The organism is Paraflavitalea pollutisoli (genome assembly GCF_029360705.1).
GTDB lineage: Bacteria > Bacteroidota > Bacteroidia > Chitinophagales > Chitinophagaceae > Paraflavitalea > Paraflavitalea pollutisoli.
The window spans coordinates 115,344-230,686 of sequence record NZ_JARKMX010000008.1 but is presented as its reverse complement, the minus strand read 5'-3'; the positions used below and the strand labels follow the sequence as shown (position 1 = coordinate 230,686).

Below are 115,343 nucleotides of genomic sequence, written 5' to 3'. Positions count from 1 at the left end.
TTTTGCAGCCCCAGTACTATAATTGAGTTCGTCCGAAAATTGTGACCGATTACGCCCTTTGGCGACCCAAAGGCTCCTAAACTATTCAGTATGAAAAAGATATTCTCTTCTCTTCTTTTCGTAGTAGTTCTCACAACCAGCTATGGCCAGGTACAGCCAGACACCTCTGCGCATCTTACATTCAAAGGCATCCCCATTGACGGCACCCTTAATGAGTTTGTTTTAAAAATGAAAAAAAGTGGCTTTACCTACCAGGGAACAAAAAACGGTATTGCCACTTTTTACGGAGATTTCGCCTCCTACACCAATTGTATGATAGGCACTTCAACGCCTATCTCAAAAGACCTGGTTAGTAAAGTAGTAGTGCTTTTCCCCGACTGCGATACATGGTCTTTGCTTTCAGGCAATTATTATTATCTGAAGGACATGTTAACTTCCAAATATGGTAAGCCATGGGATTGCGTTGAGAAGTTTGACAGAGAACCCAGAGATGATAAAGACAGGATGTATGAAGTAAAACTTGACAGATGTAAATACCTGACATCCTACGAAACAGGAAAAGGCACCATTCAATTAACAATCGCGCACAACGATGTAAATAGTTGTTTTGTTACGTTAGCCTATTTTGACAAAATCAATGGAGAAATCGTTAAGCAACAAGCGCAAGACGAATTATAAGGATATAGAACGCACTCATTTACAATAAATCGGGCAATTCCCTCTCAATACAAAGTAAATCGCGTTAAGGTAATCTTTTGGGTGCTTCTGTAAAAAAAACAACCCCGCCCTTTGAAAAAGGCGGGGTTTCCCATTCAGATAAGTGTTTCAATATCCAATACAACCTAGTACAAAAAACCAACTACAAGAGCTTGCGCCCTTTTCATTGTATCCTTTACTATATAACAACAAAACTGTGTGGCGGTACTAAGCCAAAGACAACTTTTTATTGATATTAAACAAACGATACCTGAATCAGGGCACCGAATAGACCGGTTACAGACAGTTTCATCATTTGATGGCTATTAGTCTGTGAGCCCTCGCAATCGCATAAGCCGCCGTAGTAAGGTCCGTCAGGTTTTCAAATTGGGTGGTCAACTTCCGGCGCTCCCGTTTTGATAACCCAGACCACTCCGCACCGAAAGTTCCTTCAAACAGCATCCACAGGTTATTGCGGGCTTCGTGTGGCTCATTGCAATCACAGAAATAGTTCACGACCAGCATTGGCTTCACCTTTTCGTGTATCCACTCCTGGCGGAATCCCGCTTCCGGCGGAGGGACGTTGACATCGATGCCTTTATCCCTCGCCATAAAGTACAGCGCTTCGATCGTAAGCAGCAGCCGTTCGAAAGTGCCGGTGAGGTCCTCAATAGTGTCTTCGCGCGTATAGGCTTTCAGCGTATCGGTACCTGTGTAGTAAATACGGAACAAGAAAGTCGCCAGCTGGTCAACATCGTACCGGCTGAAGGCCTGGCCGATGGCCTGCCATGGTTCGTAGGCCTCTACTACCCGGCAAAGGTAGACGCAACCGGTTGTACACTTGATTTCATGGGTAGGCATGGTATCGGATTTTTAGTTAAGAAATTGGGTTCTGGGTACTAGTGCCCCAAAGCACTGCATATTTGGAGGGTACTGACTCCCGCTCGATCTCCAGCTTCGTTTTCTTTCGTTTCCGCCAGATACTCGGATGTCCCTCCCACGACTGCCTGGCTTCGGGGCAGGGTGGTGGCCCTTGCGGTACCAGGATGATCATACCACCATAGGCGTATAGGAAAAAACGATCCATTTGGGTAAAGCCCGCATCGTGCAACCATTTGCCGGAAAGGCGTATATCCGGCACTTCCGTTCTTTTAAGACCTTGCGGGTTCAGTGTCTTACCGTACAGTTTCAGGTTACGTGCACGGAGCACAGGGGCCTGTAATAACTGCAATTGCTGAAACACCGCATCCCGAACCGGATGCGGGAGGGGGTGGGGCAATTGTGCAGCGGTTGGCTGCACCATGGGCCCATCGGTAGGTGGCGTATACATGCTCATGGGGATCTCGAAGCCCTTTTGCTGCTTGACAGACTTGGTGGTTTGTCGTTTCATACTGTGGCGGATTATTTTTTATGAAGTTGATGGATAGCTTGCAGGGTGTACCATACCTGTTCGCAAAACAGGATGGCGTTGCCGCGTTCCTGCGGCGTATGGAATAGGGTGTTGCTTTCTGTGAGGGCGCACAGCAATAGCCTGTTGAGGTAGTGCTGTACGTCTTGCGGGTGAAAATCCCGGAAGAAGGCTTTGATCATCTTCTTTGGGTCATCCGCATAGCTTTCCTCCTGGCTGATGTACAGCCGTTCAAATGTCTTGGGCATTTGTCAATAGTTTAAAAGATGAAGAATGCGGGCGGGGAGGCCCGGAAATACCGATATGCGTAAAGAAAGAAGCAGATGGCGGGATAGCCGGCTTTGCGGGCGCCTTCAGCAAAAACGACAGTGCGGGCCTCTGCATATTCGGAAGTGAGGCCCTAGGAGTGCCTTTGCCACGAATAAGAGAGAACCCGCACTGTTTATGGAGCAGTATTCTTCACTTATCATCTCGTGGCTGAAATTTCCTAGGTTTCACTTGCCGAGAATCAAAGCGAATGCCTTCAACATTTAATGAAGTAGTTCGCAGTATGTTAGTACTGCATCGGGCGCTTGCCCGAATGCGTGAAGATATACGATTTCCAGCTTGGGTCTGGATTTAAAATATACGAATTTATTTTGGACCGAAAATCGGTCAGGAATAATGGGTTATGCGAGGTTTTGCGTCGCTGGAGGAGTCGCTAACTGAAAACGCAGTTTGCTAAAAAATATGACTACCCGCTGTCATGACAAAAAACGATACCGTTCGAATGTTGCCTGGAATGCGAATATGGGAATTTATATTTTCTGTAAAGGCTCAAATCCTTCAAAATTCCCCTTCTTCTACTGTTCTTGAATAAAAAACTAAATTCACTTAAATTTGATAGTAGTCGAAAATCTACAAATTTAGGGCATGAATTTGACATTAGATGATTTTAGAAAGGGGCAGCATCTTTATCGTGGAACGATCAAAGATAGCTTTCAATTAGATGGCAATACAATTTTCAAATTAAGTTCTGGAGAATTTTTCATTCGATTAGATAGCCACATTTTACCGCTAGTTGGGTTCTTTCCAGAAATCGAAGTGTATAAAATAAATGGTAAACTGGTTTTGATTTACCTTATAAATCGTAATTACACATATATAGAGCCCATAAAAGTTCTAGAAACTAAGACAATTGAGCCATTTGATGGCTTTTATCCTGGAAAAATATTTAACCTCGCAAATGGACAAGGATGGCGTCAAATAGACGGCCCTAATTCACCTTGCTTTTCCACGGGTTACGTCAGAATCATCAACGATCGAAGAATAATTGTTGACAATTGGGCTTTTTATCCAAAGGTGGAATTAATCAATTATAAACGCTTTTAGGACAAACAAAGGTATAGTTAATGTTACGTAACCTTAGACTATAAAAATCACATTTATGACCTACACGAATAACATTTCAACCACTTCATGAGCGCTAGAAACAGGCCTAGTATCCGTAACAAAAGTGCAACTAAGGTTCGTTTTATAGGAGTATAGAGCGCGAATAACAAAACACATCGGGTAGACTTATAGACACTATCATGGTTAACGTAAGATTCAAACCGCATCCATTCTTTATTGAACGTGCTAAAGCATCCCAGGAACGATATGATCTAATTGATGCAGTCTTCGACGGAGATGGTCGATATGCAATGAAGAAACTAAAGAAGAAGGAGAACAGAGTTTGTCTGTTCTGCGGCAAAAGTAAACCTGAAGTCAATTTTAAGTCTGATGCCCACCTGGTCTCCAATCATATTGGTAACACTTCCCTGTTTTCAGATTTTGAATGCCATACCTGCAATTTGAAATTCGGGAAATTGGAAGATGATCTTGCCAAATTTTTAGGTATATCCAAAGCCCTTGCTAAACTATATCAAAACAAGCCGGAAGGCTATAAAGGAAGGCACTTGTCGGCGCATGCTAGATCCTATTTGGGAAACAGCCTTCTTATCTTAGCCCCCAAAGATATTAAGCAGGAAGAAAATAAACTTGTCATTCGATATACAAAAAACCCTTACAAACCAATAAGTGTATATAAATCGCTTTTAAAGTTTTCCCTTTCTATTCTACCGAGAGAAGAAGTCAAACAAAATCTCCCAAGAGCATTGGATTTCTTAGCAGACAAGCTAAATGCGACTAGAGGGGCTTACTTGTCTCGGTATTTGTTACCATTTGACCGGATGTCTCCTTTATGTATAATGGTTTTCAAGAAAAAGAAAGGCAATGACCTTCTACCCACATACATAATTAGCTTTTACCTCGGCAACAACATTATTAATCTGCCTCTATTGTTGCATGAAAAAGATGCATTTAGAAACGAGGAAGTTGAAATAATTCTACCCCCTCCTTACTTTTTCGACGAACGATATTTACAAGAGCCTGTTGTTGATTATGGATTAAGAGATTTTTGTTCACCCCAAAAGGTCAACGATGAGGTAGAAGAACTATTACTCACCTTATCGGAAGATTTCCAGCATCAATTAACGACTTACGACCCGGTGACAAATACTACTGCACTGAGATCACTCGATGGAACTCCAATCCACCATCTAACGATTATGAAGGAAGGTGTAAATATTGACCCGAAAATATTGGCATCTTTTACCAAAGATTAATTGAAGCGAAGAACAGAATGATCTGACTATTTGCAGATTCTAAATTACCTTCTAATTTAGTAATTCCTGTATAAAAGGCAATAGTCATAACCCCAAAAACACAACAATGCAGTCGGTGACTACTAAGATATTTGTCCCTTTGATGAAAACCGAATTTGAAGATCACTTCTCTAATTTTGAGAAAGTAATAGATGAACTCTGTGCTCTGTCCGATCAGAAAATTGTACATTTTATTGATCGAATTACAATGCCACTAAAAATTGAACGGGCATCAAAAGAAGAAGTAAAAAGACTTTTTTCAAGAAGAACCGAAAAGAGATATGCGAAGTATTTTTTGAAGTTTTCAACTCATTTTACCCTAAATAATGAAGATGCGGAACAAATGCCTGTCTTTTTAGCCGCTCATATAACCCAGGCTACGGTAACGCATCTACTAATTTACCTTAATCTAGCAAAACCGGGTGCTTTTGATAGTCGTCAAGGAATAGTAATAAAAGACTTCAGGTTTGATACAGAAGAAAAAACAGAGAAGGACTCGTTCCCTCCGCTTGTAAATTCTATCCACCTATCTTTCGATTTGATGAAACAATATAAATGGCCTCAATTGGTAGAATTAAAAATCGAAGACACTTTAAAGTGGCTGGACAAACACTGGGAAGCATTTAATGCAGCCCCTACTAATCGAATCGAGAGAGCATTAAATGCCTTTTCATATCTGTTTCACGAAACGCTCGCAGATAATTCTCCATCTGATTTATTTTTTTCGCTTGTCGGGATAGAAGCAATGTTTGTAGAGGGAAATGAGAGTGTTCAAAAACAAGTTAATATAAAGACTCAATTGCTATTAGGAAAAAGGACTGAGTTCAAGAAGAAATTTGGAGATCTTTATGAGTTCCGATCTAGGTACGTACATGGTCAATTAAATTTCATAAACAAATATTATGTGAGAGACGCTGACGATAAAGTACAAAGCCATATGTTTGAAACCCATGACAATTCCTATTTTGCTATACTGATTTTGATAGCATCGATTCAAAAACACATATTACTGGACAAGGATAGCTTAGAGTTCGAGTTTGTATTGAAAAAATAAATAGCAAAGTCAATACATGTGAATTTTTTCCTTTAAACCATTGCAAATTGACAATGAGGCACAATTTGCACCTTCCAGATCAATTGTTTATTATCTCATTCTATACGACATCTCTCGTTAAAGCATTTTACTAATGTGCAATGGAAATCAAAATCTAAAAAGGCATTGAACTTTCACACTATAAAAACATAGACATTCTGCTTCAAAACTCCGACTTTCTAACCTTCAATTAGTGACTACCAAGTAACAGCATGTGATAAAAAGACCTTCTATCTGACTTTTCCCAAAACACTCCATAAACGCCAAAAAGGAGATGTCCCATCCAGCCTGGCAAGTTTAGTTTTGTCCCGGAACCGGCTTGTAGCGTAATAATGCGTCTTGAACAGGAACTGGCAGGCTTTGACGCCTAAACATTGTGCCAGATAGCTTTTGCCCGATCCGGCAGGTCCAGTAATAATAATATTCTCCACCTTATCCAGGAACTGCAGGGATAGCAAGCGGTCAACCACATTTTTGTCGAGGTTCCGGGAGGCCTGGTAGTCGATGTTCTGTGGTGATGCGCTTTGCTTAAAGGCACCCAACTTGATCAAGCTGTTAATGCGTGTTTTCTGCCGGTGTTCCCATTCTGCATCCACCAACAGAGCCAGGAGTTCGTCTGTGGTGCAATGGCTGTAATGTTGATACGTAAGGCTCTGGTGATATAGGCCTGCCATGGTCTTCAGATGCAATCTGCGCATCTTTTCTACTGTACTGTTCTCGTTCATGCTAATTGATTGTTGATTGATGACCTGTTATTGATAATATCCGGCTCCGCGGATATTGTTGTGTAGAGTAATAAGCCGCTGTTCCATGGCATCATCTTCTGATCGGTCCAGGCCTGCCTTTAAAATCCGGTCAATAGTGTGGTAGCCCGACCTGTGGTGGTCGAACGCGCGCCGGCAGGCTTGCTCCAGCCTTTGGGGTGTATATGTACCTGCGAGCGATAAAATGCCCTGGCACTGCTTATAGGCGATCTCCGGATAGGTGTATTGGGTGAACAATCTTTGTATATAGGCCAGTTTATGAGCTCCTACCTGCTGAGCTTCGCCTGAACTTCTTGATGTTATTCACGGCAAGTAGACTCAACACCTCCCTAATCTCCATAGTAGATTTATTTAAACTCCCTTTCGGTCTTCCATTAGGATTTCTTGATTGCCCTTTTTTAAATTTCATTCTGTTGTTAAACTGTAGTAAACAGGTCTTTCTATATATAATCGCTTACAGGAAACCCAAAAGCTGCCTGTTACTGTTACAAAACCTAAACTCCACAGTTTATCAACATAGACCGGCCAATTTTCCATTTCAGGTATGAAATTGCTAAATTTGGCAAACCTCATAAACCATGGCCAAAAAGGAAACTAAATGGTATTGGATAGCTTTGGGCACAGTAACGTTAAGTGTAGTTTCGGATAATATTTCTGAATACACAAAGAATATACCTGTAGTCAAACAGATTGTCGATTTATTCAAATGGCTTTACACCATTTCGGAGCGATTTCTAACAATGCAATTTCCTTTGTGGTCATACCTGCTTTTCTCAATCTGCGTGTGGGGCATCTTCAGATTACTTAAATCGATGTTCAAGGACACCAATCAACATCCCTCATTTTACACCTACAATAAAGACAAATTTAGATTTTGGATATGGAGATGGGAGTGGGTATGGAGTGAAAGGTATAATTCATGGGTTATAACAAACCTTCTTTCATTTTGCCCAGTATGCGATGTAGGACTACTGCATGTCGGTAGTCACAAGCAAGTACGCTGCCCAAAATGCCAGACACGATGGCCAGACGATGGAGCTTTTTATGCAGAACATGAGTATGAAGATAAAGATGATATAGAACAGCTTATACTGGCAAATGTAAGAAGCATGGAATCTAAACAAAACAACGGCTAAGATGTACATACAAGGCAAATACGCATCAGAAGTTACTTCTCAAGACATTCTTGACTTGATAAAAAACAAAGTTCGAGAGAGTAAATCTTTGGACTACAAAAGAGAATTAAACCTTGGTACGGATAAAGATGACAAAAAGGGGAAATTTCTACATGACGTACTAGCAATGTACAACACAGAAGGTGGATGTATTATATACGGAATTGAAGAAGAGAAAGTCAAGGGTAAGAACACATCCTATCCCAAGGAGGTTTATGGCCTAAAAATTGAAAACTTCGACAAACTTTCTCAACAAATCAATTCACTTATTCGAGATTACACAGACCCAGTTTTAAGCGTCATAGAATTTATCAATTTGAAAGTTGAGGATAAAGACGTGATAATCCTCGGCATTCCCAAGACGCAAAGCATCCCATCAATGAATACCTATGGAGGAGTAAATAACTTTCCGCGTCGAAACTCATCAGGAAACCATGTTTCAACCACATTTGAATTAACACAAATGTTTCAACAAAGCCTTTTATTCAAAGAAAAGTCAGAACAGTTTAGACAGCAAAGAATAAAAGACATCAGGGATACTAAGATTATTCCCCATGTCCTAGTCAATGGCTCAACGTTTCTACATTTAATACCCTATAATTTTCAAAATGAATTATTGCTTAACCTGAAATCACTTCAAGCACTGGAATTAGAGAAAATAAAATTTCCATTTCTCTCTGCAGATTATTATGAAAAAAGAGGATTGTCCTACAATTTAGAAGGCCTTCTTGCTTACAAATCTCACTCGAAACAAGGGTATACAAATTACCATCAATACTTCAGAAATGGAGCAATCGAGATTTATACTTCAAACTGTCTTTCAACTAATGAACACCCTGATACAAAGAACTTTCACTCTGCAACTCTAATCAGATTTGTGGTTATTTCAATATATCGTTGCCAAGCCATTTTTAAACACTTTAAAATTGAACCACCGTACATTGCATATCTTAGTTTGTGTGACCTAAACGGACTTACGTTAATTGGACCAAACTCAACGTGTCCAGGTAAATTCTCACGCAATGAAATAAATCTCCCCAACATAGTCTTTAATTCGTTAGACCTAGAAGTTAAAGACATTTTTGAAATCCTTCATCCATACTTTGAAATAATCTGGCAGGCGGCAGACGGAGAAGAGTTCCCTTCATTTGAAGAATGCAAAAATCACTTTAAAATAATCAATTAATGAATTTGTCAAAAAATAAAGACAATGTATCTACAGGGAAAGTATATTAAGGATATTACAAAAGAAGATATCCAGCTTCTAATATCTAATGAAATACGTGAGAATAAAACCCTTGACTATAAAAGAGAGCTTGATTTAAGTGATGATAAAAGCGACAAAAAGCAGAACTTTATTATCGACGTGACAGCCATGTACAACACTGATGGAGGCTGTATTATCTATGGCATTGAAGAAACAAAAGACGACAAAGGGAAGAATACTGGATATCCCGGAAAAATACATAATCAAACAATCGATAACCAGGATGCTTTTGAAAGGAAAATATATGCAACTATAAAATCAAACTCAGACCCGCAAATTACCAATATCACTGTCCAGTTCATTCTCATTGACGATTCTTTAATTTTCATTATCGGTGTAGCTAAGAATTTGGGGCTTCCTGTAATGATTACATACAGAGACCTTAACAGGTTCCACAAAAGAAATAACCATAGCAATTACGCGGTTAATACTTCCGAGCTAAATCAATTGTTCATGCAAAACCAATCCACCAAACAGAGAGCAAGTGAATTTAGACAACTCAGAATTAAAGGTATAAATGAGAATACTTTCCATTGGAATAATATCGTAAGAGGTGACTTGTTCTTTCACCTTATCCCTTATAGCTTCACAGAGGATAATATTTATAACTTAAGCGTCCTGCTGGAATCCGACACTAACCAGAAGATATATCCAATTACTAAGGAAGATTACAATTATAGTGATGAATATGAGTACGATTTCGACGGCCTATTAACTTTCATCACGAATTCCAGCAGAGAGTTAGTTAACTCTTATATTCAATATTTTCGTAACGGCATAATTGAGGTTTTCACTTCTAAATGTCATTTTCAAGATAGATATTCACATGATACAGAATTCTTAGATGGCGAGAAGATTGTGAAAACAATTCTTTACACAGTGGTAAATATGATAGATGTATATAAAAAGCTGGAAATTGAACCCCCGTTCATAATTTACATAAACCTACTGAATGTTAAGGGCATGGAATTGACTTCGCCACCTACTCAAATAATAGAGGGAAAATTTCTTGTTGAAGACATGCTCCTTCCACCAGTCATAATCAACAACTACAACCTTGGCTACAAAGACCTTTATACTTTACTTAAACCTGTTTTAGACATAATATGGCAGGCTGCGAATAGGGCTGGCTGTCCAGCTTATGAAAAGTTTATTATGAATCCCAATTAAACAAAATCCCCACTTTAAAAACAGCGGGGCTTCCATTCACATGCGTTAACCATTAAACTGGGCCCTGAAAAAGAAGGGCTACAACGTGGTGGTAGCTCAGCATCCGCTCAACGCTTTTGATAACGACGTCGCAGCCTTGAAACGCGTGCTCGACCAGCAAACCGGCCCCTGTATTCTCGTGGCACACAGCTACGGCGGATCGATCATTGCCGATCTCGGCAACGATCCCAAAGTATCCGGCCTCATGTACATCGCCGCCCAGGCCATGGATGTGGGTGAAACACAGGCCGGGAACGGCAAACGCTATCCACCAGCCTACAAATCGCTGCTACATACTCCCGACGGATATGATTACATCGAGCCCGAGCGTTTTGCCGCAGACTTTGCCGGTGATCCGGATGCAGATCGGGCAAACTTTATGGCCAACGCCCAGGTACCCACTGCCAACGCCGTTTTTCATATCTCCATTGCCCGCCCAGCCTGGAAAACCAAACCCAGTTGGTATATGGTGGACCAATCCGACAGGATCATCAATCCCGACCTCGAACGCCTGTATGCCAAGCGTTCCAAGAGCAAAACGGTGAAGCCCCCCGCGCCAGCCACTCAGTGTACGTAACGCACCCCGTAGCAGTAGCCAAACTCATTGAAGAAGCGGCTATGCATACCCAGCAATAAATAGCACCGGGCATTGGGTAAAGCACCGGTGCATGAAGCAGGTATCTCAGAAGGTAGGCCGTGCTTTTGTATGAAGAGAGCGTGACTCATTCCCGTCACGCTCCAGGTAATTTTATCCGGTCACTTTCAAGTACTGAATTTCTCCATCGATGATATCGAAGTGAAATTGCAGTACCGCCGGGCTCCCCGGAAATGTTCCGGACACTTCTGCAGATAGAATGCTTGCTGTTCCGTTTTCGGTGTAGTCGAGCGGCTTCATCTGCGACCGGTATTTCTCATTTGTTTCAGCGATCAGGTGCTCGATCGCTACCCGCCCTTTGTAGAGCTTACCCTCATCCAACATTTCGCCCGTCTCTGCAAAACAAGCTGCGAACGCTACGTTGTCGAAATCATTTTGTGCCTGCACCAGGTCTTCTACTACTTTTGGCAATTTCATGTCTGTATATTTTTAATGGGTGATCAGATGGTGGGTACCGTGCCACCGTCGATGACGAAATTGGTTCCTGTCAGGTAGCTGGCCCGCGGTGATACCAAAAAGCCCACCAATTCAGCTACTTCTTCCGGCTCTGCGGGCCTGCCATAAGGTATACCCCCCAAGGCATCCATCACACCTTGCTGCGCTTCTTCTACCGTACTATTGGCATTTCTGGCAATCTCGCCCAACCAGGCTTTCGAGGCGCCTGTATTGATCCATCCCGGCGACACCGTCAGCACACGGACTCCTTTGGGCGTAACTTCATTGGACAAGCTTTTACTGTAGTTGATCAATCCTGCTTTGGAGGCTGCGTAGGGCAGGGTAGAGTCGTACAGCGGCAATTTGCCCTGGATAGAAGCGATGTGTATAATGACACCGGCTTTCCGTTCAATCATCTGCGGTAAAAATCCCCGGTCGAGCCGCACAGGCGCCAGTAAATTAGCTTGCAGGGTGGATAGCCAATCTTCCTCACTCAATGCCGCAAAACCTCCGGCGGGTGTTGTGGATGAACCCAGGTTGTTGACCAGGATATCCAGCCTGCCATAGGTGGTCAACACTTCGCTGATCAGTTTTTGCGCATCTGCTGCCTTGCTCAGGTCGGCAGGAATAAAATGCAGGCCTTCTGCTGCCTGTTCGGGTTGGCTCCGCGCGGTAATGATGACTGTGGCACCAGCAGCTTGTAAGCGTGCTGCGATGGCCCTTCCTGCACCCTTGGTGCCACCCGTTACCAAAGCTATCTTTCCGGATAATTCGTTGTTGTAGTTGAATGGCTGATCCATATATTTTTGTTTGTAGTGCAAATCTCGACCGTACGCGGATAGCAAACAATAACGGACTTACGAATCAGATACGGACAAATTTATCCCTATCGACCACTAATCGGGGGTGGCGTATATTTGTAGTTATGTACGTAAAGAAGACTACGCCGACACTCAATTGCGGACTTGACCTGGTTGGTGAAGTATTGTACGGAAAGTGGAAGATCCGTATTCTTTGGTTCATCCATACTGGCAACTTACGGCCAAGCGAACTGCAGCGGAAAATCCCGGATGTAACCAGACGCGTATTGAATGTTCAACTGAAGGAACTGGAGGATCATGAACTGGTGACTAAAACCATCTTTCCGGTGTTGCCGCCCAAGGTGGAATACCGTCTTACCGACTTCGGCAAATCGCTCATTCCCATCATCCAATCCATCGGTCTTTGGGGCGACGAACATGAGGAGCGGCTACGCAGGGTGATTCAACGACACACAGTTCGTTAAGCTGTTTATCAAAACCGAGCACCTAAGCAATAAAGGTTTCATGCACTGCAGATGAGTAAGAACTTGGGACTTGGGTAGACATAGCCATAGTTTGTAATATCGCCCATGGCCTTCCTACTAATTTGCGTTCGGCGGTGATCTTGCTGGATGGTCTCCGTCAGGGGGCTGCCAACAAGCCGGCCGACCAGGGGATGGCGTAGGCTGCCTTGCGGTACTTTACCTGCAGCTCTACCAACTTCTGCTGCGTTTCCAGGATCTTGTTTTCCCGCGCGTTGATCAGGAACAGGGAGCTTTCCCCCTGCGAAAACTTCAATTCTTCATTGCGCAACAGGAAGCTGTACGTCCGCACCATTTCGCGGGCGGAGCGCAGTTGCTGTTGTAATTGCACCGTTTCGGTATAATACTTTCTTATTTTGTTCTGCAGGTCCCACTGTTTCTGTTGCAGAGCCAGTGTATTGTCACGTATCTTGATCAGTACATTCCGGTATTCCCCTCTTTCCTGGCGCCATAGCAGGGGCAACCTGACCTCGAACCCGATCTTGTAATTGTTCTCCAGGTAGGGCCACGAGAAGTTTTTGTACTGGTAATAGTCTTTGCTGAGCAGGTTGGCCTGGAGGTTGACGACGGGCAAAAAGTTTTGCCATTTTAGCCGGCGTTCCGCTTCGAGTATGTCGAGCTTATACCGGCCGGCCTGCAGGGCAGGGTGCTGCTGTTCAATTTGAGCCAGCAGTACATTGGTATCGGGCAAGGCCTGCAAGGCGGCCAGGGCCATTGTGTCTGGTACATACTGGTCTGGTAAAAGATACGGCGCTTCATCAGCCGTCCACAGGTAGCCCGACAGTTCCAGGCGTCGTTTATTCAGGGTAGCGAGCGCATCGGCCTGCATCAGTTGTACGTTTTGCAATTGCGCCCAGGCTTCCATGGTATCCGCCATGGCACGGTCGCCGTTCCGAAAGGAAAGGGCGATGAGGCGGGTTCTCTTGGCTGCTACGTCGATGTATTGCGTATACAGCTGATAGAGGTACCACGAGCCTGCCCACTCCCAATAAGCAGTGCGCGCCTCGAACAGGAGGTCGTTGATCATGATCCGCCGTTCCTGGGCGTTCTGTTGCCGGTAGATATTGGCCTGCCGCAGCGCCGTTCTTTTTTTATCGGTCAGTAAGCCATTCAGCAACGACAATTCCAGCCCCAGGTAGCTGGCCACCCCTTTGGTGCGTTCGGGATTGATGTATACGCCATCCGTTTTTTCGTATCCTGCTTTTAAATTCACGGCTGTGCCCGTAGGTATTTTGATGCCGGGATTGGTGTACTGGTAGTAGTTGACGCCATCCAGCGTTTTAGCGCTCGTTCCGGCTTCGATGACCGGATCGAAGGCACCCCGGGCCGTGAGCAGATCGGCCGCTGCCTTTTGCGTGAGCAGGTCGGCCTGTTTCACCACCGGATGAAATTGCTGTACCTGCTGCACCAGCTCCGCTTCCGTGAGCACCTGCCGGTCTTGTGCGGCAACAGCACCCAGGCTGCCGGGTACCAGCAAGTACAATAGGGTCACTGCTTTTGTCATGGCCTTTATCATATGCAACCTATAGCTATTTAGTCAACGGTTTTTCTTTGCCGGCGGTGGCTCCTGGCTGGTAGTATTCCGGCGGAAATCCATTGATGTTTCTCCATAACTCGTAATACACCGGCACGTCTTTCAGCAACATGATGCCTTCGGCGCCACCTCCCACCCGCAATAGGGCAGGCCACTGGCGGTCGGTACTGTCTTCCACCACCAGCACCCGGAAATTGCCGTTGGCGCTGACGGAATTCTCCACCGCGATCACCTTACCGCCAAAAGTGCCATAGCTGCCACCGGGCCATCCACTGAATACGATCGCCGGGAAACCGTCGAACACAAACCTTACTTTTTGGCCTTTGTTGACCAGGGGCAGGTCCATCGGTTTCACAAACAGTTCTATCGCATATTGTATCTGATCAGGTACGATCTCCACGATCATGTCGCCTTCTTTCAGGAACTCGCCAATCCCGGCTTTCCTGGCCTTGGTGATCTGTCCGCTCTGGGGCGCCAGGATGAAGTACAGTTTACTGCGGGCATCGTAATTGGCCAGTTGGTTCTGCAACTTCAGCAGTTCCGCTTCGGTAGTCGCCGCATCCGACAACGAGGAGAACCGGTCGCCACTCACTTTGGCGATCTTATCGGCATACTCCTGCAAGGTGGCTCGCTGCTCGATGTGCAGGTTGGTCAACTCCTGCCGGCTCTGTTCCAACTTGTTGCCGGCGCTGTTCCATTTGGCCAGTCCGTTCTGGTAATTGATCTTTCTTTTTTCGAATTCGGTCAGCGAAATAGCGCCGCTATCGAGCATGATGCGGGCCGCCTCGATCTGTCGCTTGTAAGCCTCCAATTCGTTGGCGGCTGCGGCCAGGTCGGCTTCTTCGGTTTTGATCTTTAATGCCTGCTGGGCGATCTTGTTCCCGAGCGACTGCAGTTTGAGTTCCCGGCCCTGTTGCAGCGCCTGCGATTGCACCGTGGTGGTGGCCGCTTTGCTGCGGTAGCTTTCCATGGTTTGTTGTTTGGCGGCGATCTGCTCCTGTGTTCTTTTCAGCAATTGCGGATCGAAATATTCCACCTTCACTTCTCCCAACTGCAGGAGGGTATCACCGGCCTTTACCATATCGCCTTCTTTAACATGCCATTTCACGATGCTGCCGGAGATGAGGGTGTTCACCTGCTGCGGGCGTTGCTCCTGGCGCAGGGTGGTAACGGTGCCCCGGGCGCGGATGTTTTGCGTCCACGGCAGAAATACGATGGCCAGCAGCAGTAGGAGCAGGCCCCAAAGCCATTTTCGGGTCCGGTTCTTCCGGTAAAACAGGTAGATGTTCGAGAACGAACGGAGCTGGCTATCTGCCGCGATGGTATTGATGTCGGACTGTAGATACCTGTTCATGTTAGGATTTGCTTTTTATGGTCAGTATTTCCCCCTCCGGGCTCAGTTCAATGACCTGATCGCAGTACGGCGACACGGAGTCGTCGTGCGAGGCGATCAATATAGTCGAAGCTGTATTTTGGCGGATGTATTCGATCATCCTGGATTTATTCTCCGGCGGCAGGTGAGCAAACGGATCTTCCAGCAACATCAACCGGTGCTCGGCCAGTACGGCGCGGATGAGCAGGATATTCTTGCGGACATTGTCGGCGAGTTTATTGCCTACCGGTAATAGCTGGGTATCGTAGCCGAGCGGTAAGGTTTTAATAAAACGGGTAAGGCCGGTAATATCGCAGAGTTCGGTTACCTGCTGCAGATCGATCTTGTCGTTGCCCATGGTCAGGTTCTGCAGCAGGGTGCCCTGAAAGATATCCTGGCTGCCCAGCAATATGCCGGTGTTTTTGCGCAGGTTGGCTATCCGGTAGTTGCCCACGGGCGCCTGGTCCAGCAGCACATTACCGGTGTAGTTCCGGAAGGCGCCCGTGAGCAGCCGCAGTACGGTCGATTTGCCCGACCCGGATACCCCCTTGATCTGCACCATTTTTCCCGCCTCGATGAAAAAGCTGATGTTCTTCAATACGGGCTTGTTGTTGCCATACGCAAAAGTCACGTTATCGAATTCGATGGATAGCCCTTCGTTTTTGGCGGGTAATTCCAACTGGCCGCTTTGCTCCGTCTCTGCTTCGGTGATCTCGCTGAGTTTTTCTACGGAGATAATGGAATCATACACCGTATCGAGGTTGATGATGAGTTTTTCAATGGAAGCGATGATGGCCAGGATGACGATGTCGGCAGCGATGAACTGACCCACATTGATCTGCTGATCAACGAGCAGGTAGGCGCCAATGATGAGCATGGCGGCCGTGATGAGGATCTTGAAACTGATCAGGCTCCAGAACTGCGTCAGCAGGATACCGAAATAGCTGGTGCGGGAGCTGAGGTAATCGCCGACGAGGTGGTCTGTTTTGTTCATGTGCAGCGAAGTGCCTTTCGTATACTTGAAAGATTTGATCGAGCGGGCGATCTCCTGCAGCCAGGCTGCCACGGCGTACTTGTAATTGCTGGCCCGGTAAGCCGTTTGCAGGCCCTGCGTGGAGGTGAAACGGATGATGGTGAATACGATGGTGATGAGGATCAATCCGAAGGCGATGAAAACCGGATGGTAGAAAGACAGCAGCAGCAAGCCCAGTACCACCTGTATCACCGCTGCGGGCAATTCGATCATCAGTTTGTCGATGCCTTTCTGGAGCGAAACGCTATCGAAATAGCGGTTCACCATTTCGGGGAGATAGGCGTGGTCGAGTTTTTCGATATTCAGGTTAGGCAGGCGGTCGCTGTATTCCAGGGAATACCGTACAAACAATTTCTGCTTTACTTTCTCGATGATCTGCAACTGCCTTACCTGCAGCAAACCGTTGAGAAAGACACCGAATACGACCAGGCCGATCAATACGATGATGGAGGTGGAAATGCTGCCCGCCAGCACAAAGCTGATGATCGATTGAATGCCCAGGGGAAGCGACAGCTGCACCAGGCCGGCCAGCAGGGCGAAGACGCAGGCCGCCGCGAAGTCTTTCCGTTCGAGCATCAGGATCCTGTTGAGTTTCAACACGGATTGTACCAGGGAAACCGATTTTTCTGCCATTTGCTGTTGATTGACCTTCTTGATTGTTGCCGCAAATATAAATACATCACTTATTATAATGATAGTATTACTATCATAAAAGATTGTAAAAAAATCCCGCCTGCGGGCTTTACTTCGGCGGGATTGCCGACTTTTGCTGTATGGAGTTTCAGTTGCAGATAAAAATGAATCCCAAGCTGTACCTGCGCGACCCGGAGCAATCTCCGCTCGGCCGCAACATCATTCAGCACAGTATCGGCATGATCCACCAGATCGGGTTCGAAGATTTCACGTTCAGGAAGCTGGCGGCAGAGATTGGCACTACAGAGGCCAGCATCTACCGTTATTTCGAGAATAAACACAAGCTGCTTACCTATCTCATCTCCTGGTTGTGGACCTGGATGGAATACCAGTTGGTATACCATACCAACAATGTACGGTCGCCAAAGGAGAAGATACTGGTGGTGATCAGGCTCCTTTCCTTTCAACTCGCGGACCAATTTACCTTCAGCCACATCGACCGGAATCAATTGTACCAGGTGGCCATTACCGAGAGCAGTAAGTCGTACCTCACCCGGCATGTGATGCAGGACAACAAAGACCAGTTCTTCAAACCCTATAAAGACCTGTGCGCACGCATCGCCGCCATCTTCCACGAATACAATGCCGCCTATAAATACCCCCGTTCTTTGTCGAGCACCTTGCTCGAGATGGCGCACTACCAGTTCTTCTTCAAAAAGAACCTGCCATCGCTGACCGATTTTGCCAAGGATAAGGATGATGCAGGCGTGGTACAGTTTCTGCAAAACCTGGTGTTCAGCTCGCTGAAAAAAGAGTAGGGGTCGCTCTACTGCCGGGTCCGCGCAGGCACCTAGTTCAGGTACCATACACCGGCGTTCAGCGCCGTTGCAAAGCTCACCCAGGCAAGGTACGGCCATTGCAGGTTGGCTGCCAGCCGGGATACTTTATAAAATCGCGCAATCATCCACACGATACCCATCCATAACAATACAATGTCGATCAGCGCCCACCCCACCTGGTGAAACTGAAAGAAGAGTATGCTCCACCAAAAATTAAAGAACAATTGTACCGCAAAAGCGGTGAGGGCCTTTTTCCGTGCCGTGGAAGGAGGTTGCTGCCATACCAGGTACAGGGAGATGCCCATCGTTAAATACAGGAGGGTCCACACCGGAGCAAACAGGGCATTGGGTGGCGTAAACCAGGGCTTATTGAGTTGCGGATACCAGGTGCGTACGTTTTGGGCGGTAACCGCCCCCGCCACGCCCCCAATGGTGAGCGGCAGGGCCAGGCTAACGAGTATCTTCGACCATTTTTTCATACCGGTATATTTCGTTTGATAACAAGTTTCTGATGGCTGAGTTGGCCGGCTTTCCTGGTGTGCAGGATTGGCCAATCATCTGTTTAGCCAGGGTTTTACAATTGCTCTACCTGCTCCAGGTAGATGGCTGCCTGCTGCAACAAGGCAGCTTTGGCTGTCGGCTGCATCTTGTCCCAGGTTTTGTATACCATGCCGATGCGCGGATTGTTCTCCAGCAAAGGCCGGTGCCGATCGAAGAAATCCCAGTAGAGGCTATTGAAGGGACAGGCCTGTTTACCTGTTTTCACGTTGTGTTTGTAATAGCAATCCTGGCAATAATTGCTCATACGGTGTATATAGGCGGCCGATGACACATAGGGTTTGGTACCGGTAATACCACCATCGGCAAACTGGCTCATGCCGCGGGTATTGGTGATCTCTACCCATTCGATGGCGTCGATGTAGATGCCGAGGTACCACGCATCTACGGCAGCGGGATCGGTACCGGCCAGCAAGGCAAAATTGCCGGTGATCATGAGGCGCTGGATGTGATGGGCATAGGCATCGTCGAGGCTTTGCGTGATGCAATAGCGCAGGCAGTTCATGCGGGTTTTTCCGGTCCAGTACCAACGGGGCAGCGGACGGCTATGTTGAAAGAAATTCAGCTGGCTGAAGCCGGGCATGTGCGCCCAGTAGAGACCACGCATGTATTCGCGCCAGCCGAGTATTTGCCGGATAAATCCTTCCACAGCTGCTGTCGGCACATGACCTTTGCGGTAAGCCTGCTCCGCCTTTTCTATTACTTCCAGGGGCGACAACATTTTGGTGTTGAGCGCAAAGGAAAGCCGGCTGTGAAACAAATTGCGTTGCCGCGTGTGCATGGCGTCCTGGTATTGACCAAAGGCGGGCAACAGGTATTGAATAAAATATTCCAGCGCGGCCAGCGATTGACGCCTGCTGGTGGGCCAGGGAAAATTACCGGCTTGGGGATCACCGATATGTTCAATACCGGCGCGTTCAATTTCCTGCCAGATGCTGCTATAGTCGTGGTGCTGCAGCAGGGCTGGCGGTACGGGTGCCTGTTCCTTCCAGGCGCTGCGGTTGTCGGCATCAAAATTCCAGCGGCCTGCTTCCGGCTGATCGCCCGCCATGAGTATGCCATGCCGGCGACGCATATCCCGGTAGAAGCTTTCCATCAGGGGGGTGCGTTTCCCGAAGAAGTTGGCGAGCTGGTCGCGGGTGGTCAGGAAGTGTTCGGTGTCGTATACCTGGTGGTCAATGCCCTCCGCGCTGCACCATTGCTGCAGTTGCTGATCGAGCCTGTATTCATCGGGTAGTTGGTATTCGAACCGGGAAGCCTGGCATAGGTGCATGGCCTGGGCTATGTTTTGCGTGAGGTGTTGCGTGTTGCGGGGATCGTTGATCGTCCAATGCATGACGTGGTGACCTTTCCGTTGCAGCCAGGCGGCGAAGTTGTACATAGCTGCAAAAAAGCCGATGAGTTTCTGCGCGTGGTGCCACACGTACCCGGTTTCCTGTTTCATTTCCATGATCAGGTACGTGGTATGAGGGTCCACTGCGTTGTACCAACTGTGCCGGTAATTGAGTTGGTCACCGAGTATGAGCCGCACCTTTCTCATGCCCGTGTAGTGGGGGTGAACAGGTTGTCGAGTTGCTGGTACCGGTGATCAAAGATCTGTTTCAGTTGCCTGGCCACAAAGAAACTATTGGCCAATCGGCCCAGGGGGCCAAGCGGTAATTTGTAATGCACGGTATCAGTCATCAGCACACCCTCAGTGGTGGGTTGCAGCAAATGCTTGTGGTGCCAGAAGGCGTACGGGCCAAAGCGCTGTTCATCGACAAAGAACTGTTTGTCCTGTACGTGGGTGATCTCGGTTACCCAATGCCACCGGATACCGAGTACGGGTCGTACATAATATTCGATGATCTGTCCGGCAAACATGGGTGTTCCGGCATCGGCGCTTAAAATATGAAAACCCAGCGACGATGGCGTGATCCGGGCGAGGTTGCGGGGATCGCTCATGAATGTCCAGACCGTATCGAGGTCGCTATGGATCAATTGACGTGTTTGCAGAGTATGCAGCAAGGTGGAATGATTTTGTTCAACAAATTTACGTAAAAGTTGAACAGAAAAAGGCTACCTTTATCTCCTTATTTAAAATATAGGGGCATGGTAAACGGGAAAACAGTGAACGGTATTTGTGTACGGAACGGCTATCGGGTGGAGGACCTGGTGACGGAAATGGGTGACGAACATATCGCAGGCGGCATCGATACGCCTTTGCGGCCGGATGCTTTTACTATGAGCAATGCGGAGAAGACGCAGAAAATAGCGGGCTTGTTTCAGCAGATCATGGAAACGCTGGGGCTGGACCTCACGGATGACAGCTTGCGGGGAACGCCGCAACGGGTAGCAAAGATGTATGTGGAGGAGATCTTCCGGGGGCTCAATCCGCAGCAGGAGCCGGCCATGACCTTGTTTGACAACAAATACCGGTATGACCAGCTGCTGGTGGAGAAAGATATTACGGTATATAGTCATTGTGAGCACCATTTTGTGCCGATCTATGGCAAGGCACATGTTGGTTATATCTCGTCGGGCAAAGTGGTCGGTTTGTCGAAGCTCAACCGGCTGGTGGATTATTATGCGCGACGCCCGCAGGTGCAGGAGCGGCTGACCATGCAGATTGGCAAGGCCTTGCAACTGGCGCTCGACACGGAAAATGTAGCGGTAGTGATCGACGCCAAACATTTGTGTGTGGCCTCGCGCGGCATCCGTGATACCCACTCGGCTACGGTTACTTCTTTTTATGGCGGGAAATTTGGCAACCCGGCAGTAAAAGAAGAATTTCTGCGTTATGTGGGTATGGAGACGGCGTATTGAGCAGCCATTCCGAAACCGCCGCTTTATCGACTCCCACGGAATATTTCTACCTGAGCCGCATTTGTATAAACGCAAAGAGGGCACCCCAAATAAATTTGAGGCACCCTCATACTTAAAATTAACGCCACTAGAAAGCGGCAGGTGCAATTGACCCTAACGAAAGCTTGTATAGCAATGAGTCAATGTTGCCTGTTACTAAAACGTATATTCGAAACAAAACAACTACTTGACAACACTATAAAATCTGCTTTGCTTTTACTAAAAACAACTCACCCTGACACTACCCGTTAGCACCCTAAAACGACACAAAGCAATTGACCGAACTTTTAAAACAAACAAGGGAAGGCGGCCCGCAGGCCACCTCCCTATAAGACTCTGTACCGTTTAGCAACGATCTTATCGCTTACCCGATCGGCCGGCGCTCTTTCGCCACCATTTCACATGCCTTTCAATCGATAGCAGCTTGACGGGCAGGTATACATTCATGCGCCCCTTTTGTGTAACGGCATAGGCATCGATCGAAACCGGCCGATCGAACCCATCCAGGGCAGTGGCAGCATCCATATCGAGCTTAACCCATTGCACCGTTACCCGCGTTACCCAGGCACGCCGCTTATGCTTACCAAACCGAGGCGCTTTGGTGCCCAAAATGAAAGACTTAATCGTGATCATCTTGGGCCGCCAGGCCATTGTTGCTGAATCGGCGCCTTCAAAGGGCAGAAACGTCTCATCAGGCGGCTGGGAGAGAAATTTCTCTTTGTCCAGCCCCCAGTCATAGACTGTATCCATGTATTCATCCAAGCTTCGTCCGGCCAGTGTGCTATCGGAAACGAAGAAATCATCCCCTGCCATTGGCCCTGTCCAATTCTTCACCCGGTAGGGTTCTACCCAGGCAAACATGTAATAATAGCCGGATATGGTTACCGTATCGACAAACCGGATACCCTTTTGCGCCATGAGATGGAACGGCAGCAGACAGAGGATAAAGATGATGCAGCGCATAGTTAGTTGTTTTTGGAATCGATGTATTCTTTGTATTCCGCTGCTGTCACGGTTTGAACATGACCGGTTCGCGTATCTTCAGCTAGTTTCTTACGTTCCCTGGCCGAAATATACCGCGATTCAATACTCCTGCGAGGCGTATGTATCCTGCCCGCAATGGCACGAACGCCGCCAACATCTACCGCGGAGCCATGCGCCTTGAAAGTTTTCTCAAGGTTCACCCCCGTACTGCCATCTGGAATCGAATTGATAGCCGCATTGTCCATGATACTGCCAGGATCACCATGCACCCCACCCAGGTTATGCCCAATTTCATGGATCGCCGTGCCCGTTCGCAAATCATCCATCGTAACACCCTTGTACTGATTCACGGCCGCCTGCATCTTATTTTCATCCAGCTTGATATCTCTGTTATCGGATGAGCCATAGGCATCTTCGCCCGGCTTCGCAGGAACATCACCCACCGTGACGGTATTACCGAAGGTGTGTTGTTTAGTACCTTGTTTGATGACATCATTCCCCTGGGCCTCCTTCGCCTCGGCCTGGGTTTCAAAGCGACCATAGCCGAGGTCAAACTTTACGAATACGGTTTGTCCGTCTACCTCCAGCTTCATCACACCCGCATTGTTGTAAGCCTCTATCCCTTTTACGAAGGCAGCGGCCTGCTCGTCCGTCATCCCATACATGTAATAGTTGGCATGGATCACATACGGATCTTTATCGCTGGTACCAGAGCCGGTCACCACGCCGTCCCGGCCCGTGGGGTCGCTCACCTGTAGCGGGTTGTTGAAGCCAAAGGAATAAGGAGAGATCCAATCGTACCGCTCTGCATGGGGATCGGGGCTCAGCCATCGGCCCGTCTGGTGGTCATATAGGCGGGTGCCGAAGTCGTGCCAATGCAGCCCCGTGCCAGCACCAAACTCCTCCGATTGGAGTTCTTTACCGTTAAACGCATATTTATTGGGAAGCTTGCCGACTGATCGTGAACTGAGCGGGGCGATCGGCAAACCGAAAGGATAATAGTGGGTTTCTTCCAGCAACGGAGAATGTTCGTGCGACAAGGTGAAGTTATCGAAGAAAACGACCTCATTCGACTCGTTGGAAAAATAAACATATACCCAACCGTTTTGCCGCGCCTGTATAGCATTGGCCAACCGCTTATCGATGACCGATTTCGCATTGGGGCTATACGGTATCGGAAACACCCGGCTGGCCGCCACATCGACCTTCATTTGACGGTCGAAGAAGATGACGTTCAGGTACGCTTTGGGCGCCACATTGCCGCCACTGCTCGTTGCCGCCGTATTGAGCAGGCCGGCCAGCGCCGTATTGCCCGTTAAATTCGATGCGAGGTCGGCTGCTGCCGGCTTCAGGAAATCCGCAAAATGGCTACTGCCAGCCAGTGCAGCCCCCAGGTTGGTGAGCAAGGTAGATAGCCCATTGGCCGAGCTATTGTTGGCATTGATCGCCGTATAGTAAGCCTCCACTTTTACATGCACAAAATCTTTACTCTGCACCTGCAGCAGTTTGGCCGCTCCCACCGCTCCGGCTGCCCTGGTAATGGACATCACCTGGTGACCGTTGGCACTGGTATCTCCGAAGTTACCCGGCCTGGCAGTCCTCACCGCAATAACGTTGATGGAGGCACCGGTTTTATTCTCCCAATAATTATTCTGATCGGTTACCTGCGCACTGCCAGCCGCGCCTTCAAAACTCAAGACGGGATAATTGTCTACCCCCAGCTCATCAGAAAGCACCATACGCACATTGCCCAGGTGATCCTTGATCATATAATCATCTTTAAAGATGCCTGCACCTATATACCGCGTACGCCCTTCGGTGCTCAGGAAATATTGCAGCTTGTCTACATAGTCTTGCGGCTGCGCGGCGCTATGTTGCGAAGTATGGTATACAAAGTTGTCGATGTATTTAGTGGTGGTGGTAAGCACCGGACTCTGCGTGGAGTCGACAACGATCTTTTCCAAACGCGCACCGCCTGCCCCATAGTTGAAATACACTATGCCTTTACCGCGTACCTTGACCTGGGTGGGCAGGTTGAGGTGGTTATACAATATGGTATCGATGTCCTTGTTGCGATCCTTGGTCACATTGCCATTGGGATCGTAGGTATAATCGATATAATTGCCCCATTTCACGCCGCTGACGAGGGAAGACGAATAGTGAAAATCGCCCAATAGGGTAGTGGTGTCATTGTAGCCGTCTGCGACTGATAGCAGTTTATCGCCCAGGTCATACTGGTAGTTGAGTCCGTCGACGACCTTAATACCTCCGCCTGCCCAGCCAATATGCGTGAGCATCGTTAAATTCCCATTGGCGTTGTAGTCGGCTCCCATCGAGAAATTGATCTCGTCCGGCACAAATTGCGCCCCCCGAAACTGGGTAAACACAGCAGCCGTGAGCTGGTTGAAGGGATCATAGGCCAGGTCATACTTCCTGATCTTTTGATCGCCGGTTGTTTTCCACAACACCCGGCCGATGCCGCCGTCGTAACGTTTTTGCGTCATTGCATTGGCATCGCCGTGCACGGCACCACCATCCTTGTCATAGGCGAGTTGCTCTCCAAACCAGCGGCTGGCATCGGTACTATCCCGGGCAAAGGGTTCGTTGATTCCCAATAGCCACCCGCGCACGTTGTAGGTGAAATCCTGCGATTCCATCGGCAGCCCCGAAACCGGATGCGTACCCACCGTTTTGGTTGTCAGTTTCCCGAGGTGGTCATAGGCAAACGTGGCCTGCGTTTTATACGGGTCGGCAGGGTTGGTCTTTTGTCCGTAGTAGGTTTCGCGCCCCAGGTCGTCGTAGGTTGTTTTGGTGCAGACCCTAACACTCGCCGGGTTCGTGCCGCCTTTTTGGTGTATCCGCACCGTACGGATCACCTGACCGGCAAAGTTATACTGGGTCGTCAGCGTAGAGATGGCACCAGAAGCATTGAGGGCACGCTGCTGTATCGCCCGTCCTTTTTCATCATAATAGTAAATGCTATACAACCATTGCGAGGTACCCAGTATCTTTTCACCTTCCCAGGCTAGCCGCCCGTCTACTGTCACCGCCTGCTGGATCGGCTCGGCATACTCGGGACCTGTGCCATAACTGGTAACGATGGTGGAAGCATTCAGCGAAGTAGCGTCCAGCTGCGCCGTGAACCCTGCAGGCAGGTTCTCGTACCGGTCATAGCGTTTAACTGTATATTCCTCATAGCTGCCCGGCGAAAGCGTGGGGTAGTTGTTGCTGGATGCTGCATCGGTAAGCATCGTGGCCCAGGCAGTGGCACTGGTGAATGCCCCGGTAGCCGTTACGCGGTTCAACGAATCATAGGTGGTGTACAGCCATTTGTTGACCGACTGTTTTCTGCAGTTGCCATCCTGCATCAGCACCAGCCGACCACGTTGATCATATACATAACGCACTTCTTCCATGCCCGGCCTTTTGGACCGGATCAGCTGCTTGCGCCCGTTATACTCGTACCGGAAACACAGGTTGTAGATGAAATTACTGTCTGGCTGCCAATGGGGGCGTAGGTATTCGCAGGCCTTCGGCTGGATAATCAACCGCAGGTTGCCGATATCATCATATACATAGTAGGTACTTAACCAGGATTGGGCAGCCACGATAGAATCGGCACCGCTGCCGTCATCGGCAGGCGCCGTACCCTGCCTTTTTACCAGGACAACACGCCCTGCTTTATCCGTGAACGTTACCTCCTGTCTACCTTCTTCATCGGTATCCACATTTTTATACAAGCTGCCGACAGGATAAATGCCCGGTGACGCATACATTCCCCAGTCTCCGGGCACATCCGTGACGGTCCATCGCCTTACCCGGTCGTTGGCCGTATTGACCCAGTAGTAGGTGCTCACGCCCCGCTGGCTACCGACCCAGGAGGCGCCGGCTGGCAATACCGTTGTTTTCCTGTCCAGCGGACTGCCATCGAAAACCGTTTGGTTATAGGCCCATGTCAGGGAAGAAGAACCTACATTCGTTTCACCGGCCTGACCAGCCAGTCTGCCATTGTAATAGGTGGTTTGCTGGGCAAACGGATTGCGTTTGAACCCACCATCACTGACAGAGGTGTTTGATCCGGTAGGGTTAGCCGAAAAGGGCAAATAGTCCACGGAAAGCCTTCCTTCGGGATCGTATACTTTGGTGGCCACCAGGTCGCGCGCGGTATCACCGGTGGGCAGAGAGCCTTTTTTAGTAACAGTTTGGATATCGCGGCCCAGTCCATCATAATAGACGGTGGTCATTTTTACTTCCCGCAATCCTGCAGCATTGACCAGCGCAGGATTGGTGATGGGCGCCTTCACCTGCCAGGTCCTGATGGAGTTGACCTGACTGCCCGATGCGTAGGGTGTGGGCAATGCCTGCTGGGCTACTCCCTCCACGGTGCCCACAAGTAGCGTCCATGATATAATAAAGCGATGTTGTCGCATGGTGGATTGTTTTATTGATTAGAATACCGGGGTTCGAAACTTGTACTCTTTTTGCTCGGTGATATTGCCTTTGTCGTCGCGGATGCGGATCACCCGGCCGGTCGCATCGTATTCATACCGCACCCGGTTGTAGAAGCGATCCATCACTTCCGTCTGCCTGCCGTTTACATAAGTAATCGTATTGAAGCGCAGGTTGGGGGACACGGAAGTGATCCGCACATCGTCGATAAGGTTGCCATTACTGTTGATGCACAACTGTATGCTGCCATTGCCCATCGAATAGCGCAGCACCGTCCAGTCGCTTGTTTTCTTGATGGTATCGGGCGTAGCATGGGAGATGGGTGTGAAGACACCGGTTGTCCAGTCGTACCGTTCAAAGAAGGGCATATTGCCACCGTTTTTGATGGCGATGTAGATATGGGCTGCCAGGAAAGGACGTTCCCGCATAAGGAGTCTGCCGGAAAAAGAGGACTTGCCGGTATACGCAACTGTCGTATCACGGGTACCCAGGTACATAAAGTCGGCACCATCCGGAACCGTTTGCACCGTAGCGTAATCAAACGGGGTGCGGAAGGTCATCGTCTCAAAGCTGGTGACCGAAGCATGCCAGTAATCAAGGGCACCGGTGGTACTAACGCCTAGCGGCAACAGACCGCGGTAGCCCATGAAGGTGCGGGTACGTTGTCCGTCGGCTGATCGCTCCTCCAGCTTATTATAGACAGAATCCCAACGGCTATTGAACCTGACCAGCTTGTAACGAGGGTCCTTGGTCCAGGCAGTTTTCCAGGTAGTACCGGTATAGTCATAGGTCACCGGCACCGTGGTGGTCATGGACGATAATAAGATAGGAGAGGCCAGCTGCAGCTGCCAAACGTTCATGGGCACTGCCGGACCAGCCGTGAAGTGTGGGAAGAGCGCCATTTCATTCAGCTCAGCGCTGGTCACCCTGGCGGGGGCCGTAGCGGAGTCTTTGAGGAGGTTGATCTTTTCGACCGGCACATTGAGCCAATAGGTGTTGGTAAAGCGGTCGGTGACAAACGTGGCCGGATAGTCCAGCGGATATTTGGTGACCTGTTCCGCGATCTTACCGTTGCTGTGGTACTGCCGAACCAGTGTGGGTTGCCAGTGCGCCGGGTTACCGTATTCGGTTTCCTGCACCGACGTCAGGTAAGTATTCGCATTGTCCTGGTACTGGTAAGTGGTGGTTTTGATCGGCAGGTAGGCATAGGTATAGGTTTTAAAGCGGTCGCTGAATACATAGGTTCCCGGTCTGCCGACCCAGGCAGTCACCTGGCCATTCCCGTTGGATATATCGAAGATATTGGCCGACCAGTTATCCATATAGGTTTTCAGCCCAGCTCCAGCTTGGGCGGGTACGATGGCGTATTCCGTCTCGGTGCTTTTGACCAGCTTACCGGTTTTCGTATAGAGCCCTTCAAAATACTCCTTGCCCCTTTCCAGGGCGCGGGAGGAGAATTGACGATAGGGGGAGGGAAACGCATTGATGCTTTGCACCAGGCTGTCATCGGGGTGACCGTTATCATGGTTGGTATACCGGCGAACGGTATAGGCAGAGTCCTGCCGCACCTCCACGACCGTGCTGTAGCCAATATGGTAGGCATCGAGGGTGGTATAGAGCGGCTGCTGGCTGCTGATGGAGAACTCCAGGTCGCGCAGACAGGTAGGGTACAGCGCCTCATAAAAATTACCGATCACACCGCTCCAGTGGTAAATATAATCGTACACGTTTCTGACCCCGCTCGACGGCAGGGCCGCATTTTGTGCCGGCGACAGCGAGGGATCGTAGCTATTGACATAATAATACTTCATCGTGTTGGAGACACCCGTAACGGTGTCTACCGTTTGAATGGCGGCGATGCGCAGGCCGCCGGTGAGGACGTTGGCCGGCAACGAATCCACGCCCAGCATGCGCTCTGCTTTTACGACCTTCCTGCAAGTGTTCAGCTCGTAGGTAAAACGCCTTTTAGTACCTGTAGGATAAGTAATGGCGTTCAACATGCCGGCGGCGGTATGGGGCAGCGAGGGCGCGCGTAACGTGCCCAGCTGTGCATTGGTGAGGCCAACGATAGAACCCGATGCCACATTGTTCCAATAGCCCCAGTGATCATTTTTGCCTTCGTTGTAATTGGGCAAGGCGAGGCTGTTATTATACTGCAGCCCGTATCGCTCCCCAGTGGTAACGCCGACCGGATCGAATTTCTCTACCCGGCCCAAGAATAACCGCTGCGACCAGCTGGACAGCGGATCATAGGTCAGCACCCATTTGAACGTGTTGCCATGGTAATCTTTGATAGAGACGGTGTCCAGTTTCTTCCATTGGAAGTTTTGGACGGCGTTTTGGGTGAGCACGTTCGACTCATTGGTGTTGGAATAAGAGAAGTCGGCCTCGATCATATCGCCATAGATATGCTTCAGGTATACGGGACTGATGATCTTGGCATTGGTGAGCTGACCGGCAGCGCCCGGAATACTGGTGGCATTACCGCAGGTAGGGGAAGAGCTGTGCTGAACAACCGTAATGACTTGTTCACTATGATACATCACCCGGTTGTATTCGCCACGCTCGTAGTCGTAGGAGAGCACCCTGCCATCCCGAAAGCGAACAGCCGTCAGGTGCCATCCATTGGCAATCCAGTGTTCCGCATAGTTTTGCAAGCCATGGCCCGACTGGCCGGGCCGGTAGTTCTCACCGATCGAATACTCTATAGCATCCTGTCCCGGTTGGTGATTGCCAAAGTAGAATTTGGTGCCATCTTCCGCTTCGATCGTAAAGCCGGCGATCGTATTGGGATAAGTGTTCAGCGCATCATAGGGGCTCATGCCCAGCATCCATTGGGGACAGGTGGCGCCTGCATTGGGATCGCTGTTGGGTTGCAGAAGACCAGCTGGAAGCGGTATTTCACCGGGGATACGCGTGACTTTAAATTTCTTATCAGCAACGACCACCACATCGGAAGAGTCGTTGAAGTAGAACTTGCCACTGTACCCAAACATGCTGAAGGAGAATTCATCCCGTTCTACGTCGAGGGTACCCTGATAGCGCGTATCGTATCCAAAGCTGACCAGTTGAAAGCGAAACCACCTCGAAGTATTGACACAACTCGCCCCCAGAAAATCGCCCCGATAGGGAAGGGGCCAGGGATATTTGGCGAATTGAGGGGCGTTGGAATTAAAGGCCACATCGACCCAGTGATAAGCACCCTGCGTCAAAAAATCGAGGTTGTAGGAAAAAGGTGTAGCGGTGGATCGCTTGAGCCAGCCGAGGTCATACATCACCGGAGTGGTGTTGGCAGGATGGGCGACGTCTCTATAGGCCAGGGAATATTCATCTACCAACTTGTTGACTTTCCGGGTGACCATACCGCCTGCGTGCAGGCTCCAGTTGGTACCCACCGTAGAAGCGTGTTGTTCGGGCATAAAGCCCGAGGCGCTATAGGTGAGCGATAGATTGATCGCCTGTCCGCCATAGCTGACCTGGTGCAAGGGTACCTCGATATTGGGCAGCCCGGTGTGATAGGACACAGGTATTTTCTTTACCTGCATAAAGGCAAATGCATTGGGCGACGGTAGCGCCTGCGGAGACTCCGGGACCTGGGCATAGCCTGCCAGGGCCGCCACCGTTAAGAGGGGCAACAAGGTGCGTCGCATGGTTTCTATATGGTTTATTTAGTGAATTGGTAGCCTACTCTCACCAGAATCGGCGGATAAGCGGTATTGAATGATAGAAGATCGAGTAATAGTTGTACCTGTGTCTTTTTAAGCAGCTTGCTTTTCAGATCGACGGTTTTGGTAATGCCCACGAGACCACTTTTCCGCCAAGTACGCATATCCGGGATCGCTTGCAGCCCCGCGAATGGTTCCTGGTAGTTGAGTTCATAGCCACCGGTGGCAGCGAAAGACCCTTTTATTTTGGCGTTGATGAACGTGCGTAGACCGACGCCCTGATGCGATAGTTGAAGGTGACGGAAGTCTTTGCCCCAGCCAAGGCGATAGGCGCCGCCGATGCCTACGCTACTCTTGTCATTGATGCGAAACCCGATGGAAAGGCCGAGGTCGGAGGTGACTGGAAAGTAAGTACTCGACCTGGTCGTTTGCACATTCGAACCAATTTCAATTCGTTGCCAAAGCGACTTGGTCCGTTGTTGATTGGGCACCTGCACATCGGCAGGATCGTCCAGGTGGCGGTCTTTCTGTAGCGCCTTCACTTTATCCTTGATTGCCAGCCAGGGATTGGGTGTTCTGCCCACTTCCTGCTGCAGCGTTTGTAGGAGATTGGTGTTATTGCCGGCCTGGCTGATACCAGTCATTACCGCATTGCGTACCTGCAGGCCGCCGGTCTGGAGTGGATCGACGAGATTGGCTGGCGTTGGCGGCAGCAGCGAAGTCAACATCGAATAGCGCTCGAACAGGCGTTTGAAAACCGCTGTTTCCGAAAGCAGCCTGAGCATTTTAGATAGCATCCGGTCAGGGTCGTTTACCAGCAGCCGGTATTCGGCAATCGTGGCTTTATAATAAGACACGGTTTGGGAGATCTTGCCCAGCTCTTTCAAACCGGGAAACTCCGCTAGCTGTGCGCGTAGCTCCCGTACGCGCTCACTGAGGGCCTGCTGCAGCAAATTGGAGCGGGTGATACCCTCCTGCAGCCCGCCAAAGTTAGACTGAAATTGAGCGGCTAAATGCTGCTGCGAAGGGGACAAACCTACCACCTGCAGCAGTCGAAGGGCTACCGCTACAGAATCCAGTACGGGGAGGTAATACCGCCTGAGGGGATCGGTGGCGCTGGAGTCTGACAGCAGGCGGCGGTACTGTTGGTAGCGTTGCTCGATTTGGCGGGCCAGGGCCTTACCGGCGACGGAATCCTTTTTCAGGAGTTTTTTAGCGATGCGCTTTTCGGTGTCGTACATTTTGGCCAACGCTTGCTGGCTTTTATGCCGCAGTTTGCCCGCTATCTTTTCGGCGTGATGCGCATAATCCTTCAAAAAAGACATAGGCCGGATGGAGGCCGACAACGGCGGCATTTGCCGGGCATGGGCAAGCGATAGCCCGATGCCCTGCAGGAGCAGGCACCAAATGAGCAATCTCATAAGCAATAGGTATGTTAGATGAAGCCCTTTGACATGACTACATGAGGATCTCGCTGCGGGCGGCAGCTGTGCGGTGGTTGGGACTGAAAGAAACAGGTCATTTATGACCTACTCAAAAGTCGATAAGTTTTACAGAACCACCAAGTTTTTGCACTAACTTTTTTCTGTTTGCGAAGAGCAGCTATTAAAAAGGGATACTGATTGGGGGTGACTTTATTTTCATCCACCAAGGAACCATGCAGATATGTTACAATCTTACTGTGGGGATAATTAGAAGAGGGGACTGGGGCTGAATTATAGTAAACATCCTACCAGACCATATGGCAATGATTGTTGAAGCAAATGATCACGCACCTTGTTCACCTGAGGCCAGCTACTGTCATCAATTCTTTTTATTTGTTTCTGGTGATAGGCTGAAATGTGTGTTTCATCGTAATCCCGGAAGGCATAACTAAACTTCCAGAATTGGGCTATCAGTTCCTGCAATTCAATAAATCTTGCAAAGCCGATGTGTTGACGAGGCTGGTCAGTTACTACTTGTTGACACCTATATGTCTGGGTCACTCTTTTCAACGTAACAATCTTGCTATTCCAGAACACTGTAAAACGGGGACATTGAAACCAGTCGTTGAAGTACATCAGGTAACATTGATGCATCTTGATTTTAAGCAAATAGATTAGAGACAATAGACACCCGTTGCTAAGCTCATGGATAGATACCTGCGGTTGTAGGAAATATTGCACCCAGTAAAGCATTTGTATAAAGCTTTGTTGTTCTATAGTAGCTGCCACTGATGCATTTCCGCCAATGAACTGTGTCGGAGCCAGGAAACGGGTAATAAAATACAGTCCATTCTGCCTTTGATTTTCCCGGTTGTTAATATTCTTACTGCCAAAGAAATTCAATGAAACTGGAGTATTACCAAGAGTCAGGCTTTCTTTAAAGGGTTTTTCAATACCTGCCCGGTAAAACAATATATCGATGTCGCTTTCCTTAGTTTGGATACCCAAAGCATAGCTACCGTATACCCAGGCGGCATCAAACTGTCCGGCATATTTTGCGATGATGTGTTGGATGGCTGGTTGCCCCGAAAGCATTTTTTCAGGGATAGATACTTCGAGTGTCTTGTCCATTGATCATGTTTTTGAAGTGATCCTGTAGCATCTCCCCGAACCGGGAATTAATATGGAATTTCAGATAAGGTCCTCCATAATTTCCTTGTTTTCGTTGAGCGTCAGTATGTATTGGGAATGATACATATATCGTATCGTCTACCCGCAACAAAGGAACAATGGGAGAATAAGCGGAGAGATAAAGTTGGTGTATACTTTTGTCTCCATACTTTTTCAAGGATCCATTTTCTTCGTTCAATAAACTATTGATGGTATTAGAAATATCCTGCTTTTTGGCCGTGCGTGAAAAAGTCGACAAATAGTCATTGTGTGCCAGTACAGAACCAGTGTCGAGCAAAACCAGTTTGAACTGTTTCTTTTTCGCGAGAAATGTTTCCAGATTGGCTTTATTCCCTACTTGTAGATTCCGGAAACTTACGTTGGAAGCCCAGAATATAGAATCAGTATTTTGCAGCGCTGAGGCTATGAATTGTTCTGTCAGAAAGGCGGTATCTGCAAATGGAGGGGCACTGCCATCCTGAAGCAGGAATGAGATGTTTTTCTTCGCATGTTGGATCGGACTCTTCTGCCAGTCGAACAAAAACAAGCTCAGCAGCATTGCCAGCAACAGCACTACAATGGAGCGAATAACCATTGGGGCTACTTTACCGCGCGCATGCACCCACCTGAATAGCGAAAACACGACATCTTTCCATCCGATCTGTTCGTTTCTTATCAGGAATAGTGTTTGAATGTCGGCTTTCAGGTGATTGATCGCAGCTTCTTCGGAAGGCCCGTGCGCCATATAGTGCCGGGTTTGGGAGTTTTTGCCAGAATTGCGCTGAATGTAGGTGATCTCAGCCTTCCATTCATGCTCGCCTAACTTTTCAGTTTCACACAAAAATATGGTTTGATCAATGGTGAAGTTAGCCATCAGTGTTTCTTTACAATGATTTGCATATATGGGATAGTAAGCGATTCATGTTCATCCTGGTAATGCAACACCTCAAACTGCTTCAATAGCTCCATGACTTCCCCTTTCTCATAAAAAGCGTAAAACCGCGCGCCGCCTTGTGGATAGGAGGGTGGATGTGGGTCCAGCAGTTCGCCAGCACCCGTTTTAAGATTGAGGTAAAAGAGTCCACCCGGCTGTAGGGCTCCCTGAATCCGGTTAATCACGGAAGGCAGGTGTTTCTTTTGCAGGTGATAGAGACAGGTACTCGCCCAAACGCCGTCAATGCTATTGGCAGGAAACTGTAAATCGCGAAGATCATTGACTATATAGCGCGCTCCTGGCAGCCTTACCCGGGCAATATCCATCATGGCAGTTGAATAATCATATAAAATAATATCGCGGAATGCGTCCTTGAACAGCCAGCCATCTCTTCCATCTCCAGATCCAACTATTAAAAGATTATTCCGGTTATGGTTGGGTAGCAGTTCCAGGAAAAGCGCAGCAGATTTTTCGATCATTGACCTGAATACGGGAAATATGGTATCGGTTGCATAGCTGGCTGCAATGGTGTTGTAGGTAGCTAATGTGATCTCTTCGTACATAAGGAGGGTTGGAACACTAATGTGAGAAAATACCAGATTGCATACAAGCGTGCTTTCACCCGCCGTTTACCCGTTAAAACACCTATTTTACTTTCATTAACTTTTAGTAATCTACTTTACGGCAATGTCCCCCGGAGACAAAAGCAGCTGGAAGTGGCAATGCTGGTCCTACTCGAACAATATGGGCTAATATTTACCGTTATTGGAATATCTTTGCGGGCTTATAGCTGGCTGCACAGTTGCCGCTTTTGAAAAAGACGACAGCAGAAAACGGGGAAAAGCTCCCGCAGCCAGGTGTAATAATTCACACACCATAAAATTAAATTGTATGTCGAAAAAGACAGCTGAGCCCAGGAAGAATAAGCCTACTAAAAAGAAAAGTTCCGCACAAAAGAAGGCAGCGAAGAAAAAAGGACGCTAAAATTAAAACATGGAGAGCCCGGTTAACAGCCGGGTTTCTTATTGACGTTACCCCCGGCCAAACTCCAAATGCCGCCACAAGCCCCTTCCCAGGGCCCTGTTTACCCCTCTTCAGCTTTTTTTTGCGCTCCGAGGTGATCTTCCTACCTTTTTAGACACTTATTATAAAAGGCACCTGAAATGAGCATTCCATCAGAAGATCCCATCATACAACTGTACCGGGACAGTTTCCCGGACGTCGCTCGGATGATCCGCCGGAAAGGCGGGACATTGGAAGAAGCGAAAGACGCCTTTCATGACGCGCTGCTGATCTACCTGGAAAAGGAGAAAGCAGGGCGGCTGCAGCTGCATGGCTCGCCGAAGGCTTACCTCGTGGGCACGGCCAGGATATGCTGGCTGCGTGCACGGGGGGCAACGGTGTCGTTGCCGGATGCGTTTGATGCTGCGGAGCCGGCCGAGGGGGGCGTGGAGGAAAGGGAGCAAAGCGTGCGGGCATCCTTGGTGAGAAGCGGGAAGAAATGCCTGGAGTTGTTGAAGGCATTCTATTATGACCATTGCTCGATGCAGGACATTGCAGGGCGGTTTGGCTTCAATGGCACGCGGTCGGCCACGGTACAGAAGTACAAATGCCTGGAGAAAGTGCGGAAGGAAATAAAATCAAACAACGAGTATGCGTCCTGAACTGAACGAGATCAGTCTGATCGACCTGTGGCTGCTGCGGCAGTTGCCGGAAGCCGAAGCACAGGCCGTTGAGGCCAGGATACTGGTGGACGAGGCCTTCGCCGAAAAGGTGGAGGCGCAGCGTGTCTGTCACCGGTTGATACACCAATATGGCCGGCGGCAGGAGCGCTTCCGGCTGGAAACGATCTACCGGCAACTCCTACAGGAAGCCGGATTTGCCCAACAATTGAACACCATCTTTACCTGATATGATTATCCCAACAGTTATTGACAGCACGACCAGGGGCGCGTACGACATTTATAGCCTGCTGCTGAAGGAGCGCATCGTGTATTTAGGATCGGCCATTGACGAAAATGTCGCCAACCTGGTGGTGGCGCAGCTGCTGTACCTGGATAGCGAGAATCACAGTCCGATCATGCTGTACCTCAACAGCCCCGGCGGCATTGTGTATGGCGGCTTTGCCATCTATGATACCATGCGGAAACTGAAGTCCCCCGTATCCACCGTGGCGATGGGTTTCTGCGGCAGCATGAGTACTTTTCTGCTGACGGCGGGCGGCAAAGGACAACGTTATGCCTTGCCCCATGCCACGATCCATATGCACCCCACCGGCGGCGGCGCTAAAGGTTATACAGAAGATGTGCGTATCGCCTACAAAGAGCAGGAGCGGTTGCAAAACCAGATTTTCCACCTGATGGGAAAATTCTCCGGCCACAGCCGTGAGGAGATTGAAATGCTATTTCTCAGGGACCGGTACATGAATAGCCTGGAGGCCTTGCAGTATGGCTTTATCGACGAGGTGCTGGGCGATACCGATGACCTCATCGCGATCGATGAAGTGCAACAGCCGAAAATCCTTTTTCAGGCACCCGCGAAAAACAGGGAAAGTATTGGGTTTAAGCAGCAGCCGGTGGGGGAGGGGTAATAGGATCCATAACAGTGCCTTGCACCCTGTTTTTTTTGACTTTTGCATCAGCAAATGCCTTATATTAGTCCCTATAATTCCACCTATGATAAAAGCCTGGTTCTTGCTCGTCACACTACTGCTTTTTACTACAAACGATATTTTAGCCCAATCACACGTTACTACGACAGGATCCTTTTGCCGATATGCCAAAAACAGTCTGAGGAATAAAAATGTATATGCAGAGGGGCATACGCAGTGTCCTGCCTGTGATGCAGAGGATGCAAAAGAAGCTGTTGCCAGGAAAGCAGAGGACAAACGCCGGGCTGACGCAAAAGCGGCGGAACGCGCGGCAGCTGCCCTGGAGAAGAAAAGGGCGGAGGATGCCTTACTGAAAAAGAAATGGGAAGAGGCTAATAAAGGAAGCACTGAACTCGCCGTCACGATGCCTGCTAATAAAACTACGGCGAATGTTCCTTCAGCTGTAACGCCCGCTGTAATAAACGGAATGGCTGCCGGCTATTTGTATGATGAAGGAGAAACGGATAACCAATCGGTTGGTAAGATGTCCTTTAGTATCAACCAGGGCGAGCGAAACAACCAGATCTATAAATTATACAGCGACATTAACTATTTTGTGCTTAACAATAAAAGGATCCTGGACAACGATGAATTTAAAGTCTGTATCGGCGTTAGGAGAATACCAGGAGGACCCCAGAATAATCCCACTAAATTTCCACCAGGCGTTGGGATTGTTATATTAAACGAAACAGCCGGTAAACATGTAATTGCTGATCTTATAGATGCTAAGGGCGAGAGGTTGCTGAAGGACAACAATATATCTACGATCGTTCACTTTTTTGGCGACTATTTTATACTGCTGGAAGGGGAAGTTTTCTCCCACGGAGGTGGTACTTCATACGGTTTTTCCGATGGTGTAATATATAACTACAAAACAAAACAGCGGTACCCATTGGCCAAATACGGGAGTAAGAGGAACCGGGTCAATGTGGCCTGGCAGGTGAATGCCACCTACCTCTCAAAAGATAAACTACGGGAAAAATCTACCTATAGTGCTTTTGTAGAAGTAATAACAGACTGGCAAAAATCTATGTTCTACTACATTACCCATGACGGCAAGGTAGAATCCGATGATATTAATTGGTGATCTAAAAAACACAGCATTGAAACGTCTTCTTTTTCTCTCTATACTGTTAGCCAATATTTTTTCTGCACAGGCGCAAAAGTTAGACTACGAAACCCTGGATGGCAGTTCAAAAACCATTACCATATACCAGCGCGACGTTGATGGACTTTCCTGCATTATTAGCGGTAAAAAATGCGAAATCAGCTTTCCTGAAACCATTTTCAAGATCGCTTTTTATAACCAGCTTGCCACCGATGCTTTTTACGTAAAAACAGGGGGCAGGGAGATACTTTATTTGACAGATAGTATCAACCTCGCTAAAGTAAAAGGGATTACGCGGCACGAACTGAGCGACTCGATTGCATTTGTGACGCTGCACCTGAAACCGCGTGATTCGGCCGTTACCCGATTGATTGAACACGGGAAAGTAATATCAACGGTCAAAAGGGCGAGCATCGATCTTTATTGCAGGAACAACCAGGATATAGGCGGCCTGGTTAGCAGCCTTTATCGGATATGCTTTAAAATGCAAATCGCGCACGGGTTGATTACCAAAGAAGAAGCCGCCGCTCAAAACCACGACTGGGGCACCGGGCCGGAATCTTTCATCAAAAAATACCCTAATTCTATTTACAACATGGAGGCGGAGCAGATTATTGAAAGAAGGGCGAAGCAGAAGGCAAACGCACGGTAGGATACCGACCGCCTGCTCATTCATTCCCGGTAAATTCCTTCAATAAGTAATTCCGACCACTCGCCCGTTTATTACTGGCGCCGGCTCAATGCTACGTTACCGGCTTTGGCGGGACATTATTTTCGCTGCCAGTAAATACCTTTATATGAAAAGATGGAATGTTCGTTCGCTGATCGCTGCCACAGCGCTTGCGATGCTTGTAGGGAGCACGGGGTGTAGTAAGAAAGATAAGGATGATCCTAACAATGGAGGTGGGAAATACCCCTTCTACAACACTGAATATACCGGTACCGCCAAGGTGGGCAATCACTATTTCCCGCGGCCGCTCTCGCTCCGGTTTGGGGATGACAACTCGGTGTCTGCCTTTTCGCACCTGATCCTCAGTAAATACCATCGCGAGTTTACGGGGAAAATAACGAATGTAGAAAAGAATGGCCAGGGGCAGTACATGGTGACCATCCTGTTCGACTTGCCCGGTGAAGAACAATTCAATAAGGCGCAGGTGTACACCTTCACGTCGGATCTGTTATCGCTAACCGGCGGTTCCAACCCGATCGTCGAGATCCCCAACGGCACGATGAAACTTTTTCCCAAGACCTCTCCCAGCATGGTAGGCACCTGGGCGCAGCCGACCCAACCCGGTTGGTACCCGGATGTAAACGCCACGGTATTCTTCACGCAAGGCACTACCAATTATTTTCAAGGCGGTAAACCTGTCTATTTTTCGTACGATGACGGCGTGTTTTTTACAGAGCGTTACAAGCAGGATGGCTCAAGGATTACTTTTGCCGGTGTTAACACAACGACTGAACCACCAAAAATATGGATCATTCCCTATTACGGGGTGCTGACAGCGGATGGAAAGACCCTGTACGTCGATTCCTACGAATCGATCGCACGACTGCCCAGTTCCTTCAGTACTTTCGATTGGAACGGACCTAAAGGAGTGACGCCTTCGTTGCTGCGCCAGTAAGCGCATCCGGCTCCTTACGCAGACAGATGAACCGCTGCGACCTTGTCGGTAGGGCTGCTCAGGAAATATCCGCCCACTTTAGCTGCTTCAACCACCCATTTGACCCGAGCAAAGTAGTTAGCTGGTCTTTCCCCTGCAGATTATCCAGCAGGTCTAACACTCTATCCCTTTCTTTATACCTTGGAAAACAATAGAAGTTGGACTTACAAGCTCTTCCTCATCACCGTTGCACTTACAGGACAAACATATGCAAACTCCGATGATCGGGTAATCGGTTCAGGTACCGAATTACGGTCCACTATCACAAAGCCTTTTTTTTGGAAGTAACCCGATGCAGTTTCAGTAAGCAAAAATAGCTCAGTGATGCCCAACTCATGGGCTTTCATTTCCAGCCGGCCAACCAAAATCGCAGCTATATGCTTGTTTCTATAGTCTGGATGAACAACCATTGATCTCAATAGTCCATATTGACCATATGTTTCCATACCAATAAAACCGACCGGCACCTCCTCATCCATAGCCACGAAAAAGTTATCTAATAGTACGGGTAAGTCATCAACCGGTAGGTTTTCTCCCAGCAAAAGGGAGACGATCCATGGCCTTATTTCCTGGCTTGCATTTGCTATTCGCATAGTTTGTTTACTTACTTCTAATATAGCAAAAAACACCGGTAGTTAGCCGGTGCTTCATGGCTATACTGTAATTCCTTTAACCGGCTTTTTTACAGCAGGTTGATTTGTCGCAACATTGTTCTTGTTTTGCCGCCTGTTTCTTGACATTCTTCTTTTTAACACCTCCAGCAAATGCCGTCGTTAAGGCCAGGACAGAAAGTCCGGCTAAAGCTAACTTTTTCATCGTTTTCTGTTTTTTGTGTAGAATATGTTTTCAGTTATACGACGCAGAAAACACAAAAAGGACGCAGATTTTTGGAATAATTCAGGATAAATCATTTGAACAACAGGAGACGGCATTGCCGTACCCGTCAAACTGGTAATTGCAACATTGCAAAATAGCATCTTTCAGCTTCTGCCTCGCCCGTTGTACCCTTGTTTTGGCGTTTGTCAGCGTTATGCCCACCATTTGGGCGTAGTCCTTGAGCTTCATCCCCTGAAGTTCCACCTGAACAATTATATCCTGGTATTTTGTTGGCAAAGAATCAATAAACGGACGTAAGCAACAATCGGCCAAATGAAAAAGCCCGTTTTCTTCCGCGCTATGCGTAATACCAATTTCAAGCGCGTCTGTAAACTCACCAATTAAGGGGATCCTTGCTTGCTTCCGATAGTAGTCAGCAATCACGTTAGTGGTCATTCTGACTACGTAGGCACTTAAATTATCGGCCTTTCCTATGCGATCAATATTGGTCCAAATTTTAAGATAGACCTCTTGCATAATATCATTACAGAAATCCTGATGATTCACTTTCCGGCAAATAAGAGCATAGATCTCGGCTTCAAAAGCCTTTCTCACCTGCATCAAGGTTATCGCTGAATGGCTCATAAAATGTAATTAATATCCTTTTCTAAGCACAACGGCAAATTCTGGTGAAAAAGGACTGTCAAGAATGACGATTGCAGCATTTGCTATTCCTGGCTTATACTCCTTTTCTCAAACTTTCGGCATACGCATTGGGCAACGGACTTTGCTCAACAGCCCTTGCGGCCTTCTCAACGTCGTAAGCGAATCTCACAAATTCTACTTTAATGGAGGTTTTGTCCAGCATTGAGCTATTTTCATCGATCTGTAACAAAACATACCCTCCGCGTTGATCGCCGTCCTTCGGCTTTCCTACAGAACCAATATTGATGGCGTGCCGGTAACGCTGGTGGTTGGATTCCTCAATTTCCAATACCCAGTGGTAAGGTTTATGGGTATGACCGAAACACATGATATCTGCATCCGCATCCTGCATAATACGCAACAGGCTTTTTTCGTCTCGGTCCTCAAACAGGTATTCATTGATTTTTCGGGGGCTTCCATGTACCAGCAGTAAATTGAACTTGTCGTTGTTGAGCTGGAACGCTACATTGATATGGGCGGGAAGGCTGCGCAGGTACTTCCGTTCATCGTCTTTTACAAGCTGATTGGTAAAAGATATCGAGACGGCACCGTTGGCTTTTTCGTCGTCGGTTTTGTATGCGCAACCGCAATCATCACTGGCCCTTCCAATACCAAAGTCATAGTTACCTGCAATAGTAGGAATACCTCGTTGCCTGATGGCGTTTATTACCTCATTGGGCCAGATATTGTATCCTACCAGGTCACCGAGGCAATAAACGGCATCTGGCTTTTTATCTGCTAAGTCTGCAAAAAAGGCTTCGAGGGCGGGCAAATTGGCATGAACGTCTGAAAACAAGGCGATTTTCATGTTGAATAATTAAGCTATTTGTGTAGTGGAATAGTATTTCTTGCGCAACCAGAAGGCAACGTTCACCAAGGCTATAAGGGCAGGGACTTCCACCAAGGGGCCGATGACCCCGGCAAATGCCTGACCACTATTGATGCCAAACACGCCTATGGCAACTGCTATGGCTAGCTCAAAATTGTTGCCCGCTGCTGTAAAAGCGATAGAGGCGTTTTTAGCGTAATCTGCTCCCAGGGCTTTGCCGAGGAAAAAGCTGATCAGGAACATGATGGCGAAATAAACCGCAAGGGGGATGGCTATCCTTACCACATCCAATGGGATCTGCACGATCAACTTGCCTTTCAGGCTAAACATGACAACAATGGTAAAAAGCAGGGCAATAAGGGTAATTGGTGAAATAAAAGGTATAAACTTGGTTTGATACCATTGATCTCCCTTGATTTTTCTTAATACAACCCTGGAAAGAACACCTGCCACGAAAGGAATACCGAGGTATATGGCCACACTTTCAGCAATCTGCGGCATGGTAATATTTACTTCAAGCCCACGAAGACCGAATAATGGAGGTAGAACAGTAATGAAGACATAGGCATAAACACTGAAGAATATCACCTGAAAGATACTATTAAGAGCGACAAGGCCGGCGGCATACTCCCTGTTCCCCCCGGCCAACTCATTCCACACGATAACCATAGCTATACACCTCGCAAGCCCGATTAGTATAAGTCCGACCATGTATTCAGGATAACCTTTCAAGAACAAAATTGCCAGTAGGAACATAAGGATGGGGCCGATTACCCAGTTCAACAGGAGAGAAGTGCCGAGGATTTTTGTATTCTTGAACACTTCCCCCAGTTGTTCATATCTTACTTTAGCCAGGGGAGGGTACATCATCAGGATCAGGCCGATTGCCAACGGAATGTTTGTCGTCCCCCTCGAAAAAGCGTTGATCAGGTTGGGTACCGATGGAACGAAGTAGCCAAGGCCGACACCTATTGCCATGGCCATAAAGATCCATAAGGTCAGGTACCGGTCAAGGAAGCTCAACTTCTTTCTTGCAGTTGCCGGATTGCAATTGTTTGCGCTCATTGTAATCGTTATTTTTTTTGTCGCGTAGTATGATTTATTTATTGCAATATTACGATAGAGGTAGTCAAAAAAAAGGATCAGCAGCAGCCATCCTTATTTACATAGGAAACAAAAAAAGCATCAATGGCTACCTTGTACTCGTTCCATACTTTTGGATCAATGCAGTAACAAACACTGGTGCCGTCTATTGTGCCTTGAATCAAACCGGCATTCTTGAGTTCTTTCAGATGTTGACTAATGGTTGCCTGAGCAAGTCCCAATTCCTCCACAAGATCACCACATATACAAACTTGAGCTTTCACCAAATGTTGAAGGATAGCAATACGCGCTGGGTGGGCCAAAGCTTTCATCATCTGTGCCAGCTTATTCTGCCGCTCTGTAAATATTGCTGTTTTTGTAAGCCCCATACTATATCGCAATATTACGATAATAGAAACCTGCCTCCAAATTTATTTACTACACAGAAAAAGTTGATCTTATTGCATACATGGAACCGGTGATTTATCAGTTGCTCTTCAGACCCGGGAAGTAAACTGGGCTTTAACTTATTGCGGGAGGAACAATGCCTCCCGGATCAGTATATAGATCCCCATGATCAGTACAAACCAGCCAAAGGCTTTTTTCAATTTACCGGGAGCTATCCGGCGGTTCAGGTAGCTACCCAATAAGATGCCCGCGATGGCCAGGGCAGTGACGGTGAGCAGCAGTGACCAGTCCATGTTCTTGTCGTGCAGGTTGCCCGTAAAGCCTATCAGCGAGTTCAGGGCGATCACCAATAACGATGTGCCTACTGCTTCTTTCATGGGCAGGTGTAACAACAACACCAGGGCAGGGATCAGGAGAAAACCGCCCCCGGCCCCCAGTAAGCCGGTAACCAGGCCGATGCCCGCTCCATAAACGATCAAATTTACCAGGCTGATCTTTTTATCAATTGTAGTGCCGGCAACAGGCGCTGTCTTGTTGCGCATCATAAAGATCGAGGATACCAGCATCAATACAGCAAACAGCACCATGGTGAGCCAGCTTTCTGTGATGGGAAAACCATGTACGGTCGCCAGCTGTTCCGGGATAGCCGGCAGCAACCACCAGCGGGTAACAAAAACAATGATCACGGATGTGGCAGCAAACAATACCGCCATCCTGATGTTGACCGTCCCCTGCCTATACTGTTTCGCTGCGCCAACCAGACTGGTAGACCCTACCACAAACAAAGAATAAGTGGTGGCCGTGAGGGGAGACACGCCAAACAGGTACACCATGACCGGCATCGTGAGCACCGAGCCGCCCCCGCCGATCAATCCCAGTGATATGCCGATCAATAACGACGCTATATATCCCAACAAATGCATGGTATTCATGACAGACAAAGTTGCGGCAGCGCCAGCACGCTATCGGTGATATTTGTCACCTGGCCAACTGCCCTGTATCGCTTACATTTGGCCGAATCCCTACCTTTATACCATGCAAACATCCTATCCACTCCGGCAGCTATTTCCCGGACTTGAAGAAGCCCTTTATGAAGAAATGGAACAACAGGGAGAGATCCGGCAAATACCGGCCGGAACGGCCATGTTGCGCAAAGGGCAAACGATCCGGTCTACCATGCTGATCCTCGAAGGGGTGGTGAAGCTGTACCAGGAAGATGAAGACGGCCATGAATTCTTTATGTACGATATCGAGCCCGGAGAAGCCTGTGCCGTCTCGATGGTGTGCACCTACCAGCAGGAAAACAGCCAGGTCATGGCCAGGGCGCTCACGGATGTTACCGTGCTCACCATTCCCATTCCTTATATGGACGAATGGCTGGGTAAATACAAAAGCTGGCATTATTTCGTGATCCGCACCTGGCGCGCCCGCTATGAAGAACTGCTGCGAACGATCAACGACATTGCATTCCGGAACATGGATGAGCGCTTGCTGCTGTACATCGAAGGACAGGTGAAAACCATGGGGCGGCACCTCAAACTAACTCACCAGGAAATGGCCACCGACCTGAACTCTTCGCGCGAAGTGATCAGTCGGCTTATGAAGAAAATGGAAAAGAATGGCTGGGTCATCCTCCACCGTAACTCCTTTGAATGGGTGAAGGCCTGAGCGTATCCTATATGTGACCAGGATCACCGATAGTCTGCCCAACTGTTATCACCTTTGAGCAAACAGTAAAAACAAATTCTATGTACTTTCAGCACATTTATGATAAGAGCCTGGCCCAGGGCAGCTATTTCATCGGTTGTCAAAAAGCCGGTATTGCCGCCGTGATCGACCCTAAAAGAGATGTGGATACGTACCTGCAGATCGCCCGGGAGCAAAATATGACCATCACGCATATTCTGGAAACACATATTCATGCCGATTTTCTGTCGGGCTCACGTGAACTGGCCTTGCTGACAGGTGCTAACATGTACCTTTCTGATGAAGGAGGGCCGGACTGGCAATATGAATTCAAGCACATCGGATTGAAAGATGGCGACTCCATCCAGCTGGGCAACCTGGTATTTACCGTGCTGCACACGCCCGGCCATACCCCCGAGAGCATCAGCTTCCTGCTCACCGACAAGCCGGCCAGCGACGAACCGGTCATGCTGTTTACCGGTGACTTTGTGTTTGTGGGAGATATCGGAAGGCCCGACCTGCTCGAAAAAGCGGCCGGCTTGAAAGGCACCCAGGAAATCGGAGCCCATCAAATGTTCCTGTCGCTGAAAAAGTTCAGTGCCCTGCCTCCCTATGTACAAGTGTGGCCTGCCCATGGGGCTGGTTCCGCCTGCGGCAAAGCCCTGGGCGCAGTACCTTCCACCACCACCGGTTATGAAATGGTGAGGAACTGGGCTTTTCGCTTTCAGGAAGATGAAGCCGGCTTCATACAATACCTGCTGGCAGACCAACCCGAACCACCGGCGTATTTTGCCATGATGAAGAAGCTGAATAAAACAAGCAGACCGCTGCTCACCGAGGTGCCTGCCCTGAATGCACTCAGCATCGACGAGGTGAATGCGGCACGGAAGAAAGGATACCCACTCATCGATACCCGGCCTAAAGCCAGTTTTGCCAAAGGATATATTCCCGGCAGTATCAACATTCAACACAACAACCTGTTCAATACCTGGGCCGGCTGGTTGCTCGACTACAATACACCGTTCATGCTGGTGGCCGAACCAGATCAACTGGATGATCTTACACGCCAGTTGATGCGCATCGGACTGGATCATATATATGGTTACCTGCCTGATGTGGCGGACTGGGAAAAAGCCGGAGGACAACTGGAGCAGGAACCGGTGATCTCACTGGAGGAATTCAAAGACCTGCACCAGCACAACGGGATCCAGGTGGTGGACCTGCGGGGTGCCACCGAATACCAGGCAGGCCATATACAAGGCGCCGATCACGTTTTCGTGGGCCACTTACTACGCAACCTGGACAAGATCAACAGAGACAAGCCAGTAGTGATCCATTGCCAGGGCGGCGACCGGGCCGCCATCGGCTACTCCTTGCTGGCACAACAAGGATTCAGGAATGTATTGAATTTTTCGGCCGGCATGAACCAATGGATAAAGGATCAAAATGAAGTCGTACAGTAGCTGATCACTGCAGCATAAGTTTATAAGGCTCTCCCAACGGAGAGCTTTTTTTTATGGCTGGATGTCAACATGGTCTTGTGCGACTTTTATTTTGCACCGGCTGCGTGACTATAGTCACCGAGAGGATATCGCTGTATGATTAGTTTTGTCCACTAACTTTTTTTACATGCTAAAGGTATTACAACAACCCTGGCCCTGGTATGTGGCTGGAGTATTGATCGGACTGATCGTGCCTGCTTTATTGTTGCTGGGCAACAAGCATTTTGGCATCTCTGCCAACCTGCGTCACGCCTGTGCCGCCTGCTTTCCGGCGGGCATCCGCTTTTTCCGGTACGACTGGAAAAAAGAGACCTGGAATTTCTTTTTTGTCGGCGGTATACTATTAGGCGCTTTACTCACCAATCTTTGGATCCCGAACACCGATCCGGTACAGATTCACCCGGCGCTGGCCAACGAGCTGGCAGGTTATGGGATCACCGACCACAGCAGTCTGGTGCCGCAGGAATTGTTTTCCTGGCATAGCTTGTTTACCCTGCGCGGCTTCATCATGCTGATAGGCGGAGGCTTCCTGGTGGGTTTTGGTACCCGTTATGCCGGCGGCTGCACATCGGGCCATTCTATCATGGGGCTCAGCGACCTGCAATGGCCTTCGCTGGTGGCGACGGTAATGTTCATGGTGGGAGGGTTTATCATGGCCAACCTCATCCTTCCTGTTATTCTTCATTTATAAATGCAAACATTCAACACCCGTTACTGATGGAAACAACAACGCAACAATCAACAACGCAAACCGTGAACACTGATTTTGAAGTGCGTTCGCTGGATACTATCTGCATCAACGAATCGCAACGGCAACACCCCTGGTGGTATAATTTCAAATACCTGGCAGTGGGCCTGCTTTTCGGGATCGTATTCGTCAAGGCGGAGATCATCAGTTGGTTTCGCATCCAGGAAATGTTCCGGCTGCAAAGCTTTCACATGTATGGCGTGATCGGCACTGCGGTGGTCGTAGGCATGATCTCGGTATGGCTGATCAAAAAGTTCAACATCAAAACCATTCATGGCGAACCCATTGTATTTCACCCCAAGCAATTCAACAAAGGACAGATCTATGGCGGCCTGCTGTTCGGGTTGGGTTGGGCATTGACAGGGGCCTGCCCTGGTCCGCTGTTTGCTCAGATCGGTACAGGTGCAGGCGTCGTGCTGGTGGTGTTGCTAAGTGCCATTGCCGGCACCTGGACCTATGGCTATTTCCGGGAGCGGTTGCCACATTAATGAGCCCACGGCTAAAGCCTGCTGGCGGAAACCTCCCCCAACAAAAAAAGGCCGGTGCCCAACTGACACCGGCCACACTAAACCTTACACGTGCGCCTTTCCTGACCTATCGTTGATGCGGAGAAGCCTGGGGCATCTTCCGCGAGCTATTCACTTCCCAACTTCGTCTTATTGCATAGTTACAACCTCTCCCGGGGCTGCTCGGTGACTTTGGTCACCTAAGTGCACTTTGTACAAATATTTTTTCCACCAGGAAGCAATTGTCTGTAAATCATGGTTGGCGGTGACGCCCGTCATTTTCCTGCCGCCGGCAGGTAATTAGCTTTATTGGAAATTGGTGTTATGAAAAAGAACATGGGCGCGCTGGACCGGATCATCCGTTTGCTGGTAGCAGCGGTGATCGTGTATTTTTACTACAATCAACTGATTTCGGGATTCGTCGGCATCCTGTTACTGATCATTAGTATTGTTTTTGTATTGACCAGCCTGGTCGGTATGTGTCCGCTGTATATCCTGCTGGGAATACAGACCTGCAGGATGAAAAAACAGCATCCTTAACTGCCCGGTATGTTTGCCAGGGAATCCACCACCCGGTTGCTCAGCGAAACGGGTGGCCTGTCGGCCTTTACCGGTCGTTTCTTTCGCAACCTGTTCAAACCGCGGTTCGAAGCAGCAGAGTTTGTTCGTCAGTGCCTGCTCATTGGCTACAAGTCACTTCCGCTGATCGGGTTGACCGCCTTTATTATGGGCCTGGTGCTCACCATGCAGCTACGGCCTTCGATGATCGAGTACGGGGTTGCCTCGCAACTACCGGCGATGGTAGGGATTGCCATTATCCGCGAGATCGGTCCCGTGATTACGGCCCTGATCTTTGCCGGCAAGATCGGCAGCAGCATTGGCGCCGAGCTAGGTTCCATGAAGGTAACCGAACAGATCGATGCCATGGAAGTATCGGGTACCAATCCTTTCAAATACCTGGTGGTGACGCGGGTACTGGCTTGCCTGTTCATGCTTCCGGTACTTGTACTGCTGGGTGATGCGATCTCCTTGTATGGCTCCTATATCGGCGTCAATATCAAAGGGGCTACCAGCTTTTCATTGTTCTTTACGCAGGTATTCGACAACCTGGCTTTTTCGGACGTGCTGCCTGCCTTCATCAAGTCTTTCTTCTTTGGATGGGCTGTTGGTTTAATAGGCTGTTACAAAGGATATTTTTCAAGTAAGGGTACCGAGGGTGTTGGGCGTTCGGCCAACTCGGCGGTGGTGGTGGCCTCCATCGTCATCTTTCTCCTGGACCTGTTGGCCGTACAGGTGACCGATGCCCTGGGAATAAACTGATCGTCATGATAATTCTTCAACCCAACAAGAAGCCGGCACCCGCAGCCGTACAACCGGCGGTCATCACGGTATCGGATCTCTTCCGCTCCTTTGGCAGCAATCATGTGCTGAATGGGTTTGATCTTACCCTGCATCGTGGAGAGATCGTGGTGGTATTGGGCAGGTCGGGTTCGGGCAAATCGGTACTCATCAAATGTATCATCGGCTTGATAGCACCGGATGCCGGCCGCATCGAAGTGCTGGGAGCCGATATCTCATCACTAAGCCAGGATGCCCTGGACCAGGTACGCGCGAAGATCGGGTTCCTTTTTCAAAGCAATGCGTTGTACGACTCGATGACCGTACGCGAGAACCTGGAATTTCCTTTGCGACGGCATTGGATCCAGGTACATCAAGCTGAACTGGATGGGCTGGTGCGGGCCGTATTGCAGGATGTAGGTCTGGAACATACCATTGATATGATGCCCGCTTCGCTGTCGGGCGGCATGCAAAAACGGATTGCCCTGGCGCGCACCCTGATGCTGAAACCGGAGATCATTTTATATGATGAGCCAACGGCCGGGCTTGATCCCATCACCGGCCGGGAGATCATCGACCTGATCTTGCAGGTGCGCAACAAATACGGTTCATCAGCATTGATCATTTCGCACGATATGCGCTGCGTAAGACTGACAGCCGACCGGATCGTGTTGTTACTGGATGGGGTGGCCTACGCCACCGGTTCGTACCAGGAGTTGTCGGCTTCGAACGATAGTCAGATTCAACAATTTTTCAACTCATAGCGATGGCCGCCAAATCAACCGATCATATCAAACTGGGCCTGTTTGTCATGGCTGGATTGGCATTTCTGATCGTTACGCTTTACCTGATCGGAAAGGATCAGGACCTGTTTGGCAACAACTTTGAACTGCGGACGCGGTATGCCAATGTGCAGGGACTGGTGGTCGGCAACAATGTACGCTACGCCGGGATAGAAGTGGGAACGGTACGGAAGATCGAGATCATCAGCGACCGGGAGATCGAGGTGTGCCTGGTCATCCACAACAAGATGAAACCTTTCATCAAAAAAACGGCTACCACGTCGATCGGATCGGATGGACTGATGGGCAATAAGGTGATCAATATCGAGCCGGGCATTGACGGGCTGGCTGTTGCAGAAAATGATATACTACCCAGTAGGGGTGCTGTGAACACAGATGACATGTTGCGCCTGCTCGATCATACCAACCAGGATATTGCTGCAATCGCCAGTTCCCTGAAATCGACCGTTAGCCGGATCAATAACAGCCAGGGCTTGTGGCGCTTGCTGGAAGATTCAACTATTCCCATGCACATCAGCGGGTCCGCTACTCAATTGCAGCAGGCTATTTTACGGGTGTCTTCCATGGCAGCAGACCTGCAACTGATCGTTGCCGATGTTAAAGCCGGAAAGGGTTCGCTGGGTAAGCTGCTGCGCGATACGGCGATGGCTGGCGCATGGCAACATACGATTGACCAGCTGGAACAGGCAGGTGCCGTGGCCGGACAGCTGGCCGCCCGCCTGGATACTACGGCCCAATCGCTACAGGTGGATATCACCAACGGTAAAGGGCCTGTGCATGTATTGCTGAAAGATTCGCTGACAGCGATACACCTGAGCAACAGCCTGCGCAACATTGATTTAGGCACGGCTGCCTTCCAGCAAAACATGGAAGCACTTAAACATCATTTCCTGTTGCGCGGCTATTTCCGCCGCCAGGAAAGGTTGCAGCAAAAGGCAGCCAAATCTGAGCACGGTGGAGCCGCTATGCGGACCGGGCCATAAACGGCAGCGCAGGATAATGCAGGCTGACACACTAGTTGAAGCAACAGATCGACGGCTAAACGCCAGGGCATCGGCTGATGGCGGTCATTACCGTGTGCTGACCATCATCATTGAAAAGCCCCATGGTCAATAGTAGCTTTGTTTATCGTTACCAAAAAAATAAGCTATGACACACTTTATGCGTAGAGGCAACCTGGTGCTTATCGGATTGTTCTTACTGTTCACTGCGCCCGGCTGCCGGGATAACAAGAAAGCCAGCGAAGGAAAAATGACCGATACCACACATGTTGCTGCCACCCAGCCTGCATCGTCCATTGTTACTACTCCTTACAACATGCTGGTGATGGTTCATAAAACAGGCGGTTATCAAAAATTCAAAGCCGCCTACCTCGCGGGGGATTCTCTACGGTTATCGTATGGATTGCACAACTATATTGTTGGACGTACGCTGGCCGATACGAACGCGGTGGTGGTGGCTATGAAAGCGGAAGATATGGGTAAAGCCAAATCATATACAGGCAGTACCGATCTTAAGAAATATTTGAACGCGGCAGGTGTTATTGGACATCCCGAAGCCTATCCCATATTGGTGGTGTGGCAGGATACAGCGTTGATCGTCCCGATGCCGCGATCGATGACGTTGCTCACGGTGAAAGATTGGGCCACCTGGTGGAAGGTTTTCCAGGAAGGTGAACAGGAAAGAAAGGAGCATGGGGTAGTGGCCCGACTGGTAGGTCACGACCCGGATGACCCTACCAAGGTGAGTGTTGTTACGGCATTGACAGATACGGCCATTGCTTTCGCTTATTTCCGCTCGGACCTTTTAAAAAAGCGCATGGAGGCATCCGGCGTCGTTGGTACTCCACAACGCCGCATATTTGAGATCGTGCAGCGCAATTAAGTTCGACGAAGTTGCTGTCAGGAAAATCAGTACTGGTTGTGCGGATAAAGTATTGGGCCCGGCCGCTATTCCCACAGCGATCCGCGAATATGAAGATCAATTAAAACGTTCAGGTAACGGAGGGAGGTAATGGTGCGACCACAGCCTGATAGATTGTGACCAGTCGCATGATTGGCGGTTGAATTAAATGGGGCAACCATTGACCTGACGGAAATTTTGATCGAGTTATCTACCTGGGCAGATTTTGGGAACGCTAGGCGCTGTACCCGCCATCAATGGGAATGGCTGCTCCGGTGATGAAGGAGGCTGCGTCGGAGCAGAGCCAGATCACTGCTTTCGCCACTTCAACTGGCTGCCCCATGCGGCCCATGGGTTCCATGGCCACAAACTGTTTTTCTACAGCTTTGTCCAGATGGGTTATACGGTCTATCATAGCGGTATGAATAACCCCTGGACACACCGCGTTGATGCGGATGCCCTGATCTGCGTATTCCAAGGCAGCCGACCGTGTGAGCCCAACGATGCCATGTTTAGTGGCGGTATAGGCGGACAGGCCGGCAAAGCCGCTGAGGCCAGCGACGGAGGCACAGTTCACGATCACTCCCTTGTGTTGCCTGATCATCTGGTCTATTTCGAGGCGCATACAGTGCCAAACACCAGTGAGGTTAATGTTAAGGGTCTTATGCCAATTTTCCGGTGTACACTCATGGGTTTTGGCACTGATCCCTTCTATGCCTGCTTCTTCCCGCCAATCGGCAATGACCACTTTGGCTCCTTCTTTGGCGAAGGCGATCGCCGTTGCCTGCCCGATACCATAACTTCCGCCAGTTACCAAAGCCACTTTCCCTTCGAATATTCTTGCCATACTTGATGATTTGTCGTTAAATGTACAGGACATAGAAGGGAGAGACAATGATTGCGGTCAGCAAAAACGCTAATCATCCACCAACGGCTCCTTGTGTATCGATCATGTGTGCGTGCGTAGCCGCATGCAATGGGTATCAGTATGCTTGATGATCCTTGTCATCGATTGCTAGCGATGGAACAACGAGCTTTAGCTATATGATGATAAGTATGGCTTCCTGTCGCAACGCATTTATTTTTCTTCTTCTCTACCTGTCGTGCCATTTTGTTGCTTGCGAAGGTCGCGCCGGCCGGTTAGGCGTGGTATCGCTTGTTTCGCCTGTCGATGCCACAATAGCGATGCCGCAGGCTGCGGTCACCGACAGCCAACTGTACCGGCAGCGCTGGTTACAGTTGGTACATGGCAAGCCATCCTCCCGTTGGCCTGCCGATACCACCTATCCTTTATACGGTGCGGTACTGCCTTATCGCAGAGTCATTGCCTTTTATGGCAATTACTACGCCCCCGCAATGGGTATACTGGGTCAACTGCCCCTGACGGATTTACAGAGAAAAATGAACTCCGTGGTGAAGGACTGGGAACTAGCCGATCCAACGATACCCGTACAACCGGCTTTGCACTACGTCGCAGTGACTGCCCAGCGTACGCCGGGACAGGGCGGCAAATACCGGTTACGCATGCCTGCCAGCCAACTCGATCGCCTGTTGCGCATGGCTGATTCGATGAACGCGCTGGTATATCTGGATGTTCAGGTTGGTCTTAGCACTTACCAGGAAGAGTTGCCTGCACTCGCACCCTATCTTCGCTTGCCGCAGGTACACCTGGGTATCGATCCGGAGTATTCCATGAAAAGTGGCCGTGTGCCCTGCAGCGAAATCGGCGCAGTCGATGCATCGGATATCAATTTCTGTTCGCAATTCCTGGCAGACCTGGTGCGGAAGGAACATTTACCCCCGAAAATGCTGGTAGTACACCGCTTTACGAATGCAATGGTGTCCAATTATAAAAAGATTCGCACCTGCCCCGAAGTACAAATCGTTATGAACATGGATGGGTTTGGATTTCCGCAGAAGAAGATCGATTCTTACACGGATTGGATTGCCGGACAGCCGGTGCAGTTTACAGGATTCAAGTTGTTTTTCAAACAAGACGTAACGCAGCGTTGGCCCTCCATCATGTCGCCGCAACAGGTACTTCAATTGTATCCGCAGCCGATCTATATTCAATATCAATAGCTATAAAAAAATAAACCATGAAGCAAATTGTATGGCGCCTGCTGTTTGTCCCTGCCTTATTGCTGGTGGCTGTGAGCTGTCAGCGTAGTATCCGGGCCGGACTTGGCCTCGATGCGCTTTTCGGCGTTCAAGATACGACGCGTCACCCGTCTGTAAAACTGGACACCCTGGTTGCTGCCCCCTTTAAAGTGTTATCTGTACAATTCGAGGTGTATACTGATCGGGAGATCGGTCAGCGTCTCAATGCGGGTTATGTGCTTCTCTGCAATTACATCAACGACCGTCGCCTGGTTACCAAACGGGTGATGGCATTTTATTATACCTACGATGAGCCGTACCTCGTGGAGGCAGCTATTGAAGTGGATAGCCTACCGGTAGTACTGGATAGCATCATTACTGCCCGTACCATCCGTGGTGGCAAACTTTTAATAGCACACTACAAAGGACCGTATGAACAAATGGTAATGGCGTACCGGGCTATTGACCGATGGCTAGCGGATCATCATAAGGTGGCAAGTGAACTGCCGTTTGAAGTATATCTGAATGATCTGATGACGGTGAAGAGTAGATTTGACCTGTTGACAGATGTGTACCAGTTTTACCAGTAACCAATTTAGCTGAAGATGCTTGCCTGCTTATCCGGCGATAGCGGCGGTGGTACTATTGCTTTCGTAGCGCCCTGTTTTGCTGGTGAGGTGCAACCGGAATACGATGCCTTTGATGTCATTGAGGTTGTCGTTGGGAAAGGGCCATTGTGGATACAGATGCGTCGTCTCGCTGCTATTTAAGGGTAAGATCCTGTTGACCAAAACGGTGAGCGCGGCTTCCCGTTCTGCAGTGTCTGTCAGTTCTTCAAATGTACCCCAGGTAATCACACTGCGCCAGTTGGCCATATCATGCAGGATGTCCACTTCAAAGCATACCCTTGGATTTTTTCGCATCATGCCAACCTTGAGGCCTTCCCTGGTATGGCCATAAATATAGGTACCATCGTAAGCATAGCTGATAGGCACCACCAGGGTGAGGTCATCGGCATGACAGCCGAGATGTCCTACCTGCTGTTCCAGAAGCACCGCTTCAATTTCGTTTCCTGTCAGATTGCCGATCATAGTCAAGAAGCTTTAGATTGTTCTGTATGTTTTTACTAAAGGATCAGGCTTCATACGAAGGCCATCTCTTCCGGTTGTACATGCACCGCTGCAACATTCGTTGCAGCGCCGGCTGAAGTATGCAACTGCCTGATATAATCTGACGGACTGGATCCGGTAAATTTTTGGAATACCGTCGTCAGGGTATTGCGGTTGCCGAAGCCACAAATATTGGCCAGGCCACGCATATTGTAAGGGGTGCCTCCTTCCCGGGCGAGCAGTTGCCGGCAATGGTCGATCCGGCATTTGTTGATAAAATCACCATAGGACATACCATGGATCTTATTGAAATACGCCGATAGCTGGTACGAAGGAATACCTAGCTCGTCAGACAGCCGGCGCAGCGTATAGTGATGCCGGAGGTAGGCTCGTTCCTGTGTCAGCTTTTCCGATAAACGATGTGCGATCAACGCGATGCGTTTGGAGGTTAGGAAGGATGGCCAGGCTGTGCTGTTGGCAAGCGTGGAGGTGATGGCAGGTGCCTGCAGTACTTGTTTCATGGTATTGTCGTTAGCGGTTAGGTAAAATCACTCATAGTCTTGTTTTCAAATGTACCATTGCCCCAACATCAACACAATGACCGCGGTCAGTGGCTAAGGTGACCCAATCACCTCCGCGAGCGGAGATTCCGCTGCCCACAAAGCTGTTCCACAATCTGTTGCGGCAGGTGGTGTGACATATCGAGGGTAAACGGCAAATAATGAGGTCGTGACCGGGATACCGTTACCGGCTCCAGTTGTTCCAGATCAACCAGCATGATTTCCCAATAGGCTGTTCCCGCGTTCTCCCCCGCAGCGCGGAGCAAAGGATAACTAACCATCCTTTGATAGAAATACGATACCGGGTAATTGTTGGTTGCAACTGTGCTACGCAGATCCGCTTTGTATTTGTCGAGACATGTAATAACGATCACTCTGTCAATGCCTTTTGCGCGTAACGACAACAGCGACTGTTCGTTTGGCGACAGGCTAGCTGCCTGTACTCCCCATAGTTCCCAGGCCGTTACCGATGATATGCCCGATGCTGCCAGTTGTTTGACCGTCATCGACTCCACTGACAGGCGGGTAAAGGTATCTGCATCATCCAGTAAACACAATACCAATACGGTTTTGTCTTTGTCGCAAACAGCCGTGGACGAAGATGTGGTCCATATGGTATGCAACCGGTAAGGGCTGCAGTTGGCCAGGGTGACACTGGCGACCCCTATCATCAGTGACTGCCGGAGAAGATGGATAAGCGTGTATGCGGTTGTATGCATGGCAGATAGAAGGGCCCTGAGGGCGTATTTATGTGCAAAGATGGGGCATGCCTGAAAAGCAGGCGCTGCCGGCGGTTAGGTTGTCAAATGTTTGTTGTCAAGAGTGGATCAGTCGTGTTTGCATAATAGGTGATGATCCCCATCAGGCGGCAGGCTGCCGGTAGTCATTGGGTTGGTATTGGCTAGGTGTTAGCTTTATGGTAAAATTGGAATATGAAAACCATCATCGTAGCCACCGATTTTTCGCCTGCTGCTGCCCATGCAGCTTCTTATGCGGCTTCCCTGGCGTTGTCATTACATGGAGAGTTGTATTTGCTGCATGCTTATGAACCGCCGCCGAGTTATGGCGAGATCAACCTGCCCGTGGATCTTGGCCGCTGGCAGGAAGATGCGGAGGTAGCCTTGAAGCAGTTGCAACGGCAACTGGAGGAGGAAACAAGCGGCAAACTGATTATCCGCGGCCAGGTACATATGGGCGGTTATTTCAGTACACTGCAAACCCTGTGTGACGAGCAAAAGCCCTATGCCGTAGTGATCGGCTGTACTGGCAAGACTGCTGCGGAGCGTATCCTGTTTGGCAGCAATGCCGTGTATACACTCAAACACCTGGATTGGCCTGTCATCGCGGTACCGAAAGAAATACGGTTTGGTGGCATACAAAAGATAGGGCTGGCCTGCGACCTGGAACTGGTGACCGAGACGGTTCCTTTTCCGGAAATTGCCGTGTTGTTGAAGGATTTTCAGGCAACCCTTCATATTCTCAATATCGGTAGCAAGACCACCTACGACCCGGATGTAAAAACGGCCGCTCAGATCATGGACGCCAAACTGCAACCTGCCCAGGTGCATTTTCATTTCCTGAGCCATGACGATGTCGATACGGGAATATTGGATTTTTCGGAAAGGCTGCACATTGACCTGCTGATCGTATTGCCCAAGCGGAAAAGTTTTATCAACGCCTTGTTGCATAAAAGCCACACCCGGCAGTTCGTATTGCATAGTCATGTGCCCGTAATGGCTTTGCATGTTCACCACTGAATTACGAGCTGTTTGTTCACACAAACATGATCATCATGACAACGATCAACATCTACCGGGATACCACCATTCGGCATATACAGGCACAACTTGCCAGCCGCTATCCTTACCTGAAGCTGGTATTTTTTTATCCTGGAGAGGAGGGTAGGCCCTGAGTGCTGGTACCTGTTGATATTCCGGCGCTTCCCTCGCCGACCACACCATTCATCCCGATTATGATAGCCATATCGAAAAAAAGGATCTTTAAATACCCGCTGTTCCTGGGTGATGGTTAACTTTCTGCAGAACGTTCGTTTTCTTTCTTCACCTCATTTTCCATCTCTCTTTTCAGCTTGTTGTACTCTTCCACTTCAGACAGCAACCGGGAAGTCCGGTATTCAAAAATGTAATGAAACAGAATACCGATGCCCCATCCCGCCATGGGCCACACGGGCCAGGGGTATCCCTGGCCGGTAAGATACCAGATTAGCCACAGCATGGCATTGACGATGCAATAAGCGATAAGATGCGACCTGAATTCAACCCTTTTGTGAGCGCGTTCGCGCAGTTCCTGATCGGTTTGCATGGTAAATGTTTTAACGATGAATGGTATGTGGTGGATTGTCTGGCGGTAATACCAACAGTGGTACCGTGCTGACTGCAGCCAGTCGTTTGCTCTCGCTGTGTTTGAAAATTTTATACAAAAAATGGTGATGGTGTGGCATAACCGCCAGCAGACTCACCTGGTTGCGCTCGATGTATCGTGAAAGCGCCGCCGCGACGTCTGTACCTGTTATACAGGCATACCTGGGAGATAGCGCCCGCGTATACGACATGAGCTGTTCCGGCAACTCGCTCAGTGAGCTATGCAGGTCCCCACTATCGTCCAATACCCGCACGAGGTCCAATTGTGCATGAAACCGTTCGCCCAGTTCGCGCAATAGCCGGACGGAATCGCCGGCATCGCCATTGGATAGATCCACTTCCGTGGCAAGTGTGATTTTTGTAATGTAGGAAAAAGAACAGTTTTCGGGAACTACGATCATGGGTACCGAAATCTTTCCTATCCAGCTGGTAACGGTACTTCCCCACCAGCGGCGATTGTTGGCGGCGCCTCCATGGATGCCCGCTATCACCATGTCTGCTTGCTGCTCCTGGATGGCTTGTAACAATGCCTGCAAGGACGTTCCTGAATAGCAACAGGTTGAAACGGGTGTTTGATGAATGGCTGTCAGCACCCTGGCATCTTCCTCCAATTGGTCTTGCGTATATTTATTAAGCACTTCAGGCTCTATATCAACCGGAAGTTCAGAAATAGGCATAGGCAGGTGCTCGCAGGCGCTAAATAAAATCACCCTGGCATTCATTGCCCTCGCCAATTGTACGCCGTAGGCGGCTGCATTACTCGCGGTAACCGAAAAGTCTGTTGCAATAAGTAAATTGTTCATAACTGGCAGGTTGCAGTTGACACATAAATGTATTAACCAACCAATACATCAAACAATGATACTCATCAGTGACGACTATGAACGCTGTCAAGCTCTTTACCTGCTAAAGAGAAAAGAACGGTTTGTGTCTGCAAAACGCTTAATGAGCTCATGGTAAAGTTGAGGAGTGAAGCCGGTGTATGGAAAATAAAAGACTGACGACGGTCATTTTTTATGCTATGGTAACAGGCAGGTTGATGGAAATCACCTGTATTGATGAGCGGTATCAGCGAAACCCGCTGGCCGTACCTGTAGATTTGATGACTGTCCAAATGGACGGTAACAGGTGTATGAAAACGATCATTGCAGCCACTGATTTGTCAGCTACTGCCACCAATGCGGCGTTGTACGCAGCCGAGATGGCAGCAGCCATCGATGCGGAGTTATTCCTGCTGCATGTGTACGTGCCGCCGGTTGGTGTAGGTGATATCATAGTGCCACTTGTGTACGACACCTGGCGGAAAGAAGCCGAGATCCAGATGGTAGCCCTTAAACGAAAGATATTACTGCACCTGATACGGCCGCTTCATGTACGCTGGGAAGTACGGGCGGGCATCTATCTAACCGAGCTAAAGGGTGCCTGTGCCCGCCTGGACCCTTACACGGTGGTGATCGGGGCAAACGGGACGAGTACGCTCGACCGGTTACTGTTTGGCAGTCATGCCATAACGACCATGAAGCAATTGCCCTGGCCGGTCATCTGCGTGCCCCCGGACGCCTATTTCAGTGCCATTCATAAGGTGGCCCTTGCCTGTGATTTCGAACATGTACCCGGCATCGTACCATTTCCTGAAATAGTACAGTTGATCAGGGATTTTAAAGCTGAACTTCATGTACTGCATATCGGCCCACGGGCTCCGATCACACCTGTTACCCTGTCTGGCGCCGAATTCCTGATGGATCACCTGGATGTTTGCCATCCGCAGTTTCACTTCCTGCAACAGGAGGATGTGGATGAGGGCATTCTCGACTTTGTGCAATACCACGGTGTGGACCTGCTTATTGTGTTGCCCAGGCGGCACCGTTTCCTGGATGCATTGGTACATCGTAGTCATACGCGATGGTTCGTGTTGCACAACCTGGTGCCGTTGATGTCCTTGCATGGACCTAAAAAACGTGACGGATGGTAGATACCTGCCCAATGACACCGGCACCCATCGACCCTTTGTTCAATGAGCATGATCAGCCGGGCTATTGATGCGTGTCATTGCGATTGGCTGGCAGCCATTGTACTTTAGCGTTCACAAACAATTTCATACCATGAATAAGTTATCCAAGATGTTGCTGGCCTTTGCCGCTGGCGCCGCGGCAGGTGTTGCGGCAGGCATACTGTTCGCGCCGGATAAGGGCAGTGAAACCCGCCGCAAGATGCGGGAAAGTGGTGAAGACCTTGCCAGCGACCTGAAACAACGGTACGAGGCCGCGAAAAAAAGGTTTGAATGTCTTAAAAAGGAAATGGATACCGCCGACGGGCAACAGGCCTCCTCTTAACCAACCGACATGGCAGCTATGGAAACAACTATCCGGGAACTGGTGTCGACAGCCAGGGAATATGTAGAAGTCAGCGTGGAATCAGCTAAACTCACCGCTGCTGAAAAGATCTCCCTGCTGGTGTCGAACCTGGTAGCCGGCGCCCTGGTGGCGCTGGTCTTTTTCTTCTTCCTGCTTTTTGTAAGCGTCGCCGGGGCGCTGGCCATTTCAAACTGGCTGCAATTACCCTGGGCGGGCTGGCTGGCCATGGGCGGGGTGTACCTCCTGGCCGGTATCGTGGTTTGGATGATCAAAGAGCAATGGATTCGGATACCGGTGATGAACAATATTATACAACAACTTTTCAAAAACGACGCAGGCCATGAAACCGATCAGGAACATTGATCAGTTGCGGGCCGAGCAACTGAAGCGTTCGCTGAAGCGCGCACGACTCGGAGCGGACCTGCACCATCAATGGCAGCAGGTACAACACCAGCCACCAAACTTACTAAGCCTGTTGGGCTGGACAATGCACTTGCTTACCCGCTTACTACGCAAGCGGGAGCGTCACTGGACCGACTTCTTTAAATGGTAGTGGATTTGTTACCGGTTTTTGCGCAATGCGGTGCACACAATAGCGTATTCGAGGATCAATTCTAAAGACATTCTGAAGCGAATGTAAACCGGTTGTTAATGGATCCTGTGTATATACCAGCCAGTAGCCCATTTCGTTATTTTTACCAATACCAACCATTGGTTCCTTGCCATAGAACCATAACCCATCCCTGATTTCATTGACAACACCATGCTGTTCAACTGCATCGGCCATGGTTTTTGATTGATCACCAAAAAGACATTGCATGAAGTGGATCTTACTTTTGATGCTGGCCTTGCCAGCCCATTCTTTTATTCAATGGCATACCGACCTCGAAACGGCCAAAAAAGAAGCTATAGCTGGTAACCGGCTCATTCTACTCAATTTTTCAGGCTCCGATTGGTGTGGCCCGTGTATGCGGCTGAAAGAAGAGGTGTTTAACAGTGACTCATTCGGGGCCATTGCCGATAGCAGCCTCGTGTTGTGCAATGCCGATTTCCCGCGCAGCAAAAAGAACCAGCTACCGAAAATGCAGCAGCAACGCAATGAGTCGATGGCCGATGCCTACAATCCACAGGGTAAGTTTCCCTTTACCGTACTGCTGGATACCGCCGGCAAGGTGTTGCGGAGCTGGGATGGTTATCCGCAAGCCAACCGGCAATTGTTTATCGATCAACTCAAAGCTGCCTGCCATGCCTATACTCGTTGAACCCACGGTACAGGAATATAAACAATCGGCCCGGTTGATGGGCAATCATTTCGAGATCACCATTGTAGGGGTGGACGCATCATGGGCTGCCGAAAAGATCACCCTGGCGATTGCAGAGATCCGGCGCATCGAGCTATTGCTGACGACTTTCCGCGACAACAGTGTGACGAACCAAATCAATGCGCAGGCCGGCATCGGGCCGGTGGTCGTTGAGCAGGAAGTGTTTGAGCTGATACATCGGTCGCTGCGCATATCGGCACTCACCGATGGTGCTTTCGATATCACCTATGGCTCTATCGACAAGCGGTTGTGGAATTTCGATCAGCAGTTGACGGCTTTGCCGGATGCGGCTACAGCAAGGAACCTGGTGCGGCTTATCAATTACCGCAACGTATTGCTGGATGAAGAGGCGTCAACGGTTATGCTGCGGGAACGCGGTATGCGTATCGGGTTTGGCGGTATTGGAAAAGGGTATGCCGCCGACCGGGCCAAAGCGGTACTGGTACAGGCGGGTGTAAAAAGCGGCATCGTCAATGCATCGGGCGATCTCATTACCTGGGGATGCCAGGCCGATGGCCGGCCATGGACGATCGGTATTGCGCATCCGGACAACGCCCGGCAATCATTTTCCAGTTTGAACATATCCAATATGGCCATAGCCACTTCTGGCAATTACGAGAAGTATGCGGAGATCGACGGCAAGCGTTATTCACATACCATCAATCCCCGAACCGGCTTACCGGTAACAGGGATTAAAAGTGTGACCATCATCAGTCCTTACGCGGAGATTGCCGATGCGATGGCGACACCGGTGATGGTGATGGGCATCCGGGCCGGCCTTTCATTGATCAACCAGATCGATCACCTGGCCTGTATCCTGGTCGACGACCACAACAAGATCTACACGTCCAACAACATCCGTTTAATATGAGTAGCAATGCAAAAAAATGGGCTGCCAGCTGGCTGGCAGCAGTGATTACGGTTCTGCTGGCCCTGCCGTCATGTACGACGGTCAAGGAGTACCAGAAAGCGAAATTGAACGACAGTGAAATGACGCTGGGCAACCGCAAAACCGAGAAAACAGAACTGAATTTCCAATCGTACCGCGAAGGGGCTTCCGGTGCCAATGCCGGCAAATCGGGCGGCGGTTGTGGCTGTAACTGATCGATCAACGTAAAAAGAACCCACAGATGAAGCAAGTTTTTCTGACGGCACTGGGCCTGTTGGCCCTATTGCGGTCATACAGTCAGCAGACACCGGATACCACGGGGTTCCATACCCGCAAACTAAAGGTGGAAGAAGTGAACCTGGTTTCGAGCTATTATGTGCAGCAAGGCGATCATGCCGCCGTTACCGGCGGCATCGGCGATCAGCACCTCACGGATATCGCCAATGTATTTGATGTGAAGCTGAGTAAATACGATAAACGCTGGCGCAAGCACACGTTCGATTTCGAGTTGGGTATCGACCACTACACTTCCGCCTCTTCCGACAAGATTGACCTCAAAGCCAATTCTTCGGCCTCGCATGCCGATACACGGATCTATCCATCGCTGACATGGACGGTGGAAAACGAAAAGAAGGGTAGGAGTTTTGGCGTTGGTATTTCATCATCCACCGAATTCGATTACCAGTCGTTCGGCGTCAACCTCAGCTTTTCGCAGAAGACACGCGATCGCAGTGGCGAGTTCAGCGCCCGGTTGCAGGGTTATTTCGACCAGGTAAAACTGGTGACACCCGAAGAATTGCGAACGGGTAGTGGACTCGGGGATGATGGTTACGGTACCGACAACCGCACCACGCTGGCTGCTTCCTTATCCTGGACACAGGTGATCAATAAGAATCTGCAGGTAGCGTTACTCGCCGATGTGGTGCAGCAACAGGGCTTCCTGAGCCTGCCTTTTTACCGCGTGTATTTTAAAGATGGCTCTGTACACCAGGAAAAATTACCGGACAGTCGGTTCAAGTTGCCAGTGGGCGTACGCGCCAATTATTTCCTGGGCGACCGTATCATTATCCGTACCTACTACAGGTATTACCAGGACGATTGGGGTATCCGGTCGCATACGGCCAATATTGAAGTACCCGTGAAGATTACGCCCTTCTTTTCGGTGAGTCCGTTCTATCGCTTCTATCACCAGACAGCTGTCAATTATTTTGCGCCGTATCAAACGCATACGGCAGCGGAACAGTTTTATACGAGCAACTATGACCTGTCTGACTTCAACAGCCACTTTCTGGGTGCGGGACTACGGCTGTCGCCTCCCAAACCGATCTTAGGCATCAAACATTTCAATATGCTTGAATTGCGGTACGGACATTACACCAAGAACATTCAAATGAATGCCAACATCGTGTCGCTGAACCTGCGGTTCAAATAGTGGTTATCTGCTGTACACTACGAGGGGGCTTCGCGAGAAGCCCTTTTTTTTATGCAGAGATGATAAATATTATCGCGCCAGTTTGGTTTTGATGCCGGTATTTTGTTTGCTGGTTGATCGTTTGCCAGGCTGCCGCCTTTCCGTAGCACCTACACGGGACCTGGCAGGCGTTGGCGGGGAAGTTTTCGCTGGTTTCAGCAGCGCCAGGGCCTCTTCATCGGTCGTGACCTGGCTGAGGAAAGCGTCTTTTGCGGCGCTTGCAATGGCATCTTGCGGCAGCGTGATGACCACATCTGCCTGCTGTCGCAGCAGGGGGATCTTGCTGCGTGGTGCTGCAGGTATGGCGACGACGATGCGGTAGGCACCCTGGTTGCGGCACATGGTTATTGCTGCCACCATCGAGGCTCCAGTGGTTATATGGTCGTTGGAGAGGATCACCGTGCGACCACCCAGGTTGGGCAACGGATAAAGCCGGCGCCATGTTTTTTTGCGGTAGCCAATGATCCGGACCGCCAGGTCTTCCTGTATATCGATCATTTCCTGCGATATTTTTTGTTCCCCCGTTGGGTGCAGGTATACACTGCCATCTTCTGCCACGGCACCGAAAACGAATTTGCGTCCCAGTGGGTAAATCAATGATTGAACGATCAACGGGGTGAACCCCACTTTTAATTGCCGGGCTATATAAGCCCCCATTTCTACACCACCCGGCAAGATGCCCATCACCAGCGGGTGATCCTGCCTATACATTTTCAACATCGAAGTCAGCTGCCCGGCAGCCTGTGTAAGGTGTGTGTGCATGACCATGTATTTTAGGGTGATGCCATCCGGTCGTCGGTGGCAAAATCTTTACCAGCTCCTGCGTCAAATGTATTATTGTTTGCAGGCCCATCCTATGACGCTCGTCACTGTAAGCTTGTACAACCTGTAAGTACTTTTCCGGCCTCGCCTTTACAGCTTACATGAATATCACCGATCGGACTGACGGTGATCATGGTTTGGAGGGATAAGCCGGTAGTATTTTTGTATCAGTCGGAATACAGGAGTTTCCTGAGGCCGGCGTGATGGCAAGCAGATGATCGGAACTGTAAAAGGAACCGGGAACTGCTGCATCGCAGGACCGGATAAAGTCCGGTCCTTTTTATTGGGGCAAGCGTACACCTACCCAAATTTCAAAAATCAGCATATGGAACCGAAACATTTTTGTCAAAGCTGCAGTATGCCTATCGACGATCTTTCCCTGCGCGGAACGGAATTCGATGGATCACTCAGCCAGGATTACTGCAAGTATTGTTACGCCCATGGCCAGTTTATTCATCCCACGATGACGCTGGAAGAAATGAAGTCACTGGTGATAGAGAAAATGGACGAACAAAAAATTCCGCAAGATATTGTGGAAGCGGCTGTGCAGCGATTACCGGACCTAAAACGGTGGCAGCTGTCCATTACCTCCTGAATTGAAAGCCCTGCCGGATGGTTCCGGCAGGGTTTACTTGCCTGTTCGCGCCACTGTGGTTAGAAAACGATATGGTTTCGTTCCAGCCCGTTTTGAATGAATGTCCGTATTTCGCCCGGAAATGCTGCCAGCATATCGTGTAGCTCCCCCTCCGACAGGTAATAGCTTAAGGCAGAGAAAACTGCTATGACCGTTTGCTCGGTTTTGTCTTCCAGGCCAAAATCACGGGTTGCGGCTACTCCATCGTGCTGGCGCACCTCCTCCATGAACTGATGTACATGGCGAGTGCGCCACACATTGGTGGTCAATTTCCACTGGTCAACATACAGCCCTTTCAGCGCTACCGGTAGTTGCGCGATGATCTGCAAGGATTCTTCCACACTTACATGGGCGCGGATGGTATGCAATACAGCGCGCAAGATCCGAAGCGCTTCTTTGCGTGTCAGGTGCAATTCGTCGGCGAGGAGGTGTAGCACCTCGTTGCCTTTAGCGGCGTATTTGTTGAAATCGGTGTGCATATACTAGATTTTAGCGGTAAGGTAAAGGGTTGCCGGCTGCGTGACAATGATGACGGTCATTGGTTGCCCTGCAAGACGTCATCGGGTCGACCGGCACTGACGATATTCAATGATGATAGTGACCATGATCATTGTGCCGCAGGTGAGTGCCACCCGGCACGGCGGATTGACCCGATGCCTGATAGGTATCATAGCCCCCGCTGATTTTGGTTGGGTAACCAACGATCAGTAGGAGTTATTTTGCGCGGTATTGCAGGTATGAAACACGAGAATGTACAAGTCAGGCAGTTCCAATATGAAAACGAGGCAGCACATCGTTTACTGGAGTTCCTGTTGCAGGAAAACGTCATATTGAAGACGCGATTGGCTGAAGTATTGCGCGACAACGCTTTTCCCACCGAGCTGATGGTAACCGTTGAGCAATTCCAGGAATGGTTGCTGCAAAAAGATGCGGTGATCGCACTTATGCGACAGGAGGCGGCTGAATTGGAAAAGACATTAGCGAGATTCCTGCATGAAGACGGTACCTTGAAGGTGATCGTGCACAACCAGAAAAAACTGCGCAAAGACCTCAAGACACTTGGCCTGGCGTTCAGCGATCTGCGCAGTCAATTCAATAGTTTCATCGAATCGTTGTAGTCATCATGGAAGCTTTTTTACAGGTTCATGTTTTGCAGTTTCGATTCGTTGACAATATGAATGGCTCCCTCTTTGATTTCGATCAGTTGTTCGGACTTGAAATCGCCGAGGGTACGGATCAGTGATTCGGTGGCTGTGCCGGCGAGGGTAGCCAGGTTTTCGCGGCTGATCCTGATATCTGTTTTGTATTTGTGGTGTAAGGTAACCAGGGCATGTGCCACTTTCTTGCGCAACGAATAATAGGCAATACGCACCAGCTGCTCTTCCATATCGGTAATATTTTTGGCAAGCAGCGCTATGAACTTGCGGGCGATCTCCCGGCTGGAGTACATCAACTCTTCAAAATCACGGCGGGGTATCAAGGCCACCTCGGCATCTTCCAGGGCCGCGGCTGTTTCCTTATAGTTTCCTCCTTCCAGTAAGGCTACATGACCAAAAAAATCTCCTTCCTGGTATAGCCCTACAATAAACTCCTTGCCGTCTTCGCTGGTCTTGTAGGCTTTTACTTTACCCTTTTGGATATAGTAGAGCCTGGAAGGCCTGTGACCTTCCTGGTAGATCATGTGTTTTTTTCGGAAGGTCATGGTATCGCGATCGGCTGCCAGGCTTTCGAGCGAAGGATTGCCCTTGGAGATCTGAATCAGTTCTTCTATACCTTCCAGGCCTTTATTTTCGGCCATCTTGACGAGCTGTATTTTCTTCAGGCGGCTTTCGACGGAATTTAATAATTCTGTTGCCTCAAAAGGTTTGGTGAGGTAGTCGTCGGCCCCCATGTCCATGGCCTTGCGCATATCAGTCCGTTCGGCTTTGGCTGTGAGGAAGATAAAGGGTATATGGCGCAACGCAGTGTTCTTTTGCAACAGGTGCAGTACGCCGTAGCCGTCGAGTACGGGCATCATGATGTCGCAAACAATCAGGTCAGGTACATCACGGATAGCAGCCTCTATACCATCCTTACCATTTTCAGCTACCAAAACCCGGTAGTTGGCCAACTCCAGTATTTCCGCCGTGTTTTCGCGGATCAATTGATTGTCTTCGATCAGTAAGATTTTCTTGACGCTCATAATGTACAGGTTAGGTTGGGAATGGCAGCTTGGTCTGATTCATCACCCTTCGTCGGGTATTTCCATGGCTTCGGGTATGGTAAAGGTCACCTGCATATCGGTGCCTTCATGCTGACGGCTATCACAATGGATACGACCGTTCATCAATTCGGCATATTTGGCTACAATGTGCAGTCCAAGGCCTGTGCCTTGAATATGGATAGCATTGCCTGCACGGAAAAAGCGCTCGAACAAATGTTGTTGTTCCTCCACCGGTATACCGATGCCGTGGTCTTTTACTGATAAGTTCAGTTTGTCACCGTCAAACTGACTGTTAACAGTGATGTGTGACTGTTCGGGAGAGAATTTGATCGCGTTAGAGACCAGGTTCAGGAGAATGTGTTTTAACAAGGTTGCGTCGAGTAGTATCAGTTCGGGGCCATGGTGTTGGTAGCTGATCTGCTGACCTGGTTTTTGGATGTTGCGAATCTCTTCAAGGATGCGGATAATGAAGTCTTTCACATTGAAGGTAGCTGGCTTCACTGCGATCTTTCCTTCTTCGATCTTGCCAACTGATAGGAAATCATTGAGAATATCCGTTAACGTACTTACTGAGGAAATGATCCTATCGATGTGTTTTTGTCTTTTGGGCAGGTCTTCGGTGGTGGGATATTGCTGGATGAGGTAGGCGGAGGAGAGTACGGTACTGAGCGGAGTTCTGAATTCGTGGGAAGCGAGGGAAACAAAGCGAGACTTCAATTCATTGAGTTCTTTTTCTTTACCCAGCGCCCTGGTCAGTTCCTCTTTCGATTCTTCCAGTTTGTGTAAGGTGTCTTGTAATTGGCGGGTACGCTCTTCTACTTTCATCTCCAATTTGTCGTTCAGCCGCCTGATCTCCTGTTCGTCTGTTTTACGGATGGTGATGTCATTAACAAAAGCCACAACAAATTGTCCAGTAGTGTTGCTGTAATGACAGAGGCTAACTTCTACGGGAAACTCGGTACCGTCTTTACGGATACCAAAGAGGTCCATGCCGGCTCCCATCGGACGGTTTTGTAAATGGGCAATAAACTGTTGACGATGAATGGTATGCCGCTGGTGAACCCTGGGAGGAATAAGCATCTCAACTTTCTTGCCCAATAATTCTTCTGCCTTATAATGAAAGCGTTCGAGTAAAAAAGGGTTGGCCAATATGATCTCACCGCTTTCGTTGGTGACCAGGATACCTATAGAGGCATGCACGAACAACGCTTCTACGAGGTGTTTTTCATTGATAGCGAGTACTGATGGAATAGTGGTAGTTCCCATACTGTTACCGATTTATGTATCAACAGTACCAGGTGCGTACCGTAAGGAGGTGATTAAAGGTAGGCATATTTGTAGAACCTTTTTTTTTCATTATCCATTTTATTTAACTTTTTGCCCGTCTTGTTAAGCAGCTGTTATCGGTGTCACGCTTTCCCGTAAATGTAGTAGGACATGTGTGCGGTCAGCAAACGACCTGATAACCGTCATAACCGCGTGCCTTTTCACTGGCTACCTTTAGCTATTGTATTCCGTGCAGCTAACGTTGATTCCGGTGCTGCGGTTATTTAATTCCAACTATATGGATATTCAACGATTACGCGCTTTGACGGCACCTTACCGTCGTGATCCACCGCGCTTACTGGCTCCGGGATTTCAGTGGGGCGATATACTGGTGCAATCGTATCCGCCTCATCGATACACCCCAACCAGCGTCATTGGATCCATCGCCGCTGCTCCCATCAGTCATTTGACCGCAGTGCAACCGGTGGTTTCTTTACTGGCCCATGAACACCGCAGCCAATATGACCGGTTGACAGGTAGTCTCCGGCATTTCAATCAACTATTGACACAGCAGTTGCAAAGCCATGAGGCTGATCATGATTGCCGTGTATTGTTGATCCTGGTGGATGCTTTTGAATTGTTTGTTCAATGCATGCAGCGGCAGGTGTACGACAGGTTGTTGAGCAATTTGCAAGCGTTGGTGACCGAAGCTTGTTTTTGCGCTGCTGCCATTACCAGTGCGCAGGACATCGATGCCGTATTGGATCTGATAGCGTATTTTAATGATGAATACCAGCGCTTTAGCAGCGAATTGAGCACCACGTTGTACTCCAGCATGGGGCCGGCGCCCAGTAATGACAGGCAGCTGCAATTGCAGGAGGAACTGGTGGTGGTGCTGACGCTGGTAGAGCATTCAATACTGCTGGAAACGGCCCTAAGAGCTGGGCTGCAAGGTTGGAAAAACCTGCTGATACAACAGGAGACACAATTGCTATTGAATTAACCCCAATACTGACCGTCGTCATTGATAGCAGGTTGCCGGTTGCTTAACTTACCGATATGATTACCAATATTCTTACCAGCAAGAAGCGCGAACCAGTTTCAGTGTATCCTGGTGCCTACCGTGTTTTACCGGCCGATGCCTCCGCCGTCAAGAAGGCTTTACGCAGCAGACATACACGGGTCATTGCACCACCTGTGCGTATACAAGCGTCGGCAGACCATTACCGGATTGAGTTAATGGTTCCCGGGCTACACCGGGAAGATTTTTTCATAACCAGTGGTAACGGACGGCTGTATATATCAGCTGTCATCCGGCAAGCCCCCTGGCCGGATGAACGTGGGGCGCCGATCGCCAGGGGCAGCAGGTCCTGTTTCCGTCGCATCGTATTGTTGCCGCCAGATGTCGACCCGGATTTCGCGGAAGCTGGCTACCAGGATGGTATTCTACATATTTGCCTGTTTAAAACCCCTTACCCCGGCAAAGCAGGTTCGGGGCATATTGTCGTTTATTAGCGTATTTGATGCTGTTGACAAAGTATTGACATATGATCTGACCTTTATCTTGTCAACAAACTATTGATCGGTCCATCGTCACCCACACGGTCCAATACCAGTTTGGCTATACCGATGAAGGGTATAAATAAAATCATTCCCGACACACCCCACAAAATACCGCCGGCTACAATGGCCACCAGGGTAGACCAGGTACTTACTTTCAATTGTGCCGCAACAATCCTCGGAAAAATCAAATTGGCTTCCAGGTACTGCACTATTGCGAAAATAGCCACAACACCAACCGGGTACCAGACAGATCCTTTGGTAAGCCAGGCAACAGAAATAGGCAACAAAGCGCTGACCAGTATGCCTACATAGGGTATGATCGTCATGACGGCCGTCAGCATGCCAAATAAGATCGCATGCGGAATTCCCAGCAATAATAAACCCAAGCTATTCAACACACCTACTACCAGGTATACCATGACCATGCCTTTGATAAAAGTGTGGTAGCTGTGTATAACCTCCAGCAATATACCTGGCAACTGTTCTTTGTACCTTTCGGGTATTATCCTTTCCAGTGCCTGTACAAAGCGGTGCCGGTTATACAGGAACAAGGCGGCATATACGGGAATGAGGAAGAGTGACACGGCGATAGTGCCCGTGCCTGCGATCGAAGTACCGACGGCTCCTGGCACCTGACTGCGTGCACCGGCTATTAGTTGCTGCCACCAGGCCTCAGATTCTTCGGGGGGGATCTGTAGCCAGTGTGCCAATGTGTTCTGTATGTCTTTAACCAGGGGCCGCAATGCCTGTAGCAAGCGGGGCAGATCTTTCAGGAACCAATTGAATTCTACCAGCAACAGACCCGCCAGTGCCAGGAAAAGAAGGATGACCAGTAACAAACAAAGCGCTACGGCAAGGGTGCGTGGCGCCTTATGCAGCTCCAACCATTTACACAGCGGATACAGCACGATGGCAATAAATAGTCCGTAACAAAGCGGCACCAACAAGGGACTGCCGAAATACAACAGCAGTAACAGCAGGATGATCGCCTGTGGTGACCACCAGCGACTCGGTTGAATAGGGGCAGGGGTGTTGTTCATAACGGTATTAGTGAAATAATAACGCGAGTGATTTCAATCGTTTATAGTCGCTGCTAATTTAGTGGTGTATAAGAAAGACCCGCCGGACTCCGGCGGGTGCTACACTAAAAAAAACAACGCGGTAACCTACTTTACGGTAACGTGTTTGGATACCGATAGCCTTTTCGCCTCTTCTTTTTTGGGAAGGGCTACTTTCAAAATACCGTCGTCGTAACTGGCTTCGATCTTGTCTTTTACGACCTCGTCCGGAATGGTAAACGAACGGCTGAAAGACTGGTAGCTGTATTCCTTACGCGTATGGTGACCGTCTTTCTCTTCCTTATTCTCTTCCTTTTCGCAGCTAATGGTGAGCATATTGCCATCGATATCGATGTTGAAGTCGCTTTTCTTAAGTCCCGGAGCCGCCAGCGAAAGTTTGTATTCATCTTTGGCATCGGTGATGTTGACTGCGGGAATGGTGGCAGACTTCAGTGGAGAAAAGCCATTGGGAAACAAGTCGTTCCAAGGCCGGAAGAAATCATCCCATATAGCGGGAAACTGCGCAGGTCTTTTTGTTAATTCTTTGGTGGACATGTTAACCTCCTTGTTTTTTAAGTTTGGATGTATTGAAAATTACGTCGTGCGAAAGGCTGTTTCAAACGATGCTGGTCAGCAAGGCGCCTGATTGGCATCAGGAGTTATGGTATCACCCGCTGATCAGGATATTGCATAAGTGAACGAAAGCGAAAGCCAGCTTGCCGGGCCTTCCGGATAAACTGCCGTAGAACTGTTATGCTGACAGGATTGGACAATGCCGGGTCGTGGCAAAGCAGGACGATGTGACCAGGCGTAAAGCAGCGATGGTATTGTAACACCTGTTTGATCCGGAACAGCAGGTCGTCGACCGACTCCAATTGGTTGTTGGTGGCGGTATAGTTCCATTCCAGGTCCCAGCCGAAGACGGTGTAGCCAGCCATTGCCAGTGAATCGGCGGCGACTTTTCCGTCCGGCAGGTCATCCCGTTTTCGTGCGGCAAGACGCCACGTATTACGGCCGGGCAGGCGGGCCAGGTGGGTAACAAACTGGAGACTATCCTGGTTGGTGCGAAAATCAACCAGCACCTGTTGCGGATCGTGGAAGAACTGGTGATAGTGACTATTGGCATGGCTATAACTGTGGTTGCCAGCTGTGATATAGGCATTGTTTTCCAGTAGTCGCCAGATGCGGCGCGTCGTATCGCTGTGCAATACAAATTTCCCAATCCAGAAAACGGTTATAGGCGCTGCTTCTTCCATTGTCAGCGTCTGTAACATTTCGCTGGCAGGAATAATACCATCGTCGAAAGTCAGGTATAGGGTCACCGAATCTTCCGGCGCTGCAACAGCCAAAGGAGATTTGCCTTGTGCCTGCGCGAGGTGTGCGGTTAATAATAGTCCGACCAACATCCATTGGGGCAACCGGGTGGCAGGGAGCAACGGTAAACAGTGTTTCATGAATACGGGTCATTTATGAGCAATGAAAAGAGGCTGGGGTACTGTTTTGATCAGGATCTTAGCTGCACTGGGTTTGAATAACTGGGATAGCTGGCTCCTGCCATAGGCGCCGAGTACGGCAACTGTTTTTGTTTTTTCCACGAGGTAGCTGAGCAATGCGGCATCCGGTGTTCCTGCAAGCTTATGGAAGTGGATCGTCGTATAACGTGTCTCCAGCCAGGCTTTCAATTTATCCAACGCAGGTTGCTGGTTATCCTGGGTGTCATTAACCTGTAATACCGTTACCGGCCTGGTGTGAAGCTCCGGCAGCAAGGTAGCAAATTGCCGGATCGCAAACATGCTGTTGGCACTGCCATTATAGGTAAACAGGATTTCTTCCACACCATCGAAGCCAAGGGGTGCTATAAAGACCGGGCATTCAGCATCGAGCAACACCCGCCTGGTGAAATCGGTAGGAATAGCTTCCGGATGCCCGGCGAAACTCATTTCCGGATCCAATATCAGCAGGTCGGCGTACCTGGTTTCCAGGATCAATTCCTCCACCGCCAACCCTTTGTCTTCGTGTACCTGGCAGGCGATACCCTGTTCATTGCAGTATGTCAGGAATGCCCGTTTCGTCTCATCGATGATGCCAGCTTGTTCACGGGTCATGGCCGGCATTTTCTTTTCGAGATTGATGTTGGTACCTTCATGATCGGTGCTGATGTGCAGGGCCGTTTCCGCTTTGAGGTTATCGAGCAGTACCCCGGTGATGGATGATCGCGTCAATTGTGCGATGTAGGCTGCAAATGAAATCGTATGGGTATTGATGGCCTGCGGAGATAAGGCCAGTATGATCTTTTTCATGCGTTTGCTTTTAATAAAAATAGTATGGTGCAGCAGTGCTTCTCTATGATATCCATGGGAGGGCAGTATGATTATCGTCACTATTAGCTACCGGACTGGCCCGATCGCATGGCTTGCAACAGTCTTGCAGGCTGCCAGTTTCCGGCTACTTCCAGCCGCCTTATCGTGTACAGGGCATTTATACTACTTGTTTTGCCGTTGAGTTGAAAAGCCAGCTTCATACCCCGCGACTTCAATTGTAGCAAAGCAGCCTCGTTCCAGGCTCCGTAAGGGAAAGCGAAGTACGGTGCCGGTTGACCCGTTATTCTTTCGAGTGTTTGGCGAGGCAGGTCTACCTGTACCCGCCATTGTTCCTGCGTAAGGTGGCGCATATCGGGATGGTTCCAGGTATGAACACCGATGGTGTGACCATCACCGACCAGTTGTTTGATCTGCGCAGCCGTCATATAACCTGGCTTGCCGATGGTAACCGTCATGATGAAGAAAACCCCGGTAAACCCAAACTGGCGCAGGATGGGCGCTGCCACCGTAAAATGCTCCAGCCGGTTATCGTCGAAAGTGATCATTACCGGCTTTTCCGGCAACACAGTACCATGGGTAAGGTGCTGGTATAACTGATGAGCAGTGATGGTGTGGTAACCCCTGTCATATAAACTTTGCAGGTGTTGCCTGAAGCGCTCACGGTCGATGGTATAATCGGGCCGGTGCCCCTCCAGACTTGCCCGGATGTTGTGGTAACAAAGTATGGGTACTGGCGGCGTAGCGACAGCAGGTCGTTGCTGCATCACTGCCAGGGTAAACAGTAATAGTAAGACCTGCGTCACACTCGATGATTTAGGGGTGAACGGTACAGCCAGTAAATGCCTTTCACATCAGTTTTCCAATGCGGTAACAGGATCACCAGCACGATCTCTTCGATCAGGTCAAGTGCTGTTACTACGATCGCTCCGTAAAACAGCCACCAGGGTGGTTGCGGCAGGAAGAAAAGCAATATCAATGACAAGCCCTGCAACAAGGCTGCCCATTTGGCCAGGTGGGTATGAAAACTACTGGGTTTTCCATAACGGGCGATGGCCATGGTGATTTGCGTAGCCAACAGGATCAGTAGCGGTAGGATAAAGCCTAGTTGACTCCAGAAAAAAGCCGGCTTCAACAGGATGACACCCAGGAGCCCGGCCACAACAGTGGCATCGTCGGCCAGCGAATCGAGGGCTGCCCCCCAGTGGCTGGTCACTTTAAGCCAACGGGCCATACGGCCATCCACCATATCTGTCAAAAAACTGAGGGCCAACAACCATTTGAATAGCTCTTCGTTCTTTTGCCAGGCAATGGCAACCAGGACCGGGGCCGATAGCAGCCGGTACAGGGTAATGCCATTGACGATACGGTAGCGCAGTGTATTCATACCGTTTTTGTAATAGTATTACGTTAAAGGTATGAGCACTGTACGGTCAGGACAATGACAGGGGTCAGTCTGGCGGCTGACCTTCCTGCCTTGCCGGCATCCCTGACAATGATCAGGTCAACAACTGACGCCTGTCGTAACCTGTGTTTGACAGGTAGGATAGCTTGCCGGCTATGCCATTCACTTTTCAACACCCGTATGTTTTCGACGACCGCTTCCGCAAGCCGGTAGCTTATTGCTGTATGGAGTTTGCGATACATCAACCGCTTAAGATCTATGCAGGTGGGCTTGGGTTTCTTGCAGGGTCACACCTGCGGGCCGCCTACGCCTTGCGGCAAAATTTGGTAGCAGTAGGCATCCTGTGGAAATATGGCTACTACGACCAGGTGCGCAAAAGTGATCAGACGATGGATATGCTGTTCCAGGAAAAAGGATACGGTTTCCTGGAGCAAACCGGAATCCGTTTTACCATTGAGGTGTCGGGACACGAAGTGTGGGTGGAGGTATGGTATCTACGGCCGGAAATTTTCCGGACGGCTCCCTTGTTCCTGTTGAGCACCGACGTGCCGGAAAACGATTATCTCTCTAAAACCATCTCCCATAAATTGTACGATGCGAATCCTGAAACTACAACTGCTGCAGCCATACTACTCGGGGTAGGCACGATGAAATTATTCGATTACCTCGATTGGCAGCCGGCCCTTTTCCACCTCAATGAATCGCATGCGCTGCCACTGGCCTTTTACCTGTACAAACGTTACCTGCGGATAGAGGAGGTTCAAAAAAGGCTGGTGTATACCAATCACACGCCCGAACAGGGCGGCAACAGGCAAATGGACTATTTGCTATTGGAGAAAATGGGCTTTTTCTGTCATGTTCCGATAGCCGAAGTGAAACAATTAATGGGTGGAAACGGTCCAGCCTTACATCAAACACGTTGCGCCTTGCGTTTTGCCGGACGCGCCAATGGCGTTTCTGCCTTACATGTCACAACACTCAATACCTGGTTCGGGGAAGTACCGGGCATGCCACCCTGGCAAACGATCACCAATGCGCAAGACTTCGACTATTGGGCCAATAAAGAAATGTATGAGGCGCTGCAGGCGGGCGATACCGCCACGGTAGCAGCCCTGAAAGCTTATGCTAAAAAACAGTTGTTTGAACTGGTGGCCGACCAGAATGGTGAGATACTGGATGAAAAGGTATTTACCCTTGTATTTGCCAAACGTTTTGCCGGCTATAAACGGCCTGCTTTGCTGCTCTCGGATCCTGACCGGTTTCACCGCCTGGTAACGAATGAAAAACGTCCCATTCAGATCATCTGGGCGGGGAAGCCTTACCCGATGGACTATACGGCGATCGGTGTTTTCGACCGCATCGTCCATACCTGCCGGCAATACCGCAACTGCTCCACGCTGGTGGGTTATGAACTTCAGTTGTCGCGGTGGCTGAAGCAGGGGGCGGATGGCTGGCTCAATGTACCCCGTATGCGACATGAAGCTTCCGGTACCAGTGGCATGTCGGCTGCCATGAATGGAGCCGTCAACATCAGTATGCCTGATGGCTGGTTTCCCGAGTTTGCCCGTGATAAGGTGAACAGTTTTGTCATTCCGCCGGCACCGCCGGATAAAGCGGATCACGAACAGGATGCCATCGAGGCCAATCATTTGTACAACCTGCTGGAGCAGGCGATATTGCCGATGTTTTACGACGATCCGCAAAGATGGATGTCGATCGTGCAACAGGGTATGCGGGATATATTACCCTATTTCGACAGCAAACGGCTAGCACAGGAATACTACGAAAAGCTGTATGATCCGGCAGATAGTCGGGTGGTGCAACTGATGCCTGCCGGTCAACATGCTGCAGCTTTTTAATCACCCTAAAACGATTCAAATGCAAGTGCCAGCCAACATGCGTGCGATGGTGCTGACAGCGCCCGGGCAACCGCTGGCCCTGTGCACCCTGCCGGTACCGGCACCTGGTCATCTGCAAGTATTGGTAAAGGTCATTGCCTGTGGCGTTTGCCGCACGGATCTGCATATTGCCGATGGAGAATTGCCGCAGCCTGCTTTGCCCCTGGTACCCGGTCACGAGATCGTTGGCGAAGTGGTGCTGGCAGGTGCCGGCGTAGCGCACCTGCGGGCAGGCGACCAGGTAGGCATACCCTGGCTGGGGTATACCTGCGGTCAATGCCGGTATTGCCTGGCAGGCAAGGAAAATCTTTGCGACAAATCGCTATTCACTGGTTATACGATCGATGGCGGCTTTGCCGAATACACGGTTGCGTGGGCAGCCTTTTGCTTTCGGTTGCCAGCCCTGTATGCCAATGCTGCCGGTGCACCTTTGTTGTGTGCAGGCCTTATCGGATACCGCTGTTACCTCAAGATCGACAACAACGCCCAACACATCGGGTTATACGGCTTTGGGGCAGCGGCGCATTTACTGACACAACTGGCGGCCTGGCAACAAAAAGATGTCTATGCCTTTACCAACCCGGGCGATTCCGCCATCCAGGATTTTGCGTGTGCCCTGGGGGCCGTATGGGCAGGCGATTCAACGCAGCCACCGCCGGTACGTCTTGACGCTGCCATCCTTTTTGCCCCAGCAGGAGAATTGGTGCCGCAGGCGCTGGCCCAGCTCGATAAAGGCGGCCAGCTGATCTGTGGAGGCATCCATATGAGTGATATACCCGGCTTTGCTTACCGGCTCTTATGGGAGGAAAGAAGTATTGCCTCCGTCGCGAACCTGACGCGGCAGGACGCCGAAGCTTATTTTACCCTGGCCCCCAAAGTGCCCATTGTTGCTGCGGTAAAACGGTTTGCACTGCACCAGGCGAATGAGGCGTTGGCGGCGCTGCGCAGCGGTGCCTTGAAAGGAGCAGCAGTACTCGATCTGAGCCTGCCTGTCACTGATGACCATCAGCCATTCACTTAACAACTGTCATGGGCTTTGCCTTTCGCTTCCAATAACTTTGGTATCGTTGCTAACAGTCAAATCATTTATATGAAAAAAATATTGGTTGCTTTGGATGGATTGAAGCTCTCGAAGCCCACCATACAGTACGCGGTATCCATCGCCGCTAAACATCGCGCACACCTGGTAGCTGTTTTTCTCGATGATGTTACCTACCATAGTTATAAGATATTCGAACTGGTCGGCCCGGAAGGTGTACAGGAGGAAAAACGCACCAGGCTGGAAGAAGGAGATATCGGTATGCGTTCTGTAGCCGCGCAACAATTTACAACAGCGTGCGACAACGCATCCGTGGATTATTCCGTGCACCACGACCGCAATATTGCTTTGCAGGAATTGATCCACGAAAGCATCTATGCCGACCTGCTGATCATCAGCGAACAGGAAACATTGACGCATTATACGGAGAATCCTCCCACGCGGTTTGTGCGTGACTTGCTGGAATCGGTGCAGTGCCCGGTGCTGGTAGTACCCGATCATTTCAAAGCCATTAAAAAAGTCTGTTTGTTGTTTGATGGAGAGCCCAGTTCCGTATTTGCCGTGCGCATGTTTGGCTATACCCTGGCAGAGCTCATCGATTCGGAAGTGGAAGTGGTGACTGTGAAAAAGCCTGGCCTGTCGGGCCATGTACCCGACAATCACCTGATGAAAGAGTTTATGAAAAGACATTTCGCGACGGCCCGCTATGTGGTGCTGCATGGTGATCCTGAAACGGAGATATTACGGCACCTCCGGTCATTCGGCGAAGACACTTTACTGGTGCTGGGGGCATATCGCCGGGGCATGGTGTCGCGTTGGTTCAGGCCCAGTATGGCCGATTTGCTGATGATGGAAAAGAAGATGCCCCTATTCATCGCACACAACAAATAATCAAGTCATCTCATTGCCATGAGTATCTATATAAAACAACTGAAGGAGGTGTCAATGCGCGACGTTGCTGTCGTAGGTGGTAAAAACGCGTCGTTGGGTGAACTGATCACAGTGTTGGGAAGCAAAGGGATTGCCGTACCGGATGGCTTCGCTACCACTGCCATTGCCTTCCGCTTGTTCCTGCAGCACAATGACCTCGTGGAACCACTGGAGCGGTTGATGCAACACCTGGACCGGCACAAATTTGCCAACCTGCGTGAGATCGGCGCGCAAGCGCGTGCGCTGTTGTTGCAGGCGCCGCTGCCCGCAGACCTCAGCAACGAAATCGTTGCTACCTATCGTGCCCTGGTGGGCAACGTGGAGATGGCCGTCGCCGTACGCAGCAGTGCTACTGCTGAAGATTTACCGGAGGCCAGCTTTGCGGGCCTACACGAATCTTACCTCAACATTACCAATGAATCGGAGTTGTTGGAAGCAGTGCATAAATGCTTTGGATCACTGTATACTGACCGGGCCATCAAGTACCGGGAGGACAATGGTTTTGCCCACAACGAAGTGGCCTTATCGGTGGGGATACAAAGAATGGTGCGGGCTGACCAGGGAAGCGCAGGCGTGCTCTTTACGCTGGAACCCGAATCAGGATTCAGGGGCGTCATTCACCTGGCCGGTTCGTGGGGCCTCGGCGAAAATGTGGTACAGGGTATGGTTAACCCGGATGAGTACCTGTTGTACAAACAAGGGATACGCACAGGCCGACCCGCCCTGTTGCAGAAGAAATTGGGTGAAAAAGCAAAAACGATGGTATATGCGCCGGACGGCCAGGGTACCATCAACATCGATACGGTACCCAATAAGCGGAACGCATTTGTGCTAAGCGATCACGATGTGACCACGCTGGCCCGGTGGGCATTGCTGATCGAGGATCATTACCAAAAGCCGATGGACATTGAATGGGCAAAAGACGGACTGACCGACGCCCTCTTCATCGTACAGGCAAGGCCCGAAACGGTACATAGCCAGCGCAATCCCCGTATCGTGAGTATCTATACCCTGAAAGAAAAAGGACGGGTGCTAACACAAGGTGCAGCCATCGGCCACAAAATCGCCTTGGGCAAGGCACGTGTACTGCATTCGCCTGCAGACGCAGGCCAACTGAACCCCGGTGATATCGTGATAACAGATAGCACGAGCCCCGATTGGGACCCGGTGTTGAAGAACGCCGGCGCCATTGTCACCGACCGGGGTGGTCGTACCAGCCATGCTTCGATCATTGCCCGCGAACTAGGTGTGCCGGCGGTGGTAGGTTGCCTGGATGCCACCACGAAGATCAACGATGGTGACCTTATCACTGTATCCTGTGCAGAAGGCAAAACGGGCTATGTGTATTTCGGTAAATGCCGGTATGAAGAACAAAGCCTGGACTTTACTGCCTTGCGGCAACCGGAGACGGTCGATGTCATGCTGATCCTGGGTGATCCGGATAAAGCATTCAGTCTGTCTTATTATCCCAGCAAAGGGGTGGGGCTGTTACGCATGGAATTCATCATCACCCATGCGATCCAGGCGCATCCGATGGCGTTGGTACAATATGATACCTTACAGGACCCGGTAGCCAAAGCCGCCATTGCACAGCTGACTACTGGCTATGACGATAAACGTGCCTACTTCGTCGATAAGTTGTCGCAGGGAATCGCTACGATCGCGGCTGCCTTTTATCCCCGGGAGGTCGTGGTAAGGCTCAGCGATTTCAAAACCAATGAATATGCGAATCTGCTGGGGGGAAATGAGTTTGAGCCGGTCGAAGAAAATCCAATGCTGGGCTTTCGAGGTGCAGCCAGGTATTACAACGACAGGTATGCCGAAGGTTTTGCTTTGGAATGCCGCGCTATCCGGTTTGTACGCGAAATCATGGGATTGACCAACGTAAGCGTTATGGTTCCCTTCTGCCGCACGGTGATGGAGGGTGAACAAGTGCTACAGTCGATGAGCCGGCATGGCCTTACCCGTGGGGAGCATGGTTTGAAAGTATTGGTGATGGCCGAGATTCCTTCCAATATACTGCTTGCCGACGAATTCGCTGCACTTTTTGATGGCTTCTCGATTGGCTCCAATGATCTTACCCAGTTAACGCTAGGGGTGGATCGTGACTCAGCGACGGTGGCCGCACTCTTTGATGAGCAAAATAAGGCAGTCAAAAAAATGATCAGTCTGCTCATACATGACGCACATGCGAAAGGAGCACAGGTAGGGCTGTGTGGACAGGCTCCCAGCGATTTTCCAGAATTCGCGCGGTTTCTCACTGAACAAGGTATCGATAGTATTTCTTTCAACCCCGACGCTCTACTGGCGGGTATGGAGAACATTAACAAGGCTGAACAGGCGTTGCAGCAATTGCAAGGTGCATCGAATTAGTAGCGGCGTAAAGTACTTAATAAAGCGAAAGACACCACGCATTGCCCTGTTGCGAAACCAGCTAGAGGGACATGACTGCCTTGTGTTATTAAGTTTTAGCAGTGTAAATACCGCCAGGCTACATGCCTGCTGCGGTTTGTTTTGGGGATCATAACGGACAAAGGGCGGTATTTCCATACCGCCCTTATTGCATAGCATTCGGCAGTACCGCGCGCCAATCAGCAGGTTTTGTATAATTTACACCTATGGATAATTCAATTGACCGGCAAGGTTTGACGGCAGACCAGGTTATTGCCAACCGAAAACGTTATGGTGCGAACCTAACAAAGGCAGATGAGCGTTCTGTATTGTGGAGCGCCCTGTGGGGTATGGTCAAAGAGCCGATGTTCCTGTTGCTGGTAGTTACGGCTATCCTTTATTTCGTGTTGCACCAGGTGCAGGATGCCTTCATCATGCTGGGTGCCTTGCTATTGGTCAGTGGCATTTCGCTATACCAGGATTTTCGCAGTTCCAATGCCATCAAAGCCCTGAACAAGCTGGCTGCACCCCGCGCCAGGGTGATCCGGGCTGGCACCACAACTACGATCCCTTCCGAAGAGATCGTCGTGGGCGACCTCGTTTTGCTCGAGGAGGGTATCATTATCCAGGCCGATGGCACTTTACTATCTTCCCATGACCTCACGGTCAACGAATCCGTGCTAACGGGCGAATCGTATGCCCTTGTCAAGGCTCCCGGGGCGGATGATCAAGTATTGAAAGGTACGCTGGTAACATCCGGTGGCGGCATCATGCAGGTGCAGGCTGTAGGCCAGTCTACCCGATTTGGCAAAATTGGCGAATCACTCGTGCAGGTCGCAGTGGAAAAGACGCCCTTGCAGCGGCAGATACACCAGTTTGTGCGCAATATGGTACTGGTGGGCATTGTTGCCTTTGTGGTGGTGGTGGGGGTTAACCTGTATTTGTCGGGACAATTCAATACCGCCTTTTTACAAGGGCTCACCCTGGCAATGAGTATACTCCCCGAAGAAATCCCGGTAGCTTTTAGCACCTTTCAGGCACTGGGCGCTTATCGGTTACTAAGAAAACGGGTGATCGTAAAACAGCCGCAGTATGTAGAAACGCTAGGGGCGGCTACCGTCATCTGTGTTGATAAAACGGGTACACTGACGCAGAACAAAATGCGGATCGTGTGTCTTTACGAAGCTGCCACCGGGAACGTTTTTACACCGGGGGCGCCGGGAGAGTGCCCGGCAGAATTATTGTCGTATGCCATGTGGTCGAGTGAAACCACTCCTTTCGATCCAATGGAAAAATCTATCCATGCCCTATATGAACAAATTATGCCGGTTGACGAGCGACCATTCTTTACCCAGGTACATGAGTACCCCCTGGGTGGTGTACCGCCGATGATGACCCATATATTTCGTAACAGCGGAGGACAAACCATTATTGCCGTGAAAGGCGCACCGGAAGCCGTTTTGCGCAACAGCCGGCTGCACGATACCGACCGTAGCCGTTACCTCACCCGGGCAGAACAATATGCTCAGCAGGGGTACCGGGTATTGTCTGTTGGCAAAGCGGAGAGCAGCTATTTGAACTGGCCGGACAACCAGGAAGATTTCACCTTCACGTTTCTGGGACTGCTGGTGTTTGAAGACCCTATAAAACCGGGTATTGCCCAAACCATTGACAGTTTCCGGAAGGCCGGCGTGCAGGTAAAGATGATCACGGGCGACTACCCGGCCACCGCGTTGACGATTGCCCGGCAGGCCGGTCTGGACGGACATGCGCAGTGGCTGACTGGCGAAGCGGTGATGAAGATGAACCCGCGTGAATTGGAACTGGCAGTGGCCAAGACGACACTATTTGTGCGCATGTATCCAGAAGCCAAGTTAAAAGTGATCAATGCGCTGAAAGCTGCGGGTGAAATTGTCGCGATGACGGGTGATGGCGTCAACGATGCCCCGGCGTTGAAAGCGGCCCATATCGGTGTAGCCATGGGCGTGCGTGGGAGTGAAGTGGCCAAAAGCGCCGCGTCGCTGATATTGGCCAACGATGACCTGCAGGGCATGACGGATGCCATCAGGCTGGGAAGAAAGATCTATGATAACCTGCAGAAAGCGATCCGATACATCATCAGTATTCATATCCCTATCATACTTATTGTATTGCTGCCCCTCTTGCTGGGCTGGTCCTTTACCGGTATTTTTTCACCCGTGCATGTCATTTTCCTCGAGTTGATCATGGGGCCTACCTGCTCGATCATCTATGAACATGAACCAGTAGAGGCGGGCACCATGAGCCGGCCACCACGGAAGATCAGTTATAGTTTTCTATCCTTTCGTCAGCTGCTCGTGAGCATGCTACAGGGGCTGGCCATCACTGCCGGCTGTCTGGGCATCGGCTATTATCACCTGTATACCGGGCATGATGAAAGTATGGTGCGCACGATGATCTTTGTTACCTTGCTGTTCAGCAATATCTTCCTGACACAACTCAACCGGTCTTTCTATTATTCAGTTTTTACCACCATTCGCTACAAAAACATCCTGGTGCCATTGGTCACGGTCATTACGCTGGCATTCATTGGCAGCCTGCTCTGGGTACCATCGGTGCGCAGTCTGTTTTCTCTGAGCCATTTGCCTGCCAATCAGTTATTGGCTTGCCTGGGCGTAGCTGCACTGAGTACGGGGTGGTTGGAGATCGTTAAATGGAAGATCAGGCGCTCTATTCATACTTCACCACCACAATCGGAACACGCTGACCGTTATTAGCGGATAAGATGACCTGGATCATCGGATGGAGGAGGGGTGCGGTGTAGCTTTATCCTTCAATCAATAACGTCATGGCCGGTATCTACACCTTTACCCCCAATCCTTGTCTCGACAAGAGCATTTCCGTACCGGTACTGCTGCCGGACAAGAAATTACATTGTACGATCGACCAGGTACAGCCCGAAGGCGGAGGTATTAATGTAGCGCGTGTATTAAAAAGACTTGATTTATCTGCCATTGCCGTGTTACCGGCGGGTGGGCCAACCGGTGACCGCTTGCGGCAATTGCTGGATGACGAAGGGGTCGATAGTTTGTTGGTGCCAGCCGTTCACAGCACACGTGAAAACATCATCCTGACTGAATCTGCTACACAACGACAATTCAGATTGGGCATGCCCGGCGAGCCGCTAACCCATCCGGAATGGGAACAATGCCTGGATGTGCTCGCCCATGCCGGCGGTATGGAATACCTCGTTGTTAGTGGTAGCCTGCCGGAAGGAGCACCCACAGACCTGTTTCATCGAATCGCTTCCATTGTGCAGCATCAACATGCCCGTTTGATCGTCGATTCAGCCGGCAGCTCCCTGCAGGCAGCTCTACAGGCTGGCGTGTACCTCGTAAAGCCCAATCTGTCCGAGTTGGCCGGTTTGTACGGCAAAACAGCATTGAATGAATCCCAGGCGCTCGAGGCAGCCCGACGGTTGGTCGATAAGGGGCAGGCCAATATTGTCGTAGTATCGATGGATGCACGTGGTGCGCTCCTCGTAACTGTCGATGAATGCTACCGGGCAGTACCGCCTGTGATCAAACCAAGAAGCAGCGTGGGAGCAGGCGACAGCATGGTTGGCGGATTGGTGTACGCGCTCAGCAAGGGCTTTTCGCTGCGCGATGTATTGCGCCGGGGAATAGCCTGTGGCAGTGCAGCGATCATGAACCCGGGCACTACCTTGTGCCGGCCCTCCGATGTGCTGGCCATCGAGGCCGAGGTGCAATTGTTTCCGCTGCTACTGCCATCCCTGGCACCGGGCGGCGGTGCTACTATCACAGCCGTATGATCTTACTCAATGCGCCCCTCATCTCTCTTGTTTCTCCACGCGTTTCTGATAGATGTCCTTGTAGTAACGAACATTGCCATTGATGTCGGGCCAGGCGGTTTCGTATACAATCACCACTACTACTGGTTTCTTCAACGCCAGAATGGTTGGTGTGGTATTTAATGCATCTCCCTTTTGCAATATGGCATCTAGTGCTACGCTATCCTCTTTTAACAGCAGACGAGCCAGCTCCTGCACTTTTTCTACCCGGATACAACCATGGCTCAGGTGTCTGAAAGGAGCATTGAACAATAGCTTCCAGGGCGTATCGTGGAGGTAAATGCCATAGGGACTGTAGAAATTCAATTTGATGATGCCCATCGAATTGTCGCAGCCCGTGGATTGACGAAGGGTATATGGAAAGTAGCTACTGCTGTACCTATTCCAATCTATGGAAGAGGTTTTGATCAGTTTTCCATTGAGCAATACCTGGTACCCGTTCGCTTCGAGAAAATCCGGGTTTCTTTTAATCATCGGTAACAATTCCCGGCGGGTAATTTTTGCCGGAACAGTCCAATAAGGATACAGGATGATCTCCCTGATCGCGCTGGTGAGCGTACCGCTGGGCGCAGATGGCTTTCCAGCAATAATTCTGGAGGATAGCAGCAGTTCTTCCTGTTCGTAATAATGCAGGGTTGCTGAGGGAATATTTACCACTATACACCGGTCAGTCAACAGGCACTGCATCCACTGCACCGTATGGAGCGCTTTTCGGAGTGCATCGATCCTGCCGGTCATTGATTGACGGACCTTGAAAGTTAGGGTTATGTTTCCCGTGTCTTCAGCGCGCCTGATCAGCACTTTTAGCGTATCGTGTAGTGCCCGGTAGAGCTGGTTCACAGGCCTTAGGGTGCTGGTGAGGCTGTCTATCCGCCCAGAATGAACAGCCTCCACCAATTGTTGCGTGATATCGATGCAGGAGGTGGAAGCCCGTATTCCATCATAGGCTACCGGAGTGGCACCAGTACCAAAGTGGATGGTTGTGAATAGCCTGATCGATGCTTCCGTGAGCCGGAAATCGGCAGCTATGCTGTCCGGTTCGTTGCGCAGGATACGTGAACCATCGATGATCGAGTCCAGAAAACCGATGGGGAAAAAGCTGACCGCCGGATCGGTGCCGGACAATTGAAGATAGGCGTGCTTTAGTTGTTGCAAGAGGACCGGTTGCAGCCATGGCGTACGACTTTCCATCAATTTGTAAAAACGCACGATCTGAGTGGTGTCGGTTAAATAGGCAGGCCTTTGTGCGAAGGCGACCGTCAAAGATAAAATCATTACGATCAACCAAAGCAGGAATCTCCGCTGACCCAGCCTCAAACAGGCTCTATTTGTGCGCGATAAAAACGGGCAGGTGGTGATCGGTGATCGCATCGGCTATAAAGCTTCTTTTAAACAATTGGGAGGTGAGGGAACGTCCAAATGCTCCACAGATCAGCAAGCCCCCCTGTTGTTCATTCAACCAGGTCGTAAGGTACTTGCGTGCATCGATGTGTAGCGACAGGTAGGCACATTCGTCGATATGAGGGCTGAGCAGGCTTTTTAATTTCTTTTCTTGTGGAATGGTCGCTGTTTCATCTTCATTGAGGTAAACGATGAGTGTTTTCCGGTCGGTCAACTCAGGAAACAGGTAGATGAACTGTTTGATGGCAAAAACTGCCGCTTCACTGCCGTCATAAGCGATTATATTACTTTGGGGGTAGTTGTATTTTTCAGGAACCAACAGAAGCGGGCATTCCGATTTGTGTAACACATCCTGCAGGAACTCGTTGATAAATTCGGTGCCTTTGCCTGCATAAAAAGCCTCGCTGCCTAACACCAATAAATCGGCAAATCGCGTTTCATTCAGCAGTTCGGCCATGGTGAAATCGAAGAAGTCCTGGCGGACGGTATACCTGATATGGTATTTGCGACAAAAGTCTTCAAAATGGCTGATGGTTTCGCGCACCGTCTCTGCCTGTATCTCCGATCCAAGCGGAACAAACAGGGAACCGGCCATCGCGCCTGCTTCCGTACTCCACAAGGCGGAATACTCCATTTGAGGAAGAAAGATTCCGGTTAGGCTTACGGGAGCCATTTGATGCAGGTGAAGTATGGCGTTCATAACTCCTTCAGAGTAGTGCATATTGTCGAACGCGACGATTATCTTTTTCATAGATCTTTGCGTATTTGTTGTTGAAGTTACCTGTCCGGACGCCCCATTTCCCATGAGGGCTGTCAGCCTCAGGGCTGAGTATCATCATTAAAAAGCCCACCGTAGACACGGCGGGCGGCTCTGCTCTTTGCAGCGCTTATTCTACGTTAATGACTTTCAGACTTTTCGGGTAGCGGAGTGATGACAGGATTCGATCAGGGCAATGTGTTGAAATGCCGACAGGCTACCCGGAGGCAGTAGCGCGACTTCGCCACCATCTTTCAGCACTTTTTCGATGGTATCGTTGACGAGGTCAAACTGTTGCAGTGGGTCAGCGATGGGCCAGGCGGGCGACTCTTCCCGACAAGGTGTGGCATTGACCCGTGGTGCCAGTTTGATGAAATTTTCTTCCACCACCAATAAGGTGCTTCTGCGGTGAGTGGCCGCGTTCCATACCTGGTCGATGCCCACATCTAACAGTTGCTCTGCCTGGGCGTTGTGCAGCTTTTGAAGCAGGTAATCCTGTTGATGTTTTTGCCAATGATTGAAGGCAGGTTGCAGGGTGCTGAGCAGCTGCTCTTTATTCTTTAGCTGCTCCTGGCAAGGTATATAGGTCAGGATATTCTCATTGTGCACTGTGGCTTTCTGGAAGACGTCGATGGCCGTCTTTTGACCAACAATTAGTACAGGCAAACGGTAAGCCCTAAGCAGTTGATCAAGGCCCCAGTCGGCCTGCTGGCACCAATTATTGGAGGTTCGGCCATTGTGTTTGATTAATGTAAGATTAGCTGTATCGCCCTCGTATACATCCAGACAATCGGTATTGACCACCATGGCCAGATAATGTGGCTGGTTTGATTTTGCGCGAATGATGTTCCTGATGTCAAGGTCCTCCCCGGTACGAATCGTTTCCGTAACAGGGAAATCAAGGTACAACAGGCGGGACAAATAGGGCGTGGCCAGTAAGGCCAGGCTCTTTTTGTAATTGTAATACGACACCTCACTGATCAACTGGCGCAACCTGGCCAGTACCGGCAATGCTTTACGATAAGAATATTGCTGAAGCAGCCTTGCTTCGGCTTTCTCAAGCATAGCTTTGAGCCGGACATCGATCGATGATTTTTCCTGGATCTGTGGTTCAAAGGGCAGTACGAGACAAACTGCCGGCGATTTGCCGGTTTCCTGGACCAATTCTTCGGGAAAACTGACTACCTGAAGCATAAAAACAGGTTTTATTGGATGAATGTAAAAGCAAAGGCGCGTTGGTGAAGGTGTGATCGGCGTTTGGTCTTTGACTACCTCAAAAATAATATGGTGCTTTAACCATTTGCCTGACGGTGGTCAATGGGGAAGGTGAGTGTGGTCACGCCTGTAAATAACAATAAAAAAAGCCTGCAAGTCTACACTTACAGGCTTTTTCTCGTGCCCAGAACAGGAATCGAACCTGCACTACCTTTCGATAACAAGATTTTGAGTCTAGCGCGTCTACCAGTTCCGCCATCTGGGCCAATAATCTTGGGGGTGCAATATTACGCATTTTGTCGGATTCCGTCCAAATTATAATGATTTAATTTTTAGCCCCTTGTAAATAAGCTTCCATCCGCATCCAACCATTCGCAACACCACATGAAAATTTTTCAATATTTTTAAGTTGACGGTCTCCATCACTATACTACTGTATATTTAGCCCCGGGTCGGGGCAATCAATAGTCAAGTTCGTTCCAAAAACCGCGATAGGTGCTGTTACCTGCTGCAAAATCTAACAAACGGCCCGCATGTGCATGCTACTCCATCGAACCGTATCCTTGCTCAATTATTTAACGGAACTGTATTGCCATGATGCAGGATATTGACCTTTTAAATTACACTATGGACAATAAGAAGTCTGGACTCGCCCTATTAGCGGAACAGATACCGGCAATCAAAGCCTACAAGCAGGTTGCCTGGAACATCAATCAACTCAAAAAGAAAAACGTCAGTCTGCCTGGCACCGACATCATCGCTCAATGCATCACCAGCCTGGAAGTAGACTATGGTAAAAACTTTATGAAGAAATGGCGCATCGACCTGCTCGCCTACGAAAAACCCTACTGCCTCGACCGCTATTTCGTGATGTCCTCCATTCCCGACAAACACAACGATAAAAAACCCGAAGTGCTGCAACTGCTCGTCGGCAGCACCCAACCCAACCTCAATATCCTCCTCGAGCTCGACAGCACGGCCCAACGCGCCTGCTGGCTCTATTACGACGCCCTTAAAGAAGCGCCCTTCCAGCACGCCATGAACGCCATTCTCCAATTCTTCCTCGACAAGAAGATCCAGCACCTCAACCTGCTGCACGTACACCAACGCGTCAACGTGCCGCTGATCCGCTCGTTTTTCAGGAAAAACAATTACACCATCGACATCGAACAACCGGCCGTTGCCGTTCAAATACCCGTTATCCAACAACCGTCGGAGAAAACCAATAATTAAACCTGCAGTAGCCACCCGCATAGCCGGCAAAGACACCGGCAGCGGCAACACGCTCTTATTTACAACAACTCTTCTTGGGGAGCAATACTTTGCGGAGAATACTCCAAACCTTCTGCCACATAACCGGAGATTTAGTGATTGAACCGCAAAGGTACGATTATGTATGGCCAGGCAATCCCGCCCGCCGGATTGTAACAAATCCTTTTGCCGGATCGTTTAGTGGGAAAACAACCCCGACATGAAACCTGGCTTTCTCCTTGTGCTGATATCCGGCTTATTCCTGAACGGCTTTTCCCAACCCGCCATCCATACCAGCGACGTCAAACATTTCTGGCTTGCTTACGACCTGGTACTAGCCGAAAAAGACTCCGCCAGGCGCGTCAGCATCATCCAGCAGCGCTACCTCGACCCGGGCAGCCAGGGACTGAAAGATTTCGCCACTAAACGGGGCTGGACCGCCGACCGTTTCGTACAGGCGATCGACGCCCACCCTCAATTCTGGCAATCTGTGCGCCCCAAAACCTCCAAGGCCCTGCAACAAAAACGGACGATCGATGGGCTGTTCAAAAAATACCAACAGCTCTATCCCGCCTTCCGCAAGCCCGACATCTATTTCCTGATCGGTTACCTGGAGACCGGCGGCACCACGACCACCAATAGCGTGTTACTGGGCACCGAGATCGTGGCCGCCGACAGCACCGTCGACGCCACCGGCCTGGTACCCCTGCTGCAAGGTTTCTTTCGCACCAACAAAGGCATCGCCCCCCTCATCGCCCACGAGATTACCCATACACAACAAAAAGGCGGCGATATGGAAACCGATCGCCCATCAAACCTCCTCGGCTTCTGCATCGCCGAAGGCGCCTGCGAATTCATTGCTGAATTACTCACGGGAAAAACATTGCAGCACCCGTACCTCCAATACGGCCGGATGCATGAAAAGGAATTATGGAAAACATTTAAACTGGAGATGCACGGCACCAGTACCCGCAACTGGCTCTATAATGGAGGAAGAAAAGACGTGCCCGTGGCCGACCTGGGATATTTCATCGGTTATGCGATCTGCAAGTCCTACTACCAACAAGCTGCCAACAAAAGGCAGGCAATTGCCGACATTATCGAGCTGGACCTGGAAGACCAGCAAGCCCTGGACGGCTTTTTGCAACAGTCAGGCTACCATCCGCAATAATTACAAATACAGGTAATACGGCTTTAACAGCTCCGTAAAGTCATCGGTATAGCCGCCTTCTTCTTGCTGGATCACCAGCTCAAACTCGGGCGCAAAATTCTCCTTATGCCGACTGTAATGAAGAATGGAACGGAAGTAAGGATGTTTCGGTGTGTGCTTCACCAGCAGGTTCTCCACGAGGTGAAAGCCCTGCCTGATGGCCAGTTCGTGAAAGTAAGTCCAGCGTTGATAGGGGAGTAGTACGCCAAAACTGCCTTCCGTATCGAGGTTGTCATCGATCGCCTGCACCAGCTCTTCCAGCTTCAGCAATTTGCTGTGCTTGGCCACCTGCTCCGCATCGGCATCCGACGGCAGGTCGTTTTCGAAGAAAGGCGGATTGCTGATAATGAAATTATACTTGCGGGGAAAAGAAAACGTACGTACATCACCGGGAAACACGCGCAGCCGGTCCTTCCAGCCATTCTGGCTCACATTCTCTTTGAGTTGCTTGTAGGCCGCCAGGTCGATCTCGATGCCATGCACCTCCGCTTGCGATTGCTGCGCCACCATCATCATCAACAGCCCGGTGCCGCTGCCCATATCGAGTACATTGTAATAGTCGGGAATCTTGGCAGCAAACCAGGCACCCAATATGCAGGCATCGGTACAAACCTTCATCGCGCATTGATCCTGGTGTATGGTAAATTGCTTGAACTGAAAGTAACTATTGGCCATAGGCGTTATGGGTGGTTTGCGGCATCAGGTTTAATGATCGATGGAGAGTCATTGCCGAAAGAGATCCATAGGGAGTGCGGGATTGGCTGGAAGTTGGTTGCTGGAATAAAGATAACAGGCTGACCCATTATACCCATGAGTAAATGTACCCATTTTTATCCGTTACCCTACGGACCAGCACCGGGTAATCTCCACGGCCCTACCGCTTACCATTCGGCCCGGGCTGTAGGTTCCACCCGTAACTCGCTAAACGCGCCTGCCTGGTATTTGTAATAAGCCGTCATGGCGATCATCGCCGCATTGTCGGTGCAATATTGAAAGGCGGGTATATAAGTATTCCACTTGAACTGCTGGCCCCATTCGGTGAGCATGCTGCGCAGTCCGCTATTGGCCGATACACCTCCAGCGATACAGATATCCTTCACCCCCGTTTGGATGGCCGCTTTCTTCACCTTATTGAGCAGGATGGTGATGATGCGGTATTGGATCGATGCACATATATCTGCCAGGTTCTTCTCCACGAATTGCAGATCGGCCGCCTTGTTTTCCTGCAGGAAATACAGGATGGCCGTTTTGAGACCGCTGAAGCTGAAGTTCAGCTCGGGGATCTTCGGTTCGGGGAATGCAAAGCGTTTGGCATTGCCTTCCCGCGCATATTTATCGATGAGCGGACCACCCGGATAAGGGAGGCCCAATATCTTGGCCGATTTGTCGAAAGCTTCACCGGCCGCATCGTCCATCGTTTCGCCAATCACCGTCATCTGCAATGGCGATTCGCACAATACGATCTGTGTATGTCCGCCACTCACCGTGAGACAAAGGAACGGGAAGCTGGGTTTGGGATCGGGCTGACCATTGGTCGAAGTAGGGATCAGGTTGGCCACCACATGCGCCTGCATATGGTGCACGGCGATCAAAGGTATATTCAACGCCAGCGACAGCGATTTGGCAAACTGGGCGCCTACCAGCAACGCACCGATGAGGCCGGGGGCCTGGGTAAAAGCAATGGCATTAAGTTCAGCCATCGTAACACCGGCATCTTTCATGGCCTTGTCGACCACCGGCACAATGTTTTGCATATGGGCCCGGGAAGCCAGTTCGGGTACCACACCACCGTATTGTTCGTGCACTTTCTGGCTGGCGATCACATTGCTGAGAATAACCCCGTCGCGGCATACCGAAGCCGAGGTTTCATCACAAGAAGATTCTATGGCGAGTATAAGGATAGACAATGCTGCTTGTTTGTAGATATGAAAAAAGCACGCAAAGATACACCACAACGGGCAAACCGTTTTGCTGGACAGCAAAGGCCGGCCGGGAAAGGCCAGGACTCAACAAACCGTTATTTACTGCGGATGGCTTCTACAGGATTCATCTTGGCCGCGATGGAGGCGGGGATGATACCAGCCAGTACCCCTACCAGCACACAAATGCCGATGGCCAGCGCCAGGATGCTGGGCGCAATGAAGACGGGGAACCCGACCGCGGAGGAAGCCAGGGTAAGCAGGAATACGCCCGCTACGCCCAACAGGCCACCCATGATACACAGGAAGGCCGACTCCAGGAGAAACTCGGTGAGGATGGTACTGCTTTTGGCCCCAATGGCCTTTTTAAGACCGATCTGCGAAGTGCGTTCGCGTACCGTTACGAACATGATATTGGCGACGCCAAACATGCCTACGACCAGCGACAGCGCCGCAATGGCCCAGCCACCTTTGTTGATATTGCCAAAGATGTCGCTGGCAAAACTGCTGAAGGCATCGATATCATTCAGGGAAAAATCATTGTCTTCCGTAGGTTTCAATTTGCGCACAGACCGCATGGCACCGGCCAGTTCGTCTTTCAGCTGCGCCATAGGTACCGTCTCTTTACCCTGCACCATGATCACGGGGTTGCTGTTCTTCTCTCGCACCATCTGCCGCATAAAGGCCACCGGCATCAGGATACTGTTGTCGTACTCCCAGCCACCGATAATGCTTTTACCCTGTTTCTTGATCAATCCTACCACAAGGCCGCGTTTGCCTTCCTTCATCTTCACCAGCTGACCCACCGCTTTTTCGGGGTTGCCAAACAGGTTGACCGCCACCTCATAACCTATAACAAACACATTGGTGCCATAGTCGAAGTCGGCCTGCTGCAGGTAACGGCCCTGCTGAATTTCGATGGGTTGTATATTGGAGAACTCTTCAGAAATACCATAGTAGTTGACGCCGGAGATGCTGTTATCACCCACTTCGAGGGTGCTGGTGGTACTGATGTTGAAAGCGACGTTAGCGGCTGCCGGCACCTTTTTCTTGAGCATCAGCATTTCATCGAAGGAGGGATCGGGACGTTTTACATACTTCCACCAGGGATAGTCGTTGCCACCATCGGCATATTCCCATTTGTCGATATAGACGGTATTGGAACCAAGGGCCTTGATGTCTTTCTGCACGGCATACTCCATGCTATTGACCGCAGCCAGCACACTGATGATACAGAATATACCAAAAGCTACACCACTCAGGGAAAGGAGGGTGCGCACTTTATGGGATTTGAATTCCTGCCAGGTAAGGTTGAGGCTACTGCCCAGTATTTCAAATACGCGACGCATGAACCAAATTTAAGGTAATCCTGTTAACCAGGAAACGTTTATTATTTAATTGGTAGTCAATGGATGGAATTTGTTACGCTTGTCCGAAATTCGCCATTCATCGTTCCATGATCAACAATCATTCAACATCCGAAATCAATAACCATGTTCACCATCGAAAGTCCCGGCATCAAGGCAGTAATCAATCCGAAAGGCGCAGAACTGACGAACCTCGTGCTCAAATCCACCAACCAGGAATATATGTGGAGCGGCGATCCCGCTTTCTGGGGCAAATACTCGCCCGTACTGTTTCCCATAGTAGGCTCCCTGAAAAATAACGAGTACCAGTACAACGGGCAGTCCTATACCTTGCCGCGTCATGGCTTTGCCCGCGATCAGCAGTTCGCGGTGGAGCAGCAATCGACCGACGCCATCACCTTTTTGCTGAAAAGCCATGAAGAGTCGCTGAAGGTATTCCCCTTCGCCTTTGAATTTCGCATCCGCTATACCGCCGTCGACGCTACGTTGGCCGTGACCTACGAAGTGGTGAACCCCGCTAAAGAGTACCTGTATTTCTCCGTAGGCGCCCACCCCGCCTTCCGGGTGCCGCTGACCAACGATACCGAATACGACGATTATGAACTCACCTTCGAGCGCGAGGAAACGGCGCCCCGCTGGCCCATTTCGCCAGATGGCCTCATTGAAACGAATTCCCAGCCTTTGCTGCAGAATACCCAAAAGCTCCCGCTGACCAAGGCCCTGTTCCAGAAAGACGCCCTGGTACTGAAAGGGCTGAAATCGTCTCGCATCTCGCTGCGCTCGGAGCAAAGCAACCACGGCCTGGACCTGGACTTCCCCGGCTTCCCCTTCTTTGGCATCTGGGCGGCGAAAAACGCCGATTTTGTTTGCCTGGAACCGTGGTGCGGCATTGCCGACAGCGTCGACACCTCCCAACAACTAACAGAAAAAGAAGGCATTAACAAGCTCAACCCCAAAGAAACTTTTACCCGTACCTGGACGGTGACCCTGTTTTAACCACCAACAATGTACGCCGAAAGGGTGGTGGATGTACTCCCCCATACAGTACGCATACATTCCAGGTGCTTAAACCTTATAACATGCGCGCTCACTACCCGGAAGACTCCGGGTAATCTGCCGCTATTTTGGTACCTTTGCACGGTTTTTTTGGCTTCCGGTATGCCCTGGCTGCCCGGCAAAGGGCCAACTAAGCCAATGATAATCATTGCACAAACAGACTAACCCGATATATTGAATGAAATATCAGCACGAGATACAGAAACGCAGAACCTTTGCCATCATTTCGCACCCGGATGCCGGTAAAACGACCCTTACCGAAAAATTCCTGTTGTTTGGTGGCGCCATCCAGACGGCCGGCGCGGTAAAAAGCAACAAGATCAAGAAATTCGCGGCGAGTGATTTCATGGAGATCGAACGCCAGCGTGGTATCTCGGTAGCCACCTCGGTGATGAGTTTCGAATACAACGGCATGCTCATCAACCTGCTCGATACCCCCGGTCACAAAGACTTCGCAGAAGATACGTACCGCACCCTCACCGCGGTAGACAGCGTTATCCTCGTGGTGGATAGCGTAAACGGGGTGGAAGAACAAACCCGCCGCCTCATGGAAGTGTGCCGCATGCGCGCCACCCCGGTGATCGTGTTCATCAACAAGATGGACCGCGACGGCAAAAACCGCTTCGACCTGATCGAAGAGATCGAAAAAGAACTGAACATTCACCTGCACCCGATGTCCTGGCCCATTAACAGCGGTAAGGACTTCAAAGGGGTTTACAACCTGTACGATAAAAGTCTGCAACTGTTCACGGCCAATACCAAGGCCAACGACGAAGATGCCATCCGCATTTCGGACCTGAAAGACTCGGTACTCGACGATCGCCTGGGTGAAAAAGATGCTGCCCTGTTGCGGGATGATGTAGAACTGGTAGACGGCGTTCATGGCGACCTCTCCGTGAAAGATTACCTGGCCGGACAGGTAGCGCCCGTTTTCTTCGGCAGCGCCATCAACAACTTCGGCATCAAGGAAATGCTGGATACCTTTATCCGCATTGCCCCCTTGCCACTTTGCCGCCCCACGTCGGCGCGGGAAGTATGCCCGGATGAAGACAAGTTTTCCGGCTTCGTCTTTAAGATACACGCCAACCTGGACCCCAAGCACCGTGACCGGATCGCGTTTCTCCGGGTATGCTCGGGCAAGTTTGAGCGCAACAAATATTTCCACCACGTACGCCTCGACAAAGACGTACGTTTCAGCAACCCATACACCTTCCTGGCCCGCGACAAAGACGTGATCGAATCCGCCTTCCCCGGCGATGTGGTCGGCTTGTTCGATACCGGCAACTTCAAGATCGGCGATACGCTGACAGAGGGTGAGAACTTCTATTTCACGGGTATACCGTCTTTCTCACCGGAGATCTTTAAAGAGGTAGTCAACAAAGACCCGATGAAAACCAAGCAATTGGAAAAAGGCTTATTACAGCTGACCGACGAGGGGGTAGCCCAGCTGTTTACCCAGTTTGGCGGCAACAAGAAGATCATTGGTTGCGTGGGTGAACTGCAATTTGAGGTGATCCAGTACCGTCTGCTGCAGGAATACGGCGCCTCCTGCGAGTTCAGGGCACAGCCTTTCTACAAAGCCTGCTGGATTACGAGCAACGACGCTAAAAAGCTGGACGATTTCGCCCGCTTTAAAGGTGCCAACACCGCCACCGACAAGGATGGCCACCTGGTGTACCTGGCGCAAAGCGAATGGTTCCTGAACACGGAGCGCCAGAACAACCCGGATATCGAGTTCCACTTTACGAGCGAGATCCACAAGGAAACGGTTTAATACCGATTTTCCCAAAACCTATACACACAACAGCGGTTGATGCTTTATCTTGTAAGCATCAACCGCTTTTTTATGCAAATGCGCTGGTGCCTTTGCGGGCATCTGCGGGGTACAACCACTAAGCGGTAGAGCGCCATACCCGGACCTTCAAGCAACGATAACGCATTGTAAATGATCATGCCTGGCATGGTTATTCCAATACTGCTTAAAATAACGACATGGTGGAGACAACCCGCTTACTGATACGTCCGCTCAACGAAGAGCAACTGCACCTGTACCTGCGGGCCAATGACCTGTTTGAACAGGCGCAAGGGCTTACCTGTACCGGCCGCACCGTATCGCCCGCCGTGCAAGCGATGGTAGAGCGGTTCACCATTCCGCAAATGGCCGGCGCTACGGCCGACAATTACCTGTATTACACTTTCTGGGTGGTGGTAGAAAAAGCCAGTAAACTGGTCGTAGCAGAACTGGGCTTTAAAGGGGAACCCACGGGCGCCGGCGAGATCGAAATTGGCTACGGCACCATGCCCGTTCACCAGGGCAAGGGCTTTATGACCGAAGCCGTGGCCGGCATGGTCAACTGGTGCAGCCTGCGCCCCCAAGTGAAGACCCTGCTCGCCGAAACCGATGCCGCTAACGCCGCCTCAATCAAAGTACTCGTCAAGAACAATTTTGAACAATACGCCCGCAAAGGCAAAATGCTCTGGTGGAAGCGGGGTGTGGGAGAGCCATAAAAAAAGCCCATCGATTGCTCGACGGGCTCTCACGAATATTTCCAGCAAACTTATTTGGGATTGGTACCCGTATAGTTATGCGGTGTGATCTTCTTCAGTTCCTTCTTCAGGGTAGCCGTGATCTTGAGTCCATCGATAAACTGGTGCATGGACTGCTTGTTGATCCCGTTCTTACCACGCGTCAACTCTTTCAGCGCTTCATACGGCTGCGGATAATTCTCACGGCGCAATACGGTCTGAATAGCTTCTGCTACAACCGCCCAGTTGTTGTCGAGGTCGGTTTCGATGCGCTCTTCGTTCAGCACCAGCTTGCTCAATCCTTTCTCGATAGAACGGATGGCCAGGATGATGTGCGCGAAAGGAACACCGATATTGCGCAGCACGGTAGAATCGGTCAGGTCGCGCTGCAGGCGGCTCACGGGCAGTTTGGATGACAAGTGCTCGAGCAACGCATTGGCGATACCCAGGTTCCCTTCTGCATTTTCGAAATCGATGGGGTTCACTTTATGCGGCATCGCCGAAGAACCGATCTCTCCCTTTTTCGTTTTCTGTTTGAAGTAGTCCATCGAGATATAAGTCCATACATCGCGACAGAAATCGAGCAGGATGGTATTGATGCGCTTCATCGCGTCGAAATGCGCGGCGAGGAAATCGTAATGTTCGATCTGGGTGGTGAACTGCTGACGTTGCAGTCCCAGCACGCCTTCTACGAAATCATTGCCCAGCTTGACCCAATCTTTGTTGGGATAGGCCACCTGGTGGGCGTTGAAATTGCCGGTTGCGCCGCCAAACTTGGCGGTGAAGGGTATATAAATAAACTGTTCTACCTGGTTTTCGAGCCTTTCTACAAATACCCGGATCTCTTTGCCGAGACGGGTAGGGCTAGCAGGCTGTCCGTGGGTACGGGCCAGCATGGGAATATCGCGCCACTCATCCGCCAGCAGCTCCAGCTGCCGGTTGAGGTTGAGGATAGAGGGCAGGTATTCGAACTCGATGGCCTGCTTCCACGAAAGGGGGATGGCCGTATTGTTGATATCCTGGGAAGTCAGTCCGAAGTGAACCCACTCCGACACCTTCTCGGCGTTGACTGCTTTTAATTGCTCTTTAATGAAGTATTCGACGGCCTTCACGTCGTGGTTTGTGATCTTTTCAGTTTCTTTGATCTTCAAAGCGTCGTCGAGGCTGAAGTTCTCAGCCATTTCCCGAAGCGCTTTCCGCACCGGAGCGGTCAATGAAAAGAATTTCTTATCGGCCAGGAACTGGAAATATTCAATTTCTACCAATACCCGGTATTTCATCAGGGCAAACTCAGAGAAATATTCATCCAGGTGCTGTACCTGGTTACGGTAGCGACCGTCGATAGGAGAGATGGCTGTCAGTGCGTGTAATTCCATGAACAGTTGTTATATCAATATTCTATTACCTTTGCGCCGTAAAATTAAATGAATTGGAGAAGATTAAGGTTGGAATCGTGAATTATCTGAATACCAAACCGTTGATTTATGGTTTGAATCAGTCGCCGGTGATGAATGACCTGGAATTGATCGGAGATTATCCTGCCAATGTGGCCCGTTTACTGCTGGAAGGCAAGATCGATATGGGGCTGGTACCGGTAGCCGTGATCCCCCAGCTCAAAGAATACCACATCAATACGGATTATTGTATCGGCTGTGATGGCCCGGTGGCCTCCGTGTGCCTCTTTAGCGAGGTGCCGGTGGAGCAGATCGACACCGTATTGCTGGACTATCAAAGCCGCACGTCGGTGGCCCTGGCCAAAGTACTGCTGCGCGAACACTGGAAGGTTACCCCCAAACTGGTGGATACACGTACCGACTACCGGGCGGATATCAAGGGTACTACGGGCGGTGTCGTGATCGGCGACCGTGCCCTGGAGCAACGCAACAAATCGAAGTACGTCTATGACCTCGGCGAAGCCTGGAAGGAAATGACCGGACTTCCTTTTGTATTTGCTGCCTGGGTCAGCAACAAACCATTGCCCGCTGATTTCGTTGAATCCTTCAACCAGGCCAATGCAGCCGGGGTCAACTGTATCCCCAGTGTGGTGGCCACCACGCCTTATCCCGTATTCGACCTGCATGCTTATTATACCCGCTACATCGATTACAACCTCGATGCCGCCAAACGCCAGGCACTGCAATTGTTCCTGTCCAAACTGGCACAACTGGAAACAGCACCTGCAACACCACAAATAGCTGCCATAGCCAGCCACTGACCATCGTTGATTACCTGTACCACAGGTTACCATACAAAGAGGGCCGATCGATGATCGGCCCTCTTTGGTTTCAGCGGTGTCCTGGCATCAGAGCAGGAATATCTTGAACGTTTTAGTGGTGGCACCTATCCTGATCTTTACATAGTAATGTCCGGGGGGAACCGAACCACGCGCAATATTGACCGGCACCAAATTGACACCTGCCTTGCAACGAATATTGTTCGTAATCACCCGCTTGAGATTACCCTGCATATCATACAGTTTCGCGTCGCCTGTTTCCTCCTTGTTGGTCTCGATCCACGCCTGTAAAGGTCCGGTAGTCGGGTTGGGATACAGTTTGATATCGACGAGGTTGGTATCTGCTGCGGGTAGGGTATAACAGATCTCCAATTGGGGCCGTAGTGAATCGGCCGACTGACCCGAATGGAAGATCAGGCTGTTGTAGTACTGTTCGGTTTGCAACCGCAACAGCATGCCGAAATTTGATTCGGGCGACTTGACCCATCCCTGTACAAAATCTGTCACATCCAGTTCATACTGCTGCTGGTTACTGGTGCTTTGGGCCAGTACCTTTTGCTTATCGGCCGTCGTAGCAGGTTGATTGCCCCAGCCGGTGTTGGTCATTGTCCAGGGCGCAATCACGCGCTGCAGCAATCCTGTATTGTTATCGCCATAGGTCGGACTACCGATCATCCCGTTGCGTGCATTGGTATGTGCGTAGAGCCGGAGCCTGGCGCTGTTAATGATCGCATGCGCAGGTACCAGGCTAACATCGTACCGCATGATCGAGCGGAAGGTACAGGTCGGATAGCCCGAAGCGTAACAAGTCCAGGCCGCTGCGGTAATCTCCGGCTGGGTGGTATCGGCTTTGTTGGCCGCCATCGTGCTGATGTGCAGTTGCCGGAACCGGCCGCTGGTGCGATCGCCTTTCAGGATCATGGTCACGGTACAAGGCTTGGGAGGAGGAACACCCAGCACATTGATCTTGCGGCAAAAGCTGGCGCTGCAACCACCATCGTACAGCACAGTCACGCACACGTTGTAATTACCTGCGGTGGCATACTGGTGGTTTAGCTGATAATACTGCCGACCTGTTGTACTGTAGTTGATACAGGTGTCCCTGCCATCGCCGAACGACCAGCAAATGCGGAGCGGCTTTTTATTGGCGGAGTTGTAGGTGGCCAGTCTGAAAGACCGGACCAGGGAATTGGCCCCTTCTACCGTATCCGTAAAGCTGGCGCGGCAGCTATCAATTCCTGAATCGGGTACTGTATAGCAGATCTCCAGGCGCGGCTGTAACGAATCGGCTGCCTGCCCGGAATTGAACACCATACTGTTGTAATATTGCTCCGACTGCAGCCGAAGTACAAAACCATAGTTGCTATCGGGGCGGTTGACCCAATACTGTACAAAGTCTTTCATGTCTACTACGTAATGCTGGGTAGGGCTGGTACTTTGTGCCAGTACTTTCTGCGCATGGGCCGTTGTTGCCGGCTGGTTGTTCCATCCTGTTCCGGCAGCCTGCCAGGGCGTTACCACTCGTTGCAGCAAAGCCGTGTTGTTGGTACCGAATGTTGGCATGCCGTAGTACCCATTGATATTGTTCTGTTTGGCATAGAGGTAAAGCTTGGCCCCTGTGATGACCGCATTGGCGGGCAGTGACCGCAGGTCGTACCGCATCAGTCCCCGGAAATTGCAGTTCGGAATACCTTGGGCATTGCAGGTCCAGGCAGCAACCGCAATTTCCGGCTGGGTGGTATCGGCAGCAAAAGGGGCATAACTGGACAGCAACAATTGCGTGAACCGGCCACTGGTCCGGTTGCCTTTCAACACAAGTTGTTTGTCGCAGACAGGTTGGTTGGGTGGCGTTACCACCGTGATCTGTAATTGCGCGGTGTCGCTGCAGTTGCCTTCAAAAAGGGCTGCAAGTTTTACCTGGTAGGTGCCAGCCATGGTGTAGGTATGTGAAACCCCATAATAATTAAAAGGGGCAGCCGGATTGTACGTGATACAAGTGTCCTTGCCGTCGCCAAATGACCAGCAGAGTTTTACAGGCCGGCGCGTGTTGCCCGACCCGGGAGTGGCTACAAACTGGTGCGTCCAGGAATTGCCGACGATGCTATCCCGTACGGCCATCTCACACCTGTCTGGCTGGTTCATGGTATAGCAGATCTCCAGCCGCGGTTGCAGGGAATCGGGCGCCTGGCCGCTGTAAAAGATCAGGCTGTTGTAAGAGAACTCCTGTTGCAAACGCAGCAGGGCACCGAAATTACTGTCGGGCTTGTTGACCCAGTATTGTACCAGGTCCTTCATATCTACTGTATAGTTTTGGGCGGTGCCGGTACTTTGGGCAAGTACACGCTGCCCGGCCGTGGTGACGGCTGGCTGGTTGCCCCAACCGGTATTGGTGAGCGACCAGGGGGTTGTCACTTTTTGCAGCAGGGCGGCATTGGCATTGCCGTATGTTGGCTGACCGGCATATCCGTTCAAGGCATTTTTATGGGCGTAAAGGTGTAACGTAGCACTCGTAACGGTAGCTCCGGCGGGTACCTGACTCACATCGTACTGCAGAATACTTCTGAAATTGCAGGTAGAGAACCCATTGGCATTGCAGGTCCAGGCGGCGGCGGTGATCTCGGGTTGTGAGTAGTCGCCATGGTTGTTGTCCATGGTACTCAGGTGCAGCTGCTTGAATCGTCCACTGAGTCGGTCGCCCCGGATGATCACCGAATTGTTGCAGGTGACGGGTGGGGGCGGTACGGTATAACAGATCTCCAGCCGGGGTTGTACTGCCTCGGGCGCTTTGCCCGAGTAAAAGATCATACTGTTGTACGCCACTTCGTTTTGCAGCTTCAGCAGCATCCCGTGGTTGGTGGCGGGGTTGCTCACCCATTGTTGTACAAAGTCTTTTACATCGATTTCATAATCCTGCACGGTACTGATACTTTGAGCCAGTATTTTTTGGTTGGTGGTGGTGGCGGCAGGAATGTTTGTCCAGCCCGCATTGGGCCCCCAGGGGTTGGTCACGCGTTGCAACACACTTGAATTGGCCGTGCCATAGGTGGGTTGACCGGATATAGCATTGATGGCCGATTGGTGGGCGGTCAGGTACAAGCGAGCGCTGACGATGGTCGCATTAGTGGGCACCTGGCTGATATTGTACCAAAGCAGGCTTCGGAAATTACAGGAGGGATAGCCGTTTGCGTTGCAGGTCCAGGCTGCAGCGACGATCTCGGGGCCGGTGGTGTCGCTTTCATAGGGACTATAGCTGGAGATGAGCCATTGGCGGAAGTTACCGGTACCCGACTTACCCCGCAACGTTACACACTGTTGGGTCTGGGCGAAGGTTGAAAGGGCGAAAAGAATACCTAAAAAAAGTAAAATTCGACTTTTCATATACGTGTTTAGGAGTTAAGTTGCTCGAAATTACTATTTTAGCCAATTGACCTACCCCCCACTTGACAGGTGTGTCATTTTGGCCCAAAACCGTGTAGAAACGGCACAAATTCGTGCAGTCACTAACGCTTTATACGGGGTGATTCGTATATCAAATATGACTACAATGCGGTCTGGCAGCCGTTTTTTGCTGCTGGCATCAATAATATTACAACTATGTCTTTCCCCTGCCTCGGGCCAGGAGTACAGTTATGCCCGTTACGATGTCGACAAGGGGCTGGTGGGTTCTGTGGTTTACGACGGTGCAGAAGACAAGGATGGTTTTCTCTGGTTTGCGACAGAGACGGGGGTAAGCCGGTTCGACGGTACCCATTTCCGCAACTTCACCAAGGCCGATGGCCTGCCCGATAACGAGATCATACGCATATATGTCGATTCCAGGAATCGTGTCTGGATGCTCCCCTTTCACAATTCTATTTGCTACTACCAGGACGGAAAGATATATACCAAGGACAACGATTCGTTGCTGCGACGCCTGAACATCGATAGCCAGATCCAGGACATCCTGGAAGACAAACGAGGCAACCTGGTGATCAGAGGATTTAACTTTTTTTATCTCGTGCGCGACCGGGAAGTGACCGGTGAAATCCGCCTTATCCACGACAAAAAATTTTACACGGGACCGATCGGCCTGAATGCTGCCGGACAATTTTGCAGCATTGTCATGTACAATGCTCACGCTTCGCCCATTTACCTGGTAACCTTTAATACGCAAGGCCAGGTGCTTGACACGAAAGAGTACCTTTACCGACCTATATCACACCTATCGACCTATCTCCATCCCGCTTTTACCATATTCAGGAGGCAGGACTCACTCCAGATAAACAGGTCAACCGCCAACTCGTTGGTGAATGTACCCGTTCCTGAAGCGTTCAACGGCGTTTCAGGAATTAATGACAGTCTGTGCTTCTTCAAAACCGGCAACGGAGCTATCCTATTCAATGTGCATACCATGAAGGCTGTGCGACAGGTGCTCAAAGGCAAAACGATCAACAACGTATTCCAGGATTCAGAAGGCAACTGGTGGTTCCTGACGGGTGGTTCAGGTGTTTTTCGGGTAGGCTCTTTTGAATTCACCAACTTCGAATTCTCACAGCCGGGAAAGGAAGCGCTGGCCATCTTCAGCACGTTAAAAAAGAACAACAAGCTATATGTAGGTGCCGAAAAGTCGATGCTATTTACCATCGATATGAAAACCCGGCAGGTAGCGTCGCACCACGTACGGACTACTTCCATCAATGCCAAAATAGCGGCCATGGCTGCTTTTCCCAATAATGATATCATAATAGGTACCGATGAAGGGATATACAGACTGGGTCCTGATTATAGCTTTACGACGATCTTCCACACCATCGCCGTGAAGGCCATGCGGCTGCAAAATGATGAGATCCTGCTCAGTGCTCATTCCGGCATGGTGCATATATATCCCGACCTGTCGTACCGTGACTTCTACCTCGATTTCCGCTCTACCTGTTCGTACAAGATGCAAGGCATTTACTATTCCGGGGCCGTAGATGGTCTGTATATAGTCGATTCTTCCAACCAATCCAAAAAATGGCTGGGAGATCAGCATCCGTTGCTGCGCAACCGGATCACCAGCATTGAAGGGGGGGCAGACAACACTTTGTGGATCGGTACGCATGGCGATGGCATCATTGCTTATAAGGACGGTAAGGTGATTGGCAATATCCGTCAATCGGATGGCCTTACCAGTAATATATGCCGCACCTTGTTTATCGACGGGCACGATATATGGGTGGGCACCGATAAAGGCCTCAACCGCGTACGATACGTAGATAAAAAGCCGATGATCACCACCTTTAGCCGCGCTGACGGACTGATCGCGGACATTGTGAATACCATTTATGTTGATAGTACCACCGTTTTCGTAGGCACTCCGGCTGGCCTCACCACCTTTGACGCCAACAAGATCTCGCATGACTCTTACTGCAAACTACGGATCACTGGCATCCAGGCGGCTGGTCGCGGTTTGTCATTAGAAGACTCCAACTTCACACTCCAGCCTTCCGGCAACGCAGTCCGATTTGCGTACGTCGGCATTTCCTATCGCTCTGCAGGCGACATTACCTATCGATACCGCCTCGCGGGCCTCGATGACGAATGGCAAACCACGCGCGAAACCTTTCTCAATTATCCCTCTTTGCCTTCGGGCGACTATCAATTGCAGTTGACGGCTATCAATAAATTTGGTATTCAAAGCGACACCATCACCATTCCTTTTCAGGTAGCCAGGCATTTTTGGGAGATGACCTGGTTCCGGCTACTCGCCATCATAATTATTTGGGCGCTCGTGTGGATTTTTGTGAGTTACCGCATCAAGAAGATCAAAAGGCAGAACGAGGAGAAAATGCAGATCAGCAACCGCATTGCCGACCTGGAGCAGATGGCGTTGAAAGCACAGATGAACCCCCACTTCATCTTCAACAGCCTGAATTCGGTACAGCAATACGTGATCGATAAAGATATCCTCGGGGCCAACAAATTCATTACCGAATTTTCTCGGTTGATACGGTTGACACTCGACATCTCTTCCAAAACGAGGATCAGCCTGTACGAGGAAATCAGCTATCTTACGACCTATCTCGAACTGGAGAAAACAAAGTTTGAAGATAAGTTTTCTTACAAGGTGGAGGTAGCAGCCGGACTCGACACGGCAGCCTGGTCAATTCCACCTATGATACTGCAACCGTACGTAGAGAACAGTATCCGGCATGGCGTGCGCAACCGGCCCGACAAACTGGGCATGATCCTGGTCTCTTTCCGGGCAGACCATGAATACCTGATCTGTTGCGTTGAGGACAATGGCGTAGGACGAAAAAAAGCCGCCCAGTATAAATCGGAAATGGCCATCGAATACCAATCGAAAGGTATGACGCTGACAGCACGCCGCATCGAGATGCTGAACAAGCACCACCGCAGTCCGGTGGTGATCGATATAGAAGACCTTGAAAATAATCGCCAACCTGCCGGCACCCGGGTAACGCTAAAGTTTCCCCTGCAAGATGCGGCAGAATGGTAAAACGACCGACCATATGTTACGTGCCTTACTGATCGATGATGAACCTAAGAACAACCGCATCCTGAAACTGATGTTGGAAGAATTTTGTCCCCACGTACAGGTGGAAGGACAAGCTGAAAACATTGACGAAGCCATTCAACTGATCGAAGAAAAAGATCCGGACCTGGTATTTCTCGATATCGAAATGCCTTTCGGTAGTGGCTTTGACCTGCTCGACCGCATTAAACCGGTCAACTTCGAGATCATATTCATCACCGCCTTCAACAACTATTCCTTAAAAGCCATCAAATACAGCGCACTCGATTACCTGCTGAAACCCGTCAACATCGACGAGTTGATGCAGGCTGTCAACAAAGCGATGGAGCGGATAAAAGCCCGCAATACCAACAGCCGCATCGAGAACCTGCTGTTCAACCTCAAAAAACCACAGGCCGGCGTGCAAAAGCTCGCCCTGCCTTCCAAAGAAGGGTATGTTTTTGTACCACTGCCCGATATCATCCGGTGTGAGTCGAAGGGCGGGTATGCCGTTTTTTATGTCAAGGGCATGGATAAGATCATTTCCTCGAAAAACATCAAGGAATATGAATCGTTGTTGCTGGACGAAATGTTCTTCCGCATACACAATTCACATATCATCAACCTCAATTACATCAAAAAATACCACCGCGGCCGGGGAGGGTTCATCGAAATGGAAGACGGTACGATGCTGGAAGTAGCCTCCCGCAGAAAAGATGAACTGATGGCCCGTTTCGGCTTATAGCGCCCTGTATGTGTATGAGGTATTGGATTCCGATATGGTTATTGTTATGGACACTGCACCTCGCTGCGCCCATACAGGGGCAGGAGTACAGCTATGCCCACTACGACGTACGGGATGGCCTCGCAGGTTCTGTGGTCTACCATGGTGCCGAAGACCAGGAAGGCTTCCTGTGGTTTGCCACAGAAACCGGGGTAAGCCGCTTCGATGGCACGCATTTCCGCAACTTCACCACCCGGGATGGCTTACCCGACAACGAAATACTGCGCCTGTATGTAGATGCACGCAACCGCGTATGGATGCAGCCTTTTGGCAACGCAGTAAGCTATTATTACCAGGGAAAGATCCACAACCAGTATAATGATTCGCTGCTGAAACAGCTCCGCCTTACCAGGGATGTGATCGATATGGTGCCCGATGCCGCCGGCAACATGTACATCGCAGAAAACAATGCCATTCACTACGTCAACTTTCAGGCGCAAAAGATCACGCGGGTACTCAGCAGTTCGGGGCACCGCATCATCAAGATCGGCCTCACCGTCGATGGCAGGTTGGGGTACATCACCAATATCGACTGGCTGACGGGCGCCTACGTGAAGTTGAATACCCAAAACTATGGCGTCGTCAGCCAATCGCCGGTGGCACTGGGTCCCATCCATAGAACCTGGATATCGCCGACCCTGGAAATATTCAATGGGGGAGACAGCCTGAATTGTATAGATCCCTCCACCCATCGCCGTCTTTCTTCCATTTACGCACCCGCGCTCAAGAGTGTAACCCATCTCGACGATAGCCTGCTGACCATCAATACGCCCAACGGCTCCACGATCTATAATTTCAGAACAGGCCGGCCATTGCATGAATGCCTGTACAAGGTGAATGTCAATACGACCATGCGCGACCGGGAAGGTAACTACTGGTTTATGACACATGGGGCAGGCATTTACCGCATGGGCTCCTTCGAGTTCCTGAATTACCGCTTTAACCCCGACTACGACCATCCGCTGGCTGTCAACAGCCTGCTGCGCACCCAAAAGACCTTGTATGTAGGAACCGAAAAAGGTTTCTTATACCATATCGACAGTTTTCGTATTTCGCCGCCCGTGCAATTGTTGGGCTACAAGACCTTCGCGCGGATCATGAACATTCAACAGCAGGGAGATAAGCTGCTCTTCGGCACCGATCAGGGAGTTGTACTACAGAAAAAGGAAAAACTTCAGGTAGGTAAGTTACCGGCTGCCATCAAAACGATCATGCCCTACAAAGGCAAATGGCTGGTCAGTACCAATACGGGCTTATTCCTGCTCAACGACAGCCTGCATTTTGACCACTGCCTCATCAATCAGCGGGCCACTTCCGGTTGGGCGTTGAATGATACTTTCTACATGGGGTCTACCACCGGCCTGTACCAGATTACAGGCCCAAACAATACCGTCAACTTCCTGGGCAATCAATTGCCCGTCTTCAAAGGCCGCATCACCGCCATCAACGCAACGCCCGATGGGACCCTATGGGTCGCTACCAATGGTACTGGCCTGATCGGTTACCGCAACAACCGGATCACCCATCAGTTCACCGAAAAAGAAGGGCTTTCCAGCAATATCTGCCGGGCACTGTTTATCGACAACGGCTACCTGTGGCTGGGTACCGATAAAGGACTCAACCGGATCAGCTGGCAGGATGCCCAACCGCAGATCACCGCTTATACGATGGAAGATGGCCTGCTCGCCAATATCGTGAACTGCGTGTATGTCGACCGCTCGCAGGTGTATGTAGGCACACAGGCGGGGCTGACTGTTTTCGATGCCGAAAAGATCTCCGGCAATTCCATCTGCGAATTGCGCCTTACGGGAATCACCTCAGCCGACACCAGCTGGCACCAGGATACGCTCAACTTCGTGTTGCCAGCGCGGCCCAACGGGATCAGGTTTGATTATGTAGGTATCTCCTTCCGGTCGGCCGGCGATATCACCTATCGCTACAGGCTGAAGGGCTTGAACGATGCCTGGCAAACTACCCGGGAAACCTACCTCAGTTATCCTTCATTACCTTCCGGCGAATACGAATTGCAAATACAAGCCACCAACAAGTTCGGCGTTACGAGTGCCCTTCTTACACTGCCTTTCCGGGTGGACAAATTATTGTGGGAAAAGACCTGGTTCAGGATTACCGTGTTGTTACTGGCGTGGTTACTCGTATGGCTATTTGTAAAAGCCCGCGTGCGGAAAGTGCGCCAACAAAACGAGGAGAAGATGCAGCTCAAGAACCGGATGGCCGAGCTGGAACAAATGGCCCTGAAAGCCCAGATGAACCCGCATTTCATTTTCAACAGCCTCAACTCCGTACAGCAATACGTATTTCACAAAGACATCGTGGGCGCCAATAAGTTCATTACCGAATTTTCGCGCCTCATCAGGCTCACGCTCGATCTGTCGTCCCGATCCCGCATCAGCATCGATGAAGAGGTGGATTATCTCTCTACCTACCTGGAACTGGAGAAAACGAAGCTGGAAGACAAGTTTACGTATACCGTTGAGGTATCGCCCGAATTACAGACCGAACACTGGTACATTCCTCCCATGATACTTCAACCCTATGTTGAGAACAGTGTGCGGCATGGTATACGTAACCGGCGTGACAAGAACGGGAAAATTACCGTGTCATTCAGCATTGACAACACGTATCTTATCTGCCGGGTGGAAGACAATGGAGTAGGCAGGCAGCAAGCCGGTAAATACAAAAGTGAAATGCACATCGAATACCAGTCGAAGGGTATGACCCTGACTGCCCGCCGTATCGAAATGCTGAACAAAAGCCACCTCCAACCGGTGGTCATCACCATCGAAGACCTGGTGGAGAATGATACCCCGGCCGGCACCCGGGTCGTGTTACGGTTTCCACTCGAAGATGCCGGAAAAAGCCGTTGAAAAAGGTTGCGCACCTCTAATGACCATTATCTCTTTTTGCGCAGCCGGTTTTTCACGACCTCGATGAATTGGGGAAGATCGGGTGTAAGTTTAAAGTAGAATACCCCGGCAAAGAAGCAGCCAGAAAACAAGACAGAACGCAGCAGCATGCCCACCAGTCCATGGAGGTTGTTTGTTGGATAATAGGCGATTACCAGGGCGGCGATCACGAGCAACAACGCGTAGAGGCTTTTCATAGAAAACGGCCACATTTTGAACCGATGGCGAATAAATATCAACCGGATAATATTATAAATCACCAGTGTGGACATGGTGGCGAAAGCAACACCATTCATGCCATACAGATTTGCCAAGAGGATATTGAGTGGTATGGAAATGGACATCAATATAAGTCCTGAATAAAACTCAAACCGCCAGGCAGGAGAGGTGGCTATGATCGCCGTATTGGTACCGGTAGCCAATTCGAAGACATTGTACAATCCTAAAAGCAGAAAAACCGTCTTTCCGGACAAAAATTTTGGCTCTACGTTGAAAAAAGCAAATGCATCGGTATAGTTCAACCAAATATTGGCAAACAGGAAGGAGCCAATGAGCAGAAGATTGATCGAAGAACGTTGATAGATCCGGTTGATCTCGGGGTAGTTTTTGTTTTTCCAATGTTCTGAGATCATCGGAACAGCAATCGCCTGCAACCCACGGTAGGGAACCTGCAGGATCGCTGCAATGAACTGGTTCAGGGAATAGATACCGGTATCGCTCAAATCGCGCGCGCCCGCCAGTGACAGTGTATCGATCTGTCGTGCCATGCTGGTGATGGCAGATCCGGCGTATACCGATCCTACATACCTGAATATACTTTTCCGGAACTTTTTAGTGACCGGACTGATCTTCCGGGCAAAGTACAATTGATGGGTGGCGGCCAGGTAGGCGACCAATACCAGTACGATCAAAAAGTACGTGCAGCTGAACAGGATGACGAAGCTACGAAAGTCGATTACTCCGAAGGCATACAATCCGATAAGTACCAGTACCAGTATACGATACGCCGTTTCCTTCATAAAGCTCGACAACACCGTTCGTTTCAGAGACCACAAATACGCTTCCAGGGTAGTAAAACACAGAAAGAAAAAGGAATATAACAATGTCCAGTAGTAATATTCTACCAGGAGTTTGGACTTGACAGCAAATTGCCGTATGATCAGTGGTTCAAAAAAAAGACAGAGACAAAACACCACTAGCGCGCCGATGCAGGTAAAGACAACCGTGATCGATAACATGTCATTGTCCCTGGAGGCCAGCCGCCCGGTGTAATAGGGGAAGAAACGATAAATGAAAACCGTCATGCCCAGGCTGGCCAGTGGAGTAAGAACCTGCGAAATGCTGATCATTACCTGGGTGAGGCCATATTGTTCCGGCGTAAAAAGGCCTTGTTTAACAAAGAACCATGTATTGATGGCTCCTATGATAAAACCTATATAGGAAATGAACGATGATTGTATGACCTGTTTTCGGATCTGCCCCATGGGTGAATGCTGTAGGATCTGTTGTGAATGAAAAAGAATTGCTGCCCCTGTTCCCTTTACCGTCTTAGCTACTAAACTGTTTGCCCAAAGCTATCCATTTCGGCGCTTCCATCACGGTGGGGGTTTCAAGATGGGTACCAATACCTGGCCAGGCAACCCATAACCGGTAACGCTGCAACCCAAAGAAATATTTGAAACTGTACTTCACCGCCATCTTGAGGATATTCCAGCTTTCTTTGTCTTGCGCCAGGGCAAAGCGCAGGTATTTGAACGGGTTGTAGATGTGCGTTCTGGTAAGGATGAGCCAGATGGCGCAATCGTTGTTGCCCCGGCAATAGGTCAGCAAAAGGTCTTTGGTTGCCAGCAGGGTTGTTTTCCTGGTGAGAAAAGTAAGACAGGTAGAGGAATCGGACATCCACAGGGTGTCTGCATTCCATTGGATCGAATGGCGGTGGTCATGGATGGGATGCTGCACAATATCCTTACTATAGAAAACGGTAGCAAAATCGACTTTTTTGCCGGTCCGCATCAAGGTTACCATTTTCTTCATGGCATGTGGTGCGTAGAGGTAATCGTCTTCTGCAAAATAGACCAGTTCGGCCTCTTGTTGCTGCGTCAGCAGGTCGATCTGCAGGGCGAAAGTGCGGTGATTGCCGATGGCGTCGGTCCTCACTGCTGTATAGGCCTGGTGGGCAAAAAGTGTTTCGATCATGGCTTCGTAGACTGGCGGACAACCGTCGAGGATCAGGTAATACTTGACCTTGAGATCGCCGACGCTTTGCAGGAAAGAGGCCAGACAGGTCCTGACGAGCTGCAACTTATCGTTGGCATGGATCAACGGTTGTTTCGATATACCGGGATAAACCCTCCAGGCAACTGCCAGATCGAATTTCATGATAATTGTACGTTTAACGGGTTGAGCCTTCATGGCAATGCAACAAACACTTGCACTAGGCTGATTAACAACAAACTACACCAATCACCAACCGGTAAATTAGGTAAAAACGGCTATAGCCGGGTACAAAATATGTTCAGCTGCACATCGAACCCGCCGGGGTTGCCCGCGTGGGTAAAGGGCGCATGCATATTTCCAGCCTCCTTGATGTAGTAACGGAAACCGTGCTCCACTACCCACTGAAGTATATCGTTCAATTCCTTGTTTTGTGCATAGCTACCATGGTATTCGATAAACACCTTTTCGGCCAGCTTGATTCGATCGCCTACGTCTTTCAGTACTGCATATTCTGCCCCTTCGATATCGATCTTTAGAAAATCGACAGGCCGGTCGAGGTAATCCTTCAGGCGCACAGCACGCACCTGAACGGGCTGGCCGACACTACCGTCTGCAATCCTGCTGCCCAGGGAGCCTTCACTCATGAAGTGCAACGTTGTTTCTTCGGTCCATATAGCAGCCTTTACGGCTTCCACATTGGTGAGACCAAAAGATCCTATATTTTTCTGCAACAACGAGTAATTGGTCTCATCGGGTTCAAAGGCAACAATGGTCGCGGTGGGGCACAGGCGCTTGAGGTAGATCACACTCAGACCGATGTTGGCCCCACAATCGAGGATGTAAGCGTTCTCCTTCAAAGGTTGCTGGTAAATATCTTCCAGAAAGAGCTCCTGCAGGCTGTGCAACAGATTGCCACTGCCATTAAAAGTAAGTTGTTTACCAAACAGTGAGATCGTACGAATGCCCTGTTCGGGCAGGTGCTTGACCATGATCTCCTTGGGCCATGAAAAACCAACAGCCCGGTATTTGTTGCGTGTAAGTCCCCTCAGTTTCCGGACTAATCCACCCGCAATATTTGAGATAGTATTATTTGACATTCTTTTCAATTAGTGATCGGTCAATGTTGATATTTACCCATTTTGCCGCTACGGTGGTCCGAAACAGCCCTTATCAGATACCGGAGTATCTTCAGCCTGTCTTTTTTCAGTAGCAGGTTGTTTTTGATCCTGCTGCGCACCGCCAGCTGTGTCTGCCTGATCTCTCCTGGAAAATGCTGTTCATAGCGCTTTTTCATGTACAGGTAATTGCGGTACATGTAATACAACCGGATAGGGGAGTAAAGGGTGCGCTCGCGCTTCGCCTCACCACTGTCCTCACTCCTGAAAGAGGTAGTGCCCAGGAAATGATCGAGCACGATGTTCTTGAAAATAACGATCTGATGGCCCCTGACGATCGCGCGGTAGCAGAATTCAAAATCGACCATGTCGATAAACAAGTTTTCATCGAATCCCCCCATGGACTCCCACAAGTGCAGGTTCAGAAAACTGCCCGAAGTGATCAGTTGGGTACACTGCTCGGCTTTGCATTGCGCGGAAAGCCAGTCGGAATGTTGGTATTCCACACCACACATGGCTACTTTATCGCGATCTGGGAATGTCTCGAAACAGTGCAGGTAATCGGTCAGGTTATTGCCACTGAACAGCGAATCCTGGTCCATCGTCAGCAGGTAATCGTAACCCGCCGCTTTAGCCAGCTGGCAAACCTGGTTCAGCCGGGCAGCAATTCCCTTATTGACACCATCCTGCAAGTATTCGCCGTGCGGCAGTCCCTGGCGCAGGGCTTTGACCAGACTGGTATCCGGCTTCTCCGAATTGTCGGCCAGGTATACTTTATCCACCTGGGAGCTATAAGAAAGCACGTTGCTGAGCACGTCTTTTTCCGGATAGTAAAGGATCACAACTGCTGCTAAACGTAGCCTGGATGACGGCTGAATCAAGGTCGAAGATTTGTTGAGGGCGTAAATATACGGCGGATAACTTACTTTTGCCGCCTGCCGGACCATAGCCGCGGCATAAACACCTACTGATGAAGCCCTTCATATCCATTTGTATACCGGCTTATAAACGACAGGACTTCCTGAGCAGGCTGCTCGACAGCATTGCCGGACAAACCTACAGGGATTTCGAGGTCATCATTACGGATGACAGTGGTGATGCGACGGTAGCCAGCCTGGCTGCACAATACGAATCGCTTTTTCCGCTCCGCTACATCAGCAACCCACAGGCACTGGGCACTCCGGCCAACTGGAATGCAGGCATCCGGCATGCCACCGGGCAGTGGATCAAACTTATGCACGACGACGACTGGTTTACCGACAGTAGCAGCCTGCAGCAGTTTGCCGATGCAGCTACACAGGCCGGTTCCGGGTTTATTTTCAGTGGTTTTTATGAAGTAGATCTCGATAATGGACATCGGGAGTTACACGTGTTGCAGGGCTGGCGGAAACGTTTAC

Annotated in this window: 112 protein-coding genes and 1 tRNA gene (1 of these 113 only partly in view); 57 read left to right on the top strand and 56 right to left on the bottom strand. The window is 50.0% G+C overall.

All coding sequences use genetic code 11. The annotated features are described in order from the left end of the window. The first annotated feature begins 90 nt into the window (after positions 1-90). Positions 91-678, top strand: coding sequence for a hypothetical protein (locus tag P2W70_RS15155; RefSeq protein WP_276482329.1), 588 nt, complete (start codon positions 91-93; stop codon positions 676-678). A 330-nt stretch (positions 679-1,008) separates the two neighbouring features. On the opposite strand, the gene P2W70_RS15150 is transcribed toward P2W70_RS15155, so the two are convergent. From P2W70_RS15150 to P2W70_RS15140, 3 genes are read right to left on the bottom strand one after another with little or no spacing between them, the layout of a single operon-like run. Continuing rightward, positions 1,009-1,557 carry a hypothetical protein gene (locus P2W70_RS15150; protein ID WP_276482328.1) on the bottom strand — a complete coding sequence of 183 codons (549 nt, stop codon included), beginning with the start codon at positions 1,555-1,557 and terminating at the stop codon, positions 1,009-1,011. Positions 1,558-1,573: 16 nt separating this feature from the next. Further along, positions 1,574-2,086, bottom strand: a complete 513-nt coding sequence (locus P2W70_RS15145; protein ID WP_276482327.1) for a hypothetical protein — start codon at positions 2,084-2,086, stop codon at positions 1,574-1,576. A gap of 11 nt (positions 2,087-2,097) precedes the next feature. Beyond that, positions 2,098-2,352, bottom strand: a complete 255-nt coding sequence (locus P2W70_RS15140; RefSeq protein WP_276482326.1) for a hypothetical protein — start codon at positions 2,350-2,352, stop codon at positions 2,098-2,100. Between the two features lie 664 nt (positions 2,353-3,016). Here P2W70_RS15140 and P2W70_RS15135 point away from each other — a divergent pair. From P2W70_RS15135 to P2W70_RS15125, 3 genes are all read left to right on the top strand, one after another. Then, entirely contained in the window at positions 3,017-3,475 is a 459-nt protein-coding gene (locus tag P2W70_RS15135) for a hypothetical protein (RefSeq protein WP_276482325.1), read from the top strand. 200 nt (positions 3,476-3,675) lie between these two features. Then, positions 3,676-4,749 (top strand): HNH endonuclease, encoded by a 1,074-nt coding sequence (locus P2W70_RS15130; protein WP_276482324.1) that lies wholly within the window; start codon positions 3,676-3,678, stop codon positions 4,747-4,749. 142 nt (positions 4,750-4,891) lie between these two features. Then, positions 4,892-5,842, top strand: a complete 951-nt coding sequence (locus tag P2W70_RS15125) for a HEPN domain-containing protein (protein ID WP_276482323.1) — start codon at positions 4,892-4,894, stop codon at positions 5,840-5,842. Between the two features lie 269 nt (positions 5,843-6,111). Here the strand turns inward: P2W70_RS15125 and P2W70_RS15120 are convergent, their stop codons facing one another. Further along, positions 6,112-6,606 carry an ATP-binding protein gene (locus P2W70_RS15120; RefSeq protein WP_276482322.1) on the bottom strand — a complete coding sequence of 165 codons (495 nt, stop codon included), beginning with the start codon at positions 6,604-6,606 and terminating at the stop codon, positions 6,112-6,114. 295 nt (positions 6,607-6,901) lie between these two features. Then, on the bottom strand, positions 6,902-7,054 hold the full coding sequence (locus tag P2W70_RS34455; RefSeq protein ID WP_420832395.1) for a DUF5681 domain-containing protein: 153 nt from the start codon (positions 7,052-7,054) through the stop codon (positions 6,902-6,904). A 169-nt stretch (positions 7,055-7,223) separates the two neighbouring features. On the opposite strand from P2W70_RS34455, the gene P2W70_RS15115 reads away from it, so the two are divergent. The 4 genes from P2W70_RS15115 to P2W70_RS15100 all read left to right on the top strand — a co-directional run bounded on the left by P2W70_RS15115 (position 7,224) and on the right by P2W70_RS15100 (position 10,873). Continuing rightward, entirely contained in the window at positions 7,224-7,781 is a 558-nt protein-coding gene (locus P2W70_RS15115) for a hypothetical protein (protein WP_276482321.1), read from the top strand. 1 nt (position 7,782) lies between these two features. Next, positions 7,783-9,006 (top strand): AlbA family DNA-binding domain-containing protein, encoded by a 1,224-nt coding sequence (locus P2W70_RS15110; RefSeq protein WP_276482320.1) that lies wholly within the window; start codon positions 7,783-7,785, stop codon positions 9,004-9,006. Positions 9,007-9,030: 24 nt separating this feature from the next. Continuing rightward, entirely contained in the window at positions 9,031-10,257 is a 1,227-nt protein-coding gene (locus P2W70_RS15105; protein WP_276482319.1) for an AlbA family DNA-binding domain-containing protein, read from the top strand. Positions 10,258-10,342: 85 nt separating this feature from the next. Continuing rightward, positions 10,343-10,873, top strand: coding sequence for an alpha/beta hydrolase (locus P2W70_RS15100; protein ID WP_276482318.1), 531 nt, complete (start codon positions 10,343-10,345; stop codon positions 10,871-10,873). A 171-nt stretch (positions 10,874-11,044) separates the two neighbouring features. Here the strand turns inward: P2W70_RS15100 and P2W70_RS15095 are convergent, their stop codons facing one another. Further along, positions 11,045-11,368: a nuclear transport factor 2-like protein gene (locus tag P2W70_RS15095; RefSeq protein ID WP_276482317.1), complete on the bottom strand. Its 324-nt coding sequence runs from the start codon at positions 11,366-11,368 to the stop codon at positions 11,045-11,047. 23 nt (positions 11,369-11,391) lie between these two features. Further along, positions 11,392-12,186, bottom strand: coding sequence for an SDR family oxidoreductase (locus P2W70_RS15090; RefSeq protein WP_276482316.1), 795 nt, complete (start codon positions 12,184-12,186; stop codon positions 11,392-11,394). Between the two features lie 125 nt (positions 12,187-12,311). Here P2W70_RS15090 and P2W70_RS15085 point away from each other — a divergent pair, with 125 nt between their 5' ends. Beyond that, positions 12,312-12,671 carry a winged helix-turn-helix transcriptional regulator gene (locus P2W70_RS15085; RefSeq protein ID WP_276482315.1) on the top strand — a complete coding sequence of 120 codons (360 nt, stop codon included), beginning with the start codon at positions 12,312-12,314 and terminating at the stop codon, positions 12,669-12,671. A 157-nt stretch (positions 12,672-12,828) separates the two neighbouring features. Here the strand turns inward: P2W70_RS15085 and P2W70_RS15080 are convergent, their stop codons facing one another. Genes P2W70_RS15080 through P2W70_RS15070 form a run of 3 tightly spaced genes read right to left on the bottom strand, consistent with a single transcriptional unit; the run spans position 12,829 to position 17,300 of the window. Further along, the gene (locus P2W70_RS15080) at positions 12,829-14,232 is read right to left on the bottom strand and encodes a TolC family protein (protein WP_276482314.1); all 1,404 of its coding nucleotides are present in this window, start codon (positions 14,230-14,232) and stop codon (positions 12,829-12,831) included. Positions 14,233-14,257: 25 nt separating this feature from the next. Continuing rightward, positions 14,258-15,616, bottom strand: a complete 1,359-nt coding sequence (locus P2W70_RS15075) for an HlyD family secretion protein (RefSeq protein ID WP_276482313.1) — start codon at positions 15,614-15,616, stop codon at positions 14,258-14,260. 1 nt (position 15,617) lies between these two features. Next, complete coding sequence (locus P2W70_RS15070; RefSeq protein WP_276482312.1) at positions 15,618-17,300, bottom strand: peptidase domain-containing ABC transporter; 1,683 nt, start codon at positions 17,298-17,300, stop codon at positions 15,618-15,620. Between the two features lie 140 nt (positions 17,301-17,440). On the opposite strand from P2W70_RS15070, the gene P2W70_RS15065 reads away from it, so the two are divergent. Beyond that, on the top strand, positions 17,441-18,118 hold the full coding sequence (locus P2W70_RS15065) for a TetR/AcrR family transcriptional regulator (RefSeq protein WP_276482311.1): 678 nt from the start codon (positions 17,441-17,443) through the stop codon (positions 18,116-18,118). 32 nt (positions 18,119-18,150) lie between these two features. Here P2W70_RS15065 and P2W70_RS15060 read toward each other — a convergent pair whose 3' ends face one another. The 3 genes from P2W70_RS15060 to P2W70_RS15050 all read right to left on the bottom strand — a co-directional run bounded on the left by P2W70_RS15060 (position 18,151) and on the right by P2W70_RS15050 (position 20,704). Continuing rightward, positions 18,151-18,618 (bottom strand): TspO/MBR family protein, encoded by a 468-nt coding sequence (locus tag P2W70_RS15060; protein ID WP_276482310.1) that lies wholly within the window; start codon positions 18,616-18,618, stop codon positions 18,151-18,153. Positions 18,619-18,713: 95 nt separating this feature from the next. Further along, positions 18,714-20,237 (bottom strand): cryptochrome/photolyase family protein, encoded by a 1,524-nt coding sequence (locus P2W70_RS15055; RefSeq protein ID WP_276482309.1) that lies wholly within the window; start codon positions 20,235-20,237, stop codon positions 18,714-18,716. Then, positions 20,234-20,704, bottom strand: coding sequence for an SRPBCC family protein (locus P2W70_RS15050; protein WP_276482308.1), 471 nt, complete (start codon positions 20,702-20,704; stop codon positions 20,234-20,236). The genes P2W70_RS15055 and P2W70_RS15050 overlap by 4 nt, the downstream gene beginning before the upstream one ends. A gap of 84 nt (positions 20,705-20,788) precedes the next feature. Here P2W70_RS15050 and folE point away from each other — a divergent pair, with 84 nt between their 5' ends. Beyond that, on the top strand, positions 20,789-21,502 hold the full coding sequence (gene folE, locus P2W70_RS15045; protein ID WP_276482307.1) for a GTP cyclohydrolase I FolE: 714 nt from the start codon (positions 20,789-20,791) through the stop codon (positions 21,500-21,502). A gap of 396 nt (positions 21,503-21,898) precedes the next feature. Here folE and P2W70_RS15040 read toward each other — a convergent pair whose 3' ends face one another. The 7 genes from P2W70_RS15040 to P2W70_RS15010 form a co-directional block, all read right to left on the bottom strand. Then, entirely contained in the window at positions 21,899-22,504 is a 606-nt protein-coding gene (locus P2W70_RS15040; protein ID WP_276482306.1) for a hypothetical protein, read from the bottom strand. Positions 22,505-22,506: 2 nt separating this feature from the next. Beyond that, positions 22,507-26,955, bottom strand: coding sequence for a DUF6443 domain-containing protein (locus P2W70_RS15035; protein WP_276482305.1), 4,449 nt, complete (start codon positions 26,953-26,955; stop codon positions 22,507-22,509). A gap of 18 nt (positions 26,956-26,973) precedes the next feature. Continuing rightward, positions 26,974-30,624, bottom strand: a complete 3,651-nt coding sequence (locus P2W70_RS15030) for an RHS repeat domain-containing protein (RefSeq protein WP_276482304.1) — start codon at positions 30,622-30,624, stop codon at positions 26,974-26,976. A gap of 14 nt (positions 30,625-30,638) precedes the next feature. Beyond that, the gene (locus P2W70_RS15025; RefSeq protein WP_276482303.1) at positions 30,639-32,060 is read right to left on the bottom strand and encodes a hypothetical protein; all 1,422 of its coding nucleotides are present in this window, start codon (positions 32,058-32,060) and stop codon (positions 30,639-30,641) included. A 294-nt stretch (positions 32,061-32,354) separates the two neighbouring features. Next, positions 32,355-33,194 (bottom strand): nucleotidyltransferase domain-containing protein, encoded by an 840-nt coding sequence (locus tag P2W70_RS15020; protein ID WP_276482302.1) that lies wholly within the window; start codon positions 33,192-33,194, stop codon positions 32,355-32,357. Continuing rightward, on the bottom strand, positions 33,163-34,074 hold the full coding sequence (locus P2W70_RS15015; protein ID WP_276482301.1) for a hypothetical protein: 912 nt from the start codon (positions 34,072-34,074) through the stop codon (positions 33,163-33,165). Before P2W70_RS15015 ends, P2W70_RS15020 begins: the two co-directional genes overlap by 32 nt. A 32-nt stretch (positions 34,075-34,106) precedes the next feature. Then, entirely contained in the window at positions 34,107-34,730 is a 624-nt protein-coding gene (locus P2W70_RS15010; RefSeq protein WP_276482300.1) for a class I SAM-dependent DNA methyltransferase, read from the bottom strand. 600 nt (positions 34,731-35,330) lie between these two features. Between P2W70_RS15010 and P2W70_RS15005 the strand changes: the two genes are divergently transcribed. The 6 genes from P2W70_RS15005 (at position 35,331) to P2W70_RS14980 (ending at position 39,550) form a co-directional block, all read left to right on the top strand. After that, the gene (locus tag P2W70_RS15005; RefSeq protein ID WP_276482299.1) at positions 35,331-35,831 is read left to right on the top strand and encodes an RNA polymerase sigma factor; all 501 of its coding nucleotides are present in this window, start codon (positions 35,331-35,333) and stop codon (positions 35,829-35,831) included. Continuing rightward, positions 35,821-36,078 (top strand): hypothetical protein, encoded by a 258-nt coding sequence (locus P2W70_RS15000; RefSeq protein WP_276482298.1) that lies wholly within the window; start codon positions 35,821-35,823, stop codon positions 36,076-36,078. Before P2W70_RS15005 ends, P2W70_RS15000 begins: the two co-directional genes overlap by 11 nt. Position 36,079: 1 nt before the next feature. After that, entirely contained in the window at positions 36,080-36,757 is a 678-nt protein-coding gene (locus P2W70_RS14995) for a ClpP family protease (RefSeq protein WP_276482297.1), read from the top strand. Positions 36,758-36,842: 85 nt separating this feature from the next. Continuing rightward, positions 36,843-37,904, top strand: coding sequence for a hypothetical protein (locus P2W70_RS14990; RefSeq protein WP_276482296.1), 1,062 nt, complete (start codon positions 36,843-36,845; stop codon positions 37,902-37,904). Between the two features lie 16 nt (positions 37,905-37,920). Continuing rightward, on the top strand, positions 37,921-38,577 hold the full coding sequence (locus P2W70_RS14985) for a hypothetical protein (protein WP_276482295.1): 657 nt from the start codon (positions 37,921-37,923) through the stop codon (positions 38,575-38,577). Positions 38,578-38,722: 145 nt separating this feature from the next. After that, positions 38,723-39,550, top strand: coding sequence for a hypothetical protein (locus tag P2W70_RS14980; protein WP_276482294.1), 828 nt, complete (start codon positions 38,723-38,725; stop codon positions 39,548-39,550). Between the two features lie 203 nt (positions 39,551-39,753). On the opposite strand, the gene arsN2 is transcribed toward P2W70_RS14980, so the two are convergent. The 7 genes from arsN2 to P2W70_RS14945 form a co-directional block, all read right to left on the bottom strand. After that, positions 39,754-40,182 carry an arsenic resistance N-acetyltransferase ArsN2 gene (gene arsN2 / locus P2W70_RS14975; RefSeq protein WP_276482293.1) on the bottom strand — a complete coding sequence of 143 codons (429 nt, stop codon included), beginning with the start codon at positions 40,180-40,182 and terminating at the stop codon, positions 39,754-39,756. A gap of 76 nt (positions 40,183-40,258) precedes the next feature. Continuing rightward, positions 40,259-40,405 (bottom strand): hypothetical protein, encoded by a 147-nt coding sequence (locus P2W70_RS14970; protein WP_276482292.1) that lies wholly within the window; start codon positions 40,403-40,405, stop codon positions 40,259-40,261. 81 nt (positions 40,406-40,486) lie between these two features. Further along, on the bottom strand, positions 40,487-41,050 hold the full coding sequence (locus P2W70_RS14965) for a sigma-70 family RNA polymerase sigma factor (protein ID WP_276482291.1): 564 nt from the start codon (positions 41,048-41,050) through the stop codon (positions 40,487-40,489). Positions 41,051-41,144: 94 nt separating this feature from the next. Then, complete coding sequence (locus P2W70_RS14960; RefSeq protein ID WP_276482290.1) at positions 41,145-41,918, bottom strand: metallophosphoesterase family protein; 774 nt, start codon at positions 41,916-41,918, stop codon at positions 41,145-41,147. A 9-nt stretch (positions 41,919-41,927) separates the two neighbouring features. Continuing rightward, positions 41,928-43,004: an ACR3 family arsenite efflux transporter gene (gene arsB, locus P2W70_RS14955; protein ID WP_276482289.1), complete on the bottom strand. Its 1,077-nt coding sequence runs from the start codon at positions 43,002-43,004 to the stop codon at positions 41,928-41,930. A gap of 77 nt (positions 43,005-43,081) precedes the next feature. Continuing rightward, positions 43,082-43,411 carry an ArsR/SmtB family transcription factor gene (locus P2W70_RS14950; protein ID WP_276482288.1) on the bottom strand — a complete coding sequence of 110 codons (330 nt, stop codon included), beginning with the start codon at positions 43,409-43,411 and terminating at the stop codon, positions 43,082-43,084. Positions 43,412-43,549: 138 nt separating this feature from the next. Next, positions 43,550-44,362 (bottom strand): sulfite exporter TauE/SafE family protein, encoded by an 813-nt coding sequence (locus P2W70_RS14945; protein WP_276482287.1) that lies wholly within the window; start codon positions 44,360-44,362, stop codon positions 43,550-43,552. 103 nt (positions 44,363-44,465) lie between these two features. On the opposite strand from P2W70_RS14945, the gene P2W70_RS14940 reads away from it, so the two are divergent. The 9 genes from P2W70_RS14940 (at position 44,466) to P2W70_RS14900 (ending at position 51,897) form a co-directional block, all read left to right on the top strand. Then, positions 44,466-45,098, top strand: a complete 633-nt coding sequence (locus P2W70_RS14940) for a Crp/Fnr family transcriptional regulator (RefSeq protein ID WP_276482286.1) — start codon at positions 44,466-44,468, stop codon at positions 45,096-45,098. A gap of 80 nt (positions 45,099-45,178) precedes the next feature. Beyond that, positions 45,179-46,579 carry an MBL fold metallo-hydrolase gene (locus P2W70_RS14935; RefSeq protein ID WP_276482285.1) on the top strand — a complete coding sequence of 467 codons (1,401 nt, stop codon included), beginning with the start codon at positions 45,179-45,181 and terminating at the stop codon, positions 46,577-46,579. Positions 46,580-46,745: 166 nt separating this feature from the next. Then, positions 46,746-47,309, top strand: a complete 564-nt coding sequence (locus tag P2W70_RS14930; protein WP_276482284.1) for a YeeE/YedE family protein — start codon at positions 46,746-46,748, stop codon at positions 47,307-47,309. 26 nt (positions 47,310-47,335) lie between these two features. Further along, positions 47,336-47,854 (top strand): DUF6691 family protein, encoded by a 519-nt coding sequence (locus P2W70_RS14925; RefSeq protein WP_276482283.1) that lies wholly within the window; start codon positions 47,336-47,338, stop codon positions 47,852-47,854. A gap of 342 nt (positions 47,855-48,196) precedes the next feature. Then, positions 48,197-48,412 (top strand): YgaP family membrane protein, encoded by a 216-nt coding sequence (locus P2W70_RS14920; RefSeq protein WP_276482282.1) that lies wholly within the window; start codon positions 48,197-48,199, stop codon positions 48,410-48,412. A 9-nt stretch (positions 48,413-48,421) separates the two neighbouring features. Continuing rightward, positions 48,422-49,192, top strand: a complete 771-nt coding sequence (locus P2W70_RS14915) for an MlaE family ABC transporter permease (protein WP_276482281.1) — start codon at positions 48,422-48,424, stop codon at positions 49,190-49,192. A gap of 5 nt (positions 49,193-49,197) precedes the next feature. Then, positions 49,198-49,974, top strand: a complete 777-nt coding sequence (locus tag P2W70_RS14910) for an ABC transporter ATP-binding protein (RefSeq protein WP_276482280.1) — start codon at positions 49,198-49,200, stop codon at positions 49,972-49,974. Between the two features lie 2 nt (positions 49,975-49,976). Then, positions 49,977-50,996 carry an MlaD family protein gene (locus P2W70_RS14905; protein ID WP_276482279.1) on the top strand — a complete coding sequence of 340 codons (1,020 nt, stop codon included), beginning with the start codon at positions 49,977-49,979 and terminating at the stop codon, positions 50,994-50,996. A gap of 166 nt (positions 50,997-51,162) precedes the next feature. Further along, positions 51,163-51,897: a hypothetical protein gene (locus P2W70_RS14900; protein ID WP_276482278.1), complete on the top strand. Its 735-nt coding sequence runs from the start codon at positions 51,163-51,165 to the stop codon at positions 51,895-51,897. 253 nt (positions 51,898-52,150) lie between these two features. On the opposite strand, the gene P2W70_RS14895 is transcribed toward P2W70_RS14900, so the two are convergent. Continuing rightward, positions 52,151-52,762, bottom strand: a complete 612-nt coding sequence (locus tag P2W70_RS14895) for an SDR family oxidoreductase (RefSeq protein ID WP_276482277.1) — start codon at positions 52,760-52,762, stop codon at positions 52,151-52,153. Between the two features lie 197 nt (positions 52,763-52,959). Here P2W70_RS14895 and P2W70_RS14890 point away from each other — a divergent pair, with 197 nt between their 5' ends. Continuing rightward, entirely contained in the window at positions 52,960-53,997 is a 1,038-nt protein-coding gene (locus P2W70_RS14890) for a hypothetical protein (protein WP_276482276.1), read from the top strand. Between the two features lie 17 nt (positions 53,998-54,014). After that, positions 54,015-54,605 (top strand): GyrI-like domain-containing protein, encoded by a 591-nt coding sequence (locus tag P2W70_RS14885; RefSeq protein ID WP_276482275.1) that lies wholly within the window; start codon positions 54,015-54,017, stop codon positions 54,603-54,605. 27 nt (positions 54,606-54,632) lie between these two features. On the opposite strand, the gene P2W70_RS14880 is transcribed toward P2W70_RS14885, so the two are convergent. The 3 genes from P2W70_RS14880 to P2W70_RS14870 form a co-directional block, all read right to left on the bottom strand. After that, a complete protein-coding gene (locus tag P2W70_RS14880; protein ID WP_276482274.1) occupies positions 54,633-55,106 on the bottom strand; it encodes a pyridoxamine 5'-phosphate oxidase family protein in 474 nt (157 codons plus the stop codon). A gap of 50 nt (positions 55,107-55,156) precedes the next feature. Beyond that, entirely contained in the window at positions 55,157-55,645 is a 489-nt protein-coding gene (locus P2W70_RS14875; RefSeq protein ID WP_276482273.1) for a helix-turn-helix domain-containing protein, read from the bottom strand. A 107-nt stretch (positions 55,646-55,752) separates the two neighbouring features. Next, positions 55,753-56,403 (bottom strand): hypothetical protein, encoded by a 651-nt coding sequence (locus P2W70_RS14870; protein ID WP_276482272.1) that lies wholly within the window; start codon positions 56,401-56,403, stop codon positions 55,753-55,755. Positions 56,404-56,616: 213 nt separating this feature from the next. Here P2W70_RS14870 and P2W70_RS14865 point away from each other — a divergent pair, with 213 nt between their 5' ends. After that, the gene (locus P2W70_RS14865; RefSeq protein ID WP_276482271.1) at positions 56,617-57,441 is read left to right on the top strand and encodes a universal stress protein; all 825 of its coding nucleotides are present in this window, start codon (positions 56,617-56,619) and stop codon (positions 57,439-57,441) included. Positions 57,442-57,712: 271 nt separating this feature from the next. Here P2W70_RS14865 and P2W70_RS14860 read toward each other — a convergent pair whose 3' ends face one another. Further along, a complete protein-coding gene (locus tag P2W70_RS14860) occupies positions 57,713-58,006 on the bottom strand; it encodes a 2TM domain-containing protein (protein WP_276482270.1) in 294 nt (97 codons plus the stop codon). A gap of 10 nt (positions 58,007-58,016) precedes the next feature. Then, a complete protein-coding gene (locus P2W70_RS14855; RefSeq protein WP_276482269.1) occupies positions 58,017-58,868 on the bottom strand; it encodes a universal stress protein in 852 nt (283 codons plus the stop codon). Positions 58,869-59,197: 329 nt separating this feature from the next. Between P2W70_RS14855 and P2W70_RS14850 the strand changes: the two genes are divergently transcribed. The 8 genes from P2W70_RS14850 (at position 59,198) to P2W70_RS14815 (ending at position 64,062) form a co-directional block, all read left to right on the top strand. Continuing rightward, on the top strand, positions 59,198-60,037 hold the full coding sequence (locus P2W70_RS14850; protein WP_276482268.1) for a universal stress protein: 840 nt from the start codon (positions 59,198-59,200) through the stop codon (positions 60,035-60,037). A gap of 130 nt (positions 60,038-60,167) precedes the next feature. After that, a complete protein-coding gene (locus P2W70_RS14845) occupies positions 60,168-60,398 on the top strand; it encodes a YtxH domain-containing protein (RefSeq protein ID WP_276482267.1) in 231 nt (76 codons plus the stop codon). A gap of 18 nt (positions 60,399-60,416) precedes the next feature. Continuing rightward, a complete protein-coding gene (locus tag P2W70_RS14840; protein WP_276482266.1) occupies positions 60,417-60,782 on the top strand; it encodes a phage holin family protein in 366 nt (121 codons plus the stop codon). Further along, on the top strand, positions 60,760-60,972 hold the full coding sequence (locus P2W70_RS14835; protein ID WP_276482265.1) for a hypothetical protein: 213 nt from the start codon (positions 60,760-60,762) through the stop codon (positions 60,970-60,972). The genes P2W70_RS14840 and P2W70_RS14835 overlap by 23 nt, the downstream gene beginning before the upstream one ends. 265 nt (positions 60,973-61,237) lie before the next feature. Further along, positions 61,238-61,681: a thioredoxin family protein gene (locus P2W70_RS14830; RefSeq protein ID WP_276482264.1), complete on the top strand. Its 444-nt coding sequence runs from the start codon at positions 61,238-61,240 to the stop codon at positions 61,679-61,681. Continuing rightward, positions 61,665-62,612 (top strand): FAD:protein FMN transferase, encoded by a 948-nt coding sequence (locus tag P2W70_RS14825; protein ID WP_276482263.1) that lies wholly within the window; start codon positions 61,665-61,667, stop codon positions 62,610-62,612. The genes P2W70_RS14830 and P2W70_RS14825 overlap by 17 nt, the downstream gene beginning before the upstream one ends. Then, on the top strand, positions 62,609-62,845 hold the full coding sequence (locus P2W70_RS14820; RefSeq protein ID WP_276482262.1) for a DUF4266 domain-containing protein: 237 nt from the start codon (positions 62,609-62,611) through the stop codon (positions 62,843-62,845). The genes P2W70_RS14825 and P2W70_RS14820 overlap by 4 nt, the downstream gene beginning before the upstream one ends. Positions 62,846-62,871: 26 nt before the next feature. Continuing rightward, a complete protein-coding gene (locus P2W70_RS14815; RefSeq protein WP_276482261.1) occupies positions 62,872-64,062 on the top strand; it encodes a DUF3570 domain-containing protein in 1,191 nt (396 codons plus the stop codon). 69 nt (positions 64,063-64,131) lie between these two features. Here the strand turns inward: P2W70_RS14815 and P2W70_RS14810 are convergent, their stop codons facing one another. Continuing rightward, on the bottom strand, positions 64,132-64,863 hold the full coding sequence (locus tag P2W70_RS14810) for a phosphoribosyltransferase family protein (protein WP_276482260.1): 732 nt from the start codon (positions 64,861-64,863) through the stop codon (positions 64,132-64,134). A 385-nt stretch (positions 64,864-65,248) separates the two neighbouring features. Between P2W70_RS14810 and P2W70_RS14805 the strand changes: the two genes are divergently transcribed. Next, positions 65,249-65,518: a zinc ribbon domain-containing protein gene (locus tag P2W70_RS14805; protein WP_276482259.1), complete on the top strand. Its 270-nt coding sequence runs from the start codon at positions 65,249-65,251 to the stop codon at positions 65,516-65,518. Between the two features lie 59 nt (positions 65,519-65,577). Here the strand turns inward: P2W70_RS14805 and P2W70_RS14800 are convergent, their stop codons facing one another. Continuing rightward, positions 65,578-66,036 carry a DUF2267 domain-containing protein gene (locus P2W70_RS14800; RefSeq protein ID WP_276482258.1) on the bottom strand — a complete coding sequence of 153 codons (459 nt, stop codon included), beginning with the start codon at positions 66,034-66,036 and terminating at the stop codon, positions 65,578-65,580. 258 nt (positions 66,037-66,294) lie between these two features. Here P2W70_RS14800 and P2W70_RS14795 point away from each other — a divergent pair, with 258 nt between their 5' ends. After that, complete coding sequence (locus P2W70_RS14795) at positions 66,295-66,675, top strand: hypothetical protein (protein ID WP_276482257.1); 381 nt, start codon at positions 66,295-66,297, stop codon at positions 66,673-66,675. Positions 66,676-66,692: 17 nt separating this feature from the next. Here the strand turns inward: P2W70_RS14795 and P2W70_RS14790 are convergent, their stop codons facing one another. Both P2W70_RS14790 and P2W70_RS14785 read right to left on the bottom strand, forming a co-directional pair. After that, complete coding sequence (locus P2W70_RS14790; RefSeq protein ID WP_276482256.1) at positions 66,693-67,739, bottom strand: response regulator; 1,047 nt, start codon at positions 67,737-67,739, stop codon at positions 66,693-66,695. Between the two features lie 42 nt (positions 67,740-67,781). Continuing rightward, positions 67,782-69,026 (bottom strand): PAS domain-containing sensor histidine kinase, encoded by a 1,245-nt coding sequence (locus P2W70_RS14785; protein WP_276482255.1) that lies wholly within the window; start codon positions 69,024-69,026, stop codon positions 67,782-67,784. A gap of 298 nt (positions 69,027-69,324) precedes the next feature. Here P2W70_RS14785 and P2W70_RS14780 point away from each other — a divergent pair, with 298 nt between their 5' ends. Then, positions 69,325-70,029: a hypothetical protein gene (locus P2W70_RS14780; RefSeq protein ID WP_276482254.1), complete on the top strand. Its 705-nt coding sequence runs from the start codon at positions 69,325-69,327 to the stop codon at positions 70,027-70,029. A gap of 56 nt (positions 70,030-70,085) precedes the next feature. Then, entirely contained in the window at positions 70,086-70,541 is a 456-nt protein-coding gene (locus tag P2W70_RS14775; protein WP_276482253.1) for an Hsp20/alpha crystallin family protein, read from the top strand. Between the two features lie 44 nt (positions 70,542-70,585). On the opposite strand, the gene P2W70_RS14770 is transcribed toward P2W70_RS14775, so the two are convergent. The 6 genes from P2W70_RS14770 to P2W70_RS14745 all read right to left on the bottom strand — a co-directional run bounded on the left by P2W70_RS14770 (position 70,586) and on the right by P2W70_RS14745 (position 75,352). Beyond that, positions 70,586-71,629, bottom strand: a complete 1,044-nt coding sequence (locus P2W70_RS14770; RefSeq protein ID WP_276482252.1) for an AI-2E family transporter — start codon at positions 71,627-71,629, stop codon at positions 70,586-70,588. Between the two features lie 126 nt (positions 71,630-71,755). After that, positions 71,756-72,202: an Hsp20/alpha crystallin family protein gene (locus P2W70_RS14765; protein WP_276482251.1), complete on the bottom strand. Its 447-nt coding sequence runs from the start codon at positions 72,200-72,202 to the stop codon at positions 71,756-71,758. A gap of 104 nt (positions 72,203-72,306) precedes the next feature. Continuing rightward, positions 72,307-73,101: a polysaccharide deacetylase family protein gene (locus tag P2W70_RS14760; protein WP_276482250.1), complete on the bottom strand. Its 795-nt coding sequence runs from the start codon at positions 73,099-73,101 to the stop codon at positions 72,307-72,309. Positions 73,102-73,110: 9 nt separating this feature from the next. Next, complete coding sequence (locus P2W70_RS14755; RefSeq protein ID WP_276482249.1) at positions 73,111-73,947, bottom strand: universal stress protein; 837 nt, start codon at positions 73,945-73,947, stop codon at positions 73,111-73,113. 83 nt (positions 73,948-74,030) lie between these two features. Continuing rightward, positions 74,031-74,771: a polysaccharide deacetylase family protein gene (locus P2W70_RS14750; RefSeq protein WP_276482248.1), complete on the bottom strand. Its 741-nt coding sequence runs from the start codon at positions 74,769-74,771 to the stop codon at positions 74,031-74,033. Next, a complete protein-coding gene (locus P2W70_RS14745) occupies positions 74,768-75,352 on the bottom strand; it encodes a CDP-alcohol phosphatidyltransferase family protein (protein WP_276482247.1) in 585 nt (194 codons plus the stop codon). Before P2W70_RS14745 ends, P2W70_RS14750 begins: the two co-directional genes overlap by 4 nt. A 173-nt stretch (positions 75,353-75,525) precedes the next feature. Here P2W70_RS14745 and glgP point away from each other — a divergent pair, with 173 nt between their 5' ends. The 6 genes from glgP to P2W70_RS14715 all read left to right on the top strand — a co-directional run bounded on the left by glgP (position 75,526) and on the right by P2W70_RS14715 (position 85,439). After that, positions 75,526-77,229 carry an alpha-glucan family phosphorylase gene (gene glgP / locus P2W70_RS14740; RefSeq protein WP_276482246.1) on the top strand — a complete coding sequence of 568 codons (1,704 nt, stop codon included), beginning with the start codon at positions 75,526-75,528 and terminating at the stop codon, positions 77,227-77,229. A 19-nt stretch (positions 77,230-77,248) separates the two neighbouring features. Further along, positions 77,249-78,289: a zinc-dependent alcohol dehydrogenase family protein gene (locus tag P2W70_RS14735; protein ID WP_276482245.1), complete on the top strand. Its 1,041-nt coding sequence runs from the start codon at positions 77,249-77,251 to the stop codon at positions 78,287-78,289. 69 nt (positions 78,290-78,358) lie between these two features. Continuing rightward, a complete protein-coding gene (locus P2W70_RS14730; RefSeq protein WP_276482244.1) occupies positions 78,359-79,198 on the top strand; it encodes a universal stress protein in 840 nt (279 codons plus the stop codon). Positions 79,199-79,216: 18 nt separating this feature from the next. Continuing rightward, a complete protein-coding gene (ppsA, locus tag P2W70_RS14725; RefSeq protein ID WP_276482243.1) occupies positions 79,217-81,610 on the top strand; it encodes a phosphoenolpyruvate synthase in 2,394 nt (797 codons plus the stop codon). Positions 81,611-81,855: 245 nt separating this feature from the next. Then, a complete protein-coding gene (locus P2W70_RS14720; protein ID WP_276482242.1) occupies positions 81,856-84,384 on the top strand; it encodes a cation-translocating P-type ATPase in 2,529 nt (842 codons plus the stop codon). A gap of 71 nt (positions 84,385-84,455) precedes the next feature. After that, positions 84,456-85,439, top strand: a complete 984-nt coding sequence (locus P2W70_RS14715) for a 1-phosphofructokinase family hexose kinase (RefSeq protein ID WP_276482241.1) — start codon at positions 84,456-84,458, stop codon at positions 85,437-85,439. A gap of 18 nt (positions 85,440-85,457) precedes the next feature. On the opposite strand, the gene P2W70_RS14710 is transcribed toward P2W70_RS14715, so the two are convergent. The 4 genes from P2W70_RS14710 to P2W70_RS14695 form a co-directional block, all read right to left on the bottom strand. Continuing rightward, positions 85,458-86,753 (bottom strand): L,D-transpeptidase family protein, encoded by a 1,296-nt coding sequence (locus tag P2W70_RS14710; RefSeq protein WP_276482240.1) that lies wholly within the window; start codon positions 86,751-86,753, stop codon positions 85,458-85,460. 49 nt (positions 86,754-86,802) lie between these two features. Continuing rightward, on the bottom strand, positions 86,803-87,630 hold the full coding sequence (locus P2W70_RS14705) for a hypothetical protein (protein ID WP_276482239.1): 828 nt from the start codon (positions 87,628-87,630) through the stop codon (positions 86,803-86,805). Between the two features lie 156 nt (positions 87,631-87,786). Then, positions 87,787-88,830, bottom strand: a complete 1,044-nt coding sequence (locus P2W70_RS14700; RefSeq protein WP_276482238.1) for a baeRF3 domain-containing protein — start codon at positions 88,828-88,830, stop codon at positions 87,787-87,789. A 202-nt stretch (positions 88,831-89,032) separates the two neighbouring features. Beyond that, a tRNA-Leu gene (locus tag P2W70_RS14695) sits at positions 89,033-89,116 on the bottom strand. 362 nt (positions 89,117-89,478) lie between these two features. On the opposite strand from P2W70_RS14695, the gene P2W70_RS14690 reads away from it, so the two are divergent. Together P2W70_RS14690 and P2W70_RS14685 are read left to right on the top strand one after the other, a co-directional pair. Continuing rightward, positions 89,479-90,084, top strand: coding sequence for a hypothetical protein (locus P2W70_RS14690; protein ID WP_276482237.1), 606 nt, complete (start codon positions 89,479-89,481; stop codon positions 90,082-90,084). Between the two features lie 238 nt (positions 90,085-90,322). Further along, on the top strand, positions 90,323-91,273 hold the full coding sequence (locus tag P2W70_RS14685; protein ID WP_276482236.1) for a DUF2268 domain-containing putative Zn-dependent protease: 951 nt from the start codon (positions 90,323-90,325) through the stop codon (positions 91,271-91,273). On the opposite strand, the gene P2W70_RS14680 is transcribed toward P2W70_RS14685, so the two are convergent. The 3 genes from P2W70_RS14680 to P2W70_RS14670 all read right to left on the bottom strand — a co-directional run bounded on the left by P2W70_RS14680 (position 91,274) and on the right by P2W70_RS14670 (position 94,580). Then, positions 91,274-91,987, bottom strand: a complete 714-nt coding sequence (locus tag P2W70_RS14680) for a tRNA1(Val) (adenine(37)-N6)-methyltransferase (protein WP_276482235.1) — start codon at positions 91,985-91,987, stop codon at positions 91,274-91,276. A gap of 206 nt (positions 91,988-92,193) precedes the next feature. Next, entirely contained in the window at positions 92,194-93,219 is a 1,026-nt protein-coding gene (gene tsaD, locus P2W70_RS14675; protein WP_276482234.1) for a tRNA (adenosine(37)-N6)-threonylcarbamoyltransferase complex transferase subunit TsaD, read from the bottom strand. Positions 93,220-93,329: 110 nt separating this feature from the next. Next, positions 93,330-94,580 carry an ABC transporter permease gene (locus P2W70_RS14670; protein ID WP_276482233.1) on the bottom strand — a complete coding sequence of 417 codons (1,251 nt, stop codon included), beginning with the start codon at positions 94,578-94,580 and terminating at the stop codon, positions 93,330-93,332. A gap of 144 nt (positions 94,581-94,724) precedes the next feature. Here P2W70_RS14670 and P2W70_RS14665 point away from each other — a divergent pair, with 144 nt between their 5' ends. From P2W70_RS14665 to P2W70_RS14655, 3 genes are all read left to right on the top strand, one after another. Continuing rightward, entirely contained in the window at positions 94,725-95,594 is an 870-nt protein-coding gene (locus P2W70_RS14665) for an aldose 1-epimerase family protein (protein WP_276482232.1), read from the top strand. A gap of 238 nt (positions 95,595-95,832) precedes the next feature. Then, positions 95,833-97,428, top strand: coding sequence for a peptide chain release factor 3 (locus tag P2W70_RS14660; RefSeq protein WP_276482231.1), 1,596 nt, complete (start codon positions 95,833-95,835; stop codon positions 97,426-97,428). A 218-nt stretch (positions 97,429-97,646) separates the two neighbouring features. After that, entirely contained in the window at positions 97,647-98,162 is a 516-nt protein-coding gene (locus tag P2W70_RS14655) for a GNAT family N-acetyltransferase (protein WP_276482230.1), read from the top strand. A gap of 50 nt (positions 98,163-98,212) precedes the next feature. On the opposite strand, the gene purB is transcribed toward P2W70_RS14655, so the two are convergent. Beyond that, entirely contained in the window at positions 98,213-99,556 is a 1,344-nt protein-coding gene (gene purB, locus P2W70_RS14650) for an adenylosuccinate lyase (protein WP_276482229.1), read from the bottom strand. Between the two features lie 53 nt (positions 99,557-99,609). Here purB and P2W70_RS14645 point away from each other — a divergent pair, with 53 nt between their 5' ends. Beyond that, positions 99,610-100,395 carry a menaquinone biosynthetic enzyme MqnA/MqnD family protein gene (locus tag P2W70_RS14645; protein ID WP_276482228.1) on the top strand — a complete coding sequence of 262 codons (786 nt, stop codon included), beginning with the start codon at positions 99,610-99,612 and terminating at the stop codon, positions 100,393-100,395. Positions 100,396-100,482: 87 nt separating this feature from the next. Here P2W70_RS14645 and P2W70_RS14640 read toward each other — a convergent pair whose 3' ends face one another. Beyond that, on the bottom strand, positions 100,483-103,791 hold the full coding sequence (locus tag P2W70_RS14640; protein ID WP_276482227.1) for a DNRLRE domain-containing protein: 3,309 nt from the start codon (positions 103,789-103,791) through the stop codon (positions 100,483-100,485). A 166-nt stretch (positions 103,792-103,957) separates the two neighbouring features. Here P2W70_RS14640 and P2W70_RS14635 point away from each other — a divergent pair, with 166 nt between their 5' ends. The 3 genes from P2W70_RS14635 to P2W70_RS14625 are packed head-to-tail and all read left to right on the top strand — an operon-like array spanning position 103,958 to position 110,575. Continuing rightward, positions 103,958-106,891 carry a sensor histidine kinase gene (locus P2W70_RS14635; RefSeq protein WP_276482226.1) on the top strand — a complete coding sequence of 978 codons (2,934 nt, stop codon included), beginning with the start codon at positions 103,958-103,960 and terminating at the stop codon, positions 106,889-106,891. A 13-nt stretch (positions 106,892-106,904) separates the two neighbouring features. Further along, positions 106,905-107,651: a LytR/AlgR family response regulator transcription factor gene (locus P2W70_RS14630; RefSeq protein WP_276482225.1), complete on the top strand. Its 747-nt coding sequence runs from the start codon at positions 106,905-106,907 to the stop codon at positions 107,649-107,651. A gap of 14 nt (positions 107,652-107,665) precedes the next feature. Then, complete coding sequence (locus P2W70_RS14625; RefSeq protein WP_276482224.1) at positions 107,666-110,575, top strand: sensor histidine kinase; 2,910 nt, start codon at positions 107,666-107,668, stop codon at positions 110,573-110,575. Between the two features lie 26 nt (positions 110,576-110,601). On the opposite strand, the gene P2W70_RS14620 is transcribed toward P2W70_RS14625, so the two are convergent. The 4 genes from P2W70_RS14620 to P2W70_RS14605 form a co-directional block, all read right to left on the bottom strand. Further along, positions 110,602-112,098 (bottom strand): lipopolysaccharide biosynthesis protein, encoded by a 1,497-nt coding sequence (locus P2W70_RS14620; protein WP_276482223.1) that lies wholly within the window; start codon positions 112,096-112,098, stop codon positions 110,602-110,604. Between the two features lie 64 nt (positions 112,099-112,162). Then, on the bottom strand, positions 112,163-112,993 hold the full coding sequence (locus P2W70_RS14615; RefSeq protein ID WP_276482222.1) for a hypothetical protein: 831 nt from the start codon (positions 112,991-112,993) through the stop codon (positions 112,163-112,165). A gap of 113 nt (positions 112,994-113,106) precedes the next feature. Next, positions 113,107-113,928, bottom strand: a complete 822-nt coding sequence (locus P2W70_RS14610) for an FkbM family methyltransferase (protein ID WP_276482221.1) — start codon at positions 113,926-113,928, stop codon at positions 113,107-113,109. A 20-nt stretch (positions 113,929-113,948) separates the two neighbouring features. Continuing rightward, a complete protein-coding gene (locus tag P2W70_RS14605; protein WP_276482220.1) occupies positions 113,949-114,788 on the bottom strand; it encodes a glycosyltransferase family protein in 840 nt (279 codons plus the stop codon). Positions 114,789-114,916: 128 nt separating this feature from the next. On the opposite strand from P2W70_RS14605, the gene P2W70_RS14600 reads away from it, so the two are divergent. Continuing rightward, positions 114,917-115,343, top strand: partial view of a glycosyltransferase family 2 protein gene (locus tag P2W70_RS14600; protein ID WP_276482219.1) — the 5' end (the start) only. 524 nt of this gene lie beyond the right edge of the window; 427 of the gene's 951 nt are visible here — the first part of the coding sequence; it begins with the start codon at positions 114,917-114,919; its stop codon lies off the right edge, out of view.

Coding starts and splice junctions, on each gene's coding strand:
- P2W70_RS15155 (WP_276482329.1), top strand. CDS start 91: ATGAAAAAGATATTCTCTTCTCTTCTTTTCGTAGTAGTTCTCACAACC.
- P2W70_RS15150 (WP_276482328.1), bottom strand. CDS start 1,557: ATGCCTACCCATGAAATCAAGTGTACAACCGGTTGCGTCTACCTTTGC.
- P2W70_RS15145 (WP_276482327.1), bottom strand. CDS start 2,086: ATGAAACGACAAACCACCAAGTCTGTCAAGCAGCAAAAGGGCTTCGAG.
- P2W70_RS15140 (WP_276482326.1), bottom strand. CDS start 2,352: ATGCCCAAGACATTTGAACGGCTGTACATCAGCCAGGAGGAAAGCTAT.
- P2W70_RS15135 (WP_276482325.1), top strand. CDS start 3,017: ATGAATTTGACATTAGATGATTTTAGAAAGGGGCAGCATCTTTATCGT.
- P2W70_RS15130 (WP_276482324.1), top strand. CDS start 3,676: ATGGTTAACGTAAGATTCAAACCGCATCCATTCTTTATTGAACGTGCT.
- P2W70_RS15125 (WP_276482323.1), top strand. CDS start 4,892: ATGAAAACCGAATTTGAAGATCACTTCTCTAATTTTGAGAAAGTAATA.
- P2W70_RS15120 (WP_276482322.1), bottom strand. CDS start 6,606: ATGAACGAGAACAGTACAGTAGAAAAGATGCGCAGATTGCATCTGAAG.
- P2W70_RS34455 (WP_420832395.1), bottom strand. CDS start 7,054: ATGAAATTTAAAAAAGGGCAATCAAGAAATCCTAATGGAAGACCGAAA.
- P2W70_RS15115 (WP_276482321.1), top strand. CDS start 7,224: ATGGCCAAAAAGGAAACTAAATGGTATTGGATAGCTTTGGGCACAGTA.
- P2W70_RS15110 (WP_276482320.1), top strand. CDS start 7,783: ATGTACATACAAGGCAAATACGCATCAGAAGTTACTTCTCAAGACATT.
- P2W70_RS15105 (WP_276482319.1), top strand. CDS start 9,031: ATGTATCTACAGGGAAAGTATATTAAGGATATTACAAAAGAAGATATC.
- P2W70_RS15095 (WP_276482317.1), bottom strand. CDS start 11,368: ATGAAATTGCCAAAAGTAGTAGAAGACCTGGTGCAGGCACAAAATGAT.
- P2W70_RS15090 (WP_276482316.1), bottom strand. CDS start 12,186: ATGGATCAGCCATTCAACTACAACAACGAATTATCCGGAAAGATAGCT.
- P2W70_RS15085 (WP_276482315.1), top strand. CDS start 12,312: ATGTACGTAAAGAAGACTACGCCGACACTCAATTGCGGACTTGACCTG.
- P2W70_RS15080 (WP_276482314.1), bottom strand. CDS start 14,232: ATGACAAAAGCAGTGACCCTATTGTACTTGCTGGTACCCGGCAGCCTG.
- P2W70_RS15075 (WP_276482313.1), bottom strand. CDS start 15,616: ATGAACAGGTATCTACAGTCCGACATCAATACCATCGCGGCAGATAGC.
- P2W70_RS15070 (WP_276482312.1), bottom strand. CDS start 17,300: ATGGCAGAAAAATCGGTTTCCCTGGTACAATCCGTGTTGAAACTCAAC.
- P2W70_RS15065 (WP_276482311.1), top strand. CDS start 17,441: ATGGAGTTTCAGTTGCAGATAAAAATGAATCCCAAGCTGTACCTGCGC.
- P2W70_RS15060 (WP_276482310.1), bottom strand. CDS start 18,618: ATGAAAAAATGGTCGAAGATACTCGTTAGCCTGGCCCTGCCGCTCACC.
- P2W70_RS15055 (WP_276482309.1), bottom strand. CDS start 20,237: ATGAGAAAGGTGCGGCTCATACTCGGTGACCAACTCAATTACCGGCAC.
- folE (WP_276482307.1), top strand. CDS start 20,789: ATGGTAAACGGGAAAACAGTGAACGGTATTTGTGTACGGAACGGCTAT.
- P2W70_RS15040 (WP_276482306.1), bottom strand. CDS start 22,504: ATGCGCTGCATCATCTTTATCCTCTGTCTGCTGCCGTTCCATCTCATG.
- P2W70_RS15035 (WP_276482305.1), bottom strand. CDS start 26,955: ATGCGACAACATCGCTTTATTATATCATGGACGCTACTTGTGGGCACC.
- P2W70_RS15030 (WP_276482304.1), bottom strand. CDS start 30,624: ATGCGACGCACCTTGTTGCCCCTCTTAACGGTGGCGGCCCTGGCAGGC.
- P2W70_RS15025 (WP_276482303.1), bottom strand. CDS start 32,060: ATGAGATTGCTCATTTGGTGCCTGCTCCTGCAGGGCATCGGGCTATCG.
- P2W70_RS15020 (WP_276482302.1), bottom strand. CDS start 33,194: ATGGACAAGACACTCGAAGTATCTATCCCTGAAAAAATGCTTTCGGGG.
- P2W70_RS15010 (WP_276482300.1), bottom strand. CDS start 34,730: ATGTACGAAGAGATCACATTAGCTACCTACAACACCATTGCAGCCAGC.
- P2W70_RS15005 (WP_276482299.1), top strand. CDS start 35,331: ATGAGCATTCCATCAGAAGATCCCATCATACAACTGTACCGGGACAGT.
- P2W70_RS15000 (WP_276482298.1), top strand. CDS start 35,821: ATGCGTCCTGAACTGAACGAGATCAGTCTGATCGACCTGTGGCTGCTG.
- P2W70_RS14995 (WP_276482297.1), top strand. CDS start 36,080: ATGATTATCCCAACAGTTATTGACAGCACGACCAGGGGCGCGTACGAC.
- P2W70_RS14990 (WP_276482296.1), top strand. CDS start 36,843: ATGATAAAAGCCTGGTTCTTGCTCGTCACACTACTGCTTTTTACTACA.
- P2W70_RS14980 (WP_276482294.1), top strand. CDS start 38,723: ATGAAAAGATGGAATGTTCGTTCGCTGATCGCTGCCACAGCGCTTGCG.
- arsN2 (WP_276482293.1), bottom strand. CDS start 40,182: ATGCGAATAGCAAATGCAAGCCAGGAAATAAGGCCATGGATCGTCTCC.
- P2W70_RS14970 (WP_276482292.1), bottom strand. CDS start 40,405: ATGAAAAAGTTAGCTTTAGCCGGACTTTCTGTCCTGGCCTTAACGACG.
- P2W70_RS14965 (WP_276482291.1), bottom strand. CDS start 41,050: ATGAGCCATTCAGCGATAACCTTGATGCAGGTGAGAAAGGCTTTTGAA.
- P2W70_RS14960 (WP_276482290.1), bottom strand. CDS start 41,918: ATGAAAATCGCCTTGTTTTCAGACGTTCATGCCAATTTGCCCGCCCTC.
- arsB (WP_276482289.1), bottom strand. CDS start 43,004: ATGAGCGCAAACAATTGCAATCCGGCAACTGCAAGAAAGAAGTTGAGC.
- P2W70_RS14950 (WP_276482288.1), bottom strand. CDS start 43,411: ATGGGGCTTACAAAAACAGCAATATTTACAGAGCGGCAGAATAAGCTG.
- P2W70_RS14945 (WP_276482287.1), bottom strand. CDS start 44,362: ATGAATACCATGCATTTGTTGGGATATATAGCGTCGTTATTGATCGGC.
- P2W70_RS14940 (WP_276482286.1), top strand. CDS start 44,466: ATGCAAACATCCTATCCACTCCGGCAGCTATTTCCCGGACTTGAAGAA.
- P2W70_RS14935 (WP_276482285.1), top strand. CDS start 45,179: ATGTACTTTCAGCACATTTATGATAAGAGCCTGGCCCAGGGCAGCTAT.
- P2W70_RS14930 (WP_276482284.1), top strand. CDS start 46,746: ATGCTAAAGGTATTACAACAACCCTGGCCCTGGTATGTGGCTGGAGTA.
- P2W70_RS14925 (WP_276482283.1), top strand. CDS start 47,336: ATGGAAACAACAACGCAACAATCAACAACGCAAACCGTGAACACTGAT.
- P2W70_RS14920 (WP_276482282.1), top strand. CDS start 48,197: ATGAAAAAGAACATGGGCGCGCTGGACCGGATCATCCGTTTGCTGGTA.
- P2W70_RS14915 (WP_276482281.1), top strand. CDS start 48,422: ATGTTTGCCAGGGAATCCACCACCCGGTTGCTCAGCGAAACGGGTGGC.
- P2W70_RS14910 (WP_276482280.1), top strand. CDS start 49,198: ATGATAATTCTTCAACCCAACAAGAAGCCGGCACCCGCAGCCGTACAA.
- P2W70_RS14905 (WP_276482279.1), top strand. CDS start 49,977: ATGGCCGCCAAATCAACCGATCATATCAAACTGGGCCTGTTTGTCATG.
- P2W70_RS14900 (WP_276482278.1), top strand. CDS start 51,163: ATGACACACTTTATGCGTAGAGGCAACCTGGTGCTTATCGGATTGTTC.
- P2W70_RS14895 (WP_276482277.1), bottom strand. CDS start 52,762: ATGGCAAGAATATTCGAAGGGAAAGTGGCTTTGGTAACTGGCGGAAGT.
- P2W70_RS14890 (WP_276482276.1), top strand. CDS start 52,960: ATGATGATAAGTATGGCTTCCTGTCGCAACGCATTTATTTTTCTTCTT.
- P2W70_RS14885 (WP_276482275.1), top strand. CDS start 54,015: ATGAAGCAAATTGTATGGCGCCTGCTGTTTGTCCCTGCCTTATTGCTG.
- P2W70_RS14880 (WP_276482274.1), bottom strand. CDS start 55,106: ATGATCGGCAATCTGACAGGAAACGAAATTGAAGCGGTGCTTCTGGAA.
- P2W70_RS14875 (WP_276482273.1), bottom strand. CDS start 55,645: ATGAAACAAGTACTGCAGGCACCTGCCATCACCTCCACGCTTGCCAAC.
- P2W70_RS14870 (WP_276482272.1), bottom strand. CDS start 56,403: ATGCATACAACCGCATACACGCTTATCCATCTTCTCCGGCAGTCACTG.
- P2W70_RS14865 (WP_276482271.1), top strand. CDS start 56,617: ATGAAAACCATCATCGTAGCCACCGATTTTTCGCCTGCTGCTGCCCAT.
- P2W70_RS14860 (WP_276482270.1), bottom strand. CDS start 58,006: ATGCAAACCGATCAGGAACTGCGCGAACGCGCTCACAAAAGGGTTGAA.
- P2W70_RS14855 (WP_276482269.1), bottom strand. CDS start 58,868: ATGAACAATTTACTTATTGCAACAGACTTTTCGGTTACCGCGAGTAAT.
- P2W70_RS14850 (WP_276482268.1), top strand. CDS start 59,198: ATGAAAACGATCATTGCAGCCACTGATTTGTCAGCTACTGCCACCAAT.
- P2W70_RS14845 (WP_276482267.1), top strand. CDS start 60,168: ATGAATAAGTTATCCAAGATGTTGCTGGCCTTTGCCGCTGGCGCCGCG.
- P2W70_RS14840 (WP_276482266.1), top strand. CDS start 60,417: ATGGAAACAACTATCCGGGAACTGGTGTCGACAGCCAGGGAATATGTA.
- P2W70_RS14835 (WP_276482265.1), top strand. CDS start 60,760: ATGAAACCGATCAGGAACATTGATCAGTTGCGGGCCGAGCAACTGAAG.
- P2W70_RS14830 (WP_276482264.1), top strand. CDS start 61,238: ATGAAGTGGATCTTACTTTTGATGCTGGCCTTGCCAGCCCATTCTTTT.
- P2W70_RS14825 (WP_276482263.1), top strand. CDS start 61,665: ATGCCTATACTCGTTGAACCCACGGTACAGGAATATAAACAATCGGCC.
- P2W70_RS14820 (WP_276482262.1), top strand. CDS start 62,609: ATGAGTAGCAATGCAAAAAAATGGGCTGCCAGCTGGCTGGCAGCAGTG.
- P2W70_RS14815 (WP_276482261.1), top strand. CDS start 62,872: ATGAAGCAAGTTTTTCTGACGGCACTGGGCCTGTTGGCCCTATTGCGG.
- P2W70_RS14810 (WP_276482260.1), bottom strand. CDS start 64,863: ATGCACACACACCTTACACAGGCTGCCGGGCAGCTGACTTCGATGTTG.
- P2W70_RS14805 (WP_276482259.1), top strand. CDS start 65,249: ATGGAACCGAAACATTTTTGTCAAAGCTGCAGTATGCCTATCGACGAT.
- P2W70_RS14800 (WP_276482258.1), bottom strand. CDS start 66,036: ATGCACACCGATTTCAACAAATACGCCGCTAAAGGCAACGAGGTGCTA.
- P2W70_RS14795 (WP_276482257.1), top strand. CDS start 66,295: ATGAAACACGAGAATGTACAAGTCAGGCAGTTCCAATATGAAAACGAG.
- P2W70_RS14790 (WP_276482256.1), bottom strand. CDS start 67,739: ATGAGCGTCAAGAAAATCTTACTGATCGAAGACAATCAATTGATCCGC.
- P2W70_RS14785 (WP_276482255.1), bottom strand. CDS start 69,026: ATGGGAACTACCACTATTCCATCAGTACTCGCTATCAATGAAAAACAC.
- P2W70_RS14780 (WP_276482254.1), top strand. CDS start 69,325: ATGGATATTCAACGATTACGCGCTTTGACGGCACCTTACCGTCGTGAT.
- P2W70_RS14775 (WP_276482253.1), top strand. CDS start 70,086: ATGATTACCAATATTCTTACCAGCAAGAAGCGCGAACCAGTTTCAGTG.
- P2W70_RS14770 (WP_276482252.1), bottom strand. CDS start 71,629: ATGAACAACACCCCTGCCCCTATTCAACCGAGTCGCTGGTGGTCACCA.
- P2W70_RS14765 (WP_276482251.1), bottom strand. CDS start 72,202: ATGTCCACCAAAGAATTAACAAAAAGACCTGCGCAGTTTCCCGCTATA.
- P2W70_RS14760 (WP_276482250.1), bottom strand. CDS start 73,101: ATGAAACACTGTTTACCGTTGCTCCCTGCCACCCGGTTGCCCCAATGG.
- P2W70_RS14755 (WP_276482249.1), bottom strand. CDS start 73,947: ATGAAAAAGATCATACTGGCCTTATCTCCGCAGGCCATCAATACCCAT.
- P2W70_RS14745 (WP_276482247.1), bottom strand. CDS start 75,352: ATGAATACACTGCGCTACCGTATCGTCAATGGCATTACCCTGTACCGG.
- glgP (WP_276482246.1), top strand. CDS start 75,526: ATGCCATTCACTTTTCAACACCCGTATGTTTTCGACGACCGCTTCCGC.
- P2W70_RS14735 (WP_276482245.1), top strand. CDS start 77,249: ATGCAAGTGCCAGCCAACATGCGTGCGATGGTGCTGACAGCGCCCGGG.
- P2W70_RS14730 (WP_276482244.1), top strand. CDS start 78,359: ATGAAAAAAATATTGGTTGCTTTGGATGGATTGAAGCTCTCGAAGCCC.
- ppsA (WP_276482243.1), top strand. CDS start 79,217: ATGAGTATCTATATAAAACAACTGAAGGAGGTGTCAATGCGCGACGTT.
- P2W70_RS14720 (WP_276482242.1), top strand. CDS start 81,856: ATGGATAATTCAATTGACCGGCAAGGTTTGACGGCAGACCAGGTTATT.
- P2W70_RS14715 (WP_276482241.1), top strand. CDS start 84,456: ATGGCCGGTATCTACACCTTTACCCCCAATCCTTGTCTCGACAAGAGC.
- P2W70_RS14710 (WP_276482240.1), bottom strand. CDS start 86,753: ATGATTTTATCTTTGACGGTCGCCTTCGCACAAAGGCCTGCCTATTTA.
- P2W70_RS14705 (WP_276482239.1), bottom strand. CDS start 87,630: ATGAAAAAGATAATCGTCGCGTTCGACAATATGCACTACTCTGAAGGA.
- P2W70_RS14700 (WP_276482238.1), bottom strand. CDS start 88,830: ATGCTTCAGGTAGTCAGTTTTCCCGAAGAATTGGTCCAGGAAACCGGC.
- P2W70_RS14690 (WP_276482237.1), top strand. CDS start 89,479: ATGGACAATAAGAAGTCTGGACTCGCCCTATTAGCGGAACAGATACCG.
- P2W70_RS14685 (WP_276482236.1), top strand. CDS start 90,323: ATGAAACCTGGCTTTCTCCTTGTGCTGATATCCGGCTTATTCCTGAAC.
- P2W70_RS14680 (WP_276482235.1), bottom strand. CDS start 91,987: ATGGCCAATAGTTACTTTCAGTTCAAGCAATTTACCATACACCAGGAT.
- P2W70_RS14670 (WP_276482233.1), bottom strand. CDS start 94,580: ATGCGTCGCGTATTTGAAATACTGGGCAGTAGCCTCAACCTTACCTGG.
- P2W70_RS14665 (WP_276482232.1), top strand. CDS start 94,725: ATGTTCACCATCGAAAGTCCCGGCATCAAGGCAGTAATCAATCCGAAA.
- P2W70_RS14660 (WP_276482231.1), top strand. CDS start 95,833: ATGAAATATCAGCACGAGATACAGAAACGCAGAACCTTTGCCATCATT.
- P2W70_RS14655 (WP_276482230.1), top strand. CDS start 97,647: ATGGTGGAGACAACCCGCTTACTGATACGTCCGCTCAACGAAGAGCAA.
- purB (WP_276482229.1), bottom strand. CDS start 99,556: ATGGAATTACACGCACTGACAGCCATCTCTCCTATCGACGGTCGCTAC.
- P2W70_RS14640 (WP_276482227.1), bottom strand. CDS start 103,791: ATGAAAAGTCGAATTTTACTTTTTTTAGGTATTCTTTTCGCCCTTTCA.
- P2W70_RS14635 (WP_276482226.1), top strand. CDS start 103,958: ATGCGGTCTGGCAGCCGTTTTTTGCTGCTGGCATCAATAATATTACAA.
- P2W70_RS14630 (WP_276482225.1), top strand. CDS start 106,905: ATGTTACGTGCCTTACTGATCGATGATGAACCTAAGAACAACCGCATC.
- P2W70_RS14625 (WP_276482224.1), top strand. CDS start 107,666: ATGAGGTATTGGATTCCGATATGGTTATTGTTATGGACACTGCACCTC.
- P2W70_RS14620 (WP_276482223.1), bottom strand. CDS start 112,098: ATGGGGCAGATCCGAAAACAGGTCATACAATCATCGTTCATTTCCTAT.
- P2W70_RS14615 (WP_276482222.1), bottom strand. CDS start 112,993: ATGAAATTCGATCTGGCAGTTGCCTGGAGGGTTTATCCCGGTATATCG.
- P2W70_RS14610 (WP_276482221.1), bottom strand. CDS start 113,928: ATGTCAAATAATACTATCTCAAATATTGCGGGTGGATTAGTCCGGAAA.